Here is a 115,343-nt window from a genome sequence, read left to right as displayed (position 1 = left end):
ATTCCCGCAAATTACATCATTGCAATATGTGGTAAATGCAAAACAAAACGATACAATTTACGACCAAGATATCAAGCTTTATAAGGGAAGAGATTATATCTTGGAAGAAATGGAAGGTTTGAAATTTAGCATCAACGCCAAATCTTTCTATCAGACAAATTCAGATCAAGCTTACGAATTATACAAAATTACACGTGATTTTGCTGGATTGACAGGAAACGAAACCGTGTATGATTTATATACTGGAACTGGGACTATTGCTCAGTTTGTTTCTAAAAAAGCGAAAAAAGTAATTGGTGTAGAAAGTGTTCCTGAAGCAATTTTAGATGCAAAGGCAAATGCTGAACGCAATAACATTACAAATTGTGAGTTTTTTGTTGGAGACATGAAAGTTGTTTTCAACGAAGCTTTTATTGCTCAACATGGCAAACCAGATGTTATCATTACGGATCCGCCAAGAGATGGAATGCATGCATTGGTAATTGATCAAATCTTGAAGATTGCTCCAAAAAAAGTAGTTTATGTAAGTTGTAATTCGGCTACACAAGCACGTGATTTAGCTTTAATGGACGAAAAATACAAAGTTGCCAGAGTACGTCCAGTGGACATGTTTCCGCAAACGCATCATGTCGAAAATGTTGTACTTTTAGAACTTCGCTAATAAATTTTAAATGAAAAAAATAGTTTCAGTTTTACTGCTTTTTACTTTTGGCTTATCAAGCTGTGAGAAAGATGATATTTGCGACCCAAATACACCTACCACTCCTAGATTGGTTATTGAATTTTATGATGCTAACAATCAGTCAGTACTTAAACCCGTTACGAATTTAAAAGTAATTGGAGAAGGAATGAGCCAAGGAATTATTTTTAATGAAAATGCGGCAACCGATGAAGCAAAACAGCTTACAAACGCAAGCAAAATCTCAATTCCATTAAAGACCGATGCTGATTCTACAACCTATACGTTCATTTTAGATTCTGGTAATGAAAATGCAGCAGCTGTTAATACAGATCAAGTAACATTTTTTTACTCTCGTCAAAATCTATATGTTTCTAGAGCTTGCGGATTTAAAACTATTTTCAAGCTTAATCCTCTTTCTGACGGACCGCCAATTTCAGCGCCATTTATAAAACAGGATGTAGATTCAAAAGGTTTTTGGATGACCCAAATTTATGTAGATGATTATAACATAGAATTAGAAAATGAAGCACACATTAAAATATATTTCTAGTTTTTGTTTATTGTTTTCAATGTTTTTGGGTTATGCTCAAGAAAAACAGACAACTACAGTAACCAAAGAAATTGTTCCAGAAAAACCGAAAACTGAAACGGTAGCAAAACCTGCATTACAGGAAGTAAAAAAAGCCGACAGCATTAAAACTGATCGCTATGGACTTCGTGTTGGAGTTGATTTGTATAAATTGACTCGCGGTTTATATGACAAAGATTACAAAGGAGTAGAATTTGTTGGTGACTGGCGATTAACAAAAAAGTATTATTTGGCCGCCGAACTTGGTTTTGAAGACAAAACTACTGACGACGACCGATTAAATTCGACTGCAACTGGAACTTACATAAAAGGTGGTTTTGACTACAATTTGTATCAAAACTGGCTTGATATGGAAAACTTAATTACAATAGGTTTACGAGGCGGATTCAGTACTTTTAGTCAAGAATTGAACAGCTACAAAATTTACAATCCAAATCCGTATTGGGGTGAAATGCCTCCAATTACGGAGCATCAAAAATACAGCGGGCTTACAGCAGGCTGGATTGAAGTTGCAATGGGCTTGAAAGCAAAAGTATTCAATAATGTATTTGTTGGATTTGGCGTTCAACTGAAAATGCTTGTAGCTAATTCAAAACCAGACGGTTTTGACAATTTATACATTCCCGGATTTAATAGAACTTATGATGGAAGTTTTGGAATTGGCTTCAATTATACCGTTTCATATTTCATTCCGATTTACAAGAAAAAAACTGTTATTCCAGTACCAGCTAAAGCGGCTCCTAAAAAATAATATTTTAGTGCAAAATAAAAAACCACGAATTCAAAATGTCGAATTCGTGGTTTTTTATTTTATTTTAAATCTAAGACAACTGAAAATCAACAGCCGCCTTTGAATGGATCAAAGCAGTATCAAAAACAGCAACCGAAACATCTTCTGGTTTTATTACTAAAGGAATTTCGGTACAACCTAAAATAATTCCTTCAGCTCCTTTCGAAATCAAATCATTGGCAATTTCTAAATAGCGTTTTTTAGTTTCGTCAGTTACTAATCTTCGGCCTAATTCTTCGAAAATAGTGTAATGAATAAAATCTTTATCTTCCTGATTTTCTGCAATTATTGTTTCTACGCCTTTTGCTTTTAGCTTTTCTTTGAAGAAGTCAAGTTCCATTGTAAACTTGGTTCCCAATAATGCAACTTTCTTAATATTTTGCTTTTGAATTTCAATCGCCGTAGCTGTCGCAATATGAATTAACGGAAGACCAATCGCTTCTTCAAGCCTGTCAGCAATTAAATGCATCGTATTGGCACATAAAATAATCGCTTCTGCCCCGCCCGATTTCAAAAATTCGCATCCTTTTAAAAGCATTTCAAAAGTCGAATCCCAATCGTTGTTATCGTTATTTCTTTTAATATCAGCATAATTAAAAGAATAAACCAAACATTCTGAGAAATTCAAACCTCCCAACTTTTCGTTTATTCCTTCATTAATAAGTTTGTAGTAATCTCCTGTTGAAACCCAGCTGATTCCGCCAATAAGACCAATTTTCCTCATAATGCTGTTTTAAAAAATTATCCGATTTCTTTAATTCCTTTTATAAATATCCATTTCATAAAAAGCTTCTCGCCATCTTTTGTTCTCACTGCTTGGAATTTTGGCCCAATGATAGTAGCAACAATAAAAGAAGTCATTGGAATCCAAATCCCAGTTAATCCAGTATACATTGCAATTACATATCTTCCTGCTATAAATAAAATTGCAAATGTTCCTAATTGATATAAAAAAGCTCTTATTTGTAGTTTTGTCATTTTTTTTAAGTTCAAAGTTGCAAAGTAACAAAGTTGCAAAGTTTTTTCTTCACAACTTTAAAGCTTTCCAACGTTATAATTATTTATTTTGACTTATGATTTCATGTTTTTTTCAAAGCGGGTAAAGTTTTAAAATCTTTGCTACTTTGAAACTTTGTCTCTTTGTTACTTATTCAGAAACCTGAAATTTTGTTCTTTTACTTCCTTCATACATTTCGTATTTAACCAAACGTGCTTCAAGGCTTGCGTTGAAAAGTTTGATTTTTCTTGAAGGTTTTAAACCAACAAATTTTAAGGCTTCTAAGTTTGCTGTAATAAACCAAGCATTCGTTCCTGGGTAATTTTTCTTCAAAGTATCACCAATACTGGCATAAAATCGTTCCATATGAATATCCAAACGCTCATCATAAGGCGGATTAAAAACAATATGCAACTTGCCTTCTACTTCTTTTTCAGTATCAAAAAAGTTGTCTTCGCGAATGGTTACGTAATCCTCAAGATTTGCATTTCTGATGTTGTCCTTAGCTTTGCTGACTGCACTCGGCGCTTTGTCAAAACCTTTTATTGTATAATGAAACTCTCTAGTTTTTTTCATCAAACTATCGACAATCTTGTCAAATAAGTCATTATCCCAGTCTTTCCATTTTTCAAAAGCAAATTCTCTTCTGTTGATGTTTGCTGGAATATTGCAAGCAATCATTGCCGCCTCGGCCAAGAAAGTTCCTGAACCACACATTGGATCTAGAAAATGGCTTTGTCCGTCCCAACCTGACAGTAAAAGAATTCCAGCCGCTAAAACCTCATTAATAGGAGCAATATTTGTAGCGGTTCTATAACCACGCTGATGAAGTGAAGCTCCAGAAGTATCTAAAGAAACCGAAACCTGATCTTTGTCAATATGAATGTTGATTCGCAAATCTGGATGTTGCTTGTCAATGCTTGGGCGCTGGCCTGTTCTTTCTCTAAATTGATCAACAATTGCATCCTTACATTTTTGTGAAACAAACTCAGAATGGTTGAAGTAAGTCGAATGTACCGTAGTATCAATCACAAAAGTTTGATTGGCATTTAGAAATTTAGCCCAATTCATGCCTGAAATTCCTTTATACAAAGCCTGATCGTTATTTGCTCTAAAAGAATAAATTGGCTTCAATACTTTAAGCGCAGTTCTAAGCGATAAATTGGCTTTGTACATAAAACCTTTATCTCCTTTAAAACTTACCATTCGCACACCTTTCTCAACATCTTGAGCACCAAGTGCGCGCAACTCATTCTCTAATATTTCTTCAAAACCAAAAAAACATTTGGCTATCATTTTAAAATTTTCTTCCATTTTTTTTCAATTAAAAAAAGCCAATCACCATTACCTATGATAGCGAAATAGTTATTTTTCGGCAAAAATACACTAAATTTGCCGGACTTTGAATTAATTGAAATAGAATAAATGTCTGAAGCACCAAACTCATCAACACCTAATCAAGATCGTAACACCGAAAACTGGTTTACATCATGGTTTGATACTCCGTATTATCATATCCTTTATAAAGATAGAAACTATAGAGAAGCTCAGATTTTCATGGACAACTTAACGCATTACCTAAACTTGCCAGAAAAAGCAAAAGTATTGGATTTGGCATGCGGAAAAGGAAGACATTCTATTTATTTGAATCAGTTAGGTTATAATGTTTTAGGTGCTGATTTATCTGAAAACAGTATTGCCGAAGCCAGCAAAAACAGCAACGAAAACCTTCATTTCAAAGTTCATGACATGCGTGAGCCGTTTGAAGAAAAATTTGATGCCATTTTTAATCTTTTCACAAGTTTTGGTTATTTCGAAAGCGACGATGACAACCTGACAACCTTAAAAGCCATCAAAGAAAGTTTATCTGAATATGGTTTTGCGGTAATCGATTTTATGAATGTGACTCAAGTTATTGAAACTCTTGTTCCTGAAGAAGTCAAAACTGTTGATGAAATCGATTTTCACATTAAAAGATATGTTAAAGACGGTCATATTTTCAAAGAAATTGATTTTGAAGATCAAGGCCGAAAATTTCATTTTACCGAAAAAGTAAAAGCGCTGACTTTAAAAGATTTTCAAGATTTAATGGATGAAGCTGGAATTTATCTTTTGGATATTTTTGGAGATTACAAACTCAAAAAATTCCACAAAACCGAAAGCGAAAGATTAATCATGATTTTTAAATAAATTAGTTAATCGTTTAATTGTTAAACCATTTAATCGGAAACAAAAACAATTAAGCGATTAAACGAATCAACGGTTAAACAAATATAAATGAACTATTTACTACCCTTATTTTCTGTACTTTTAGGATATAGCGTGGCTTTGTTTATTAAACCAAATAACAAAACCAATTTAAAATTATTGCTGGCTTTCAGCGGTTCTTTTTTATTGTCATTGACTGTAATGCATCTTTTGCCGGAAGTTTACGAATCTCACAACCACAATATCGGCATCTTTATAATGGTCGGCATTTTATTCCAGATCGTACTTGAGTTTTTCTCAAAAGGTGCAGAACACGGACATGTTCACGGACACGCAAAAATGTCTCAAATTCCATGGCTTTTATTCATCAGTTTGTGTATTCATGCTTTTTTAGAAGGTTTTCCTGTTAGTCATCATCACGGTTTGGCTGTCGGAATTGCGATTCATCATTTGCCGATTGCTGTAATTTTAACGACATTTTTCATCAATGCCGATTTGGATAAAAAAGCCATTTTTGCCTTCATGCTGACTTTTGCGATCATGACGCCTCTTGGAACAATTGCTTCAGAATATTTATCTATTTTAAATGACTATTATACTGAAATAACCGCAATCGTAATCGGGATTTTATTCCATATCTCATCGACGATTATTTTCGAAAGCAGTGAAGGACATAAATTCAATGTCGCCAAAGTTTCGATGATCGTTCTCGGAATTTTATTGGCATTCTTTTTATAATAACTTAATGTGTCAATTAGATAATGTGTCAATTAGATAATGTGTCAATTAGATAATGAGATAATTTTCTAATTGACACATTATCTAATTATCTAATTTAATTAGCTCTCTTTCTCTCGTCCTGATTTCCGAAATTACGTTCCTTCACATTTATTTTTTTATTTCCAAAATTGTAAACTACAGACAAACGAACAAATCTATTACCTTCATTATTACTATAAACCTGTTTTACGCCATTTACAACCGAAGTAAAATCTTTTAAATAAGAAGTATTAAAAATATCATTTGCCAAAAACGCAATTTGCATGGTTTTATCAAATAAATCTTGTTTAAATCCGATATCAAAACTAGAGGCATATCCTATTTCATATAAACCGCTTTTATAAGGTGTCGTATATGAAAAATCAATTTGCAATTTTGTATTTTTTCCTAACACAAAAGTATTGTTTGTTGAAAAATCAACTTGCAAACTGTTCGATGGTGTTGCATTGATATCCTTAATAAATTCCGTTTTTGCGCCTAAAAAATATACTGAATTTTCACTTTGCCACCATTTAGCAAAACTTGCCGAATAATTTTCTCCAATACCATAATTCAAACTTTTAAAATAATTGTCGCGAGTTATGATCTGAGTGTTTGTTTCTGGATTCGAAGTAAATAAAACGCCATAACCATCTGTAATTATATTTAAGAAGACACTTGTTCTTAAAATTTCTTTGTATGAATGAACAAACTCAAAATTATCACTAAAAGAAGGCTTCAAAAAAGGATTTCCTTCTGAATAACTATTACTGCTGATGTAAATACGGAATGGATTCAGCAAATCAAAACGAGGTCTGTTGATTCTTTTTCCATAATTCAAACTGAAACTATTATTCTCATTCTTTTTATATGAAGCAAAAACAGTCGGGAAAAGCTTGAAATAATTATTTACCGTTTCTTGATTCAGAGTTTCAGAAAATCCGTTTGTTTGTGTATTCTCTAGTCGCAATCCCAATTGAAGATTCCATTTTTCATTTATTTTCTTGTCTCCGTTTATATAAACTGCCTGATTGTTTTCTGTGTATTTAAAGCGATTCGATTGACTTGGATCTAACACTGGAGTTCCTGTAATTGAATCATAATAAAGTACATCGCTTATACTATTGGTAAAACTTACTTTGGCTCCGTAGGACAAATTCACCGTTTCCAGAGGATGTTCCATATCTGCTTTAAAACTCAAGTTATCAATATCCTGATTTGAAATATTTCTTCCGGATTGATTCACATCAACAAAAGTTCCATCAGCTAAATAATTATTTGCAATAAACTCACGGTCAAATTTTGAATTATAATTAAAGTAATCTACATCAAAAGATAATTTTCGGTTCAATGGATCTAGTTTTGTAATCAAATGCGCATTATACGTTTGATTTCTGGATTCTCTGTCTGCGAAACTATTGTTGACGATGTAATGTTGCAATTGATTTTCTGTATTGTACTTATTAACTACAATATCAGATTGAAAATCAGGATTTGTTCTATCATTCAAAATTTGAAAACCAGCTGATGTTTTTTCTGAAAAATCATAATCTAAAGCTAATTTTCCAGATAGACTTTCGTTTTTCAATTTTGTACTTGCATTGAGATTCGAAAGTCCGTCTTCAAAATAAGCATCTGAAACTTCATCTACATTTTTATAACCTGTTTTTCCATTGATGCTTGCTGAGAAACGAAATTTATTTTTGTTGTAAAAGAAATTATCTCTTAAAGTAAAAACTCCATATTTGTTTTGATCATAAGACGCGGTAGTTGTGTTTTTCCATGAATCGCGAGCTCCTTTTTTCATAATAATATTAATTAATCCGCCAGTTCCTTCAGCTTCATATTTTGCAGGCGGATTGCTGATAATTTCAATATTTTTGATGTCGCTAGCCGAAATTGATTTTAAAAAATTATTCAATTCTTCGCCCGTTAGTTCAACAATTCTTCCATCAATCATAACTCTAGAAGTTCCCTTTCCTAAAATATTGATTGTATTATTTTGCACTACAACACCGGGAGCCGTATTAATGGCGCTCAAAGCATCTCCTGCAACATTGGTAACATTATTTTCAAGATTATAGACCAAACGATCTGTTTTCTGTTCGATTGTTTTCTTTTTTGATTGAACGACAACTTCTACCAATTGGGTTTCACTTTCTTTCATCATAATAATTCCCAAATCAGTATCTTTTTCTACTAAGATTTCTTTTTCAAAATCGGTAAATCCTAAAAGGCTTATTGCTATTTTATAATTTCCTTTCTTTAGATTAATTTCAAAACTGCCGTCTTGCTTGCTTGTTGTGCCATCAATTATTTTTCCTTCTGAATTTGAAATTGAAATCTCTGCCCATTCTAATGGCGATTTTTCACTGGAAATTTTTCCTTTTAATTGAAATGATTGTGCTAAACAAAATAATGGCAATACTAAAAAAATAAAGAGATGTAATTTTTTCATGGTTTCTAATTTTAACTTGTTCGATTAATTTGAAGCAAAGTTGCCTTAGAAATCTCGAGTAGGCGACCGACAAAAAAAAGTCGAACCAATTTCTGGAGATGAAATTGGTTCGACTTTATTAAGCTCGAAGTACGACTTTTTACAAACCCTTAATTATGAAGCGTTTCTGTACGCAGTAGGCGTTAATTTTGTATATTTTTTAAAAGAAGTATTAAAGGACGATTTTGAATTAAAACCCACTTCATACAGAATTTCCAAAACCGTAAGCTGATTTTTAGACTTATCTTTTAAGATATTCATGGCTTTTTGAATTCGATATTCATTTACAAAATCAAAAAAATGCTGATTCATATGATGATTAATCAAAACAGATAAATCACGAACCGGAATATCAATTTGATTAGAGAGTTCCTGAATCGTAAGTGAAGGATCCAGAAAAGGCTCTTTTTCGGTCATATATTGTTTCAATGCCGAAATCTGGTTTAAAATTATTTCGTTTTGACTCTCTTTTATTCCAACATTATCCTGAGTTTCTTTTGGAAGAATTTCTCTTGCCAATAGCAATTTAGAATCAATTCCTCTAAAAAGTTCAGGGTAATTCAGCGCTTTTAAAACAAACCAGCAAGTTATTGCCAAAATCAAAACTTGCAATATTGTATTAGACCAAATCCACAAGAAATCAAGAGCGGCATATCGCACCATATTTTTAGCTATTGATAGATAATACAAAACAAAAAGTGCTGTCGCGATTTGAAATAACCACTTAAAAATAGAAGTTCTTGGGTTCGTATAATTTTCCTGAAATATTTCTCTATACTTTTTCAAAACCAAAAATACACCAATACTATATATTATAGTCTGCAAACCTAAAACGAGAAATAAATAAAACATTTCTGGCGATTGATCGCGATGCTCATAAAACAGTTTTTTTTCTGCATCATTTAGAAGATAAAGCCTGAACAAGAAAACCACATTTGTAATAACAAACGGAATTAAATGCAAAAAATGTTTCGATTTTAACTTAAAATCAGCAAAACAAACCGACAATACATAAAGATAGAAAGCTGGCAATATCAAAACACAAATAGTCCATCTAAAAAACTCCAAATTAAAATGGTTCGTAATGAAGTTATCGTCAATAAAAATACCGCTATTATCAAGGGCAAAAAACATCAAATAACAAGCAAATAGCCTATTTGCCAATTTATTTTTTGTTTGCACAGTGAGCAAAAAGAAGGCTAGCAATAAGGAAACAAAAACTGATATTCCGGCCATACCGGTTAAAAAACTTATCTTATTCATTCGTTTTTTGATTATTTAACAAATATAATACTTTAGTTTTTTAGCACAATTCACTTATTAAGAAGCATTTCGGTAAGCTGTCGGCGTTAAATTCGTATGCTTTTTAAAAGAAGTATTAAAAGAAGATTTAGAGTTAAAACCAACTTCGTATAAAATTTCCAGAACAGTGAGGTCACTTTTAGATTCGTCTTTCAAAATATGCATAGCTTTTTGAATGCGATATTCATTCACAAAATCAAAAAAATGCTGATTCATATGATGATTAATCAAAATTGATAAATCACGAACAGGATAATTAAATTGATTTGCGAGATCTTGAATCGTAAGAGAAGGGTCAAGATAAGGTTCTTTCTCTGTCATATAATTTTTTAATGCTGAAATTTGAGAAAGAACAGCTTCATCCTGCTCATTTATTTTTTCCGGCGTATCATTATTTTCTTTAGAAAGAAATTCTTTTGTTAATTGTATTTTAGAATTAATTCCTCTAAAAAGTTCCGGATGATTTAAAGCTTTCATTACAAACCAGCAAATCACACACAACGCCATCACTACCATAAGAACATTTCCCCAAAGAAAATTATCTCTAGAAGTTGTGTAACGCATTAAATTTTTTGTAGCCGTAATAGAATGCATGACTACAAAAACGCAGGTCATCTGAAAAAGCCATTTATAGGTAGAAGTGCTGGGATTTGTATAATTTTCAAGATAAATTCTTTTGTATTTTCTTAAAACTAAAAACATGCCCGCAATATAAAACCAATATTGAACTTCGATTAAAATTTGAAAAAAATAAATCTCAAACATTTCATTGAAATGATCTAAAACATATTGTTTTTCGGCACCTGATTGCAAATAAAATCGCGGTGCAAAAACTAAATTCATAACCACAAAGGGAATTGTATAGACCAAATGCTTCCATTTTAATCGAAAATCCGAATAACAAACTGCTAAAACATATAAATAAATCAAAGGCATTTCCAGCAAACAGATCGTACTTCTGAAGAATTCTATATTCATATATTCCAAAGGACGAGAATATGCTAAAAGTCCGCTGAAATCAACGGCTGAAAAAATAATAAAACAAGCAAATAGTCTATTAGCCAATTTATTTTCCGTTTTTACCGTCAACAAAAAAAGAGCTAGTAATAACGAAACAAAGACAGCAATACGGGCAACGCTATCCAAAAAAACTAATTTATCCATTCTTATTTTTTTATTTAACAAATATAATATTTTAGTTCATTTTTTGCAGATGTAAGAAAGGATTCGCAACATCGCCAACAAAACTTCAATTCTTTGTGAGTTTGTAATCTAAATTTCGGGATTCAGAGAAAAAAATATTAATTTTGGCCAGTCTAAATAACGATAAAATGACATTTACAAAAACTACTGAACAAGCCTCAAAATACGAACATTTAGAGAAAATGTCTGTTCATGAATTGTTGTCGAATATTAATCAAGAAGATAAAACTGTCCCTTATGCAGTAGAAAAAGCTTTGCCACAAATTGAAGCTTTGATTCCTCAAATAGTTGAAAAATTAAAATTAGGCGGTAGATTATTTTATATTGGAGCTGGAACTTCTGGCCGACTTGGTGTTGTTGATGCTTCAGAGTGTCCTCCTACATTTGGTGTTCCTTTTGATTTAGTAAACGGAATTATTGCTGGCGGCGATACAGCCATAAGACGTGCAGTAGAAAATGCTGAAGATAGTACAACAAATGCCTGGATTGATCTTCAAAAATATAAAATCGATTCAAATGATGTTGTAATTGGTATTGCTGCATCTGGAACAACACCTTATGTTATCAGTGGTTTAGAAACTTGTAATCAAAATAATATTGTTACAGGATGTATAACTTGTAATGCAGGAAGTCCGCTGGCATTAACAGCACAATTTCCTATTGAAGTAGTTGTCGGTCCAGAATTTATAACTGGAAGTTCTAGAATGAAAGCTGGGACTGCTCAAAAATTGGTTTTAAATATGATTTCGACTGCTGCGATGATTCAACTAGGAAAAGTACGTGGAAACAAAATGGTCGATATGCAGTTGAGCAATGTAAAATTGGTTGATCGAGGCGTTAAAATGATTATGGAAGAAATTCCTGTTTCGTATGACGAAGCATCAGAATTATTAAAAAAATACGGCAGCGTAAGAAATGCTGTTGACAATTATAGTAAGTAAAAGGTTTTCTGCACCTAGTTTGTCATTTCGAGGAACGAGAAATCACACGCGTAAATCGACAAAGATTGGTGACATACTTTGCGGAATTTCTAGTGTGATTTCTCGTTCCTCGAAATGACAAAACAACGAGAAACTTGAAACCTGAAAAAAAACAAAAATGGCAACAAATAAACAATTATTAGGAAAAGGAATTAAATATATGACTGGTGCCTTGCCACTTATGTTTCTTGGGCCAACATTGATTTATAATGCTTTTATGAATCAGCATACGAATTGGCATTATTTGGTTTTAGGAATTGGAATTGTTGCTTGTTTAAGCTCGATGGTTTTGATTTTTTTAGGTCTGAAAATCATCATGAAGGGCTTGTTTAACGACTAATTAACTATATAAACCCGACAGGTTTTTAAAACCTGTCGGGTTTGATCATAAACTGCATTTCACTCTTTTTATCCAAAAAACATTCATGGAAAGTCTAATTCACATTCAGAAAACATTCGAAAAAGTTGTTTACATCGACAAAAAAATAAACAATCGAGAGTTTGAAGATTGTGTTTTTAAAAACTGTGACTTTTCCAACAGTAATTTTGCCTACAACACATTTTTAGATTGCGAATTTATTGACTGCAACCTCTCAATGACAAGTTTGGCGGGGACAAGTTTAAAAAATGTCACTTTTAGAAACTGCAAACTTTTAGGAATTGCTTTTAATGAATGCGATGATTTTTTATTTCAAGTTCATTTTGAAGAAAGTGTTTTGGATTATACTTTGTTTTCGAACAAAAAAATGCCAAAAACAAAATTCATTAATTGTTCCGTACGAGAAGTAACATTTATTGGAACCAACTTAACGAGTTCTTTATTTGACAATTGTGATCTTGATGGAGCTATTTTCAACGAAACACAATTAGCGGGAGTTAATTTTAGAACTGCTTACAATTATAAAATTGATCCTGAATTTAATCCGATGAAAAAAGCACAATTTTCAAATGAGGGAATTGCTGGACTTTTAGATAAATATGATATCAAAATCGTTTAATTATGAGTGCCGATCAATCTTATTTGGAAAGTGTTAAAAAGCAATTTTTATATTATAAGATGCTTGGCGAAAAAGCAATCGATCAGCTAGAGCCAGTACAGCTTTTTGTTTCTTTTAATGACGATACCAACAGTATCGCTACAATTGTAAAACATATTTCAGGCAATATGCTTTCGCGCTGGACCGATTTTTTGACTTCTGATGGTGAAAAAGATTGGAGAAACCGCGATGCAGAATTTGAAAATGATTTACAATCTAAAGAAGAAGTTCTGGAAGTTTGGAACAAAGGCTGGAATTGTCTTGAAAATGCTCTGGAAAGTTTGAAACCTGATCAACTTTCGGATATCATTTATATCCGAAATGAAGGCCATACGGTTATTGAAGCCATCAATCGTCAATTGGCACATTATCCTTATCATGTTGGACAAATTGTTTTTTATGCTAAACAATTGAAGAACAGTGAATGGAACAGCTTGTCGATTCCGAAAAATAAATCAGGAAATTATAACGCCGAAAAGTTTGCCAAAGAAAAAGAAATCAAGAACTTTACCGATGACGAATTAAAAAGATTAAAATGATCGAATATTATGCAAATTTTGGCGGAACATGTTGGTGGATCTTAATTAAATTCTGCAAAACAAATTTAACCGAAGAGCAGAGTTCTAAAAATAAAAAACGGAATTTGCTTTTTTTGACTTTTATAACTCTTGTAATTTTCTTTTTGTTCTTTAATTAAAAAGAGCTCTTGAAAACTAAAGCCCTAGCCCTGATGGAAGCGGCATCCTTTTGTGCCGGGGTTCGGCACAAAAGATACAGCGGACAGCAGGATTAGCTCCTAAAAAAACAACTTACTTAAAATGAAAAAAATTATATTCTTATTTCCTTTTCTGGCTTTAGTATCTTGCTATAATGCCGAACACAATTGCAAAGATTTCAAAACCGGAAAGTTCAAATTTGAAACCGAAGTCAACGGAGTCAAAAAAACAACCTTCTTTGAGCGAAAAGACAGTATTGAAATTGAAACTTTTGAAGGAAAGACAGATACTGCAACCATTCGCTGGGTAAGTGACTGCGAATATGTTCTGCAAAAAAAACATCCAAAAAACATGGCTGAAGAAAAAGCAATAAGCATGAAAATTCTAACAACCGAAAAAGATTCTTATACTTTTGAATTTGGCCTAGTTGGTTCTGAAGAAAAACAACGAGGCAAAGTTTACAAAGTCGATTAAATAATTAAGCTTTTTTTTCTGCCACAAAGGCACAAAGACACCAAGGATTTATTTCTGTGTGACTTTGTGCCTTTGTGGCAAATTATTATAATGTGTTTCTTTTACATTTCTATTTTAAATAGTATTTTAGAACTTTAATCTAGCCACATGAAAAATACCATTTCGCAAAGAGTTGCCGACTTTTTAAAGAATTATCCTCCGTTTAATTTTTTGCATCAGAAGGATCTGGAAAAACTGTCGGAACAAATTTCTATTATTTATAAAGAAAAAGATTCGGTCATTTTTGCTGAAAATGACAAAACGCACGATTCCTTTTATGTGGTTCATAAAGGCGCTGTGGCTTTGAAAAAAAGTACTAAAAACACCGTTTTAGACATGTGCGATGAAGGCGATATTTTTGGGCTTCGTCCGCTTCTGGCGCAAGAAAACTACATTATGGAAGCAGTCGCTCATGAGGAAAGTATTTTATACGCCATTCCGATTGCCGTTTTTAAGCCTTATGCGTTGGAAAATAGAAATGTTGGTAATTTTTTGATCGAAAGTTATGCATCGAATACCAGAAATCCATATTCTGATATTCATAAAGATAAATTATACGGTGATGATGATCAACTGAATGAGAATCTTCATTCCAGCAATCATTCTTTTGACTTAGCACCCATAAAATATTCTAAAAAAATTGTGACCTGCAGTCCGTCAACCACGGTTAAAGATGTTGCAAAAATTATGAATAAAAAGAAAGTTGGTGCAATTTTAATTGTAGATGAAATGTTGCCAATTGGCATTTTGACAGATAAAGATCTTAGAAATAAAATCGTTACAGGCGATTTTCCGATAACGACAACCGCCGAAACGATAATGACAAAACCTGTTATTACATATCCGAAAAAAATGACGGTTACAGAGGCCCAAATGGCAATGATGAAAAGCAATATCAGCCATCTATGCTTGACCAAAGACGGAACTGTAAATACCAAAGCTGTCGGGATTTTATCAAAACATGATGTTATGGTGGCACTCGGAAATAATCCTGCTGTTTTGATAAAAGCTTTAAAGCGAACCAAAAAAATAAAAGAAATAAAGCCTATTCGAAACCGAATCATGCAATTACTTCAAGGTTATTTAGATCAAAACATTCCGATGACTTTGATAACCAAAATAATTACTGAACTTAACGAAGCTTGTACAAATAGAGTAATTGAAATTTGTTTAGAAAAAATGAGCAGTCCGCCTCCAGTAAAATTTGCATGGCTGGCACTTGGAAGTCAAGGACGCGGCGAACAAATGCTTCATACTGATCAAGATAACGCGATTGTTTACGAAAATGTAAATGAAGTTTTTAGAGATGAAACCAAAATTTATTTCTTAAAATTTGCTCGTCTTGTAAATAAAGGTCTTTTTGAAATTGGTTACGATTACTGTCCTGCCGACATGATGGCTTCGAGTCCAAAATGGTGTATGAGTTTAGATGAATGGAAAGCTCAAGTACATCATTGGATTACAAATCCTGGAAAAAATGAAGTTTTGCTCTCGTTTATTTTCTTTGATTACAGCAAAACTTATGGTGATTCTGAAATCGTAAATCAGTTATCCGATTCTATATTTGAAGATGTAAAAGCGAATCCGATTTTTTATATGCATTTAGTGAGTGGAGCTTTGCAAAGCCCTTCTCCAACAGGCTTTTTTAGGCAATTTCTGGTTGAACAAGATGGTGCAAATAAAGACAATTTTGATATTAAGCGAAGAGCTTTAATGCCTTTGACAGATGCAGCACGTCTTTTAATCTTATCTCATTCGGTAAAAGGAATCAGCAATACCGCTGAACGTTTTGAAAAACTGGCTGAACTTGAACCTACAAATAGAGAATTGTATTTGTCATGTTCGTATTCGTTTAAAGCTTTATTAAAATTCAGAACCAAACAAGGTCTTCTGCATCATGATTCTGGTCAGTTTATCGAATTGGAATCTTTAACCAAAATGGAAAAAATCAAACTGAAGCGCACTTTTAAAACTATAAAAGAGCTTCAGGAATTAATTTCGGTTCGTTTTAACATCTCAAATCTAGTCTAATTATGAGTTTATTTGATTTTTGGAAAAAAGAAGAAAACAATCTGTTTGAAGAAAATGTTACGATCGAAGAAACTCGTTTTGTTGTTTTAGATACTGAAACTACAGGTTTTGATTATGAAAACGATCGAATATTATGCATAGGCGCTCTTGTTTTACAAAATGGTGTAATTTCTGTTCAGGACAGTTTTGAAGTTTATGTCGAACAAGATCATTATGATAAATCGACCGCCCAAATTCATGGCATTTTAAAAGATCTTCTTGTCAAGCGCCCAACTGAATTAGAGGCTTTACAACAGTTTTTAGCCTTTTTAGGAGATTCTATAATTATTGCGCATCATACCATTTTTGATGTTACAATGATTAATAGGGCCTTAGAACGAAATGGACTTCCGCAATTGACAAACAAAACTTTAGATACAGCTTATTTATACAAAAAGACTTTGATTCAGTCGCATTTATTTGAACGAAAGGATCATTATACCTTAGATGATCTGGCTGATAAGTTTGATATTTCGAAAAAAGATAGGCATACTGCTTTGGGTGATGCATATATTACAGCAATTGCATTTTTAAAAATTGTGAAAAAATTGAGAGAGAAAAAAGAAATCAATCTGAATCAACTTTTTAAATAAAAAAAGGTTTGAAATTATTCAAACCTTTTTATTCTACTTATCAATAAACAAACGATATGGAAAAACATTTGAAGATCTATTTTTAAGATTTTTCATAAAGCTCTCACATAAATAATCCCATTCCGAATTTGACAAATGTTTTCTTTCTTCAGGATTTGTTTTGATGTAAATGTCGACCGTTCGACTAAAACCAGCTTTAACGGATATTTCCTTTCGCGTTCCTTTTTCAATTTTAATATCTTCAATTGAATTTTTAAAATGATTAAAACCAAATGCTTTAATATCAGCAAAAGTTACAATTCGGCCTCGAGTTAATAATGCATTTCTATAAGCGAGAATTCGGTCTTTGTTATTTTGTTTATTTCGGCCTCCAACGGTATTGGTCATTAAAGTAACTGTTTTGCCAATAAAAAATAAATCATCTTTAGATTCTAAAACAGTTCCTGCTTTGATGTCGTTTCCTTCTTCAGCACAAGTTGACCAATAACTTATCGTAAAAGATTTTCCTGTCGAATCCTCAGTCGTAGGTTTAATCATTAAATATGGATCATTATTTTTAGAAAAACTGCTTTCTTTCGCTTGTTGCTCAACGGAAGCGAGCAACTATTCTCAAAAATCATTTATATAAAAAACGCTAAGAACTAAATCTTAGCGTTTTTTATTTTTTATTCTAAAACCAAACCAATCTGACCATCGTCGTCTAATTCTGTTTCTACAGGATCGTCTTCTGGAATTTCTGGTTTTTCAGGAACTTCTTCAACTGGCTCTTCGTAAGGAAGCGGATCTAATAAATTAACTTGTCTTAATTTATCAGTCGTCAATTGGTTTCCTAATGCTTTAAAACCTTTTACAGCTATAAAATCTTCCACATCGATATGTAAATCGTCCTTTTGAACTCCTTTTACTTTAGCAAACACTAATTGCGCCACAGGACGATAATCAGTCGAAACGATTTCCAATTGTGAATTCGGATGATCGGTAATAAAGCTTTCTTCTTTACCTTCATTTTCAACAAGGAAACGTTTCAAGAAATAACGCTCTTTTTCACCATCATAATAAATCGCTGAAATCGGTTTTTTAGGTTTCCATTTTTCCAAGACAATCATATCTTCATCGAAATGAGTTGATAATTCTGGAATAATTACTTTCAATTTTCCTGACTGACTAATTACTAAGATTTTGTCTGTTGGTTTAAACTCTCCTAAAAGCTCTCCTCTTGCATCAACATTTAAACGTTTTACAGTATCATCAAACCAAACTTTTCTTGGCAGTAAAGTAGAAATACCTTTTTCTTTTAATTCGATTTTCTTGATTGGATATTTGGTTACTAAGTTTCCTTTAGAACCACGTCCTTTAATGGCTAACTTAGCAAAATCAATATCAAATTTCAGTTTCTTAATCGTTCCAACCTGACGCAATAATATCGTTACAACCTCAGCTTCTCCATTTGGATTATGTGAAAAATAAACGACCTGAGAACCATTTGTACCATTTGTCAAATCATAAGCTTTATCACGCGTTACACCAGTAACATTAAAACGTTTAATATAAGATGGACCTGATTTACCATCACGATACATCATATTATAAATGGTACGTTTATCGTTTTTATCAAAAACGGCAGCATGTATAATGTCTTTTCCAATAAAAGTCTTGGCATCTACTTTTGTGATCATCAATGTTCCGTCACGTAAAAACACAATAACATCGTCAATATCAGAACAATCACCTACGTATTCGTCTTTCTTTAAACTTGTTCCAACGAAACCTTCTTCACGGTTTACGTATAGTTTTGTGTTACGTAAAACTACTTTTGTAGCTTCAACGTTATCAAAAACACGAAGTTCTGTTTGACGTTCGCGTCCTTTTCCGTATTTCTCTTTTAATTTAGTGAAATAAGCAATTGCAAAATCCGTTAAATGCTCCAGATTATACTCTACTTCCTTCATTTCTTCTTCTAACTTAGCGATTAAATCGTCGGCTTTATCAGAATCGAAACGTGTGATACGAATCATCGGAATTTGAGTCAAACGTTGTAAATCGTCATCGTTGATTTCTCTTACGAAAGATTTCTTAAATGGCTCAAAACGATCATATAAATATTTGTAAAGTGATTCTCTGTCACCATACAATTTGAAGTCGATGTACATTTCTTCACGAATGAAGATTTTCTCTAAAGTAGAAAAATGCCACTTATTTTTTAATTCTTCTAATTGTATTTCTAATTCCTGACGAAGCAAATCAACAGTTCTCTCTGTCGAAATTTTCAACATTTGAGAAACCCCAATAAACAATGGCTTATTATCTTCAATAACACAACCTAGAGGCGCAACAGATGTTTCACAGGCTGTAAAAGCGAACAAAGCATCAATTGTTTTATCTGGTGAAACGCCTGGGAAAAGATGAATTAAAATCTCAACATCGGCAGCAGTATTATCTTCAATTTTCTTGATTTTGATTTTGCCTTTTTCATTAGCTTTCAAAATACTATCAATCAAACTCGATGTATTAGTAGAAAACGGAATTTGCGTAATTACCAATGTATTTTTGTCTAACTGCGAAATTTTAGCACGCACACGAACGCGACCGCCACGCATTCCGTCGTTGTAATTCGAAACGTCGGCAATACCCTGTGTCATAAAATCAGGATAAAGCGTAAATGGCTTTCCTTTTAAAATTTTAATCGAAGCATCAATTAATTCATTGAAATTATGAGGAAGCACTTTTGTAGAAAGCCCAACTGCGATACCTTCTGCTCCTTGTGCTAAGAGTAAAGGGAATTTTACAGGAAGATTGTTTGGCTCTGCACGACGTCCATCATACGAAACACCCCAATCGGTAATTTTTGGAGAATATAAAACCTCCAAAGCAAATTTAGACAAACGTGCCTCAATATAACGGGGTGCAGCAGCACCATCTCCTGTTAAAATATTACCCCAGTTTCCTTGGCAGTCAATTAATAAATCTTTCTGACCAATCTGTACCATAGCGTCACCAATACTTGCATCTCCGTGTGGGTGATACTGCATGGTGTGACCAACAACATTGGCTACTTTATTATAACGACCATCATCCAACTCTTTCAAAGAGTGCATAATACGACGTTGAACAGGCTTAAATCCGTCCTCGATAGCAGGAACTGCACGCTCCAGAATTACATACGAAGCATAATCCAAGAACCAGTCTTTGTACATTCCGGTTACTTTGGTAATAACGTCTTCTCCTTCTTCTTCCTGATTTTCGTAAAAATGCGCTCCTTCAAAATGCTTCGCGTCTACATCGATAATCTCATCGTCATTTCCATCCTGATTGTCATCCATCAGGTTTTCATCTTGATTATTCTCGTCTTCGTTTGGAATTATGTTATCGTCTTCTTCGTCTTTCATTTTTATGCTGAATTATTTCAGTATTTTATTTTAAAACTTTCTTGTTAACTATTTTTGTTGTTTTCAAACTATCCAAAAACAATCTTTCTTTTTCTTCCTTTTCTTCTGAATCAACAAAATATTTGATTCCAGCTTTCTTGAAAAAATCTTTTACATCATCTTTACAATAATCCCAATTTTCTTTAAGATTATTAGATGACTCAGATGTTCCGCACTCAAAGCAAAGCTCAATATGTCCTATAATTCTATTTTTATTATTATAAAAGAGAATTAAATTTCTTGGCATATAACAACTTGAATAAGGAGCAACATCACCTTCAACTTTACAATGGATTTTAATCAAATCAAATAACTCTTTTATTTGAGTTTCTTCCAATAAGGTGACTTTTTCATTAATCATTGAAGTATCAAAATCGATCTTATTGTTTATAATAATTTCTTTATGCCTTATTGTATCCCAAGCTAATCTATCTGGATAAGAAAATATTTCAATCTTTTTAATTGCTTCTTTTTCTAAATCAAAAACATCAGAATAGTCTAGATTTTTTTCTCCATCAAAAGCTTTATTTTTATTACAAGAAACAACTATCCCCAAGATAATTGATAAGACTAAAAGTGAACTAAACCTCTTCAAGCTCATCAATCTCCACCTTCAAATTCTTGATAATAAACTCTTGTCTATCCGGAGTATTTTTCCCCATATAGAAAGACAACAACTGTTCTATCGAAGTATGTTTATCCATCATAACAGGATCAAGGCGAATCGTATCTCCAATAAAGTTTTTGAACTCATCTGGTGAAATCTCTCCCAAACCTTTAAATCGGGTGATTTCTGGTTTTGGTTTTAATTTTTCGATCGCGTCTTTTCTTTCATCTTCAGAATAACAATAAATCGTTTCTTTTTTGTTTCGAACCCTGAAAAGCGGTGTCTGCAAAATATACAAATGCCCTTCTTTGATTAATTCAGGGAAAAACTGAAGAAAAAACGTAATTAGAAGCAAACGAATGTGCATTCCGTCGACATCGGCATCGGTTGCGATTACGATATTGTTGTAGCGTAATTTTTCTAGTCCGTCTTCGATATCAAGTGCCGCTTGAAGCAAGTTGAATTCTTCGTTTTCATACACAATCTTTTTAGACATTCCGTATGAATTCAAAGGTTTACCACGTAAACTGAAAACCGCTTGTGTATTTACGTCACGCGACTTTGTAATCGATCCAGAAGCCGAATCTCCCTCGGTAATAAAAAGTGTACTTTCTAAGTTTCTTGGGTTTTTGGTATCTGGAAGATGCGCTCGGCAGTCTCTTAATTTTTTATTGTGAAGATTGGCTTTTTTAGCACGATCTGTCGCCAGTTTTCTAATTCCTGATAATTCTTTACGCTCACGTTCAGCCTGAAGAATTTTACGCAATAAAGCTTCGGCTGTCGGCGGGTTTTTATGAAGATAATTATCCAGTTTTGTTTTGATAAAATCGTTAACGAAAGTACGAACAGAAACTGCAGGCGTTCCATCATCAGAACCCATATCGGTAGAACCTAATTTAGTTTTAGTCTGAGACTCAAAAACCGGTTCCATCACTTTAATACTAATAGCACTTACAATCGATTTACGAACATCTGATGCTTCGAAATTCTTGTTGTAAAACTCACGAATCGTTTTTACAACCGCTTCACGATACGCCGCTAAGTGCGTTCCTCCCTGTGTCGTATTTTGACCGTTTACGAAAGAATGATATTCTTCACTGTATTGCGTTTTACTGTGTGTTAACGCAACCTCAATATCGTGATCTTTCAAGTGAATAATTGGATATTCTAAATCTTCTTCATTGATCGTTTCTTCCAATAAATCACGAAGTCCGTTTTCTGAATAATATTTTTCTCCGTTGAAAATAATCGTCAAACCATTGTTTAAGTAACAATAGTTTTTAACCATTTTGATTACATACTCTAAACGGAATTTATAGTTTTTGAAAATCGTTTCGTCTGGCGTAAAAACTACTTTCGTTCCTTTACGTTTGGTCGTATCGATTACATCTTCTTCTAAAACTAAATTTCCAGCCGAAAACTCTGCTCCTTTTTGTTTGTCATCACGAACAGATTCCACACGAAAAAAAGTAGAAAGCGCATTTACCGCTTTTGTTCCGACACCATTTAAACCAACTGATTTCTGGAAAGCTTTAGAATCGTACTTTCCTCCGGTATTCATTTTCGAAACTACATCGACTACTTTTCCTAACGGAATTCCACGTCCATAATCACGAACTGTAACTGTTTTATCTTTTATAGATACTTCGATAGTTTTACCGGCACCCATAACGAATTCATCGATACAGTTGTCTAAAACCTCTTTTAAAAGAATGTAAATACCATCATCCGGTGATGATCCGTCCCCTAATTTCCCGATGTACATACCCGGACGCATACGAATATGTTCCTTCCAATCGAGTGAACGAATATTATCTTCGTTGTATTGATTTTGCTCTAGCATAAATGAATTTAGGATTTTTGGCTAATGTACCATTTATCGGTAAAAAATGAAAGTCTATTTTTTCTTTTGTTACGAATAATAACAGTTTTTAAACCAATTTAAATTGATTTTAAAAAATACGACCGTTAAAAATATAAAAAATCAGCGATGAAACAAAAAAATACTATTTGATTCCGAGTACTTCTTTTGCGAGCGCAATCATTTCGGGCGTTCCCGTATTTTTATTTTTTTCGTCAGAAAGTTTCACAACACCTTGCCAATGTGTATTATCAGGTTTTGTGTCGGTTAATTTGATCACCATATTCATTGCCGGAAGCCCCACATCATTGGTGAAATTTGTTCCAATTCCGAAAGACATTTTTATTTTGTCCTGACAGAAATCAACAATCGTTTTTACTTTGTCGTAATTAAGTGAATCGGAGAAAACGATTACTTTTGATTTTGGATCGATTCCCATTTTTGTATAATGCGAAATCACTTTTTTTGCAAATTCTATAGGATCTCCGCTGTCATGTCGAACGCCATCAAAAAGTTTTGAATATTTTTTATCAAACTGATTGAAAAATATCTCTGTCGTATAGGTGTCAGTTAACGCAATTCCGAGATCTCCACCGTAAACATTTGTCCAATTTTCAAGACTTATAAAGTTCGCCACCTGAAAACCGTATTGCGCTGCATGAAACATAAACCATTCGTGTGCATGTGTACCTAAAGGCCTTCTGTTGTTAACCATAGCAAAATGCACATTACTGGTTCCAATGAAGCTCTGCCCTCCATAAGCTTGTAGGGTTTCATTTACCAGTTCATGTACATCATAGGAATGACGTCTTCTTGTTCCAAATTCTAAAATAGAAACGCCAAGTTTATTGTATTTATCAATTTTCTCTTTGGTCAGCTCTTTAATGGCTTCATCATTTAGACGAATTAAATGATTGGATTTATAAAAAAGTTCTGAAATCAAGGCCATTAAAGGCACTTCCCACAAAATAGTTCTATACCAAAAACCTTCAACGGTAACTTTTATTTCTGAACCTTCTTGAGAAATTTGAACCTCAGACGGATCATAACTATAACCTTGCAGAAAATCCAAATAAGTTGGATCCAGATAAGGGCAATAATGTGACAGATAATTCTTTTCTTCTTTCGTCAAGCGAAGATCTGCCATGGCATCTACAGACTTTCGAAGCAAATCGGCAAAACCATCTGGAAAAATATGCTTTCCACGGTTTATAAATCCATAACGAACTTTTGCCTTTGGAAAAAGCCTAATTACCGCATGTTGCATCGTGAATTTATAGAAATCATTATCTAAGATTGATTTCAGAAAAGTTGTTTCCATAGCCCGTTACATTCAGATCATTCCTTGCTAAGATACGGCAATTTAATTTATTTTGGAATTATTTTAAATGTTGCGAAAGATTTTCCAAAACGATAAAATTCGATAAAACGTCCTAATTTTTTCTGATAGGTAAGCTGAAATTCCATTACTCCATTTTCTACTTTTGAATTTTCTACCGGTATTTTTTCTTCTTTTTTACCGAGATAATATAGGTCATCTATTTTTGAAAGATTTTTAATTTTAAAGGTAATCTTATCGCCATCGTTTGCATTGACAATACCAGAAAAAGGCATTAAAACTTCGCAATTTTCTTCTATAAATTCATCATATATAAGAGGCCCATTCAAAAATTCGGCTTTATTACCTGTATTTCCTTTGTACATTGCATTCTCAGCGTAATGTTTCGCATTAAAATATTTCGGATCCATATCAAAATAGATCGGAGTAAATTTTTTCACTAGTACTTTTCGACGATAGTCATAACTTCCCTGCCCCCAAGTAGCATCAACTAGAATCCACTTTCCATCGACTAGAACCGAATTCCATGCATGATTTACAACAAAATTTCTTCTGCCAATATCCGTCGATTCAACTTTAGCATCTCCAGATATCACCTGACATTTTAAACCCGTCAAAATTGCTAAATGTTCATACAAACGCGAAAAACCTTCACAAACTGCTTTTCTTGATCGAAATGCTTTTTGGACTGTTTTTGCATTTTGCAACTGAATTTGCTTTGCCCAGTCAGAATCACTTTTTGAAAACACTTTTGGCGCAGGAGGATCTAAAAACGTTTTTAAATCATATTCTATATTTAAGGCAATCCAGCTGTAAATTGCTCTTGCTTTATCATGTTCTGTGGTAAAATCTGTCTTAATTCTTTCTGCTAATTTTTCGGTGCTACCAAAATCAGGATATTTTAATACAATACTGTCAATAGCGCTATATTGTTGGGAATATGAAGAAGTTATAAAGATTAAATTAAAAAAAAAGAATGCGAAAACAATTTTCTTTGATGTCATTATGAGGTTAAGATTTAGGAATAGTTTAAAATGGAGTAAGTCTTTTATTTCTGAATAATTTTAAAAGAAACAATACTATTTGTATTGGCATAAATCGTAATATACTCTCCCACATTACTATCAATCAAAATCTGAAACTCCAAACCTCCTCTTTTTTCTTTTGCATTTTGGATTTTTACAGGCTGATTTCTTTTATTCAAATAAAAAACCTGATCTGATTTTGAAAGATTTTTGATTTCAAAAGTGATTTTATCTCCTCTCCTTGCTTCAATAATTCCAGATTCGGGAGTTTTGACTTGATAATCTTCTTCAATGGTTTTATTGTAAATCAAAGGTCCGTTGAGGAAATCATCTTTACTTAATCTGTTGCCTAAAAAAGTTCCTGAATCCGGAAAATGTTTAGCAAAGAAATAATCTGGATCTGTATCAAAATAAGCAGGGTTAAAATCATTAACCATTCTGCCTTTACTGCTGTCGTAATAGCCTTGCCCCCAAGTCACGTCAACCAAACGCCATTTCTTATCAATCAAAACCATATTCCAGGCATGATTGGATGAAGTAGTTTTTCTTCCGATATCTCTAACTGAAATTTTAGAATCACCACGGATTATTTCGCATTTTATTCCCATTTCAAGAGCCAAATGCTGATACAAAGCAGTAAAACCCTCACAAACAGCTTTTTGAGATTTAAAAGTCTTCTGAATCAGATTATCATTAATCTGTTTTATTTTTCGTTGCTTTTCAGCTTCAGATGAATAACTGAAACCTTGTGTTCTGGGCGGATTCAAAAAAGCATTGAAGTCATATTTTATATTGAAGGCAATCCAGCTGTAAATGGCGCGTGCACGATCATAATCCGAATCAAAATCATTTTCGATTCTGTCAGTTAATTTTTCAGTGCTACCAAAACTTTTAGGGTATTTTGCAACAATTTTATCAACTTCGCTTACTTTTTGTGCAGAAGCGAAATTGAAAAAAATAATATGAAGCAAAAGGACTAAAAATGAAATCTTTTTCTGTGGCATTTAAAAATTTGATTTAATAATATCTTTCAGTTCCTGATCTAACTCAAGATTCGAGATTTTATTTTCTTGTAAATCAAAATTCGAGCCAAATGCTGGCAATGAAAAACTTCCTTTAATTTCAGCTCCATAACGCGGAAAAAGATTTTGAGCAATTCCTAAAACAGAACTTCCGCCTCTTCCTCCTGGAGAAGTGGCCAATAATAACATTGGTTTGTGCTGAAAAACATCTTTTTCGATACGAGAACTCCAATCGAAAACATTTTTGAAAGCAACAGAATAATTTCCATTATTTTCTGCCATTGAAACTACTAGAATATCAGCTTCTTTAAGTTTATTCAAAAACGATTGCGCCACTTCATGCTGACCAATTTCTTTTTCAAGATCTACGCTAAAAACGGGCATTGCAAAATCATTTAAATCTAAAACCTCAACATCTGCATTTTCAAATAAACTAGATGCATAAGTCGCTAAACGCTTATTGATTGACTGTTTGCTGTTGCTTCCTCCAAAGGCTATTATTTTCATATTTGTGGTATTTTATTTTTCTATTCGGTTTCTATTTCAAAAATCTCTTTTTGTATTTCTACAGAATAATCATTTGGCGAAATACTTCCTCCAAATGCTTTTGCGTAGACTTTTGTAAATTCAGCTCCAAAATACAAAATAATAGCGGAGTAATACACCCAAACTAAAATTATAATCACAGAACCTGCTGCACCGTAAACACTTGCAACAGTAGAATTTCCTAGATAAAGCCCAATTGCAAATTTACCTATCATAAATAAAATTGCTGTGCAAGAAGCTCCCACAAAAGCATCTTTCCATTTGATCGCTCCGTCAGGTAAAGTTCGGAATATAATTGCGAAAAGCAATGTGATGCTGGCAAAAACAATTACCAAATTTGCCACATAAAAAAAGTAAACTGTTGTATCTGGAAAATAGAGTTTTAAACGTGCATTTAAAACATCGAGCGTAGCATTGACCATTAAGCTGACCAACATCAAGAATCCAACCGAAACTATCATTGAAAATGACATAATTCTGTTTTGGATAAATTTTCGCAAACCTCTATTGGGTTTGGCCCGCAAGCCCCAAATATAATTAATGGAACTTTGGATTTCTGCAAAAACTCCCGATGCCCCAATTAGCAACATTACGACCCCAAAAACGGTCACAAATACATTGCTGTCTGATAATTGAACATTTTTTATTGCCTCCTGAATTTGTACCGCTGCATTATTCCCCACCAATCTATTTATTTGGCCGTATAACTGGCCTGTGACTGCCTCTTCCCCAAAAAAGACACCACAAATAGTAATTATAATTATCAATAAAGGAGGCAATGCAAAAATGGTATAATAAGATAATGCTGCACTTAACTTAATGGCATTATCGTCATTGAATTCTAAAAATGTCGTTTTTAATAAATACCAAGTTTTTGAAAAGATGTTGTGCTTTTTCATTTGCTGGCTGTTTGATATTTACTCAAATTTAGGCATTAATGAAAATGTTGCACTTCTCAGATTTTAGCCGAATTTTATATTTTTCCCATGTTTATTCAGATACCTTTTTATATTCCTGATCGTATCCTAAATGTTTAATTTTAAAGATTTTTTTGAATTCGCTTCTTGCTGGCTTCATCAAATAAGAAATAGAATCAAGCTTTTTTGCTTTTATTTTAGTGACTGAATCAAGCTTTTTAAGGTCTTTTAAATCGTATAGGTTTTTAAATTTTAAAGTGTTTTTGTCAAGTGAAACAAATCTAACCTTCCAAAATACAGAATCTTTTTTACTCAAAATTAATTGTCCATCAATGCGCTTTGCTTTTTCATAAAGAGAAAACCTAAACAGCGTATCGATACTTTTTTGAATTAATTCGATTGAATCGCCTTTCGGTAGCATATCATAAGTATATCTTGTCTCCTTCACCACTAATTTGCCATCAACAATATCGCATTCAGCCTTTAACGAATCTAATTTAAGCTTATGAATTTTGAACTTCCAAAAATATTCTTCTAGAATTCTATCTTCTTCAATTCTTATAAAAGTTGAATCGTTATTGACGTACAATCCTCTGAATTTATTCGGAAAATGATCTAACTCAGAATCATTTTCAGGTTGCGGTTTTTCAAAATAAAAAGTCGCGCATCCTTCTACGCATTCTGCTGGTGCATCTACTTTTTTACAAGAAATACTTACTGCTAGTATTGCTACAATTAAAACTATCTTTTTCATAGCAGAATCATTTATAATGACAGAAAATCCCCTTATCATAAACCGTCCACAAGCTTGCCTTTTGGTTCGCCGCTTTTAAAGCATTATTTGCCCAAGTATTGCAGGTATTAAAAAGACTGTAACTTCCTTTTGCTTCATAAAAAGCGTCTTTTCTTCCGCAACTATGACCTTCAATCCATTGTGGATGAACGGGATCACTGAAACTGTTGGAGATATAATTGACTAAATTTTGATAATTTTCTTTTGAAACCAAAATGCGTTTGCAATCTTCCCCTTCCCTCAATTGTTTAAAAAATGTGGTATGCATTGCAGAAGAACTTACTCCAAAAGTCGCTTTTAATGCTGTACTAGCTTTTAAGTCTGACCATTCAGGCGTATCGAGATAAAAACCTTTATCACCCCACCCGAAACCAATATAATTCATCAATGAATCTTTTGATTGTGTCTGGCTGAACTGGATTTCGTTTCGCCAATCTTTGATTTCGTTTTTAATAGGAACAACAATATCGGTATGAACACCATTGGAAAGAATGTAAATTGGAATTGCATTTTGTTCTTCGACTTGAGCAATATCCGAATTCACAGTAATTCTTGAAATAATTAAAACTGATGAAATATACAGCGCAAGGAAAGTGAAAATTCCGAAGAGTGTCCAGCCCAGAAATTTGAATGATTTTTTTAGCATTTTGATTGGTTGATTTTTAGATTAGTAATTGGTTAATTTTTCTGTAACCAATTTTTGAGCCAAAAATTTTTAATGCTTAATTCTCATGATAAATTAGAACGCGGATTCTACTGATTCGCTTTCGCGAAAGCGCGGATTTACACCGATTTTATTTTTATCTAAACATAAAAAAAAACTGCTGAATCTCTCCAGCAGTTTTAGTCTATTCTCTTTGTTCTTTACTCTTTCTTCTAAAAAAAAGATTAAACGTTGAAACGGAAGTGCATTACATCACCATCTTTCACAATATATTCTTTTCCTTCAACTCTGAATTTTCCAGCTTCTTTTGCTTTTGCTTCAGAACCGTATTGAACGTAATCATCATATGAAATTACCTCAGCACGGATAAATCCTTTTTCAAAATCAGTGTGGATAACTCCAGCCGCTTGTGGTGCAGTTGCTCCAATGTTGATCGTCCAAGCACGAACTTCTTTTACACCAGCTGTAAAATAAGTCTGTTGTTTTAATAATTTGTAAGCTGCACGAATCAAAACAGATGCACCTGGCTCTTCTAATCCCATATCTTCAAGGAAAACCTGACGCTCTTCGTAGCTTTCTAATTCTGTAATATCAGCTTCTGCTCCTACTGAAAGCACAATAACTTCAGCTTCTTCGTCTTTTACTAATTCGCGAACTTGATCAACATATTTGTTTCCGTTTACTGCTGAACTTTCGTCAACGTTACAAACGTATAAAACTGGTTTTGCAGTAATTAATTGGAAACTTTCCATTAAAACTTCTTCGTCATTATTTTGAGGAACAATTGTTCTTGCAGATTTAGCCTGCAACAAAGCTTCTCTAATTCTGTTCAACAAAGCTTCTTCTGTTTGTGCTTCTTTATTTCCAGTTTTTGCAGCACGTTTTACTTTTTCTAAACGTTTTTCGATTGTTTCTAAGTCTTTTAACTGCAATTCGATATCGATCGTTTCTTTGTCACGAATTGGGTTTACATTTCCGTCAACGTGAACAATATTATCATTGTCAAAACAACGCAAAACGTGAATAATAGCATTACACTCTCTAATGTTTCCTAAAAACTGATTTCCAAGACCTTCGCCTTTACTTGCTCCTTTTACCAAACCTGCAATATCTACGATATCTACAGTTGCCATTTGCACACGCTCAGGTTTTACTAATTCTTCTAATTTATTGATTCTTGGATCTGGAACGTTTACAACACCAATATTAGGTTCGATTGTACAAAACGGAAAGTTTGCACTCTGCGCTTTTGCATTAGATAAACAATTAAATAATGTTGATTTTCCAACATTTGGCAATCCTACAATTCCTGCTTTCATCTGTTTGTTTCTATATTATTTATTCGACCTTTAGTTTTAGGTCTAAACATTAAACATTGTACTTTAATGTTTTGCGATTTAAATGTTCTTTTTTTGATTTCTGCCAAAATCATATTTTTTGGCTTTAAAATTTTGCAAATATAAGATTTAATAGCTCTTGCACGAACTAAAAATGTTCATTAATACAATTTTAAAGCAAATCTTGAAAATTTTTAAACATATTATTAAATTTTTGTTAAAAAATACTACTTTTATAAACTAAACCAATAAAAAACAAACCAAAAAACCAAACCCACATGAAAAGAATAGTTTTTTTATTATTTCTGCTGAATACAGCATTTCTTTTTGCTCAAAAAGAAGTCTCAGGTGTCGTGAAAGACAAAACAGGCACACCCCTACCCGGCGTAAACGTTGTCGAAAAAGGAACTTCAAATGGCGTTTCAACTGATTTTGAAGGAGCCTACAAAATCAAAGTCAAAGATGGCGCTACATTAGTTTTTAGCTATGTTGGCTTTTCAACAGTTGAAAAATTAGCTTCAAGCGATAAAATAGACATCAATTTAAGCGAAAGCGATGGCCAAGTTTTAAATGATGTTGTTGTCGTGGGTTCGAGAAGCACCAAAAGAACCGTTGTAAATTCGGCAGTTCCTATTGATGTAATTAATGTAAAAGATGTTACTACACAAAGTGGTAAAATCGAAATCAACCAGCTTTTACAATATGTTGCACCTTCGTTTAACGCTAACAAACAATCTGGTTCTGACGGAGCAGACCACGTTGATCCTGCTTCTTTAAGAGGTATGGGACCTGACCAAACCTTAGTTTTGATTAACGGAAAAAGAAGACACCAATCGTCATTAATCAATTTATTTGGAACTCGCGGACGCGGGAACACAGGAACAGATTTAAATGCGATTCCTGCAGCTTCTATTAAAAGAATTGAGATTTTGCGCGACGGTGCTGCTGCTCAATATGGTTCTGATGCCATTGCCGGTGTTATAAATATTATAACAAATGACAATGTAGATGAACTTACAGGATCTGTAACATATGGCGTTTTTAATACGCATGCAAAAGGCGAATTCCTTCCGGGAACTCCAAATACAAAAGGTTTTAGATTAGACCAGAACGGAAATGGAAATTCATACGGAAAAAATCAGGATTTAGATGGTGGATCTGTAAAAGTTGCTGCCAATTATGGAACTGGTATTGGAAGCAAAGGCGGTTACGTAAATATTACAGGTGAGTTTCTAAGCAAAAACAAAACATTAAGACCTGCCTACGATTTTAGAAAAGGTTTTGGTGATGCAGAAATGCAAGGCGTTAATTTATTCGCTAACTTGTCTATTCCGATTAGCGACAAAACTGAGTTTTATGCTTTTGGCGGAAGCAATTTTAGAGATACTGATGCTTATGCTTTTACTAGAAATGATGGCGAAAGAGTTGTTGAATCAGTTTATCCAGGCGGATATACTCCAAGAATCACATCAAAAATTAATGACAATTCTATTGCCGCGGGAATCAAAACTGAATCTTCTGGCGGATGGAAATTTGATTTGAGTAATACTTTTGGAAAGAATAAATTCCAATATGACATAAAAGGGACGATCAATGCTTCTCTTGAGGAAAAATCTCCTCATGAATTTGACGCTGGTGGACATAGTTTACTTCAAAACACAACCAATTTTGATATTTCTAAAAACTATGATGATATCATGAGCGGATTCAATATTGCTTTCGGAACTGAATTCAGAGTAGAGCAATTTGAAATTTTTGCTGGCGAAGAAGGTTCATACGCAACTTATGATACTAACGGAAATGTTATCACAGATCCTACAACTCAAAGCCCTCCAATTGATCCAATTTCAGGCGAACCAAGACCGGGAGGTTCGCAAGGTTTTCCTGGATATAGTCCATTAAATACTGTAAATAAAAGCAGAACAAACTTTTCACTATATACTGATGCCGAATTAGATGTTACAGAAGCTTGGATGGTTAGCGGCGCAGTTCGTTTTGAAAACTATAGCGATTTTGGAAGTACTATAAATGGAAAATTAGCTTCAAGATTAAAAATTACAGATCATATAAATGCTAGAGGATCTATTAGTACAGGTTTCCGTGCACCATCTTTAGCTCAAATTTATTACAATTTACATTTTACAAATTTTAATGCTCAAGGAGCACAAGAAGTTTTGCTTGCGCCAAATGACAGCCCTGTCACAAAAGCGTTTGGTATTCAAAAATTAAATGAAGAAAAAGCAGTAAATGCTTCTTTAGGACTAACTGCAACATTTGGTGATTTCACAGCTACTGTTGATGGTTATTATATTAAAGTTAAAGATCGTATCGTACTAACAGGTTATTTTGATGCAAGCAGTTTAAATCTTGGCGTTGATTCGGCTCAGTTTTTTGCTAACGGAGTTGACACAAGCACACACGGTTTAGATTTAGTTTTCTCTTGGAAAAAGAATTATGATTTTGGACACATTGGCGCTACTTTAGTTGGAAATATCAACGATATGAAAATTGATAAAGTAAAAAATGGCGATTTAGATGAAGCAACTTTCTTTGGAAAACGTGAAAAAGCCTTTTTATTGGCTTCTGCGCCAGACAGCAAATTTGGTTTAAACCTTACTTATTCAAAAAATAAATTTGATGCAGGTTTAGCATTTACACGTTTCAGCAAAGTGGTTTTAGTTGATTATGCTGACGAAGATGATGTTTACAATCCTAGATTAGTAACTGATTTGACTGTAGGTTACCAATTGACTAAAAGTTTAAAATTAAGCCTTGGAAGCAACAACTTATTCAATGTTTATCCAACAAAACAAGATGAACAAGGAAATACAGAAGCTGGTGGTTACTGGGATGCAGTTCAAATGGGATTCAGCGGTGCTTACTACTATGCAAGACTTGGATTTAACTTCTAAAATATTTCAGAAAAAAGGGCTTCGACTTTACTCAGCCAATACTCTCAAACAAAAAATCCTGAACGATTGTTCAGGATTTTTTTCATCTAAATAGCTCTCATTTTAAATTTTACAGCTTATAATCTAAGCCCGAAATAATTGCTTTTTCTTCATCAGTCGCGACAAAACCCGAAATATCCCAATAGTTGGTCATGATTTTATTCTTTTTATTGAAAAGCGTTTTCTCTTTAAAAACGTCACTTTCTTTATAAGTGAAATTTTGTCGGTTAAAATGTGTTGTTGTAAAACTGTTTCGAACCTCAATTTTCTTTATTTGTTCTTTCAAAACAAGATTATATGCAATTTCTTCATTCGAGCTTAACAAATAATAATTTTCGCCATCAATTCTGTAACTAACTCTGATATTAGATTTGGTTACATTTTTTGAGCCTGGTTTAGTTTGTTCTTCGATTTGCATAAGATTTCCTGGCTCAATCGTGATTGTATATTCGACAATCAGTTTTTTAACCGGATCGTAAACAATTTCAAAAGTATCTAATGCTTTTTTAGACTTATCAAGAGGCGTAATTTTCAGCACATAATAATCTTTATTATTAGGATGTCCTGTGGTTGTAAAATCATATTCTTTTCTAGTTTTCGGATCTAGAACCGGATCAAAATATTTTAAATTCGAATAGTTTTCCATGATATTATTCAAATTATATCCTTTCAAGTCGGCACTAACATCAGTTTCTAACAAACCGTAGGATCTATTTTGCTCTACAAGCAATGTGGTCGTTGATTTTTTTTGATTTACTGAAAACTGAAAATTTACAAGTCCGTCATTATAATAAGAGTACTTGTTATCGAGCATAAAAAACTCTCTTACATAGACTTTTAATCTATAAGACGATGCTAATTTTTTCCTAGAATTAGCCACAATTTTTTGAAAGATTTTTTGAGGATTTTCCTTTGAAACTACAATTTCATCCAGTTTGTTATTCTTGTTCTTCAAATAGACCACAAACTTTTGATCATCTTTTAAAGAAACCCATCGAATATTCAAAGTTTCATAATCTGTTTGCGAAATTTCAATATTAGAACCTCCTGTAAGCATAAAAGTGACTTTGCCCTCCTTATTGCTTAACAGAATTTGCTTGGTCTTCATAATAACTACTGTTGCATTTTCTATCGGCAATTGAGTTTCGATATCTTTTACAATAATAGAATATTCAGATTTTTGCGCAAAAGCTGTAATACTAAATAATACGATAAATAAACATACCAGTCTCCTCATAGGCTGTTTTTGAAATATTAACATCAAATTAACAAAATAAATCGTTATGTAACAGCATTGTAAAGAATAAATATCAAAAAAAAGACAAAAAAAAAATCCTGAGCGTGGTACTCAGGATTATATTTTTTAAATCATAAAAGTTCTAATGTATCCATAAACAAACAAGAATCCTAGCAAACAAAGAATCAATTCATTATAATCAATCCAATAGTAAAACAAACTGTAGATCTTTACTTCATATTCATTTTCCTTGTCCTCTAAAACAATAAGCTTCTCATTTATTTTAAAATTTGTGACCAATCTTAATTCTCCTTGATCACATTTTATAGTATCATAATTTTTATAATACTCGATTTCTGGTATTTCTCTGCTAATTCTTACCCAACCACTTCCGCGTCCTGCGCCTGAATATTTTGATGAAATTTTATGAAGTCCAATTACTTTGCCTTCGTAAAAATTATAATTATCAAGATTTGCAACTTTTAAATAAATAAAACAACAATAAACAACAAGTAAAGAAAAAGTTATAGGGTTGTTTATTATATATTTTCGAAATTTATTCACCATGTAAAAACGCTTGTCTATTCAACAAGGTTTCTTCATCTTCTACGTGATTATCATCTGGTACGCAGCAATCAACAGGACATACAGCAGCACATTGAGGTTCATCGTGAAACCCTTTACATTCTGTACATTTTCCTGGAACGATATAATAGATTTCATCAGAAATTGGAGTTTGAGCATCTTCAGCGTCAACCTCAGTTCCGTCAGGTAAAACTACTTTTCCAGAAAGACTTGTTCCGTCTTTATATCTCCAATCATCTGCACCTTCATATATTGCTGTATTTGGGCACTCTGGTTCGCAAGCCCCACAATTGATGCATTCGTCAGTTATAATAATTGCCATCTTTTTTAGTCTTAAAGTTTAAAAGTCATAAAGTCTAAAGTCATAAAGTCTGTCATAAAGTTTGAAAGTATTTAAAGTAAAAGTATTAAAGCCTTTTCAACTTTAGACTTTCGACTTTGGACTTTGGACTTTTGTCTTTCGACTTAATTATGCTTATTTTTGTGCAAAATTACAATCAAAACAATTCATAAACAAACATTATGACATTAGAAACAAAAAAAAGTGTTTTTGTTGAATTAGGAAATTTTTTAAGTCAGTTCTCTGAAAAGGAATCGATAAAAAAAACTGACGTTTTATATAACGACATTTTTTTTGATGATTTTGAAAACCTGATCCATTTATCACAATCTCATAATGGCTGGTACACGCCAGAGCAAGTTTATTTTGCTATAAATTCTTGGGCAGAAGCTCTGACAGAAGAAAACATTACAAAATGGATTTCAAAATATCATTTTGATGCCAATCCAAAAGAAAAAACCGTTGCTTTGATTTTGGCCGGAAATATTCCGTTAGTTGGTTTTCATGATTTTTTATCTGTTTTGATTACAGGAAACAAAGCTTTAATCAAAACTTCGTCGAATGATCAGCATCTACTTCCTTTCTTAGCCAAATATTTAATTACTGTCGATGAAAACCTAAAAGATAAAATCACTTTCGTCGAAGGAAAACTTGAAAACTTCGATGCCGTAATTGCAACGGGAAGCAACAATACTGCTCGTTATTTTGAATATTATTTTAAAGACAAACCATCGATCATCAGAAAAAACAGAAATTCTGTTGCGATTTTGAACGGAAAAGAATCCAAAGAAGATTTAGAAGCTCTTGGTGAAGATATTTTTAGATATTTTGGATTAGGATGCCGAAATGTTTCCAAGCTTTTTGTTCCAAAAGGATATGTTTTTGATGGATTTTTTGAAGCGATGTTCAAATATCAAGATGTAATTCATTACGAAAAATACGCTAATAATTATGACTATAATAAAGCAGTATTTTTAATGAGTAATTTCAAGCTTCTTGACAATGGCTTTTTGACTATAAAAGAAGATTCCAGCTACGCCTCTCCTATCTCGAGCGTTTTTTATGAATTTTACGAAAATATTGAAGATTTGCAGTCGCGTCTTAAAGCTGATTCTGAACAAATTCAATGTATCGTTAGCAACAATTTATTTGAAAACAGCATCATATTTGGGCAAACTCAAAAACCTCAATTGTGGGATTACGCAGATAACGTTGATACTATAACGTTTTTGTTAACAACAAAGTAAAAATATGTTTAATTATTTCGAATAATTTATCGCTTTTTCGTCTCCTATTGCCGAAATTTGCATCTTTAAAATTTTCGACTATTAACAACAACCATGAAAAAACACAACTACAGCGCAGGACCAAGTATTTTACCTCAGGAAGTTTTTGAGAAGGCATCAAAAGCAATTTTAAATTTTAATGATTCAGGATTATCTATTCTTGAAATTTCGCACAGAAGCAAAGATTTTGTTGCAGTTATGGAAGAAGCTCGCTCCCTTGCTTTAGAATTATTAGGACTTCAAGGAAAAGGATACCAAGCATTATTTTTACAAGGCGGTGCCAGCACAGCGTTCTTAATGGCTCCATACAACTTAATGAAAGAAAACGGAAAAGCAGCTTATTTAGATTCAGGTACGTGGGCAACTGCGGCAATCAAAGAGGCTAAACTTTTCGGAGAAACTGTTGTCGTAGCTTCTTCAAAAGAAGACAATTATACTTATGTTCCAAAAGGTTACGAAATTCCAGCAGATGCTGATTATTTCCACTGCACTAGCAACAATACCATCTTTGGAACTCAAATGAAAGAATTCCCATCAACTAACGTTCCAGTTGTGTGTGATATGAGTTCTGATATTTTTTCACGTGAATTAGATTTTTCTAAATTCGACTTAATCTATGCAGGTGCTCAAAAAAATATGGGACCAGCAGGAACTACTTTAGTTGTAGTTAAAGAAGAAATCTTAGGCAAAAACGGAAAAACGATTCCGAGTATGCTAGATTATGCTAAACACATCAAAGGAGAAAGTATGTACAATACTCCACCTGTATTTGCTGTTTATGTTTCTCTTTTAACTTTACAGTGGATTAAAGAAAAAGGCGGAATCGCTGCGGTTGAAAAATTAAACAACGCTAAAGCAGAATTACTTTACGCTGAAATCGACAGAAACCCATTATTCAAAGGTGCTGCAAAAGTTGAAGATCGTTCAAACATGAATGTGACTTTCTTATTGAACAATCCTGAACACACTGAAACTTTTGACGCTTTGTGGAAAGCGGCAAACATTTCTGGATTGCCAGGACACCGTTCTGTGGGTGGTTACAGAGCTTCTATCTACAACGCTATGCCAATTGAAAGCGTTCAGGTTTTAGTTGATGTAATGAAAGCATTGGAAACAAAAATTTAAAAATTAAAATATTGAATGATTGAAAGATTTATTTCTATGTAAATCATTCTATTTTCTCTAATCAAACAATTCAGATTGAATTTTTAAATCATTAAATTTTTCAATCTTTAAATATCAAAAAATGAAAGTATTAGCAAATGACGGAATTTCTAAAAGCGGAATTCTAGCCTTAGAAAAAGGCGGTTTTGAAGTTATCACTACAAAAGTAGCTCAAGAACAAGTAGCTAACTATATAAATGAAAACAATGTTGACGTAATTTTAGTTCGTAGCGCGACTAAAGTTCGTAAAGATATTATCGATGCTTGTCCTGGCATCAAAATCATCGGTCGTGGTGGTGTTGGTATGGATAATATCGATGTGGATTATGCAAAAAGCAAAGGAATCCACGTAATTAATACTCCTGCTTCATCTTCAGAGTCTGTTGCTGAATTAGTGTTCGGACACTTATTTTCTGGTGTACGTTTTTTACATGATTCTAACAGAAATATGCCTCTTGAAGGCGATTCAAACTTTGATGGTTTGAAAAAAGCTTATGCTAACGGAACAGAATTAAGAGGTAAAACTTTAGGTATTGTTGGTATTGGTCGTATTGGACAAGCTACTGCAAAAATGGCTCTTGGTTTAGGAATGAAAGTTATCGCTGCTGATAGTTTTATTCCTGAAGTTGATGTAAAAGTTGAATTTTTCGATGGACAATCTATTACAACTAAAATCGTTTCTCAATCTTTAGAGTCTTTATTTAAAGAAGCTGATTTCATTACATTACACGTTCCTGCTCAAGATGGTTATATCATTGGAGAGAAAGAACTTGAAATCATGAAAGACGGAGTTGGAATCGTAAACTGTGCTCGTGGAGGAGTTATTGATGAAGTTGCTTTGGTAAAAGCTTTAGATTCAGGAAAAGTTGCTTTTGCTGGTTTAGACGTTTTTGAAAGCGAACCAAAACCAGAAATGGCAATCTTAATGCACTCTAAAATCTCTTTAACGCCGCACATCGGAGCTGCAACAGGAGAAGCGCAAGACAGAATTGGTACTGAATTAGCATCACAAATCATTACTTTGTTAAGCTAATTAACTATAATTAAATTACTTGTAAGGGATTTATTAACACAGTTTAATAAATCCCTTTCTTTTTTTGATTAAATTTGAGTTCTAATCTAAATCCTTAATATCATGTTTGAACAATTAACCCAATTAGTACAGCAATACGGAGGCGATGCTGTTGTAAACAATAGTGCGGTTCCAAACGAACATAATGAAGCTGTATTAAGCGAAACCAGTAATTCAATTTTTGCAGGATTACAAAAAATCGTTTCTGAAGGTGGAACAGAACAAATTGCTGGCTTGTTTAATGGAAACACTCCTATTGACAGTTCAAATCCTGTTGTACAGCAAATCCAACAGCAATTGAGCGGTAATCTTGGAGAGAAATTCGGATTGAGCAGTGCAGATTCAAGCGGAGTAGCTTCTAATTTGATTCCACAGATTTTAGGTTCTTTAGTCAATAAAGCAAAAGACCCAAACGACAGCAGTTTTCAAATTTCAGATATTATAAATTCAATTTCAGGAAACAGCGGACAAGCTTCTGGAATAATGGATACCATTTCTAAATACGGAATGCAATTTGGCCTTGACCAAAACAATGACGGAAAAGTCGATGTTGCCGATGTTCTAGTAGTTACTAAAAGCAAAGGTGGCATTTCTGGTTTTATAGGCAAATTGTTTGGAAGTAAATAAAGACTCTAAGTTGCTAAGATTCTAAGATATTAAGATTTTAGCCTCTTTGTAAAATATTCAAAAAGCTGTTTATCTTAATAAACAGCTTTTCTTTTTCACGAAACAAACAAAAAACTTAGAATCTCAGCATCTTAGAGACTTAGAATCTTTAAAAGAAACTGTTAAATAACAAACCTCTTTCTTCAATTATTCGTAAATTTAAGTTTCAAAACTGCGTCATGAGAAAATGCATTTATATATTGATTGTTCTATTTACAATTATAGCGTGTTCGACAGCTTCAAAAAATAATGTTGTAGCTTCAAATTCGCCTAAACCACAATCTGGCGTAAATGATACCGTTCGAATTGCAAACGATTCCTTAGAATATGAAGTAATTATTATCGACAATGGTTTTTCGACTTGGTTGGCCTCTATTGCGCAACCTCGTTTTTATTATTCTTTAGCTTATCTCGAAAACAAAAATTACTTGTATGTAACCGAATGGAATAATCGCGTGCGTCAGCCTCAACTTTACAATCCGAATTTATATGAAATGCTGATTGACTACCGCCCAGAGATTCATTATGGCTATGAAGTAAATTACCTTATCTACAACTACATGATTTATTTTCAAAATACTTATAAACAAAAGCTTTGGGATTACGTTCCAATTAGATAATGTTATTATATTTGTAATCATTACAAATAACAATGAATAAATTAAAACAACGCTGGGGAATTACCTCAAATTTACAAGCCATTATCATTCTTGTCGTATTTGCCATCACCGGATCGGCATCTGCGTGGCTGTCTAAGCCTTTCTGCGTTTGGCTTGGAATTACAAAAGAAGATTTTGGAGGTTGGTTTACTTTAATTCGCTTATTGATTATTTTTCCAATCTATCAAGTTTTATTAGTTGCCATAGGAGCCATTTTTGGGCAATTCAAATTCTTTTGGAACTTCGAAAAGAAAATGCTTAAAAATATGGGATTAGGCGTTTTATTTAAAGACTAAACCTCTTTGTTTCTTTTCTGAAAATAATAGGTATAAATCCACGTAATAGTAAAGGAAGGAATTACATCAGTGAAAGGAATAATCTCTTCGACAAAAGTCAAAACACTGGCCACTTTTCCTACTCTTCCTTTGTACATTTGAGTCATTATAAATGCGGCAAGAGGCGCCCATATAACATCGGCAAATTCTCCAATAAACGGAATAGTAAACGAAATCATTCCGATTCCATCTAAAAGCAAACCCAACAAAAGTTTTCTGGTTTTATCATCTTCATCTATTGCTTTCAAATTCTGCATATTACATTTGTTTTAAGTTCATCTAAATTAAAAATAATTGATCAAATCGAATTATTTCTTTTTCTGGTTTAACTTCTAAAATTACCATCTTTCCTATTTATTTTTCACAACAGCAAATAACGCTCCAAAATCTCCATCCGTTTGATTCCAATTTTGTGACGGAAGATAGGCTCGTGATACAAATCCATCAAGATAAAGGGCATTTTTACATCCTAAACTTTTAAAATAACTTGCAAAATCATAAAAATTTACTTCGCTTTTAGATAAAACAAAAACCACATTTCCATCAGGCAGAATTCCAACTCCATTTCTAATATTCATATTTTTTGATCCTTCTTTAAAATCAGGATGAATTTTTCCATCAATAACCAACATTGGTCCAGATTGGGTCGCAAAACTGATTTGGCCGTTGTTAGAGAACGTTTCTGTCGTACAAATCTTTGCTGTTTTTTTAATTGTAATATAAAATACTCCATTTGGTTTTAAATAAAAATTTCCTGTCGCTTTTATGGTATCCAAAGAAATAATTTCTTTTCTATTTTCAATATAAAGTCCCTGAGGAGAATTATCTGCTTTATACATTCCTGCATTCATAGCAAAATCTAATTCAAGATTTTTTTTTGTCGCCCAACTCTTCAAGTTTTGAATGCTCCCAAAACGCTTCCCGTTTTCATCTTTCCAAAATAATTTCAAGTTTTGCTTTTTAACATCAACTTTATACGTTAAAAATTTATCATCAGAATATTTTTCGGCACCCGAAAAAACCAGCAAAATCCCTGCTATCAATACAAGTAAGAATATTTTTAATTTCATTTGAAAATATTATTTCATTAAAGATAAACCTAAATTACTTCATAAAATTCTGTTAGAACTGATTTTTATATCGATATAATCTTCGTTTCTTTGTAGAAACAGTTTCAAAAAATGATACACGCAAAAAATATACATAAATTCTACGATCAGCTTGAGGTTTTAAAAGGCGTTGATTTACATATTAAAAAAGGAGAAATTGTTTCAATTGTAGGTGCTTCTGGTGCCGGAAAAACAACTTTATTACATATTTTAGGAACTTTAGACAAACCTTCAAATGGCAATACAGATACTTCATTAACCATAAATGGAGAAAATATCCTCAAACTGAATGACAAGGCTTTATCAAATTTCAGAAACTTGAATTTAGGTTTTATTTTTCAGTTTCATCAGCTTTTGCCTGAGTTTACGGCTTTAGAAAATGTTTGCATTCCCGCTTATATCGCTGGCAAAAAACCATCAGAAACTGAAGCTGAAGCCAAAAAACTTCTTGCGTTTTTAGGTTTATCACATCGTGTTGATCATAAACCAAATGAACTTTCGGGCGGAGAACAACAGCGCGTTGCCGTTGCAAGAGCTTTAATAAACAAGCCTGACGTTATTTTTGCCGATGAACCATCAGGAAATTTAGATACACATTCTGCCGAAAATCTGCATCAATTATTTTTTCAATTGAGAGATGAATTTGGTCAGACATTTGTAATTGTGACCCACAATGAAGAATTAGCAAATATGGCCGATAGAAAACTGGTAATGTCAGACGGACAAATTCTTTCTTAATGCTCTTAATTGCAATAAGCTGGATTTATATTTTATTTACAACCTTAAATTTAGGTGTCGTTTTTGATAAAATAATGGGATTAAAAAACCAAAATTTTATTATTACATCGATCTTAGGCTTATTTTCTGTCACAATTCTATCTAGTATTTGGGCGATTTTTGGACGAATTAATATTGAATTCCACATTGTTTTTGCGCTACTAAATATTTTTTTAGTATCCAGATTCTGTGATTCCATTTTTGTGATCTACAATTCTTTTTTACTAGAAATAAAAGAATTAACAACCTTTTCAAAATTATTTCTAATACTAATTTCGGCTTTAATAATTGCGCAGTGCACTACTGTTCCTTTCGTTATTGACAATGAATCGTATTACATACAAACCATAAAATGGCTAAATGAATATGGTTTTGTAAAAGGATTAGTAAATCTGCATCTTTTTTTCGGACAAACCAGTGGCTGGCATATTGTGCAAAGCGTTTATAATTTTTCGTTTTTATATGAAAACTTCAATGACCTAAGCGGATTTTGTCTGCTTTTAGGAAACATTTTTGCCATTTTAAAACTAAACGAATATTATAAAAACAGCAACAAAAATTTTCTGCTTATCGGATTATTTCCTTTGATGAATATTTTCTTTTTTCAGTTCATCAGTGCGCCTTCTCCAGATATTCCGGTTTATGTTTTTTCCTTCATTTTGTTTTTTTACTTCTTAGAAAACTTCGAAAAAACAACTTTGGAGAAATTTAATTTAATGGTGGTTTTGGTACTTTTTTTACTTTATATCAAAAACACGACGCTGACTTTGGTTCTAGTGCCAATAATTATTTTGAGTTACAATTTTAAATTTCTCAAAAACAAACTTTCAAAATCTGTTGTATTGAGCATAATTGTATTGTTGCTCTTTGTGATCAAAAATATGATCATTTGTGGGGCGCCAATTTTTCCTTCAAGAATCGATACTTTATTCACTATGGATTATAGTATTCCAGATTCGATTCAGCATTTTTATTATAATGAAATAAAATATTTCGGCTTTTCTGTTACCGAAAATCAATATGAAAATTTTTCTGTTGCAGCGCTATTTTTTCAATGGCTAACAATGCCAAAGCTAAACGGAATATTCAATAAAATAAGCATCATTTTGATTTTTATTGTTCCGTTTTTCATTTATAAATTCCACAACAAAAAATCGCTGTGGGCACTTTATTCAATAATGGCAATTCAGCTGTTTTTGTTATTAATCACATCGCCACAGTATCGATTTTTTATGAATTTTGTGCTCTTCTTTTCATTGTTTTGTCTGCTGTTTTTTGTCCAAAATAAAAAAATGATTCAATTTTTGATGCTATTTTCATTATTGCCCGTTGTTATTGTTTTATTCGTGCCAATAAATCTTACTACGTTTACAAATAATAAGTCAATGATGGAAAACAGCAATTTTTCAATTTCGAATGTCATTTTTCCAAACAAAAACACCAAAAATGATACTACTTTTGAAGTAATTCAACTTGGAAACTTAAAATACAATTCTCCTGTAAAAAACGAGTTTTTCTGGGCAAACGGAAACGGAGAACTTCCTTGTGTGAACAAACAGCAAATTGATTATTTTAGGAAATATTTTCACATTATTCCGCAAATGCGTACAAATAATTTAAAAGACGGATTTTACGCTAAAAAACTTTCTGAAAATGAATAAAACAGAACTTAAAGAATTTCTAGACGAAAAAGTCATTCAATATAATAATCAGGATTTTATAGAAAGCGATCCTGTACAAATTCCGCATTTATTTTCACAAAAAGAAGATATTGAAATTGCCGGCTTCTTAAGCGCATCTATTGCTTGGGGAAACCGTAAAATGATTATCAAAAATTCGCATAAAATGATGGAATTAATGGGCAATACGCCTTATGATTTTGTCATGTCACATTCTGAAGAAGATTTAGCCCGATTAGAAAACTTTGTTCACCGCACTTTCAACGGAAAAGATTTGGGCGGTTTCATCAAAGGACTACAGCATATTTATAAAAATCATGGCGGACTTGAAGCTGTTTTTGCCAAAAACCAAGAAGAAAACAGTCTGCAGAAAAGCATCAGCGAATTCAAAAAAATATTTTTCGAAATCGATCATTTGGCCAGAACCCAAAAACACATTTCAGATCCTTTGAATAATTCTGCCGCAAAGCGAATCAACATGTACCTTCGATGGATGGTGCGCCAAGATGCAAAAGGAGTTGACCTTGGAATCTGGAAAAGCATTTCTCCATCGATTTTATCATGCCCATTAGATGTTCATTCTGGAAATGTTGCACGAAAATTAGGCTTGCTTGCGCGAAAGCAAAACGACGGAAAAGCTTTGGCCGAGTTAGATTTAAAACTTCGGGAAATGGACAGTCAAGACCCTGTAAAATATGATTTTGCTCTTTTTGGCTTAGGCGTTTTTGAAGGATTTTAATCCTAAACTGAGTTCTTTTCGTTAGCTTTTTTCTGTTTTTTTTCGTAATATTACAGTATAAAGCTATTGGTATGGAGCAACTTATAGATTATATCAAATATTTTGTCATTCCTTTTTTTTTATGCACAACCTTATCTTTAATCGTAATTCTGCTTTTTAAAAGAATACGTTATCAATTCACACTGCCGTATCGATCCCGCATTATTCGCAAATCAGAAATTTTCTTAACTGAAATTACACTTTCAAAACCAGATAAAAACACTTTAAAATATAAAATTTCGCAATTCAAATCTGAAATTCCCATACACAAAAACTGGTGTAAAGACATGCTGATTGACGATATGATTCGCATGAAAAGCAATTTGAAAGGGAAAACAGCTAAAAATATCCTTTCCATCTACAAACAACTTGAATTAAATCATTATTCAGCACGTTTGATCCGAGACTTTAGAAAATACAAAAAGTGCATTGGCTTTTATCATTTTCAGGCATTAGGCTACACTCCGGGAATATTGATGATAAAGAAATATTTACTGCATCCCAACAAAATTATTCTATCGAATGCCAATATTGCATTTTTAGCACTTTCAAAAGGCAATTGGCTGGCTTTAGACAAAATTCCTGTCAAAGTTTCGCGTATTACAACTATAAAAGTGATGGATGTACTTCATTCAGAAAACATTCCGATGCCAAAAGACATCGATTTTTGGATACATTCTAAAAACAAAGCCATTTTGAAATTAGCCGTAATGACAATGGTTTTTTATAATTATAGAAATAAATCTGTTGAAATTATAAAATTGCTTAACCACGAACATAAAGCATTACGAACTGATGTAATTATTGCCATTCGTGAACTTTTTTTATATGAGGCTGAAGATGAACTTCTTTCTATATTTCCTTATGAAACGCGAGATACTCAAATCGAAATATTGGAGACTTTAGCTGTAATTGGATCAGGAAAAACAATTTCTTTCTTAAAGACTGAAATCCCAAAACAGGAAATAAAAGATGTAAAGCTGAAAATGGTTTTTTGTTTCAACAACTTAGATTCTAAAGGCATCGACCAATTAGGGCTTCAAGATCCTGATACTCAAAAAATGATCAACCATATTAGAAAAGTAGAATTATGATACAGGAGTTTTTTTACTTGCTGATTCATTGCTATGCAATTTTTGCAGGCATATTCTCTATTGCTTATATTTTATTTTATGTTTTTTTAGCCAGCATGTCTTATTTGGCAATCATACGACATGTCAAATATCAGCGTTATCTTGAAGAGGAAGTTTTGCTTCGTTCCAATCATATATTAGGAGTCTCAATTGTAGCGCCTGCGTTCAATGAAGGTGTAAATATTGTTTATAATGTAAAATCACTGCTTTCGCTTACTTATCCTAAATATGAGATTATTATTGTAAATGATGGAAGCTCTGATGACACGCTAGAAAAATTGATAGCCGAATTTGAATTGGTAAAATTTGATTTTTATTATCAGGAAAAAATCCATACACAGCCTGTTAGAGGGCATTACAGATCTAAAAACCCCGTTTATTCGAAATTGCTTGTTGTAGACAAAATAAACGGCAAGAGCAAAGCCGATGCTTCAAATGCAGGCATAAATTCGTCACAATATCCTCTTTTTTTATGTACTGATGTTGATTGCATTTTAAAAAAAAATACCATTCTTAAATTGGCAAAACCTTTTATGGAAAGCAGCATTCGTATTATAGCTACTGGTGCAGGAATTAGAATTTCGAATTCATGCGATGTAAAAGAAGGTTTTTTGTTCAAAGTACATTATCCAAAAGAATGGTATCCACGTTTTCAGGAATTAGAATATGTTCGTTCTTTTTTATTTGGACGAATGGCTTGGAGCCAAATCAATGGATTGCTTTTAGTATCTGGCGGACTTGGAATGTTTGATAAGGAAATAGTAATAAAAGCTGGCGGATATTGGCATCAGTCTCTTGGCGAAGATATGGAGCTTATTACCAGAATGCGAAAATACATGCACAGTACCAACCAAGAATTTTTAATCAAATATATTCCCGAATCACTTTGCTGGACTGAAGTTCCAAGTACAAGAGAAATTTTTTTGAGACAAAGAATACGTTGGGCAAGAGGACTTATACAAACACTTTATCTGCACAGAAAAATGTTTTTAAATCCGAAATATGGAAGAACTGGTTTGCTTGTTTTGCCTTTCTTTTTCAGCTTTGAGTTTTTAGTTCCCATAATCGAGCTCATAGGAGTTATTATTTTGATAGCCAGCTTTATACTTAATATTATAAATTATCAGTATTTATTGATTGTGAGTCTTTTAGTATATCTTTTCTATTTTTCCATCACTATAATTTCAATATTGATTGATGAGACATTGTACAGGACATATTCTAATTACAAAGAACTTCTGACATTGATCGGGATGGCGGCTATTGAGCCGTTTGTTTACCATCCTGTAAATGTTTATGCTTCATTAAAAGGATATTGGTATTTCTTTGGAAAAAAAGAACAAAAATGGGGCGTCATGGTTCGAAAAGGTTTTGATCAGCCAAACAAAAAATAATGGAATTATGAAATACAACAAAATTTTGCATACCTGCCTGATTTTCATTTTATTTTTGTCTTTTGTCCAAAATTCAAAAGCTCAGAAAAAAATAGATGCTGACAGCCTTTTGACCGTGATAACAAAAGATATGCAAACCAAGCATCCTAATTATGAACTCAATATTCAAAGGGCTTTATTAGGAAAAAAAAATGCGCCAGACTATTTGGATTTTCATTTGGCTTTAGGACGCAATTATGATTTCACAAACGTAAAAGACAGTGCTAGATATTATTATAATTATGTCATTGACAAAAACCCAAAATATCAGGAAGCTTTTCTTTATTTAATCAATTTAGATATTGAGGAACAACAATATGATGACGGAGTTGTCGTTGCAAACAAAGCAATAGAATTATATCCCGACGAAAAAATATTTCGCATTAAAAGAATTACTTTTTATTCCTTGCAGAATGATACGGCAAATGAGGCAAAATATCTGAAATCAATACGGGCCAAATTCCCAAATGATCCGGATATTGAACAACGACTTTTTGAATTGTATTCGCAAATCAATATGGACCGTGTGGGTGCCTATTACAATTATACCACAATTAGTCGCGATGGTGTTGGTCCCTGGCATTTAGGAAGTGTCGATTATTTAAGACAACGCTCTTGGGGAAGCTTAATTGGAAGAGTAAGTTATGCCAGTAGACTTGCGGCAAATTCAGTTATGACAAGCGGTCTTCAATTTGAAGCTGAATCTTATCTTTTTGCAAAAAAGAAAAATTATTCATACATTGATGTCGCTTATAGTCAAGATGATGCATTTCCAAAATTTAGATTAGGCTATTCCTTTTTTCATAATTTCAACAAAGGTTGGGAAGCCGATTTGGGATTTCGTTACATTTTGATGAATGATGACAGCGATGTAAAAACATTAAATATTGGAATCGGAAAATATTTTGGCTCTTATTGGGTTAATTTAAGATCATATATACAAAGTGAAGGTCCTTCTTTTACGCTGACCTCGAGATATTACTACAAAACAAAATTTGATTACGTCACACTAATTGCTGGTTACGGAACTTCCCCAGATGACAAAACTAGATCAGCAGATTATGAAAGCAGATTGTCTTTAAGATCATACCGCTTGAGCGCCGGCTTTTTTAAACTTATAAAAAGCCATTATATCGCCGGATTCATGATTACCGACAACGAACAAGAATATACCGCAAATAAATTTCAAACCGAACTTGATTTTGCCTTTGTATTTCAATATAAATTTTAAATAATTATGAAAAAGAAGCCTTATTTCAAATTACTGCTCCTCTTTTTTTTCCTATTTAACCTAACTATAATGGCTCAGTCTGAAATTATTATAACGCACAAAAACAGTATTATTTCCAAATCTGATGAAAGCCGTGACGCCGCTTTGATTCTAAAAAAATATGTTGATAAAGCTTTTGGGAAAGAATTTGAAAACATTACTCAAAATAAAAGTAATGATGCCTCTGAAATAATTCTCGAAATTTCAGATACCGAAAAATTAAAGCCTAATGAATTTCTAATCAAAAGTGATTCAAAATCTATTTATCTGATCGCTCAAAATCCTAAATATCTTCGATATGCAGTTTACACTTTATTGGAACTTTGGGAATTCAGAAAATTTACAGCAGCAGAAACTTATGTTCCTAAAGTAACTGAATTTTTATTTCCTAAAAATAGCACAAAGCGTTATCAGCCTTCTTTTGATTATCGCGCATTATTTTTTCCTGATTGTTATGACGAAGCTTTTCGCGATTGGCACAAACTAGATTGGCATATTGACGATTTTGGAATCTGGGGACATTCTTTCAACGTTCTTGTGCCGCCAAAAGAATATTTTAAAAGCAATTCAAAGCTTTTTGCTTTGTATGAAGGAAAAAGAAACGGCGAATCTTTATGCATGACAAATGACACCGTTGTTGATTTGGTAGAGAAAAAAATGGCTAAAATTATTGCCGAAAAGCCAGATGCACAATTCTATTCAATAAGTCAAAATGATGATGTAGTATATTGCGAATGTACCGAATGTAGAAAATTAAACGACAAATTTGGTGGGCCACAAGGTTCTTTCTATTACTTCTTGAATAAAATTGCTTCCAACTTTCCAAACACAAAAATTACAACGCTCGCCTATCTTTATACATTCAAACCGCCAGTCAATTTAAAAATAGCGCCAAATATTTACACCATTTTATGTCCCATAGAACTAAATCGAGGAAAAGCAATTTCGGCACAAAGCGCACCTTCATTTGTAAAAAATTTAGAGAATTGGAGCAAAACTTCTCCACATTTATTCCTGTGGGATTATACCGTTCAATTTTCTAATTATATGTCGCCTTTTCCAAATTTTGAACCTTTTCAAAGCAATTACAAGCTTTTTGAAAAAAACAAAGTCAAAGGATTATTTGTTCAAGGCTACGCCGACGTTCCTGGGGATTTTTCAGAATTGAGACAGTATCTTTTAGCGAAATTACTTTGGGATACCAATATTGATATTAAAGCCGTTACAGCCGATTTTTTAAGAGGTTTTTACGGAAAAGCAGCGCCACATATAAGTGATTATTTGAAACTTCTGATTGAGAATCAAAATAAAAGCAATACATATCTTGATATTTATTCCGGTCCGGTTCAGGCTCGAAATACTTTTTTAACGCCTGAAGAAATGGATCAATACGATAAATTGCTGGAATTGGCTTCTGATGCTGTCTCCGATGATGCTGTTTTAAAATCACGAGTCTTAAAACTTCGCTTGGGTCTTGAATTTGTTTATTTTGAACAGTCTAAGTTTTATGGAAAAAACCAACACGGAATGTTTACCGTAAATAATAATGGAAAAAAAAAGGTAAAAGAAAAATTGACCGAAAGAGTTCAAAATTTCACGAAATCCTGCAATGATTTTGGAATTTATGAACTAAGCGAAGACGGACTTTCACCCGATAAATATTATCAGGAATGGCTAAAAATTTGTGAAAACACAACAACACATTTAGGTGAAGATTTGAAAATCAATTTTATTACCCCGCCTTCGGATGATTTTAAAGGCAAAGGAAGTTACGGACTTGTGGATGGAAATAGAGGTTATAAAGATTTCAACATTAACTGGATTGGCTGGTATGGAACAAATCCTTCTTTTGAAATCGAAACCAAAAAATTAGATTTTAATCTTTTAAAATTAAATTTCCTTGAAGATCAGAGGCATTGGATTTTTCCACCAAAAAAAGTAAAAATTTATGGTTTTAAAGATCAGAAATGGAAGCTATTACACGAAAAAAATTATGATAATTTAACAGAAGACTATGAAATTACAACAAAATCATGGGAATTTAAAAACCTGAACCTTAGTACTTTTGCCAAAATAAAAATTCTCATAGAAAACCAATCCAAATTACCTGAATGGAGATTACGAAAAAATAAAAAACCTATGGTGATGATTGACGAAATCGAACTGTACAAAAAATAAAAGCCAAAAACAGCAAAATGAGTATCAGCGAAAAAAAAATTTTGATCATCGAAAATGATGATATGGCAATTGAAATTCTCAAATTTATTTTAAAAAAAGAAGGCTACAAAATAAGTATTGCCAAAGATGGTATGAGTGCATTAGAGCGTATTCCGGTAATTTTGCCAGATTTAGTGATTACCACAATCATTATTCCGTTAAAATCTGGTCTGGAAATTATTAATCATATCAAAAAAAACTTCCAAAATATTCGTGTTATTGCCCTCTCATCACTTGGTGAAGAGGAGAATACGGTTGAAGAAGCTTTTGAATTGGGTGTTGATGATTTTATTGCAAAACCATTTAATCCTAACGAACTTTTATTGCGAATAAAGCGATTATTATAACTTTTTAAACGCTGTTTTTGAGAAATACGAAAGTAATAATCGAGTGTAATTTTTAACAGATGCCAATTTTTCAGCTATTTATAGCTATCTTTGCGCAAAATTTAATGCAAATGAGCACTTTCGAAAAATTCAATCTCCCAAAATCATTACAAAAAGCAGTTGACGAATTAGGATTTGTTACGCCTACTCCTATTCAGGAAAAATCTTTTTCTGTAATCATGTCAGGAAGAGATATGATGGGAATTGCACAAACCGGAACCGGTAAAACATTTGCTTATTTACTTCCTCTTTTAAAGCTTTATAAATTTACGCATACAAATACTCCAAAAATTGTAATCCTAGTTCCAACACGTGAATTAGTGGTTCAGGTTGTAGAAGAAGTTGAAAAACTGACTACCTATATGTCGGTTAAAACTTTGGGAATTTACGGAGGCGTAAACATCAATACACAAAAAAAAGCCGTTTATGAAGGTGTTGACATTTTAGTTGGAACTCCTGGTCGTACAATGGATTTAGCGCTTGACGCTGTGGTTCGTTTTGATGAAACTCAAAAACTGGTTATCGACGAGTTTGATGAAATGCTGAATTTAGGTTTTAGACCTCAATTGACTGCGCTTTTTGCGATGATGAAAACCAAACGTCAAAACATTTTGTTCTCGGCAACGATGACTGATGAAGTTGATGATTTATTAAATGATTATTTTGATTTTCCTGAAGAAGTTACGCTTGCGCCATCAGGAACGCCACTTGAAAAAATTACTCAACTTACTTATAATGTTCCGAATTTCAATACGAAAGTAAATCTTTTAAAACATTTACTGGAAACCGACGAAAGCATGAGTCGTATTTTAGTTTTCGTAAACAATAAAAAGATTTCAGATATGCTTTTCAATCGTATTGATGAGCTTTTTGAAGGACAATTTGGTGTTATTCACTCTAATAAATCTCAAAATTACCGTTTGAGCACAATGGCCGAATTTCAGGAAGGAAATCTTCGAGGCTTAATTACAACAGACGTTATGGCCAGAGGTTTGGATATTTCGAATATCACACACGTAATCAACTTTGAACTTCCAGAAGAACCAGAACTTTACATGCACAGAATTGGTCGTACAGGTCGTGCTGATGCAACAGGAACTGCAATTAGTTTTGTAACCCCAAGAGAGGAAGAATTCAAAATTGAAACAGAACTTTTAATGGATCAAGAGCTTGACATTGTTGATTTTCCTGAAGAAGTTGAAATCTCAGAAAAGCTAATAGAAGCTGAAAAAGACAAATTGCCAAGAAAATTTTTAATGAAAAAACCAAAGCTTGAAGGTGACGGTGCTTTTCATGAAAAATCAAAAAAGAATCAAAAAGTCAATCTCGGAGGTCCTTCAAAAACCAAAAAGAAAACGCATGGTTCTGTCAACAGAAATATGTTGAAAACGAGAAATGAGAAAAAGAAGAAAAAGAAATAAATAATTATTAGTCACAAAGGTCCAAAGGAACAAAGTGACAAAGTGACAAAGCATAAAAAAGGCTCAAAAGTACAGTAGTTTAAAAACTTTGTACCTTTGAGCCTTTGTTACTTTGAACCTTTTAGGCTATATTTTCGTAAAAACTAAACCTACAGGCGAACACAATTCAATTCTTTTTCCTGTATCAGTAAGTTTTCCCGTAGTTTTATCTCTTTTAAAAATAATAATGTCGTTTGTATATTGATGCCCCACCAAAAGATAATTTCCTGTTGGATCAATAGCAAAATCTCTTGGACCTTTTCCTAATGTACTTTGTTGTTCTACCAATTCCAAACTTCCATTTTTCAGAATTTTATATACTGAAATAGCATTTGCATCAACGCGGTCTGTTAGATATACGAATTGTCCATCTGGCGAAATTTTAATTGCTGCAGCGCCTGTTCCTCCTTTAAATCCTTTAGGCAGAATGCTTGTTTCGGCAACTATTTTTAGGCTTCCAGTTTTATCATAACTTAAAGTTGTCAATGTGCCATCTAATTCCTGAACCAAATAAACAAATTTGCCATCTTTACTAAAAGTCAAATGTCTTGGCCCACTTCCTGCTTTTACATCAACAGAACCTTTTAAAGTCAGCATTTCGTTTTTAGAAGCTGGATTGTATTTGTAAATAAACACTTTATCCAAACCTAAATCATTAGATAAAACGAACTTTTTATCTGGTGAAAAAACAACTTGATGAACATGTGCTTTTTCTTGGCGCGCTACATTTGGTCCTTTTCCTTCGTGCTGTATTAATTGTTGTACAGTCGTAATACTTCCGTCAGCATTTTTCTTAAAAACAACAATACTTCCGCCAGAATAATTGGCAACAATTACATTTTTGTCGTCATTGATCAAATGGCAAGGATCTGCACCTAAAGCATCATTTGTATTCAAAAATTTAAGTTTTCCAGAAGCAGCATCAAAACCAAATGCACTCACAGCACTTTGAGTTCCGTTTTCATTTACCGCGTACACAAATTTATTATTTGGCGAAATCGATAAATAACTCGGACTTATTACATTTTCAGAAGAATTTTTAAGCTTGAAATCGCCCGATGCAGCGTTGAATTCATAAACATAAATTCCGTTGCTTTGGCATTTATTGGTATAAGTTCCAACTAATAAATTGAATTTACTTTGAGCTTTTGCTGCAGTTAATGCTAAAGCTGAAAATAAGATCACATATAACTTTTTCATATTCTATATTATTTTTTGAATACGCTAAAATACACAATAATATCTTTTTCATCATTACAAATGGAACCAGAAAAGTTACATTTTTTTGTTACATTTCACCTTAGAAGTCATATAAGTTCATTTAACTGAAACGCAATAACTACTTCCTTATAATCTCTTGTATAACTTATATGGTTTAACTAAAAATTTGTATTTTTGACCAGCATCTACAAAACGTAGTGAAGTAAATCGAAGCCAGAATGCATTTTAAACATCCCGAAATTCTATACTTTCTCTTTTTATTGATTGTTCCAATTTTGGTTCATTTATTTCAATTAAGACGTTTTAAGACTTCGTATTTCACCAATGTTCGTTTCCTGAAAGAACTTGCCATTCAAACCCGAAAAAGTTCAAAAATCAAAAAACGATTATTGCTTGCTACTCGTTTATTATTACTTACCTGTGCGATCATTGCATTTGCCCAACCATTTTTTGAAGCAAAAGACAGCAAAAATGCTTCAAACGAAATGTATATTGTTTTAGACAATTCGTTTAGCATGCAAGCAAAAGGAAAAAAAGGCGAATTGCTGAAACGTGCAGTGCAAGAATTGCTTGAAAACACTCCAGAAACGGCGCAGTTTTCACTTTTGACAAACACTGAAAATTATTGGAATACCGATATTAAATCTTCGAAAAGCGCGCTTCAAAATTTAAATTACAGCGCTTCGCCATTTGAACTTACTTCTATTATTGCAAAAATCAAAGCGCACAAATCGGCACATAAAAAAGATATTGTCATTATTACGGATGCTGTTGGCTTAAAAGAAAAAGATGTTAAAAATATTGATTTTGAAGAAAAACCATATTTCATCGTTCCGGAAGCAGAACAAAAAAACAACGTTTCAATTGACAGCGTTTACATCAATCAGACTTTAGAAAACTTTTATGAAATTGGCGTAAGCTTATCGGCTTATGGTGATGATTTCAGCCCAATTTCGACTGCTTTATACAATCAAAACAAACTGATTGCCAAAACAATAATCAATTTTGATTCAAAGAAAAAGAAAATCAATTTTACGATTCCGAAAGAAGCTTTTCATGGCTATGTTTCAATTGAAGACAACGGATTAACTTATGACAACAAATTGTTTTTCAGCATTTCTAAAAACAAAAAAACAAACGTAATCAGTATTGGCGAGCCTGAAAAAAGCAATTTCTTAACCCGAATTTATACTCCAACCGAATTCAATTACAGTAATTATCCAATCAGTTCTTTAGATTATAATAGTTTAGAAAAACAGAACACCATTATTCTGAATGAATTAACTGAAATTCCGCAGGCATTACAAACTACTCTAAAAAGTTTCGTTTCAAAAGGTGGAAATTTAGTTATCATTCCTTCTGAAAAAATTACAGTTTCAAACTTCAACGATTTCTTAGGAAACTTTGGAAAAATTCAATTTAATTATCTAAAAACTGAAAGCAAATTGATTACGAAAATCAATTTTGATCATCCGCTGTTTTCTGGAGTTTTTGAAAACAAAATCACAAATTTTCAATATCCAAAAACAAATTCTTCATTTGCGGTTTCAAGTGCGTATCCGGCTGTTTTGTCTTATGAAGATCAAAGTGCTTTTGTGACTTCCATTCAAAATTCAGTTTCTGGAGTTACATTGTTTTCGGCACCAATAAACAGCGTCAATTCTAACTTTCAGCAATCGCCTTTAATCGTTCCTTTGTTTTATAAAATCGCAACAAACAACCAAAAAACGGGAGTTAATGCGTTGACCATTGGAAACAATCAGCCTTATTTTGTTGATGTTTTATTGACAAAAGATGCTATTTTAGAAGTAAAAGGAACAGAAGATTCATTTATACCAATTCAGCAGATTTTAAACAACAAAGTCAAATTAACGTTTAATGATTTCCCTGAAACAGCTGGAAATTACAGCATTTTTGACAAAAAAGAATGGGTTGAAAACCTGAGTTTCAATTATAAAAGAACTGAAAGCGATTTAAGCCAAGTAAACACAAATATTGTTTCAGATTTCAAAACTGCCGATACAATTTCGACCATTTTCAATACTTTACAAACTGAACGAACCGACAGCCAAATTTGGAAATGGTTTGTTATCTTTGCACTGTTGTTTTTAGCATTAGAAATGGCAATTATAAAATTTGTAAAATGATTTTTTTTCACCATTAAGGCATTAAGATTATTAAGTTTTTCCTTAATGATCTTATTCCAAATGTCCAGAAAATTAAGTTTCTCGCTTTATGAACTTAATTTCTTTATGGTAGTAAATAAAAAACATTTAATGTTTTAATAAAATAAATATCCAAAATATGAAACTAATCATCAAAAGCGCCAAAATTATCGACTCAAAAAGTCCGTTTCATAATCAGACCGTTGATCTTTTAATTGCAGATGGTGTAATAGAAAAAATAGGAGTTTCTCTTCCAAACGATGATGCTGAAATCGTTCGATTTGGCAATCTTCATGTTTCTCAAGGCTGGTTTGACAGCAGTGTTTCGCTTGGAGAACCAGGTTATGAAGACAGAGAAACCATTGCAAACGGCTTAAATGTTGCGGCAAAAAGCGGTTTTACTGCAATTGCATTACAACCGAATTCATTGCCAATTATTGACAATCAATCTCAGGTTAATTTTGTAAAAAGCAAAGCAAATGGTTTTGCTACAGAAATTTTCCCAATTGGAGCTTTGACTAAAGCCAGCGAAGGAAAAGATATGGCAGAACTTTTCGACATGAAAAATTCGGGAGCTATTGCTTTTGGAGATTACAACAAAAGTATCGACAATGCTAATATTTTGAAAATCGCTTTGCAATACGTACAAGATTTCGACGGATTGGTTATTGCTTACTCGCAAGATCCAAATATCAAAGGAAATGGCGTCGCAAACGAAGGAATTGTTTCGACAAGATTAGGTTTAAAAGGAATTCCGAATTTAGCAGAAGAACTACAGATTTCTAGAAATTTATTTTTATTAGAATATACTGGCGGAAAACTTCATATTCCAACGATCTCTACAGCAAAATCAGTTCAATTGATCAGAGAAGCCAAAGCAAAAGGTTTAAATATCACTTGCAGTGCATCCGTACATCATTTGGTTTTAACCGATGAAAAACTAGACGGATTTGACACTCGTTTTAAAGTAACACCTCCATTAAGAACCGAAGTTGACAGACAAGCTTTACTTAACGGTATCGCAGATGGAACCATCGACATGATTACATCAGACCATAATCCAATTGATATTGAGTTCAAAAAAATGGAATTTGACACTGCCAAAAACGGAACTATTGGTTTAGAAAGTGCTTTTGGAGCCTTATTGACTGTTTTACCAGTTGAAACTATCGTTTCAAAATTGACTTCAGCGAGAAACATTTTCAACTTAGAAAAAAATACGATTGAAGAAGGTGCAAAAGCCAACTTGACATTATTCACAACCGAAGGAAAATTAACTTTTACAAAAGAAAACATTCTTTCAAAATCTAAAAATTCTGCTTTTTTAGGAACTGAAATAAAAGGTTCTGTGTACGGAATTTTCAATCAAAATCAACTTGTTACAAAATAATATAATGAATAATTCAGTCGAAGAAGGAAAATCAATTGCTATTACAAGCTATATTCTAATTATTGGCGTTTTGATCGCCATGAGCATGAATTCTGAAAATAAAAACAGTTTTGCTTCTTTTCACATCCGTCAGTCTCTTGGTTTGTCTTTAACCTTTATTTCTTTAGGCACCATTATTAGTAATTTTGATAGTTTTTTTATCACTTTCCCAATGTGGATCTTTATTTCCATACTATGGACTTTCGGTATTTTTAATGCTATTCAAGGGCAAATGACACCAATTCCTTTGGTTGGAAATTTATTCCAAAAATGGTTTAAAAAAATCGGGTAATTTTTAAAATTCCAAGTTTTAAAATTCCAAACTAAAAACGTCAAAAACTTTGTCAAAGTTTTAAACTTTGACAAAGTGAAAAATTCATAATTCACAACTTACAATTCATAATTAAAAAATGAATCTATCTTTAGAGTACAAAATAAAAGAACCAAAAGTAATTTTAGATAAAAATCCGTTATTGCTTTTATTGCACGGATACGGAAGCAATGAAGAAGATTTATTCTCTTTTGCATCAGAACTTCCTGATAATTACTATATCATTTCCGCAAGAGCGCCTTACGATTTACAATATGGAGCTTATGCTTGGTACGCCATCAACTTTGACGCAGACCAAAATAAATTTACGGATAACGTACAAGCTAGAACTTCAAGAGATATAATTGCTGGTTTTATTGACGAATTAGTAGCAAATTACCCAATTGATGCTAATAATGTAACATTAATTGGATTTAGCCAAGGATCTATTTTAAGTTATGCAACAGCACTTTCTTATCCAGAAAAAATTCAGCGAGTGGTTGCGATGAGCGGTTATTTCAACGAAGAAATTATAAAAGAAGGTTTTGAAAATAACGATTTTCAAAACTTAAAAATATTTGCTTCACACGGAACTGTAGATCAAGTCATTCCGATTGAATGGGCTAGAAAAACTCCGGCAATTTTGGAGAAATTAAATATTCCGGCAACTTATAAGGAATATCATGTTGGACATGGTGTTGCACCACAAAATTTCTTTGATTTTAAAAATTGGCTAGGACAGTAAATATCAAAAGAATATGTTTTGGAGAAAAAAGAATAAAGTTTCTAAATCAGAATTTAAATGTTCGCAATGTGGAGAAATACATGAAGATTGGCCTGCATTAACATTTATAAGTCCTACTCCATTTCATAATTTAAGCGATAATGAAAAAAAAACTATTGGAAATCTAAGTAGTGATTTTTGCACAATTGAATATGAAGATCAAACCAACAGATTTATAAGAGTAGTATTAAATCAAAAAGTAAATGATCATCCTGAGTCGTTACAATATGGCTTTTGGGTTTCACTTAGTGAAAAAAGTTACGATGATTATTATAATAATTTTGAGAATGAAAATCATGAAACCAAATATTTTGGATGGTTGTCAAATTATTTAGTCGATTATGACAATTCAGAAAGTATTCCAACTACTGTAATTACAAAAAAAGGAAACGACAGACCTGAAATAATTCCACATGATGATTTTGATCATCAATTTGTTCGAGATTATTATAATGGAATTTCAAAAGAAGAAGCTGAAAGAAGAATTCATAACATGATGGATAATTCTTAAAAACTGAAAACGAGAAATGAAAATATACACCTCAAATCTAGTAACAGGCAAAATAATTAGTAAAATTGGAACTACACAAGGATAAGCTTAAATAAGCAAGTTAATTTCGTTCCATTTTTAATTCAAAATCATTATTTACAAATGAGCATTAAAAAACTTGACAATCCTGCATTAATTTTAATTGACATTCAAAAAGGTTTTCACAATATTGAGTATTGGGGCGGAGACCGAAATAATGTTACTGCAGAAGAAAAAGCCGGTGAACTTCTAAAAATTTGGAGAAGTAAAAAACTGCCTATTTTTCACGTTCAGCATTGTTCTTCAAATCCAAATTCAATTTTGAATGAAACAAATCCTGGAAATGAATTTCAAGATGTAGTACAACCATTAGAAAGCGAAACAATCATTAAAAAGAATGTTAACAGCGCTTTTATCGGAACAAATTTAAAAGAGCTTTTGGATGATGCTAAAATTACAAACCTTGTAATTGTTGGCTTAACAACAGATCATTGCGTTTCTACAACAACCAGAATGGCTGGAAATTTTGGTTATAATGCATATTTAGTTTCTGATGCAACAGCAACTTTCAACAAAAAAGGAATAAATGGCGAAGCGTTTTCTGCAGAAGTAATTCATCAAACCGCTTTAGCAAGCTTAAATGAAGAATTTGCTCAAGTTGTAACTTCTGATTTTATTAAAGAGAATATTTAAGTCTCAGTCGCAGTTCTCAGTCACATACAAACTTAGACCTTTGTCAAAGTTTTAAACTTCGACAAAGTTTTCCGCAATTCAAGACTGAAAACTGCAACTGCGACTGAATACTAAAATTTTATTGTCCCGTATAAAGAATCTTCCCTCCTTTTTTCAAAACATAACCTTTCCAAGGAATCAATTCTAAATCGTCTTTTTTCCAAGAATCACCTTCAGATTTTCTTTCCAAAATAATAGATTCTTTTTGAGTGTCTAAGAAAAGCTCTGCCTTATTTCCATCAAAAATTACGTATGACGCAGTAGTATATTCTTTTCCATCATCGTAGTGTGATAATTTTGTCCCTTCAAAAACTCTGATACATTCTTTTTTAAGCGTTGACCAAGTATATCCGGCCGAAGCTTTACACCCGTGAACATCAGAATCAGCGCCAACTACTGTTTCTTTTTTGGTCTCACTTTTTGGTTCTTGAGACTCGCTTTTTTCTGGTGATACTTTTTTTGCACAAGAAAACGAGGCAACAACAATAACTGCTAATAAAATAATCTTTTTCATAATCCTATAGTTTTAAAAATTGGACAAAAAAAAATAGGATTAAAAATCCTATTTTTGATATAACCAACTTTGATTTACTTCAAATGTAATATTATCATCGTTATCTACAAAATATTTTAACAAGACTTCTCCCCATAATTCACCATTACTGTAATCTGCAATAATCCATCTGTGGTTTAAAATTTTAATTTTATTGATGATAAATTTCTTTCCATCAATCATATCTTGCCCTGTATATGGATTTCCTTTTGGGCCGGCATTTAAATCCAATAATTTCTCTTTTACAACAGGAATTAATTTTTCGTATAAAATCACTTTTCCTCCAGAAGCACTGTTGTCAAAGTAATTTTGAGCATTTTCATTATGCTCTAATGAGAAATAATCGGCTTCAGCTAGTTTTTCTGTAACTAAATTAATACTGTCTCTCAGCTTCTTAGTTGTTCTATCGTATCTCTCCTTCTCAAATTTCACTTCACCGCTGTAAAACGTATAAGTAAAAACGTTCATTAATATTGCAAGGAGAAAAAGATAAAGCATTAAGGATTTTTTCATTTTGTGGTATAATTAAATTGTAATTTCTAAATTATCATAAGCCAGAAAAACATTTTCTGGGAGCGTTTTTTGAACTTCTTCATGAAAGCCCAATACATGGCTGATATGAGTCAAATAAGCTTTTTCAGGTTTGACAAGGTTAATAAAATCAAGGGCTTCCTGCAAATTGAAATGTGTATCATGAGGTTCGATTCGCAATGCATTTACGACCAAAACTTTTAGGTTTTTAAGTTTTTCAATTTCAAGATCATCAATTGTTTTGACATCAGTCAAATAAGCAAAATCGTCAATACGATAACCAAAAACCTGTAAATCACCATGCATGACATTAATTGGAATTGCTAATTTATCGCCAACTGCAAAAGGTTTATTGTTTTCTACCTCGATAGTTTTGACGCTTGGAGCTCCAGGATATTTATTTACAGTTTCGAAAACATAGTCAAAACGGCGTCTTAAATTATCAATTACACGCTGATGTGCATAAACAGGAATTTCGCCTTGTCTGAAATTAAACGGACGAATATCATCCAATCCAGCAGTATGATCCGCATGTTCATGAGTGAATAAAATAGCATCCAGTTTACGGCATCCGCAAGAAAGCATTTGTTGTCTAAAATCGGGACCACAATCTACAACATAAGAATGCTCGCCCCACGAAATCCAGATGGATACTCGGAGCCTTTTATCCTTAGCATCAGTGCTTTTGCAAACGGGATGATCAACCCCAATAATCGGGATACCTTGAGAAGTACCAGTACCTAAAAAATAGACCTTCAATTGAACTTAATTTTTTTACAAAAATAGGATTATTTCTCTTTCATTAGAAGCCTAATTTACTAACTTTGTAACAAATCTATTTAAAATAAAATGGGTACAGAAATAAAACTCAAAGGTGACAAGGTCATCGAACAGATTCCTTCTATAAAAGACAAAGCGTTACGCATTAACTTAAACGAGAATATTTACGGAACATTTGCCGAAATTGGCGCTGGACAAGAGACCGTTAGGCATTTTTTCAGATCCGGAGGTTCATCGGGAACAATTGCAAAAGCGATGTCTGCCTATGACAAAGATTTTAGTGATGCCGTTTACGGAATTGAATCTGACGGACGCTATGTGACAGAAAATCGACTAAAAAAAATGCTGACGTTTGAAGGTGAATTGATCGAAGAACGTTTAAGCCGAGAAAAACACCCAAACAAACTTTTTTTCAGCTACGCCAATACAGTAGCAACTATAGATTTTGCCAAACAATTTAAGGGTCACGGATGGGTAGGAATTAGATACCAAATTGAACCTGACGAAGCTTACAACGAAATTATACTTCACATTCGTTTTAAAGAAACTGACGCCCGATTACAACAGGAAACTCTTGGAGTTTTAGGTGTGAACTTGATTTACGGTGCATTTTACAAATACAACGACCCGAAACGTTTATTACGTTATTTATACGACCACTTAGACAAAGATCAGCTTGAAATTGATACAATCAACTTCTCTGGACCTCGTTTTGCAGATGTTGACAACCGATTAATGAGTTTACAATTGGTTAAAAACGGAATGACAGATGCCGTAATGTTTAATCCAGAAGGAAAAAATGTATTGCCAGCTGCCGTTTTGTACAAGAAAAACCTTCTTGCTTTTAGAGGAAGTTTCCGCCCGGTAACAAATGTAAACCTTGACATGTATGAGAAATCATTAAAAATGTTTCTCAGCGAGAATAAAGTTGACAAAGACAATACTTTAACCGTTTTTGAAATTACACTTTCAAATTTGCGTTCTGATGGTGAAATTGACGAACGCGATTTTATGGACAGAGCTGAATTGCTTTGTTCGCTAGGTCAAACCGTTATGATTTCAAATTTCCAAGAATACTATAAAGTAGTTGAATATTTCTCTAATTATACTAAAGCCAGAATGGGATTAGCAATGGGAGTAAATAACCTTGTAGATATTTTTGATGAGAAATATTACCGCCACTTAAGCGGTGGAATCTTAGAGGCCTTCGGAAAATTATTCTACCGAGACATGAAAGTATTCTTATACCCAATGTTAGGCGATAATGGCGAAATTATCACTTCAGACAACTTAAAAGTTCATCCTAGAATGAAAGAATTGTACAAATTCTTTAAATTCAACGGAAAAGTGGTTGACATTAAAGATTACAATCCAAACATATTAAATGTATTCTCTCGCCAAGTATTAAAAATGATTGGCCAAGGACAATCGGGATGGGAACCAATGCTTCCTTCTGGAGTTGCCGAAATCATAAAAGAACATCATCTTTTTGGATATCATCCACAAAAAGAACTAGAACAAAATTCTTAATATAAAAAAAGTCCCTTAGTTGGGACTTTTTTTTAAATATTCAGTCGCAGTTTTCAGTCTCAGTTTTCAGTTGTCACCCTGAGCGAAGTCGAAGCTCACGTTCCAATTGGAGTGTCCTTCGACTTCGCTCAGCTTGACAAACTGAGACTGAAAACTGTGACTAAAAACTATTTCAAAATCTGATCAGCGTGTTCTTTTGTTTTTACTTTTTCGATTACCTCATCGATAATTCCGTTTTCATTGATTACAAAAGTGGTTCTGTGGATTCCGTCGTATTCTCTTCCCATGAATTTCTTTGGTCCCCAAACTCCAAAAGCATTGATAACCGATTTATCTTCATCTGCTAATAATGGGAAAGGCAATTCGTATTTTTCTTTGAATTTTGTTTGAGCCTTCTGACTGTCAGCACTTACTCCAAGAAGTTCATAATTATTTGCTTGAAAACGGTAAAAATTATCTCTTAAATCGCAAGCTTCAGCTGTACAGCCTGGCGTACTTGCTTTTGGATAAAAGAAAACTACTAATTTTTTTCCAGCATAATCTGCCAATTTATGCCCTTTCCCTTCTTGATCAATTCCCGAAAAGTTTGGCGCTTTATCGCCAGCTTTTAATGTTGTCATATCTTTTATTTTAGATTGTTGATTTTGGATTTTAGATTGAAAAACAAAGATAACTTATAACTTGCAACTTCTAACTCATAACTTATAATTCATTATTTTTACGGCTCTAAAAATACGGAAATGAATAAAGAAGCTCGCGTACAATTTGTTATCGACACCTTAAAAGAACTTTACCCTACTATACCTGTCCCTCTTGACCACAAAGATCCTTATACTTTATTAATTGCTGTTTTGCTTTCGGCACAATGTACAGATGTTCGTGTAAACCAAATTACGCCTTTGTTGTTTGCAAAAGCTGATAATCCGTATGATATGGTGAAAATGTCTATTGAAGAAATCAAGGAAATTATTCGTCCGTGTGGGTTGTCTCCAATGAAATCAAAAGGAATTCATGGTTTATCAGAAATTCTGATTGAAAAACATAATGGCGAAGTCCCTCAGAGTTTTGAAGCACTTGAAGCCTTGCCTGCCGTTGGACACAAAACGGCGAGCGTTGTAATGTCACAGGCTTTTGGAGTTCCAGCTTTTCCTGTTGACACTCATATCCATAGATTAATGTACAGATGGAATCTTTCGAATGGAAAAAATGTCGCTCAAACTGAAAAAGATGCTAAAAGATTATTTCCGAGATCATTATGGAATGATTTGCATCTTCAGATTATCTGGTACGGACGCGAATACTCACCCGCACGTGGTTGGAGTCTAGAAAAAGACATCATCACCAGAACTATAGGAAAAAAATCTATAATTGAAGAAATGACAAAAGCTTAGATTAAAAAAAGGCGCAAAGATTAAAACCTCTGCGCCTTTGTTATTTCTTAATGTGCCAATTTGATAATTAGAAAATATGATAAAGCAGTTCGTCTTAAACTCATTATCTAATTATCACACTTTCTAATTATCAAATTTTAATTACATTCCAGCTTTCAAGGCATTATATTCAGTTGTCATATCAAGAGACCTGTAAACTCCTAAAAGTGTTTTCGTTACATCTGGATTTTTAGGCTCGATAGTAAGTGCTTTTTTAAGATATGGAATTGCACTTCTAGCAATATCATCTTTTTTTGCGTTCAATTTATCATATTGCTGCATTTCTTTTGGAGTTGTTCCCAAGTTTGCAATTTCATCAGCTATTGCCTTTTTTTGCTGCAATTTCAAATAAGCAAGATTAATGTAAGCATCAATATAATTAGGATTCATTTCTAAAACGTAATTGTATATCGCTTCAGCTTTAGCATAATCTTTATTCTCCATATAAGAATATGCTAAATTATTATTTACATCAATTTTTTTTGAAGGAACAGATTCTGTTCTTGGTTTCTCATAAAGTCCTTGATCAATTGCTGATTGTCTCGCTTTTGGAGAAAGAAATGCATCTTCTTCCTTTGTCTTTTTATTTGTAGCATAATAAAGAACGCCGTTTCCTGAATAATTCTTTTTCTTCAGTTCTTCGTAATACTTAATTGCTGAATTATAGTCTTTAGCATTAATCGATGACGAAGCCGCGTTATATAAATTAAGCGTATCTTTTTTGTCAAACAAATATACTTTATAACTTTTCTCTGCACTTTCTTTAAATTTTCCAGCTTTGAAATCGGCCATGGCGCCGTTAACCAAGTTAGATTTCATATCTTTCAAAGCCGCACTAGCTTTTACAGTAAATTTAAACTTACCAGATTCATTTTCAAACAAAAACACATCTTGATAAGCTTGTGATGCAAGACTAAAGTTGTTTGCGGCATCAATATTTTTACTGGCTAAATCCTTATATACATTTCCTTTCAAAAAATAAAAATCAGATTTATCCTCATCCGGCGCGTTTATGATAAGATATTCGGTCTTGTTTAAAATTGTTAGGGCTTCTTGTGAATTACCTTTATCAAAAAGTGACTGCGCATCTTTAATTTGTGCTTTTTGGGCATATGCCCCAACATTTATCAATAGTATTGATAAAATCATAAATTTCATTTTCATTGTAGATCAAGTTTGATAGTTAAATAGATTGGGTTCTTTTCTCAAACAATTTTGTTGGTTTCCAAAAATTGGACAAAATTGTACTTTTGATATCCTTCTGCTAGGATTCAAAAATTATCAAACTGAATAATTAGCGAGAGTAGTTTTTTATCATATTAAATATTTTTGAGAATTAAACATTTTCATTTTATCACTTTTAAAAAAAATCAAATTTTAACAGTATTTACACTATAAATAACATTATTTACTATTGTTTTCTGCAAACATTATATTTTTTTATCTAAAATAGAATTAAAAACTGAATACGCAATAAAATATCATTATTTTTTTATTCAAAATTTAACTTTTTTTTAAAGAGGTGATTCGCTCAAATTCTCAATTTATTTAAATACGCGCAAAAAAAAACTCACTATCAGTATTTTACATACAGAAGTGAGCTTTAAACCAAAACGACCATTTGGCTTTTCTATTAGCGATAAACTTTTGGCAAGTTTGCGATTGTTTAATTTGCTATTATATCGAAGCTTTTGTCTTCAATTTTCACAACAGTCAAAGCTTGTGAATAACTGAGTAAAAAAGAAACGACTTCTTTTTTAGGTTTTAAATTTTTAGAAGCTAATGCTTTTTTAGAGTAAATTTTTGCCATACTATGAAAATGTTTATACATAGGATAACGGATTAATACTCAAATTAGTATTAGTTGGTTAAAATAATTTGATGTTTATCAATTATTTTTCTCAAATTCATTAATGCATAACGCATTCTCCCTAGAGCTGTATTGATGCTAACGTCTGTCAACTCTGATATTTCCTTGAAACTCATATCTTGATACATACGCATTACCAATACTTCTTTTTGATCATCCGGAAGTTCTTCGATTAATCTTTTTAGGTCGATTTCCACTTGGTCAAGTATCATTTTGCCTTCAATTGTCAGCGAATCGTCAGACATTACAGAGAAGATTGAGAATTCTTCTGTTTCTCTATACATTGGCATTTTTTTAGTTTTGCGGAAATGATCTACAATTAAATTGTGAGATATACGCATTACCCATGGCAAAAATTTACCTTCTTCATTATATGAATTGCTTTTTAAGGTTTTGATTACCTTAATAAAAGTGTCTTGAAAAATATCATTTGAGATATCTCTATCAGCAATCTTAGAATATATGAAACCATAAATCTTCGATTCGTGCCTTTTGATTAATGTCGACAGCGCAACTTCATTGCCATCGATATAATTTTTCACTAACAGAGCGTCTGGAATGTGCAGATGAGCCATAATACTACTTTTTTAGGTTTTTAATTTGGAGTAATTTTCTAAAAAGTAATTTTATTGTATAGGCTTCTCTTTTTTTAGTGTGTTAATTAAGTGACCAAATTTAACAAATAATTATTTTAAAAAGCAAATAAAACGCAGAATAATTAACAATAAAAACTTAAAAAATAGACACATAAGTTAATTTTTACCGGAAAAGACCGCTAAATCAGCAAATGAGCCATATTTACAAAAAGACATAAATTACTTACAATTAAGTAGTTACAAAGTAATTTATGCCTTTTTTGAAATAAAGAACTATTGATAGACGCGTACGTAATCGACATAGTACTTTTGCGGAAAGATTTTATCATCTACCTCTGGTCCGCCAAAATTTCCTCCAACAGCTAAATTGACAATGATATAGAAAGGTTTGTCAAAAGGCCAAGTATCTTCATTTTTCACTGGAGGATTAAATGTATAGACTAATGTTTTATCTACAAAAAAATCCATTTTATCTTTAGTCCATTCAATTGCAAAAATGTGATAACCTTCTTCAATATTAGGATATGGTGTTCTTTTAGTATTAATTGTGTTTCCGTGGCTGTCTTGCGTATGCAAAGTAGTATAAACCATTCCTGGATCGCGCCCTATATATTCTAAAATATCAATTTCACCTGCTTTTGGCCAGTGGATTTCATCAATGTTTGCTCCCAACATCCAAAATGCCGGCCAGATTCCTTGACCAACTGGCAATTTTGCTCTTGCTTCAATTCGGCCGTATTTAAATTCTTTTTTACCTTTTGTGGTGATTTTGGTTGATGTATATTTTGCGCCTTCCTTTCTCGCTTCTATAACTAAATTTCCATCTTTGAATTCATGATTTGTTTTGGTATAAACCTGTCTTTCATTGTTTCCAAAACCGCAAAGATTAGGACAGCCATCGCCTATTTCAAAATTCCAATCTTTTTCATTCAACTCTTTTTTATTGAAGTTTTCTTCCCAAACGAGTTTTCTTTTTACTTCCTGCGCAAAACATGCACTGCTGATCAACAGCAACATAATTACCTTTTTCATACTTTCATTTAAAATTATAAAAATTGAGAAGGTCAACCTAAACTGACCTTCTCATTTCATTCTTACTAATTAATTTATACTCTATTGATACACTCTAACGTAATCAATCTCCATAGAAGACTGCGTGAAAGCCGCATCAATATTACCGCCAAAATTACCTCCCATAGCAACATTCAAAATTAAGAAAAAGTCTTTGTTGAAAGGCAAACTCGTATCATTAGGAACCGAATGAATTAACTCATCATCTACATATATTTTTACAGCTTCAGGACTCCAGATTGTTTTATAAATATGGAATTCTGTAGAAACATTTGCAATAGTTTTTGAACCAGTATTAGCAGTTCCGCCAGAGTGTCCAGGATAATGAAGCGTTCCATGGATTACATTCTGGCTGTTTCCTACATGTTCCATAATATCTAATTCTCCACATGCAGGCCAAGCATTTGTAGCATAATTTGCTCCAAGCATCCAGATAGCAGGCCAAGTTCCTCCACCTATTGGAAGTTTTGCACGAACCTCAACTTTTCCATACGTAAATTTATATTTCCCTTCAGATTTCAATCTGGCTGAAGAATAATCAGCTCCGCCAGAAGCTTCTTTTTTAGCTGTAATTTTTAAGTTACCTCCCTGAACAATTACGTTTGTTGAAGAATTCGTATAATTCTGTTTTTCATTATTTCCCCAACCATTATCGCCACGCCCTAAATCATAAACCCATTTTGAAGCATCTGGCGCTCCATCAGTATTAAACTCATCAGACCAAACTAAATTTGTATAATCTTTATCTGGTGTTGTTGGATTTTGTGTTGGTTTTGTTGTCGTGAAAATATGATACCAAGCCAATGATGCATTTCCGCCCATAACGGCTCTAACAACCATTCTGTTCGCTGTAATCGATAAAATCTCGTATGAACTCTGACCGATATAGTACCCCATAAATCCGCCATCAGAGAAATTCATCATTGTTCCTCTTGTTTGTGTTGCGTGATTTGGATTTTGCATTACAAAAGATTCTGAAGGACTCAACGAAACTGTTTTCTTTCCTGACGTATCATAAGCCAAACAAGCATCAGATCCCGAATTTCCACCTCCTACACTTTCAAAAGCGGCGTTGAAGAAAGTTGCGCCACCATTGTTTAGCTGGAATTTAAGCTGACCTCCTTCTAGAGAGAATGTCAATTCGTTTTCATATAAACAGCTGCTAGTTGGTGAACCTGCTTTTTCCCAAGCTCCTGCTTGATAATAGTTTCCGTAATAATTTTTAGTTGCATCGCCATCATTTTGACCAACTCCTAAATGTCCAGCTTCTGAAGCTGACCAATACCATTTTTTAGAAGTACCACCAGTTAAGAATTGTACCGCCTCGGCATCACTAAAATCACTTTTAACTGTAACATCCGTAGTAGTTGTTGTACTTACTCCACCTTTTCCGGAAGCAATTACAGTTACTGTATAGGTATTAACTCCCGTTTTTGTAAAACGCTTTGTAATTACTCCGTTTGGCGCATTATCAGATGTTCCATCGCTATAAACATATTTATATGATATAGCACCATCAGCCTTCGCAGTAAATTTTACTGTTCCTGAACCATCTCCGTTTGGAGCTGCGGTAGTTTTACCAATAACCTCAGCAGTAACTTTAAGATTTGTTGGTGAATCAATTGATCCAAAAGTGAAATCATCATTTTGACATCCCATCATCAAGACAATCGCAAATAAGGATACTATTTTTAAAATTATTTTTTTGTTCATGATTTCTCGTTTTAATTGGATTGTTTAATGTCGTCAAAATAATACGTGGCTCCAGTTCCTGTTTGCCCAAAATCTGGGAATAAAATTACTCTGTCGTATTTGATGCTAGAGTCGAAGCTAGCCGCACTTGTTAGGTCAAAAGTTAAAATTTGCCAAGCATTTGCAACTGTAGTCGATGCATGTACTTCAAAGTTTACACTTGGGTTTCCATTTCCATCTTTTGGAGATGTAGAAAGCTCCATTTTGTATAAAATATCAGCACCAACTTTTGGAGACCAAACTGCTACTTTTACTTTAGTTCCTTTAGAAAAATCCGGCGAAGCATCAAGATTCAAACTAGCTCCAGCCCAAGTTTCTGCACCTGATTTTTTCTCCATTTTAACCACTTTATCAGATACGTTTGCTCCTGTTTTGTCAGGATTTGTTACCATTGATGCATTAACATTTCCGAAACCTCCCCAAGAATAAGTCAAGTTTGCTGATTCGAAATCAATAGGCAATGCGATTGATTCTGCAGGCGCTTTATAAAAATAAATATTGTCAATAAATACGGTTCCTCCAGCCCAAGGCGTTCCAACAAATTTCAATTGGAAAATTTTATCTACTGTTAATCCTTGGCTTGTCCATGCTGAAATTGGAATATCAATGCTTGTCCATTGATTAGCTGTAAGGTCTTTTGTTACAGGTTTTTCTGAAGGTCCAGTCTGAATCAATGAAGTTTCAATTTTCTGCAAATCAGCTGTCCAAACATCCATGTGTAGATATTCCATTTTAGAAACATCTATTGTTACATTGTCTGCTAAAGCAATTCCTTGGTAGCTTAATTTAATATAATTCAGCATTTTATCGCCGTTTAAATCAAACTCTGCCCAACTGCTTCCTTGTCCCGCTTGTCCCCAGTCTGGGAAATAATTTGTTCCTGCAACATTGGCATATTTCGTACCGTAAATAGAAATAACATCAGCTGGCTGTCTGTTTGGAGGCGTTGGTGCCGATGCTGAAGGCGCTACAACCAGTTTTGCTGTCACCTGAGCTGTATATTCAGTAGTTTTGATTGCGGCACTTTTTGAAACAACACGAACTGTGTAAACACCCGCTTCTTTATATGTATAAGAAACAGATTCGCCATTGTTTGCAGAAATCGGATCTGGTTTTCCAGCTTCTCCAAAATAAACATCATAAAACAAAGCAAAATCTGCAGTTGCTTTTACGGTTACTTTTTTAGATACTGATAAATCGTTTGTGATTTCAACTACTAAATTTTCAGGAGCTCTAAATGATACTACAACATCATGTGTTACTTCGGTTGTTTTCCCGTTCACATTCATTGCTGTAATTTTCGATTTATATGTTCCTTCTTTATAAGTATGCGTTAAAGTTCCACCAGAAGGAATATAAGCTGATTCCGGAGTTCCATCACCAAAACTGATTTTATATTGCGTTGCACCTTCACCCGTCGGAATAAAAGTTACTTTTCCTGTATTGTCTTGTGTAACGGTTGTCAGTGCCGACACATTTGTTGGCGCCGCAATACTGTCTAAATCAACATCGAGAGCATCATCGTTTGCACAAGCAATCAGCATTGTCAAAACGAATAGATTTAATATTAAATATATTTTTTTCATAATTGTATTTTTTAGTATCCAGGATTTTGTTGCCAGTTTCCGTTTGAGAATTGAATTTCTTCAATTGGAAGCGGGAATAATTCGTTTTTATTAGCTGTAAAACCAGGAATTTTCCCAACAGCTTTTCCAGTTCTTACCAAATCAAAGAAACGATGTCCTTCACCAAAAAGTTCCACTCTTCTTTCAGCATAAATAAAATCGGTCAAAGCCTGTCCTGAAGCTGTGATATCATGATTATTGTCTCCAAAAGCTCTTCTTCTAACCTGATTTAGATACTCTCTTGCCTTCGCATCATTGTTTCCTGCACGACTATAAGCTTCGGCAGCCATCAATAAAACGTCTGCGTAACGAATCGCTCTGTAGTTGTTTGGATTTGTCAAGTTCAAATCTCCCGCTGCGGCAGAACTTCTTTTTCTCGGAAGATATTTTCTGTTGAAATATCCTGTATCCTCATTTCCTTTTCCGTAGCTCACACCTTTTCCTCCGTCATAATTAGCATTTGCGGCAGCAAAAGCGGCAATGTCTAAAATCGCAACATCTTTACGTTTGTCACCAGCTTCAAAAGCATCTGCACCTTCTTTTGTTGGTACATTAAAACTGAATCCTGAAGAGAAAAGTGGCCCAGAAAAATTTCTAACACCGCTAAATCCTACTGCTACGTTCCCTTCGCTACATTGAAGACATCCAAATCCTGCTCCTTCAACATCTGTATATTGTACTTCAAAAACAGATTCTGCTCCGTTTTCTCCATCCATTTCAAAAATTGAATTATAGTCTGTTACCAAAGAATATTTCCCTGAAGTAATAACTTGATCTAATGCAGTTGCGGCCTGAGCAAATTTCCCTTCATATAAATAGGCTTTTCCAAGAAGTGCCAAAGCAGCACCTTTAGTAATACGCCCTTTTTGAGAAGCAATTGGAGATAAATTAGCACCTGCAAAAGTTAAATCAGCTTCAATAGAAGCGTAAACTTCTTCTTTACTAGAACGCGGTACTGTTTTTTCATCTCCAATTTTAAACCTCGCATCACCTTTCATTGGTATTCCACCAAACCATTTTACTAACTCAAACTGGTAGTATGCTCTTAAAAAACGTGCTTCGGCTATAACTTGTGTTTTTCCTGGAAAATCAGTCTTATCTTTAAATTCAAGAATATAATTTGCTCTTTGAACACCTGCAAACATCCAGTTCCAGATATCTCTTAAATTGCTATTTACCGGCGTATGAATCATATCGTCGATTTGTTGCCAGCCAATAACGTCCGTCGGGCTTTCTCCTCCACAAAGTGTATTGTCTGAAGCAATTTCTCCTAATATGACATTTGCATATGAAGCTTGCAAGAGATCATATGCAGCAACTAATGCCTGATCATAATCTTCTTTTGAATTAAAATAGTTTTCAGAATCAATCGAATATTCTGGTGTAGGATCTACAAACTCATCCGAACAAGAAATGCTTAAAGTCGAAAATAGAGTAAGCGTTATAACGGTTGTATATAAATATTTTTTCATTTTAATTGAAATTAAAAATTAAGGTTAAGTCCCATTAAATAGGTTCTCGGAATTGGATAGAAACCATAATCGATTCCAGCACCAATAGGAGACTGAGAAACATTATCACGATTTCCTGGACCAAATGAAGCTCCCGGATCAAAACCTCTATACTTTGTAAATGTGTATAAATTATTTACTCCAACGTAAAGTCTTAATTTTGTAAGTCCAGCTTTTTGAGCCACATTTGGATTAAGAGAATATCCTAATTGAATATTTTGGATTCTGAAATACGAAGCGTCTTCAACAAAATAATCAGAGAAAACATTATTTGCAGTTGCTCCTGTTGTAACTCTAGGAGTCGAATTTGTTGATCCTTCACCTGTCCATCTGTCTAAAACATAATTCAAACGATTAGCGTCTGAAAGTGTTCTTTCGTAATTACGAACCATATCATTTCCTACAGATGCAAAAGTGTACATTGCAAAATCTACATTTTTGTAATTCATTTGTATATTGAAACCCATTGTAGCGTCTGCAATTGGATCACCAATATTGGTTTTGTCATTTGTATCGATTTTGCCATCGCCATTTACATCAACAAAACGAAGATCGCCAGGAACTGCATTTGCTCCTAAAGCAAGCTGTGATGGATGAGCATCAATTTCTGCTTGATTCTGGAAAACTCCATCGGTTTTATAGCCGTAGAAATAGCCCATTGGTTTTCCTACCTCCATGCGCGAAGGTGCAGGCTGACCAACACCAAAAGCGCCTCCTTCAATAAATCCTGTACCATTATTTACTTCTTGTACAACATTTTTTAGGAGAGTAACATTATATCCTACACTAAAATTGAAAGAATCTGAGAATTTATCTTTGTAGTCAATTGCGAATTCAAAACCTGAATTTTTAACAGATCCCGCGTTTAAAGTTGGAGCGCTTGCGCCTGGAGCTCCAGTTCCGTTAATTCCTGAAACTGGAATATTTGGCACTAATAAATCTTTTCTAACATCATTAAAATAATCTGCTACGATGTACACTTTGTCGTTTAGAATTTTCATATCCAAACCAACATCGAATTTTTGTGCTTCCTCCCATTTTAAATTTGGATTCGGAACCTGTCCTGTTGCACTTCCGTTTACGATTGTACCATCAAAAACATACGTTGCTTCGCCGTTCAAAAGTCCTAAATAACCATAATTCGGAATTTGGTCGTTTCCTAACGTTCCGTAACTACCTCTCAGCTTTAAGAAATTGATAAACTTAGATTCTCCAAAAAATTCTTCTTTCGAAATGATCCATCCACCTGTAACAGAATAGAAATGCCCAATCTTGTTTCCTGGCCCAAATTTAGTCGAGGCATCACGACGCGCCATTCCAGAAAGCAAATATTTCTCTTTATAGTCATATTGAAGTCTTGCATAATAAGACAATCTTCTTTGATCATAATTATAAGAACTGTTTGTCAATGTTTCTGAAATTCCTTTTGTCAAAGAAATATCGGCAAACTGCCAAGAATTATTTGGAACATCATAACCCGTTGCTGTAAGTCCGTTACCCCATTCTTTAAAGATTGTTGTACCTAAAGTTCCCGTAATGTTATGTGCATCGGCAATTTTTGTTGTATAAGTTCCAAAAAGGTCAAATGAATAATTATTATCATTTACAGCTCTTTGCGTTACTGAACTTCTTTGAACATCAAAGACTTTTCCGCCATAACTAATTTGTTTTGCGAAATCTTTTCCTTCACTGTTTGAAGTATTAAAACCAATTGCACTTGACAAGGTAAATCCTTTGAAAATTTTATAATCCAAAGCAAAGTTCCCGTTCAGTTTTTTATAATTATATTTATTATAAGAATTTTCGATTTGCGCCAGCGGATTGATAATTTCATTTCCTAATCCAGTAGTATTTGGCACTAGCGTAAAACTGCCATCTGCATTATAAGGACTTAATGTTGCTGGAACGTTCAACGCATTAAATAATACAGATCCAAGACCATTTTCATTTAATGTTTTTCTAGTGAAATAGGTATAAATCACATTGGTTCTCATTTTAATCTTACTGCTAAGATCAGCGCTTAAACCAAGTCTTGCCGTATTTCTTAAATAACCTGATTTGTCGCCTCCAACAATACCTTCTTGATCCAAATGTGATCCACTTACAGAATATGTAATGTTATCTGAACCTCCAGAAATAGTCAAATCATTATTAATAATAGGTGCCATCTGGAAAACTTCATCTTGCCAGTTTGTACCAGTTCCTAGTCCACTTACATTTGGATAAGGAAGTGCTTTTCCGCCATTTGCATAACTTTCATTTAATAAAAGTGCATATTCTGTTGCATTTAAAGTCGGAAGTTTTCTAGATGTTTCTTGAAATCCTGCGTAGCTGTTGAAAGAAACTTTTGTTTTAGAATTCTTTTTACCCATTTTGGTAGTCACCAAAATAATTCCGTTTGCTCCAATTGTTCCGTAGATAGCTGCTTGCGCATCTTTTAAAACGGTAATCGTTTCAATGTCATTTGGATTTAGCAAACTAAAATCTCCAACATAACCATCAATAATTGCAGTTGGCGAGTTTTGTCCGTTTGTAGCAATACCACGAATACGAATATCCAATCCCGCACCTGGCGCACCAGACTGCGTAGTAACATTCACACCCGAAACTGTTCCTTGTAAAGCCTGTTCAATTCTAGCTGGTTTCAAGATGTCTAATGTTTTGCTGTCAACAACAGATACAGCTCCGGTAATTTCTCTTTTTTTCTGAGTACCGTAACCAATAACAACAACTTCTTCGAGTGATTTTGCGTCATCGGCCATCTTTACATTCATTTTAGTTCCAGAAACTGCAATTTCTTGCGTTCTGTAACCTATATAACTAAAGACAATTGAAGCTCCTTTTGGAACTCCGGTTAACTTAAAAGATCCGTCAAAGTCTGTGGTTGTACTTTGCGACGAACTTTTAACTTTTACATTTACGCCAGGTAATGATAATCCTGACCCATCTACTACCGTTCCGCTTACATCATATGATTGCGCAAAGGCAAATGATGTGCAAAGCGATAGCACAATTAGTAACAATTTCGATTTCATAATTAGTTAGTTTTTATTGAAAGATAAATTTATTCGTTCCGATTAGGAATCCGATAAATTTAACCTCAACAAAAAACATACATCATAAAAAAACTGTTAGTAATTTTAGGATATCGCAAAATACAACTCGAAAAAACTAATAATTACGAATGTTAATTTCTTTAACATTTGCTTTACAAAAACCCAACAAAACCATAATGTTGTGGTGATGTATAGTTTTTTTGATCCGATTTTTATTTTACTATACAGCCAAAATATATTCAACTAAACCGTTTTCGTGCTGTAAATCCATTTTTTTACGCAAACGGTATCTTTTAATCTCTACACTTCGAACTGAAATATTGAACAATGGTGCAATCTCTTTTGAAGAAAGATTTAAACGAAGATAAGCGCACAAACGAAGGTCATTTGGAGTCAGAAGAGGATGAAGTTGTTTCATGCGTTTTAAGAAATCCTTATCTGCATTATCGAAAGCTTCTTTAAATACATTCCAAGAATCTTCTTCAGTGATATTTTTATTAATCGTACTAATCACCGATTTGATATTTTTCCCTTCACCCGTTTTCTGCAAATCTTCTTTAATAAAAGCAAGCAATTCATTTTTACTATTTAAACTCATCGTTGAAACTGCTAATTCTCTGCTTTTTGTGTCGACATCTTGTGAAAGCTGTTCATTTCTAAGTTTCATCAATTGCTGTTCATTTTCCAATTCTTTAATTTCTAACAAAAGATTATTTTCTTCGATTAGTTTTTCTTTTTGTTTTTGGTAATAATTTCGATACGCTTTATTGATAAAATAAGCCATTGCAAGCATCAACAAAAAATAAATAAAAACAGCCAAATTGGTCAAGTACCAAGGTTTTGAAATTACGAAAGTGTAAACGGCCGTATTTTCAAGAATGGTATTGGCATATTTTGCTCTAACCTTAAAAGTGTATTTTCCTGGAGAAAGGTTTTTGAAATTTACCGTCGCTTTTGTACTCCACTCGCTCCATTCATTCTGAAAACCTTCTATTAAGTATTGATATTCCGTATTGATGTATTTATTGTACTCTGGAACCGTATAATTTAAAGTGATATTGTTGTCGTTTGAGTGAAAACTTCCTTCTTCTCCAATTGCAACATCTTTCAGAACTTCATTTTGCTTATTTATGGCAATCTCTGTGATATTAACTTTGTAATTTTTAAAAACCAAATCGTCAATATTCAAGGTATAATAACCGTCTGTTGTACCAATTAAATAAGTCGATTTAGAAATTTGAGTAATATTTTCATAACCGAGCATCGAATTAGTCAAAGACGCCGGAATCGGGATTACGTTTTGTTTTAACTGATTGCTTAGTTTGCTTGCCGAGAAATAATGGATATAATTTTTAGAGAAAAGCCAAATTTTATTTGATTTATCTGTAATCAATTTGCCCGAAGTATATTCGTCTTTTTCAAAAATCGAACTCAAAAGAGCGTCTTTTTCAAATTGTTTCGTTTTAGAATTCAACTTGAAAATTCCGCCTTTGTAAGCATAATAAATCGCGTTATTGAATTTGGTCAAACTTGCGCGCGTACCATTTTTAGGCGATTTATACGTGTAAAAACCATCCGTTTTTTGCAATGAATTGTCAAGTTTCAATCTGAAAATCCCTTTATATTCATGGCTTACATAAATTTCTGAACGATTTGCAATTTCAAAATAGCGAGACGAGTAATCGAATCCTTGAATTTTATTTCGAAATACCCATTGATTATTGATTTTTTCTAAAACCGAAATTCCGTAATAATTTCCTTGAAGCAATACATTTTTATTATTTGGAGAAGGTTCAAATTTCCAAGTTCCCGAAGCCGAAAAAATACTTCTGGCCGTATCATTTGTTACTACAAAAGTTCCTGAATCATGTCCGCAAAATAGAGTATCCTCATATACAAAAAGCGACCAAACCTGCCCTTTTGTTCCGTTTATAAACTTAAAATCACTATTACTTTGAAGCGGTCTGCAAAAAAGTCCTTGATTTGTTCCAATGTATAAAATGCCTTTATAAACCGCCGATGCGTAAACGGTTCCCAAAACGCCAGAATCGTCAGTAAAACTATGTACAGGCGACTGCATATTGATGCAATTTATTCCGTTATCAAGTCCTGCCCACAAATTTTGATCTTTATCTTCAAAAAGCGATAATGCCGTATTATTGCTCAATCCTTTGCTTTGCGAAAGATGGTATTTTAATTTCCCTTTGTCTGATAAAACAAAAATCCCGTTTGAAACCGTTCCCAAAGCAAAACTTCCATCTTGAAGACGCTGACTGCTATAAACAAAACTCGATTTTAACTCCGAATCAACATCAGTCACAAAACGAGTTAATGTATTTCCGACAAGTTTATACATTCCATCGAGCTGTGTCTGAATCAGCAAACCGTCATCAACATTGAAAATATTCGCAATTATAAATTTTTTAAGAATCGGGTTATCCGAAACTAACTTTGCTTTTCCACTTTCAATTTCAAAAAGGCCTTCCTTCAAGGTTTGAAAATAAATCGCATTTTTTGGTGCAAATGATTTTACGACACCATTTTTGGGAGCGATTATTTTAAATTGCCCTGTTTTTGTATCATAAATGTAAATTCGGTTTAATGACTGAAACAAAATCCATTGATCATATTTTAATATGTTCCAAAATTGCTCATCGTCGAGAATCTTTCCTTTTATCTTGTCACTTAACGAAGTATATTTTAGCTTCCCATCCAATTTTCGCGTCCAAAAGCCAAAATTCATGTATGTTCCTGTGTAAATCTTATTCCCAATGACCTTTACAGAACGCAGAATCGTTTCATTTGGCGCAGGATACAATTGCCAGTTTGTACCATTAAATTCTAGAAGTCCATCATTATTTGCAAAGTATAAATAGTTCTCATCATCTTGCGAAATCATCCAACTTTGATTTCCAGCCCCATAAACTGAAGCTGAATATTTTACAATTGGCGGAAACTCTTGTGCAAACAAGAACAAACTCATTAAAAGAAAAAGGGCAGAAAGTTTTGTTTTCAATTCCAGTAAAGTATTAATTTATTATAAAAACAGTTCTAAAATAGCTTATTTTATATTGATATAACAAGTTTTTAATAAAAAACCTTATCGTCAAAAATCAAAATTTGCTAGACGAATTAGTTAAAATTTGGAACAATCTCGTTAACTAAACTCAATTCAAAATTGATTACTTTTGTAAAAATTGACTTTTTTTATGCAAATTGATCTTTCTACACTCGACCCAAAGCAAAATATCATCATCAAAGGTGCACAGGTACACAATCTAAAAAATGTAGATGTTGCGATTCCGAGAAATAAACTTGTTGTGATTACAGGACTTTCAGGATCAGGAAAATCCAGTTTGGCTTTTGATACTTTATATGCCGAAGGACAACGTCGTTACGTAGAAAGTTTATCATCATATGCGCGTCAGTTTTTGGGGCGTCTGGATAAACCAAAAGTTGAATATATAAAAGGAATTGCACCAGCAATTGCAATTGAGCAAAAAGTAAATACTACAAATGCGCGTTCAACAGTTGGAACATCAACTGAGATTTACGATTACATCAAACTTTTATATGCCAGAATTGGTCGTACTTTTTCTCCAATTTCTGGGCAGGAAGTCAAAAAAAATACCGTTAGCGATGTTATTGCAGATGTAAAATCATTAGAAATCGACAGTAAATGGCTTTTATTGGCTCCTATTCATTTAGAAGAAGGAAGACAGCTTGAAGATAAACTAAAAGTGCTTCTACAACAAGGTTTTGCACGTATTCTAGTTGACAACGAAATGGTTCGTTTAGATGATTTTACAGCTTCTGAAATGCATTCGCTTGACAATAAAGATATCTTGTTGATCATTGACCGTATTGTTGTCAAAGAGGAAGAAGAATTCTACAATCGACTTGCAGATGCGGTACAAACTGCTTTTTTTGAAGGAAAAGGAATTTGTTTTCTTCAGGAATTGGGTTCGGAAAAGCGTTTTTCATATTCCAATAATTTTGAACTTGACGGCATCACTTTTTTAGAGCCAAATGTTCATTTATTCAGTTTTAATAATCCATACGGCGCTTGTCCGGTTTGTGAAGGTTACGGAAACATTATTGGCATTGATGCCGATTTAGTAGTTCCAAACACTTCTCTATCTATTTTTGAAAGTGCAATTTATCCTTGGCGAGGCGAAAGCATGAGCTGGTATAAAGATGAATTGGTAAAACATGCCTATAAATTTGATTTTCCTATTCACAAACCTTATTTCCAACTGACAGATGATCAAAAAGATTTGATTTGGAAAGGAAATCAGTATTTTCAAGGATTAAATGATTTCTTCAAAGAACTTGAAGAAAAGAATTATAAAATACAAAATCGCGTAATGCTGTCGCGCTATCGCGGAAAAACAAAATGTCACGCTTGTCGCGGAAGACGTCTCCGCGAAGAAGCTTCATATGTAAAAATCAATGGCAAAACAGTTTCTGAATTAGTTGATTTACCAATCAGACATTTGGTTACTTTTTTCAAAAACATCGATTTGAATGTTTATGAAGCACAAATAGCAAAGCGTTTAATGGTTGAAATCAACAATCGTTTATCGTTTCTGACAGAAGTTGGTTTGGATTATCTGACATTAAACCGAAATTCGTCAACTCTTTCTGGAGGAGAATCACAGCGTATAAATCTGGCAACTTCGTTAGGAAGCAGTTTGGTTGGTTCGATGTATATTTTAGACGAACCCAGTATCGGTCTGCATCCAAAAGATTCTGAACGATTAATCAAAGTTTTGCTTTCGCTTCGTGATTTAGGAAATACCGTAATTGTGGTAGAACACGACGAAGATATTATGAAAGCAGCCGATATGATTATTGATATTGGTCCCGAAGCAGGAACTTTTGGAGGAAAATTAGTGGCTCAAGGCACTTATCCTGAAATCCTTAAATCAGATTCGCTTACTTCAAAATATTTGAATGGCGATCTAGAAATTTCGGTTCCAAAAAGAAGACGAAAATTTAAAAATCATATCGATATTATTGGCGCAAGAGAAAACAATCTGAAGAATATTGATGTTACTTTTCCACTGGATGTATTAACTGTTGTTACAGGAGTTTCTGGAAGCGGAAAAAGTACTTTGATCAAAAAAATCTTGTTTCCTGCCATGCAGAAAAAACTGGAAAGCGCTTCTGAAAAAGCGGGACAATTCAGCGAAATAAAAGGTTCTTTTTCTCAAATTAAACATATTGAATACGTAGATCAAAACCCGATAGGGAGAAGCTCTCGATCAAATCCAGTAACATACATTAAAGCTTATGATGATATTCGAGATTTGTATGCAAAAGAAAAATTATCGAAAATAAGAGGTTATCAGGCGAAACATTTTTCTTTTAATGTTGATGGAGGCCGTTGCGAAACTTGCAAAGGAGAAGGCTCTATAAACGTTGAAATGGTCTTTATGGCCGATGTTTCTTTACCATGTGAAACTTGTGGCGGAAAACGATTCAAAAAAGAGATTTTAGAAGTTACTTTTGATAATCAAAACATCAACGATATTCTGACTATGACTATTGATGATGCGATTGCTTTTTTCGAAAAAAATAAACAATCTAAAATTACGCAAAAATTACAGCCTTTACAGGATGTAGGTTTAGGATACGTTCAATTAGGACAATCCTCTTCTACTCTTTCTGGCGGTGAAGCACAACGTATTAAATTGGCTTCATTCTTGGTAAAAGGCGCAACAAAAGACAAAGCTTTATTTGTTTTTGATGAACCAACAACAGGTTTACATTTTCATGATATCAAAAAATTATTAGCTTCATTTGATGCTTTAATTGAAAAAGGACATTCTATAATTGTTATCGAACATAATCTCGATTTAATAAAATGTGCCGATTGGATCATTGATCTTGGTCCTGAAGGCGGTGAAAATGGTGGCCATTTATTGGCAACCGGAACTCCAGAAGATATTGTAAAAGTCAAAAAATCTATTACAGGAGTTTATTTGAAAGACAAACTTTAAAAAAAAAGCTTTAGGCTTTAGGCAATAAGCATTAGGCTTTGCTTTTAGGGATATAAAAAAAACAGCCATTAAAAATGGCTGTTTTTTTTTTTAAGTTACTTCTGCTTATAACTTATGGCATAAAACCTATAGCACTAAGCGACTAAACATCTTTCTTCAAAAGGAACACCATCTTCATCGATGGCGACTAATATTTTTTTCTGCTTTGAAGCTTCCAAAGTAAGATAAAGCCATGCAAACGACCACAATCCTAAAGTCAAGCAAAAAATAATAAAATTCAAACCATGATTTACTGCTTTTCCGCCTTTTGAAAGCACTGCAAAAAGCAATTCATCATTTCTCTCTTCTAGAGTAAATCCATTATGAACTTTGTTTGAGATCATGTTGGAAAATACTTGTAAACTTTGTTCTTGACTAAGTGGATTGCCTTTCATAATCATTAATTAATTTTAAAATATTAATTTATACTACTACAACTACTTAATACATTTCAGGTTCTGAAAAGTATTTCAAACTCAATAAAACACAAAATCAGCTGACTTTATTGCTTAATGAACGTATTTTTTTATCATTCTCAACAAAGTATTGCTGAATTCTCAGCTAAAGTTAGTTTTAATAAAATTAACTGCAAAGAAATACAGTGTTAAAATTTCAAACTTAACAACTAAATATCAATAACTTAACCTTTATTCTTAACTTCAAATGCAGGTGCTTCGTAATCTGGATTCAAATAATTTGCCGGAATAGTTGTAGCATTTCCATCGCGAAGCGAATTATAATGAGGTGACATGATTTCGATACCTGCCGCGTTGAATGAATCTTGAATATTTTGATGCAAAGAGGAATAAATCCTAGGCTGTTTTGTTGGTTCTTTTGTATAAACATTAATTTGGTAGGAAACATAAAAATCATCCAAACTAGTTTGAAGAACAAATGGTGCTGGAGTCTGCTCTGTCATTTCTGTTTTGAGTGCCGCATCAATCAAAGCTTTGTGAATGTCTTTCCAAGGAACATCATATCCAATTGTTACTGTAGTATGAATAAGCAATCCGTTTGTAGAATGCCTCGTATTAGCAGAAAAATTGGTAGAAGTACTGGACAGCACTGTCGCATTCGGAATTGTAATGTCTTCAAATTTTGGCGTTCTGATTCGGGTAACCAGAGCCGTTTTTTCGATTACTTCTCCGCTCACATCTCCAATTTTTATGAAATCACCAATTCTGAATGGTCGCATATATGTTATAACCAATCCAGCAACCATATTTGCAATCGCATTTGATGAACCTAATGAAAACAAAATACCAACAAATACTGAAACTCCTTTAAAAATATCCGAATCTGATCCAGGTAAATAAGGAAAAATGATAACCAGCATAAAGGCAAACATTAGGAATCGGATAATATTGAATGTCGGCATTGCCCAATCGCTATAAAAACCATCAATTTTTATTTTCTCCTTTTTAATTTCATCAAAAAAGAATTTGATTATTTTGATTGTATATCTGAAAATTACGATTATAACGACAATTGTAATCAAACTTGGCAAAAAATCAACAAAACCCATAACTGCAAGTTTTGCCGGAGTTAATATCCAACGCAGTAAAGTTTTGGTATAAGCTTCAGTTGCCGGAAAAATACTGAACAAAACCGGAAGAGAAAGATAAACTATAAAAATCAAAGTTAATATCTTAATAAAACTGAAGACTTTCATCAATAGAAATTGTTCTTTCTCCGCTGACAAAATGCTAATTTTATTATAGAAAAATCCTTTAAAATACTTGTCTTTTCTATTTAAGATTCGGGTCCTAACCCAATTGAAAATTTTGCTGACGACATATAATACAAGTACTATTATAAAAATCAACAACGCAGTATATCCGAGTCTTTTTGGGAGCTGCGAATAATTTTCATTTTGGTAGGCAATCTCCTTTTTGATCAGACCTAAATTCCTTTTTGCAATAACGTCTGCCGTTTGATTTTCGGCTTTCGCATCATTATCTAAAACAGACATGATGATTAGATCATTTTTATAGGTAATATCCTGAGAAATATCAGACTGGACAATCGCTAAAGAATCAGAATCAAAGAAGGAATCCTCATAAAGTTTCTTAATTTTTTCAGTAATGGCACGCGCTCTATTTTCAGCAGAAAATGATCCTACATTATTGTAAACATAAAAAAGGGTATCTTTAAAAGGACTTACAGGATATCCCTTTAGCCTCTGACTATGACTGTCTTTTTGAGCAAAAATAAACGGAGAAGATAAAATAAAACAGAAAACTAAAAAATAATTGAATTTACTTTTCATAATTCATTAGAAATAAATTGGTTATCCATTCTAACAAATATAAAACAAAATAGACTCAAATCTAAGTTAGTTCTAATTTTCTCACAAAAATCATATTAGATTTTAATTCCAACTTTTCTCAAAAGACTATCGATTACTTTATTGATATCAGGTGAAATATTAAATTTATAATTGAGATATACATATAATATTGTAACCAAAATAGATTTTAAAGCAATGCTGATTAATTGAAAAAATGGAAATTCCCAGAAATAAAACAATAAAAACAATACAAACGTCAACAATGCCGAGTAGATTGTTTGTTTTGTAAAAGGATACAAATCTAATTTTTTAACAACAAAAAGCAGTTTTGCCAAACTATATAAGGTAATCGACAATAAAGTAGCAATAGCAGATCCCAAAATTCCTAAAATTGGAATAAAAATCATATTTAAGATTACCGTCAAAACAACAAGCATCAAGCCTAAATACAATACCATTCTGTAATATTTGGTATTAAAGATAATAGCGTTGTTGTTTCCTAAAATCAAGTCAAAATATTTCGATAATCCAATCATAAATACAACAACGATTCCGCCACTGTATTCCTTAGGAACTAACTCATAAAGCTGATTGATGTTTACAAATATGCAAAGCATCACAAATCCGCCTACGATTTGCAAATTAATAGACGTTTTTTTGTAGAGCGAATTCAATTCGTCGTGTTTGTTTTCATGCATCAGTTTTGCCGTAATCGGATAAACAATTTGATGCATGGCGCGACTCGGAACTGAAATTACCAAAGCAATGTAAGTTGCAACCGAATAATAAGCGATATTTTCGATTTTCATGTATTGATTCAGCATCAGTTTGTCACCGTCCAAAAGCAAATTGGCAACACTTCCTGAGAGAATAATATAAAATGTATATTCCATTACCGCTTTAACATTGTCAGGAATGGTAATTTGAAAATTTGGTCTTTTGATATAAAATGCATAAAACATTGTGATCAAAAATGCAAAAAAGTAGATTCCGGCTGTTATATAGATGAAACCAACCAATGAAATCCAATTAAAATACAAACCAATCAAGGCAACAGTCGAAAGCAACCTTAAACCAACTTCTTTAATGAAATTTCCAAAAACAGAATGCATGTGAACTCTCGCCCAGGCATAAAAAATCTCAAAATAAGCCATGCAAATTCCAATAAACGGAATCAAGTACATAAATTCCTTTACAACTGGATTTTTCTTGGTTACAAAAGCCGTAATATCATCAAAGAAAAATATGCCAATTAGTCCTAATGGAATACACATCAAAATAGGAAATAAGGCTGTAAAAGATAAAAATTGTTCTCGTTTTTCTTCTGTATCATATTGCGAATAAAACTTGACCAATGTATTCTGCATTCCAATGGCAAATAAAGGCATTATCACATTTGCCGCTGATGTAATGTAATTTGTTAATGCATAATATGTTGCACCCAAAAAAACTGGATACAAATAAAGTGTATTAATGGCTCCAATAGCGAAACCTATGTAGGTTATGATTGTATTTTTAAAAGATTGGTTTAAAACAATACCCATTTCTTGATTGCAGAGTTTAGATTGTAGAGTTTAGATTTTTGATTTCTGCTCTCTTTTTATTTTGAAATTGTTATTTTACTGAATTAATTGCGCTAATTGTTTCGTCAAATTTTTTCGCGAATATTGCTGTAAACCAACGCCATTTGCCTGTAATTTCCCTTCTAAAAATTGATTATAAAAGTCCAAAATTACACTTTTTAATTTCGCTTTTTCAGAATAATCAAAAAATACTCCTGTATTTGTCTCGGCAATAATGTCGGCAAAGTCAGAGCCTTGAGGTCCAATTGCAACAATCGGGCGGTTTGACACCATATATTCGAACAATTTTCCCGGAATAATACTTTTAGTATCTTCTGAATTAATTTCGATTAAAAGCAAAACCTGAGACTTTCTTTGATGCGCAATTGCTTCTTTATGTGAAACATACCCTAAAAGATTCAGAAAGTCATTTAGCTTAAATTCTGAAATTGAATCCAAAACTTCTTGACTTACAGCGCCAATTAATTTGATTTCCAAATGGGCTTTAAAATCTGGAACTTCGCTTAACAGCTCTACTAATGCTTCCCATAAAAATTTAGGATTTCTATCGGATAAAAATGAGCCAATATGCGCCAACGTAAATTTAGAATCCAAAGTCTGTTTCTCAACATTTTCGATATCATAACCATTCGTAATTACAGAAATTGGCTTGCTGGTAATCGCTTGAAATTCTGTTTTTGTGGTTTTGCTTGTTACAATAATTTCATCTGCCGAATTAAGAACTTTATGCTCTAAATTTTTATGCTTTTTCTCGGCATAAGAAGATAGACGAAGCGCTTTATGATAGCCAATTGTCGTCCAAGGATCGCGAAAATCGGCAAACCATTTTACATTTAGTTTTTCTTTTAATTCTAAACCAATTAAATGAAGACTATGTGGCGGTCCTGAAGTAACAATCGTATCAATATTGTTTTCCTTGATATATTTTTCAAGATAAGAAACAGAAGGCTTTACCCAAAAAACACGAGCATCGGGAATAAAAAGATTGCCACGGATCCAAAGAAATGTTTTGTCTAAAAAAGTCTGTTTCTTTTTATGCGGAAATATCCCAGAACTGATTTTCTTAGTCTTATTTTTTGAAAATATAGAAGCCAATTGATAAGGTTCCCAAATTTTATTCTTCAAAACAATTACCTTATCTGATATTTCGCTTACTAAACCTTCATCAACGATTGGATAAGTTGGATTCTCGGGAATGTATACAATTGGTTGTACATCGAATTCTGGCAGATATTTAGTGAATTTCAACCAACGCTGTACGCCTGGGCCTCCTGCTGGCGGGAAATAATAGGTAATTATTAAGAGCTTTTTTTGTTCCAATTTACTTTGTTATATAAAATTTAGTTATATCAACTAAATATTTTCTTCATTTTCATTATTCAATTTCTCAAGCTCCTCAATATCTAAAATATCTTTAGGTCTATTCGCGGCTTTTTTTGCAATTATCAAATTATCATAATCTATAAAATAAACCGGAGTTTCGTCTATCATTACAATTGTAGCTTCTTCTAATAATGAAGTAAAAGATTTATCTTCTAATCCTTTAACAACTGTCATAATATCTAATCGCAAACCATAATTCAATGTAAAATCACTCCATCCTGGAATAAACTGCATTGTTTCAATAGTTTCAAAATCTCCCAGATTGATTGACTTTAAAGCTTTTCGTAGGTTAATTCGATTTTCGATAGTATCTTCTAAATAAATATCGATATCTCCTGTATTTCTATTATAGCCATATATGTTTACAGCAAATCCACCAATAGTTATGTATTTAACTTTGTTCTCAAAAAAACTATTCCAAATAGCGATTATTTGTTCATTCATCGTTTTTTAGATCGAATTATTTTAGCCGTTTTTAAAGTATAAGAAACTTCAATAATAGCCATTAATCGTTCTAATCTTTCAAGATAAGAAAGTGATTTAATTTCTCTTATTCTTTTAGCTTCTAATTCTTGCGGAGTACCAAAACTTAACACATTATTTTTCATTGCTTAGTTTCTTAAAATACAATACAAAGATACAAAAATGGTATAATGAAGAATCCTAAATAAATTATGAGTTTTTATTCTTCGTTTCAGATTTTCTTTCAAAATAAATACCTCCAATCAAAAGCAAAAACATTCCAATCGAACTTGCTAGCGTAATTGTTCCTCCAGTTTTAATCACCTGAGGCTCAAATTTGAACTCTATTGTATGTTTTCCACCAGGAATTTCCATTGCTCTTAAAACATAATCAACAGGAAAATGATCTGTTAATTTTCCATCAACATAAGCGTTCCATCCATTTTTATAATACATTTCAGAGAAAACCGCTAAACCGTCATTCTTGTTGTCAGATTGATATTTAATGTAATTTGGTTTGTATTCCACAACTTTAATAGTTCCAGTTGTATCCCATTGTTTTTTCATACGAGCGTTTTTAAACTTCGCTTCGTGCTCATGAACATTGAAAACAGCAACTTGTTTTGTATCGATGTGATCTAAAGCTTTCATTACATCATCTGGTTTGTTTACCAATTTTACGGTGCTTACAAACCAAGCATTTCCATTTGCTTCAGGATTAATTGTAGGGATCGGCGCACCTGTACTGTCAGTCTGAATAACATACTTAACATTTAGCATATTAAGTATTTCTAGATTATTTTTAGCAATTTGATAATCGTATAACTGCTGCATTCTTCTTGGTCTTACTGCGCTATAACCTCCAATAGTTTTATGAAAATAAGAAGATCTTCCCTGCAATTGTCCCTGAAGATCAAATACACGATAAATCGACTTATCTTCTAAAATTTTTGCATCAGCTGGTGTTTCTTGAAAAGGAGCTGCAATTTGAACCGGACTAACAAAATCTTTGGCCGATACATATTTTTTATCTACAAAAAACAAATCAAAAATCATTAAAATTCCAACAATGCTTAAAGTAGTTGTCTGTGAAAACTTATTTTTAATAAATAACCATAAAATTCCAAAAGTCACCACAATAAAGAATCCAGAACGCAATAAATCTGCCGAATAAAGACTCTTTCTATCCTCAACTAAAGCATCAATAAAAGCTTGTCCATAAGCTTCTACATAACTTTTATCGCTCATTCCTGTAAAATGGAAGAAACCTTTAGCAAATAACAAAATCAGCAATACACCTATTCCAAATACTCCTGTCTGAATTAAAGCTTTCTGTTGCAATTTTGGCTCATCTTTCGCTTTAAAAAACGATTGTAATCCCATAACTGCCAGAACAGGAAAACATAATTCAAGAATTACCTGAATAGATGATACCGCTCTAAACTTATCATACATTGGAACATATTCAATGAAAAAGTCTGTCAACAATGAAAAATTTTTCCCCCATGAAAGCACCAAGGTAAACAATGCTCCAGAAAGGAAAACATATTTTATTTTTCTTTCATCAATAAATAAAGCTAAAACTGCCAAAAAGAAAACTACAACGCCAATATAAGCTGGTGCCGAAACAATAGGCTGATCACCCCAATAAGTCGGCATTCCAGAAACAAAGTCTTGTGCCTGATCTGAAGGAACGCCCTGCTCTATCATAAATGAGTACATACGACTGTCTGTACCTACATTTTCATGGCTTGACCCTCCAAAAATTCTTGGCGCAATTAAATTCAAGCTTTCTGCAATTCCATAACTATATTCTGTAATATAGTCTGTTGTCATTGCGGCCGTCGTCTCGTTTTTAGATCCGTCAGGATTAAAAGTCAGCTCACTTTTTTCACGAATACTGTATTTAGCATATTCGCTTGTTGCCAAAAGATTTCCAGCATTGGCACCAATGGCAAAAACTCCGGCTACCACCAATGTCCCAATAGCAATTAAAAGCGGTTTATACTCTTTATCTTTTATAAAATTAAAAGCATAATAACCTGAAAGAATCAGCAAGAAAATCAATAAATAATAAGTCATCTGAAAGTGGTTGGCATTCACTTCAAGTGCTACAGCAAACATAGTAAGCAAACCTCCCCAGACATATTTTTTCTGAAAAACGAGTATGAAACCTGCTATAACCAACGGCATATACGCAATTGCATGCGCTTTTGCATTATGACCAACACCAAGAATTATAATCAAATAAGTAGAAAATCCAAACGCAATCGCGCCAATAAAAGCTTTTAATGGATCTGTTTTTAAAACCAATAACAAGCCATAAAAACCTAAGAAATATAAAAACAGATAATCTGCTGGACGTGGAAGAAAACGCAAAGCATCATCAATTTTACCAACAAAATCATACGGATAATTTGCTCCTAACTGATAAGTTGGCATTCCGCCAAAAGCAGAATTTGTCCAATAAGGCTCAGCGTGTTCTGCAGCTCTGAAATCATTTTGCTCTTTTGCCATTCCGGTATATTGAGCAATATCTGACTGGAAAATTTGTTTTCCTTGCAGAACTGGATAAAAATAAATTAATGAAACGAGAATAAAGCCCAGTACTACAAGGGCGTGCGGATAGAACTTATTTACTATTTTCAATTTTGGCTGGTTTGGTTAAATGATGAATCCTACTTTGTCAGGATACAAACTTAATCTATTTCTTCGTAATCAACATAATCCCCTACTTTTTTGGTCTCACGAGGATTTTTTGCATTCGCAGTATTGATGATTATTTCATCATTATTATTATTTTGAGTTCTTTGCCATGAATTGTCTTGGCTATATTGTTGTTGTCTCTGAAAATTTTCACCAGCTTTCTCAACCGCTTTTTTTACTAATACTGGTAAAAAGATTTTGGCCAAAAACTTAAAAATATAATAAAACGCAATGATCCACATTATCGTTTTAAACAAATTTGTAAAAGATGCTTCTTGCATAACTAAATAATTTTTGCCAAAATTAATAAATCCGCCGTTTAAAATTAAAATATCAATCTTAAATAAATAATAAAATATAGTACATTTGAAATGCGTTATAGCTTTTTAATCAAAAAATACATTTATGTTGAAAATTAAAAACTTACTCATTGCTTCTCTTTTTTTTGCGCCCCAATTCTTTTTCGGACAATACACTGATGTTATAAATTCGAATCGTCCAGGCGAAACCATGTCGGCTTACGCTGTTGGAAAATCAGTAATTCAAGGCGAACTCGGTATTTACGGAATCAAAGAAAAGCACGATTTGTTAGATTATGACGCAAGCGGTTTCGGAACCGACTTCACGCTTAGATACGGAGCTTTTTTAGAGCAATTAGAGTTTGTTTTAGACGTACAATATCAAATGGAAAATTTTGATACTCCATACACTAGTTATAAGAAAAACAATTTCAGGCAAACCGTTTTAGGAGCTAAGTATTTAATTTACGATCCTTATAAAAATTACAAAAAGGAAGCTAATATTTACAGCTACAAAGCCAATCATTCTTTCAATTGGCGTGAATTAATTCCAGCAGTTTCTATATTTGCAGGAGCAAATTTTGTTGGTGCAAATAATCCTTATTATTTTTCTGCAGATGGAGCAATTTCTCCTAAAGTAGCATTAGTAACCCAAAACTTATTTGGAGGCGGAAGATGGGTTTTTGTAACGAATATTATTGCAGATTATATTGGAACAGACTATCCAAGTTATGGATATGTTTTAACTTTGACCCATGGATTTAATGACAAATGGTCTGGATTTATAGAAAACCAAGGATACAAAAGTGATTTTTACAGCGATGCCATCGTTCGTGGCGGTGCCGCTTATCTTCTTTCATCAAATATGCAGGTTGATGCGTCTATAAGTACAAACTTCAAAAATACGCCTTCAATATTATACGGAGGAGTTGGGATTTCTTGGCGTTATGATGGCTGGTACAAAGAAAAACTGACTGCAGTTAAAAACAAAGAAAAGGCTGATAAGAATTCTGACAACAAAAAAGACATTGATTATCAAGCAAAAGAAAGAAAACGAAAAGCTAAATACGAATAAATTTAAACTTAAGTCTCTTATAAGAGAATCTTAATAATACCACTTTAATGATTACAATAAAAGAAGCCAAAACTAAAAAAGAATTAACTGAATATATCAAATTCCCATTTTCACTTTATAAAGACAGCCCGTATTGGGTACCGCCTATTATTGCCGATGAATTGGAATCTTTTGACAAAACCAAAAACCCAGCTTTTGATAATGCCGAAGCTTATTTTTATATCGCCTATAGAAATAACGAACCTGTTGGCCGAATTACTGCAATTATCAATTGGGCAGAAGTTAACAATCAACACAAAAGAAAAGTGCGTTTTGGCTGGTTTGATGTTATTGATGATATTGAAGTTACGAAAGCATTACTGGAAAAGGTATATGAATTAGGCCGAAAACACAACTTAGAACACGCCGAAGGCCCAATGGGTTTTTCAAACTTAGACAAAGTAGGTGTTTTGACTGAAGGTTATGACCAAATTGGAACCATGATTACTTGGTACAATCATCCATATTATGTTACGCATTTGGAACAATTAGGCTTTCAAGTCGAAAAACAATATATCGAAAGCATCTTTCCTTTTTCAAATGTAAAACCTGAGTTTTTCCAAAAGGCTCAGGAATTAATCAAAAAACGCTACGGATTAAAGCCGCTTACTTTTACCAGAACAAAAGACATTATGCCACATGTTGATGAAATGTTTGATTTGTTCAATGAATCGTATGAAAAACTAGCGTCATTTGTAGCTATTTCTGATGTACAGAAAGAATATTTCAAAAAGAAATACATCAGTTTCATCAATCCAGAATACATCAAATTTGTGGTTGACAAAGATGATAAATTAGTTGCTTTTAGTATTGTAATGCCAAGTTTTGTTGAAGCTTTGCAGAAGATTAAAGGAAAACTATTTCCGTTTGGATTTCTGCAACTATTAAAGGCTAGAAAGCATAGTAAAGATGTTGTCTTTTACCTTATCGGAGTTCGACCTGAATATCAAAACAAAGGCGTTACAGCCATAATTTTTGATGAATATTACAAGACTTTTTCTGCAAAAGGAATTCAGACTTGTATTAGAACTCCTGAATTATTAGAAAATAATGCTATTCACTTGCTTTGGAAAAACTTTGACCCAACAATTCATTGCCAAAGAAAAACGTATTTGAAGAATCTTTAATTTTAGTATTCAGTCGCAGTTTTCAGTTTTAATATGAAAAAAATCGGCATAATCTTTTTAATTATAATTTCTTTTTCATTTACAAAAGATGAAAATAATCTCTTATATAAAAATTATGCTAAAGCACTAAATCAAGGTGGTACTTTTCAATTTTTTCTTGTAATTAAGATTAAAAACTTAAACACGAATGAAGTTAGAGAAATATGCACGAAAGGTGACTTTTTAAAAGGAGCAATTCATCGCGAATATAAGCTTCCCTATACTGAAAAAGGATTGATTAAAGCGCATCAAATTGCTTTAAAAAGTAAAAAAAGATATTTTGAATTCAAAAATGATAGTGCAATTGCAAATTTAGGCTTAGAATATTATTCAGTAAACGACTTGAAGAAATTAGAATCTAAAATCAACTTCAATTTACTTGCTGAAAAAATAAAGAAGAATAAAAAATGGTCTTCTTATCTTGATGATAAAGACTTAACAATGTATGCACACGCATTATTCAATAGAGGAATTTTAACTGGAGAAAATAATTGCATGGGAGGTTCTCTTATTTACGTGGGGCCTGAAACAAAATTTTAATAACTTCAATGAAAAAAAATCCATTCGCCCCCAAACGAATGGATTTTTCAGTTAATGAAACTATATTTATTCACTATTTTATTCCACTTTACAATCAACCTTACTTAAGGTGTTTTTTGCATCAAATTTTAATTTTGATTTGTCTTTGAAAGTGAATTTATCATTTACCTGAACTACATCACCAAACCCTTCGATCAAAGTTCCATCTTTTTGCAGAAAAGCAACTTCGCGGACAGACGAAACTCCTTCTGACATAAAAGTATAATCAGCAATCAAGGTGTCGCCTTTCATGTTTCCAATTAAAGTCCCTTCGTTTTTATCTTTTCCAGTTATATTATAAGTCAGTTTGCCGTTTACTTCCTGATGCGAATTAACATTAAAACTTAATTCAATTACAGTTCCATCTCCTCTAGAAGTATAGCATTGATCTCCTGATGGTTCGGCAAGTTGTGCTTTTTTAGGCGGTGTCGGCTCAATTTGAATTGGTTCAGTATCGGATGCTTTTTTACAAGAAATAAGAACGGTTAAAACAAGTGCTGCTATGGCTAATACTTTTTTCATAATTCGTCATTTTTATTTTGTTGATTGTGAAATAAAGTTAGTCCAAATAAAAAAAATCCATTCGTATAACAAATGGATTTTTTTACATAATTCCCACTTAAGAGAATCTATTTTTATTCGTAATTACGAAACGTCAACAGTTGTACGCTCAGCAATTTCTTTATAAGTTCCGTTAACTAGTTTCTCACGAATTGCTTCGAAAGCAGTTAATGTTTCTTCAATATCAGCTAATGTATGAGAAGCTGTTGGGATCATTCTTAACAAAATGATTCCTTTTGGAATAACTGGATAAACAACAATAGAAAGGAAAATACCGTAGTTTTCTCTTAAATCGTTCACCATCACCATTGCTTCCGGAATACTTCCCTCTAAATAAACTGGTGTAATACAAGTGTTTGTATCTCCAATATTAAATCCTTTTTCTTTAAGACCGCTTTGTAATGCATTTACATTTTCCCAAAGTTTGTCTTTAATTGCAGAAGATTTACGCAACAACTCTAAACGTTTTAACGAACCAATTGTTTGAATCATTGGCAATGCTTTTGCAAACATTTGAGAACGCAAGTTGTATTTTAAATAATCAATAACCGTTTTGTCTGCTGCTACGAAAGCACCAATATTAGCCATAGATTTTGCAAAAGTCGAGAAGTAAACATCGATTTCATCTTGAACTCCTTGTTCCTCACCTGCTCCAGCACCTGTTTTACCAAGTGTACCAAAACCGTGCGCATCATCAACCAATAAACGGAAATTGTATTTTTGCTTCATAGCAACAATTTCTTTCAATTTTCCTTGCTGTCCACGCATTCCAAAAACACCTTCAGTGATGAATAAAATTCCTCCTCCAGTTTCTTCGGCCATTTTAGTAGCACGTTGCAAGTTTTTCTCCATACTTTCAAGATCATTGTGTTTGTATGTAAAACGTTTACCCATATGTAAACGAACACCATCAATGATACATGCATGTGAATCAACATCATAAACAATGATGTCATTTTTTGTTACCAAAGCATCAATGATCGAAACCATTCCTTGGTAACCAAAGTTTAGTAAATAAGCAGACTCTTTCATTACGAATTCAGCCAACTCATTTTCTAATTGTTCGTGATACGTAGTATGTCCAGACATCATACGAGCTCCCATTGGATAAGCAGCACCAAACTGGATTGCAGCATCTGTATCTGCTTTACGAACTTCCGGATGATTAGCTAAACCTAAATAATCATTTAAACTCCAGTTTAAAATATTCTTTCCGTGAAATGTCATTCTAGGACCCAGCTCACCCTCTAACTTTGGGAAAACATAGTAGCCCTCTGCTTGAGAAGCCCATTTTCCTAAAGGTCCTTTATTGTCCTGAATTCTCTCGAATAAATCTTTTACCATAATATAGTGTAGTAATAATTTTAACTTAATCAGCGAGCAAAAATAATCATTATTAATTTAAAATGAAGAACCTCAATTATTTTTATTGAAAATAATTCATCTTCTAAGATTTAACAAGATTAAACTTAAAGCATTGATACAACCCTTTATAATTTAAGCCTATAGTTGCTGTTAAATCTCGACTCCAATTATAACAAATGAGAGAATAGTCCTTTATTTTTAATTTTATTTTAACCAGAGTAAAACCAAAAAAATCCGAAAAGCAAAAAAGATATTCCTATGAAAATGAAGCAGTTTATGCATTTGCTTTCGCTAAATTATTTACAAGCAACAGCAAAACAAGAGCAAAGTGTTAATTATGAAAACTTTATAGCCAAGCCGGAAGCAAATACAGAATTAGCTTCTTATTCAAACCAAGACTTTTGAAGCAAATTCAGATTTTATGTTTCACCAAATCACTTTTTCTTTTTTTTTCGTTTACAATTTTCAGCAGGAAAAACTTATTTATAACCAAACTAATTAATGCAACCAAAAACACGAATTCCCTTTTAAATTCTAATAAAAACCAATTTTAATTTTAACTTTGAGAGTATTTAATTTTTAATATCAGAATAATGCCTTTAAGCAATTCAAAAGATTTAAAACTGGCAGTCCTAATTGATGCAGACAACGTACCATACAGCAATGTAAAAGGTATGATGGAAGAAATCGCAAAACTTGGAACGCCAACAACAAAAAGAATTTATGCCGATTGGACAAAGCCAAATGCAAATGGCTGGAAAGGCGTTTTATTAGAACATGCCATCACTCCTATTCAACAATACAGCTACACCGTTGGAAAAAACTCTTCCGATTCTGCTTTGATAATTGATGCCATGGATTTGCTTTATTCTGGAAAATTAGACGGGTTCTGCATTGTTTCGAGTGACAGCGATTTTACAAGACTTGCGGTAAGACTTCGCGAATCTGGCATGAAAGTAATTGGTATTGGTGAAAAGAAAACACCAAACTCATTTATTGTTGCCTGCGACCGATTTATTTATATTGAAGTTTTGGATGGAGCAACTCAAAAGAAAAAACCTAAAGTTGTTGCTGCCGACACCAAAAAACCAGTCGAAAAACCTACAGAAAAAGCACTTCATAAAATTGACAAACAAACTATTGAACTTATAGAAGCTACAATTGAAGATATTGAAGATGACGATGGTTGGGCATTTTTAGGTGATGTAGGAAACTTGATTGTAAAGAAAAAACCAGAATTCGATCCCCGAAATTATGGTTTTTCTAAACTTACTCCAATGCTTAAATCATTGACTGATATCCTAGAAATTGACGAAAGGGAATCAGACAAAAAAGGAATCAAACACGTTTATGTACGTTTAAGATTCAACTAATATTTCATTACCTATTTAAATTTTTAAAAACATGAGAAAAAAATTCTTTATTTACGGATTCTTATTGTTTCTAATTGTTCTCGCAATTTATTATTACACTGGACGAGGCTATTTACTCGTTTTTATTATCCCGTTTTTGCTCATTGTGGGAGTTTACAACGCATCTCAAGAAAAACACGCAATTTTGAGGAACTTTCCTGTTTTAGGTTATTTCAGATACTTATTTGAAATGATTGCTCCTGAAATTCAGCAGTATTTTATCGAAAGATCTACAGACGGAAAACCATTTTCTAGAAATCAGCGCTCCTTAGTTTATCAAAGAGCTAAAAATATCGATTCGAGCACTCCTTTTGGAACGCAATTAAATTTAAATACGGAAAATTATGAAGGAATAAAACATTCTATTTTTCCAGCAAAGGTTAACGAAGAATTGCCTCGTGTATTAGTAGGCGGAAAAGATTGCAAACAGCCGTATTCAGCTTCTTTATTTAATGTATCAGCAATGAGTTTCGGTTCGTTGAGCGAACATGCCGTTCGCGCGATCAATATTGGAGCGCAAAAAGGAAATTTCTATCAAAATACGGGAGAAGGCGGGTTAACCGAATTTCATCTTGCAGGCGGTGGTGATATTACATGGCAAATTGGCACAGGATATTTTGGTTGCCGAGATGCAGAAGGAAATTTCAGTCCAGAAAAATTTTCTGAAAAAGCCAATCTCCCAAATGTAAAAATGATTGAAATCAAGCTTTCTCAAGGTGCAAAACCTGGCCACGGAGGTGTTCTTCCTGCTAGAAAAAACACCGAACAGATTGCAAAAATTAGAGGTGTTGAACCACATACCATGATTCTTTCTCCTCCTGGCCATCATGCTTTTTCAGATTCTAAAGGATTAGTGCATTTTATTAAGCAATTGCGTGATTTGTCAAATGGAAAACCAATTGGATTTAAATTATGTATTGGAAACACAGCAGAATTTGAAGCGATTTGCCACGAAATGATCGCAGAAGATATTTACCCTGATTTCATTACAGTTGATGGCGCCGAAGGCGGAACCGGAGCCGCTCCTCTTGAATTTGCAGATGGAGTTGGAATGCCATTTGAACCTGCCTTAATTTTCGTCAATAAAACTTTGGTCGGATTAAATATCAGAGATAAAATGAGAATTATCGGAAGCGGAAAAATCATTTCTGGTTATTCAATTTTACACGCCATTGCATTGGGCGCTGATATGTGCAACAGTGCAAGAGGATTTATGTTCTCTTTAGGCTGTATTCAAGCTTTGCGTTGTCATAATAACGAATGCCCGACCGGAGTTGCCACTCAAAACAAAATGCTGATGAAAGGCTTGGTTGTCAACGATAAATCAGAACGCGTGTATCATTTCCATAAAAATACGCTTCACTCGGCAAACGAACTTTTGGCCGCAGCCGGAAAAACTTCTTTTGCAGATGTTGACATTAACATTTTTATGCGAGGTGATGAGTTTACTAATTTATCTGAACTATATTTTCCAGACAATCTGACAAACGTTACCAAAAGAAATTAAACGAAAAAGCCTTTTTGAAAACAATCAAAAAGGCTTTTTTAGTTATCTAAAGTAGTTTTATATCACAGGCAATTACAGTTTTGCAGTTTCTTTTCCATTTCCTCCTCCAGAACCTTCCAATATAGCTAGTTCTTCTTTGTCAACTAATTGTTTGGCCAAAATGATATTATTATAAGACAAGAAATAAACATCAAACGACACCCCTTCTTCAATCAATTCTTGAGAAATCTGATTGTTTTTGATCATTTCTTTCAGCAAGTTTGGAAAAGATGTTTTTGTTGCCAATTTGTTCTCTTCATTGCCTTCTAAATTAGTCTCGATTCTAATTTCGATTTTATTATCATTTAAAAATGCTTTTGCGCTTGTGCTAATAATTCCTGCACCTTTTATTGATGACGAAATATTGTAATTACTTACATGCTCCTGTATTTTCTGCTTTGTGTTTTTACAGCTGGCAAGCGCTAAAATCAAAATAAATGTAAATGCGATTTGGGTAATTTTTTTCATAAATTTTTAGTTTTTTGGTTATTTTTTAACTCAAACATAACAAACTTATAACACAAAAGCAACATTGAAGTAAAAAAATAAAATTTGTAATTATTTGATTACAAATAACCTATAACCTCACAATGCAATTTTATAGCAAACAAAAAAAAAGCCCCTTTAGAGAACTAAAGAGACTTTTGAATATTTAAAAAAGATTTTGCGAATCTATTTATTTTACTATTTCTGAAATTGATTCTTTATCGATCACTTTCTTTGAAAGAACAGTATTATCGTTTGCCAAAAAATAAGCATCAAATCGGATTCCTTCTTCAACTAAATCTTTAGGAATCTGATCTTTTTTGATCATTTCTTTCAGCAATTTCGAGAATGCCAAATCACCAGCCATTTTATTCGCTTGATTTTGCTCTAAAGCCGTTTCAAATCTCAATTCGATTTTATCATCATTGATATAACCTCTTGCCGTTGTCAGCGTAACATTATCAGCTTTAAAAGTTTTTGCCGAAGCATTGTATGCTGTTACATATTCCTGTAGTTTCTGTTTGGCATTTTTACAGCTTACCAATAGCAACACAATCATGATCATTGACAAAATCTGGCTTAATCTTTTCATAGTTTTTTAATTATTTTATTTTTTGAAGTCTTAAAAGCGCTTCAAGATAATAATAATCTGCATAATTTATAGAACAATCAACTTCGCTCCCAGCTGGTTTATGACCAGTTGAATGAAGCAAAAATGCCGAATTGACATCACGGCTTTGATAATTATCTGAAAGCGAAACAATCATTTTTTTAGCTTTTGTCAAATATTCTTTTTTCAGATTTTTATCTTTGGTATAAGAGCTCAATTCCAAAAGAGCTGATGATACAATCGCAGCAGCAGACGCATCACGAGGCGCATTTGGGATGTCTGGCGCATTAAAATCCCAGTACGGAATCAAATCTTCTGTTGTTAATTTATCCAGATAAACTCTGGCTATTTTATGTGCAAAATCTAAAAATTTAGGATCTTTTGTTTCTCTGTAAACCATTGTAAAACCATAAATACCCCATGCCTGGCCTCTTGCCCACATACTATCATCACTGTATCCCTGCGCAGTTCTTCCTTTTATCTTTTTCCCCGTTTCATAATCATAAATTACAACATGGTAAGAAGTATAATCTGGTCTAAAATGATTTGCCATTGTAGTTTCGGCATGTTTTACGGCAATATCGTATAACTTCTTACTTCCTCCATTTTTAGAAGCCCAGAAAAGCATTTCTAAGTTCATCATGTTGTCAATAATCGTATTATGACCACCCATTTTATTATGAGGCCAAGACTGAATTGTTCCCACCTTCGGATTAAAAAGTGTTGCCAATGTATCAGCAGTTTTCAGAATAATCTCCTTGTATTCTTTGTTTTTTGTCAAACGATATCCATTTCCGAAACTATTAAAAACTTGAAAACCCAAATCATGATCTCCGGCTTTGCTAACTGATAAAGGAGTCAAAAATCGGCTGAATTTATCGGCTTCTTTTTCCCATTTCTTATCGCCGGTTGCTTGGTACAAATACCATAATTCACCTGGCCAGAATCCGCTTGTCCAATCTTTATAACCAACAAATTTCCATTCTTTACTCCCATTCGGAACAGTTCTAGGCGATGTCCCATCATTCGGAATCACTTTTAACGTCTTTGAAGCCTGCTCTGCACAATAATCAAGTTGTTTTTTAATATTAAACGAATTGTCTTTTTGGGAATAGCCCTGATTTCCAAGCAAGCAAAAAGCCGCAATCAGAGTGAAAAATTTTGCATTCATGTGGTTATTTTTTGAAGTATAGTTTTATTGAATCGATAAATTTATAAAATAAAGTAAACCTATCCGAATCTTTGTATTTTTGTTTACCCAAAAAAGTACTAATACCGCCAACCGAAATTTAAGTTTGAATAAAAGAAGAACTCGATATCTTATTCTATTCCTGTCAGTTATCCTTCTCGGGATTCTTTCAAGGAAAATTTCATTTATTCCCTTGTGGATTGGCGATTTTCTGTATGCTGTGATGATATATTTTCTTGTTAGGATTGTATTTTTCAATAAAAAAGCAACTTATATCTTTATTCTTTCGTTAGCAATTTGCTATGGAATTGAATTTTTACAGCTTTATCAGGCTCCTTGGATTATTGAACTAAGAAAAACGCTTTTCGGAAGATATGTTTTGGGTCAGGGCTTTTTATGGTCAGATATAATAGCCTACACTGGTGGCGTATTATTTGTCTTTTTTATCGAAAAAATCATTTTAAAATACAACAATTATGAAGCTCGTTTTCGCATCAAACAATAAAAACAAAATCAAAGAGATCCAAAGCATTTTAAACGGATCTATACAATTATTAAGTTTAGAAGATATAGGCTGTCTTGAAGATATTCCCGAAACAGCCAATACAATTGAAGGAAACGCAATTTTAAAAGCCGATTATGTAACCGAAAAATATGGTTACGATTGCTTTGCCGACGATACAGGACTAGAAGTTCATGCATTAAACGGAGAACCCGGAGTATATTCAGCACGATACGCAGGCGAACAAAAAAATGCCGACGACAACATGAATAAGCTTTTAGAGGCTTTAAAAGGCGAACAGAACCGCAATGCACAGTTCAAGACCGTTATTGCTTTGAATTTAAATGGAAAACAGCATCTTTTTACCGGAATTGCAAAAGGAGAAATCACTTTAAATAAAACTGGAAATCAAGGCTTTGGTTATGATCCGATTTTCAAGCCGGAAAATTACGGTGAAACCTTTGCAGAATTGCCTTTAGAAACCAAAAATAAAATTGGCCATCGCGGAAAAGCAACGCAGCAACTTATTGATTTTCTGAACTCAATAAAATAATTGTTTAAAATACAACATTTTAGAGGCCAAAATTTATATTTCACGACGTGTTTTTTTCGAAAATTCTTCAATCTTTAAAAAAAATCATTCCACAACAAACATAACTTTTTGATAATCAAATCATAACAAATACATAATTCTTGAAATAGCATTAGCATATCTGAATAATTAACAGTAATTTTGCACCCTATTTTAAAAATACATATGAACAAATTTGAACAATTAGGATTAAATGAATCGTTACTGAAGGCGATTTTAGATCTAGGATTTGAAAATCCGTCAGAGGTACAGGAAAAGGCGATTCCCCTATTATTGGAAAAAGACACGGATATGGTTGCGTTGGCTCAGACAGGGACAGGGAAAACGGCAGCTTTCGGTTTTCCGTTAATCCAAAAAATTGATGCTGACAACAGAAATACACAGGCATTAGTTTTATCGCCAACAAGGGAGCTTTGTTTACAGATTACTAACGAACTTAAAAACTACTCAAAATACGAAAAAGGTATTAATGTGGTAGCAGTTTACGGAGGAGCTAGTATTACAGAGCAAGCAAGAGAAATTAAAAGAGGAGCACAAATTATTGTGGCTACTCCAGGAAGAATGCAAGACATGATCAACAGAGGTTTGGTTAACATTAAAAACATAGATTACTGTGTTCTTGATGAGGCTGACGAAATGTTGAACATGGGATTTTATGATGATATCTGTTCTATTTTATCAGATACTCCAGACGAAAAAAGCACATGGTTGTTCTCTGCAACTATGCCACAGGAGGTTGCTAGAATTGCAAAACAATTCATGAGCGACCCATTAGAAATTACTGTTGGAACTAAAAACTCAGGTTCGTCTACAGTATCTCACGAGTTTTACTTAGTAAATGCTCGCGACCGTTACGAGGCTTTAAAAAGATTAGCCGATGCTAATCCAGACATTTTCTCAGTAGTTTTCTGTCGTACTAAAAGAGATACGCAGGCAATCGCTGAAAAATTAATTGAAGATGGTTATAGCGCCGCTGCGTTACACGGAGATTTATCTCAAGCGCAACGTGATGGTGTAATGAAATCATTCCGTGGAAGACAAATTCAGATGCTTGTTGCTACTGACGTTGCTGCACGTGGTATTGATGTTGACAACGTAACACACGTTGTGAACTACCAATTGCCAGATGAAATCGAAACGTACAACCACCGTTCTGGACGTACTGGTAGAGCTGGAAAATTAGGAACTTCTATTGTAATTGTTACAAAAAGCGAGTTGCGCAAAATTTCTTCTATCGAAAGAATCATCAAACAAAAATTCGTTGAAAAAACTATTCCATCTGGAATCGAAATCTGCGAAATTCAATTATTGCACTTAGCGAACAAAATCAAAGATACTGAGGTTGATCACGAAATTGACAACTACTTGCCAGCAATCAATAATGTTCTTGAAGATTTATCTAAAGAAGAATTGATTAAGAAAATGGTTTCTGTAGAATTCAACCGTTTCATCACTTACTACAAAAAGAATAGAGATATTTCAGCTCAATCTTCTGGAGAAAGACGTGAAAGAGGTGATTCTGAGCCAAGAGAATTTAGCAATAACGGAGCAGTTCGTTATTTCGTAAACATTGGTTCTAGAGATAATTTCGATTGGATGTCTCTTAAAGATTACTTGAAAGAAACTTTAGACTTAGGTCGTGATGATGTTTTCAAAGTTGACGTAAAAGAAGGTTTCTCTTTCTTTAACACTGATCCTGAGCATACTGACAAAGTAATGGACATCTTGAACAATACGCAGTTAGAAGGACGTCGTATCAATGTTGAAATCTCTAAAAATGACGGTGGAGGAAGACGTGACCACAACAACCGTGGCGGAAGACGTGATTCTGGAAGAAGAGAAGGAAACTTTGCTCCAAGACGTGAAGGCGGTTCTGACAGAGGCGGATTTAGAGGAGAAAGAAACTCTTCATCTAGACGTGAAGGTGGTTCTGACAGAGGCGGATTCAGAGGAGAAAGAAATTCTGCTCCAAGAGAAGGTGGTTTCAGAAGAAACGAAGGCGGTTCTGATAGAGCTCCAAGACGTTCTGAAAGCTTTGGTGATTCACCAAGACCAAGAAGACCAAGAAGAGATTAATTTTTCAAGATCTTAAAATACAAAATCCCAAATTCCAGACATAATTGGAATTTGGGATTTTTTTTGCCAAGAATCGTTCTCCCTGCCTCTTTTAGTCCATTAAAAGAAAGCAAGATATTTATTCAAACACATAGAAATATAGATTCGGCAGTACTTAAAAAAGGCGTTTCACTTATTTCAAACAAACATAGCAGGCTATGTGTTAGAAACTAGTTTCTTTTTTAAGCTCTTTTCAAAAAATGAAATCTATGTTTCTATGTGTTGAATAAAAAAATATGAATTACACGCCGCAGTTTAAAAGCAATTCTTTTTTGCTTTGTTAATTTTCTTATAATTATATTCCAAGACAGTAAAATATTTAATCCCGTTTTACTACTTTTAGTGCTTTAAATCAGGATATGAAATATTTCGCAGTTTTCTTTTTTATGTTATTGACGAGTATTGGTTTTGCCCAAGAAACAGAATCGACAGCTCCTCAAAGAGTTTCAGGTTACATCTTTAATGATAACACCAAACAACCTCTCCCTAATGTAAATATCATCAATAAAAACAAAGTATTAGGCGCAAAGTCTGATGCTAAAGGTTATTTTGAAATTGATGTGCAACAAAATGACACTCTGCAATTCTCTATTCTAGGATTCCAATCTTTGCGTATTAGAGTAACCAATGACTGGATTAAAAACAAAATCACAAGAATTCAGCTTACAGAAAAAGCTATTGCACTTGAAGAAGTTGTTATTGCTCCTTTCAGCTTGACTGGATATCTTGAAATCGATTCAAAATTGATTCCGACCAAGGAAAACTATCGTTATAGCATTTCTGGCCTTACGCAAGGTTATGAAGCTGGTGAATATGCTCCAAATGCTTTTGGAAAAGTATTGGGTTCTATTTTCAACCCCGCCGATATGCTCTATAATTTCTTCGGAAAAAATGGAAAGGAGCTCAAGAAGCTCAAGGACATGAAAAAAGATGACACTATCAGAAATCTACTTGAAACCAAATACGACCGTGAAACTCTTGCCCTGCTTTTAGGAATTACAAAAGAAGAAATTCCGGAGATTTTGCAGCGTTGCAACTACTCAGAATCGTTTGTTCAGCAAGCAAATGACTTGCAGATTCTTGATGCTATTAGTGGTTGTTATGAGCAGTATAAAGTTTTGAAACGTAATTAAATTCAGTTAAAATAAATCATAATCCTCTTTACATTAGTATTGAGGATTTTTTTATTTTAGTTTTTACTTTCAACTAATATTAAAACTATGTCTAAAATACCTTTTCAAACAATCGATTGGAATCTAATTCCAAAAACAGAGCATATTGGAGAATCTGGAACAGCATATTGGCAAACGATACAATTAGGAAAGTTACGCGTTCGGAAAGTTATTTATACAAAAAACTATCTCGCCGATCATTGGTGCAAAAAAGGGCATATTGTTCACTGTCTGAAAGGAGCACTAACCAGTGAATTAGAAAACGGACAAAAATTCATCCTTTCAGAAGGAATGACTTATATTGTTTCTGATGACATGAGTTCTCATAGATCAATCACTGAAAATGAAGTCGAATTACTAATAATCGATGGCGATTTTTTAAAAATCTGATCGATTACGAATTTGAAAAATAAAATGGGTGAAATGCTGGTTTTGCATTTGTATTACTTGACAAATCTGAATAATTACCATAAACACGCTATAGTATTTGACCATTATATGCTATAGTATCAACATTAATCTAAAAATCATGAAACAAACCATAATTATTCTCGCTTTATCAATTACATTTTCTTCCCTTGCACAAAAGAATCGCAAAGCATTTTCACTAGAAATTGCAGTGAATGAAACACAACAGTACAAAGCTGAAATACCCGAAAGCCCATATTTTGTAAAGGAAAAATTATTACAAATTTATTGTGGAGAAAAAGTTTTTGTTGAATGTGAAATTGCTGGAGATTCAATAAGCAGTATGAAAATAGTTGCCGAAAATATACATCCCGAAAAAACAATAGAAATTCAGTTTTCTCAAGATGCTAAAGACCGAAAGAGCATTAATACTATGCTTCAGCTAAATAATCCCTTTAGCAAAGATTTAATTTATGAAGCAATTATGCTTACCCCATTTAGTGAACAATGGAAATCAACATCCACAATTCCAATTACGGCAAGATTGAAGGCTTTCGAAACTTGGGGCCATCCAATTATATCTTTAGGCTTAATGAATTGGCACTTTAAATAAAACCATGAAACTTAACAGCTACTATAATGATTTTAGGTAATTGCCTAAATGGAAAGTAAGTTTTACTTACCAGATTTGGTAGATACGAAAACAGGACTTAATTTAATTCTCAAAAAGCTGTAACCTCAAAACTTTAAAGTCAATTTTTTAAGATACCATATGTTCAATATATTTAAGAAAAAAATTAAATCATCAGATACGGACATCTCCTCAAACCCTTCAATTTTATTTGATACTTCCATATCATGTGATAAATTATCCGTTTATAACATTTTTTTAGGAGACAGTGCTAATAAAATAAATATTGAGAATATAGCGACAACAACTATGGAAAAACTGCCTGTAAATGCAACGGCTTCAAGTTGGTGTGATAACAAGACATTTTATTATATTGATAATGAAGAAATAGAATATAAATTAGTTGACAGGATAAATACTGTTTTAAACAATAGTGGATGGATTCATTTAAAAAATGGCATAAAATATAGAGTCTTAGATAAAATCGTCGTAGAATTCGCAATTCATGGTGAATTTCTCAATTTCTATAAAAATATCCCAAAGAACGATATTGAAAACAAATTTGGGAAAGCAGATAAAGTCATAGAAAACTGGGAAAACTATGACGGAACTCTTTTCAATACTGATTACATATACAGTGAAAGAAAAATTAGAATTTATTTTCAAGACTGGGACAAAGAAATTAATGGAATTAATATTGGAGAAAGCTTAAAAAGTTATGAATAAAACCACCTCGAAAGCTATTTTAATGAATTTAGGCAATTCGTTTAATTAAAAATTTAATTTACTTAAAATCGTTTTATAACATCCGAAGATTCGAGAAAATAAACACATTACAATCAACCCAAATCTTTATAATCAAACAACCAATAAACAATGAAGAAAAAACTAGCAACACTATTTTTAATTTTAGGATTTATTGCTGTATACTTTTTAGTTAAAAATTCTCCTCCCATTCATGGTATGCTTTCCATTATTGCTAATTATCTTTTAATATTTATTCCGTCGTATTTTTTCCTAAAAACTTTTTTTGCTTCTGCAGATGGAGTCGGTATGTTTAATGATGGGAAAATGACTTTTGTCGCTTGTGCAATAATCACTGTTATAACAATGAATTTGTTGCAAACTAATATTCACGGCGGCACAACATCTAAAGAAAGACTTCAAACAATTAGTGCCAAATATAGCTTAACAACACAAGCAAATATTACAGAAATTGTTCGTCAGGATGGATTTTTTGTTAGAGGGAATGAAGTTCAAGAATCGTGGTTAGTACTATATTCTTTTTACGTTGACGGAAAAGAATATTATGGTAAAGAAATATTTCAATCAACACCTGACTTAAAAGTAGGCAAAGCTATTGATGTGAAATATGTAAAAGATACTCCAACGATTAATATACCTTTATTATAAATAAAGATAAAAATTCATCTTTGTAATAATCGGTCAGCACAAACTCAAAGCGGAATAAATGATAAAACCAATAAAATTATAAAAACCCAAATAGCCCGATTTACCACTTTTTTTGATTAAATTAGACATTCAGAGCAATTTCTATTCTAATCAAAAGACTAAATGGCCGATTTTACCCGAAAAATTCTAAATTTCATTGACCTTAATAAAGGAGAAGAAAACAAAAAACTCGTAATCGAAAACATTACGGGTGCAGTATCTTTTAGAGGCTCTAATATCTGGATTTTGGCTTGTGCTATCATAATTGCTTCTGTCGGATTAAACGTAAATTCAACTGCCGTAATTATTGGAGCAATGCTCATTTCTCCTTTAATGGGACCAATTGTTGGAGCGGGTTTTGGCTTAGGAATGTATGATTTTGAACTTTTAAAAAAATCGATCAAAAACTTATTGATCGCTACAATTGTCAGTTTATGTACATCGACTTTTTATTTTTATATCAGTCCATTTAAAGATGCTCAATCCGAATTATTAGCCCGAACGTCACCTAATATTTATGACATTTTAATTGCTTTTTTTGGAGGATTGGTTGGTGTGATAGCTGTTACCCGTGTTGAAAAAGGAAATCCAATTCCGGGCGTCGCGATCGCAACCGCACTTATGCCTCCGCTTTGCACCGCTGGTTATGGCTTGGCACTTGGAAATTACATTTACTTTCTTGGCGCCATGTATCTTTATACTATAAATTGTGTTTTTATATGTATTGCAACTTTTGTTATTGTCAAATACTTAAAATACCCTATTACAAAACAACTTGACATCAAAACTCAGAAAAGGGTAAAATATGGCATTACAATTCTAATATTGCTAATGACAATACCGAGTGTGTTTTTTGCTTATCAACTTTATGTTCAAAAAAGCTATAATTCTAGAACACAAATATTTATTCAAAACGAATTTATCAACAATGACTTTCCTATTATTTATAAAAACATTAGATATAATACCAATCCTAAAAGAATTGAACTCGCCTTTTTGACCAAAAAATTCACTGAAAAAGAAATTGACAGCCTAAACAAAAAACTAGTTTCTTACAATCTACCCAATACAAAATTGATTATTCGACAAGACACCGTTAATTTGAGAAAAGACATCATGAACCAAATTAATACCAGTCAGAACATTGTCGATCAAAAAGATATTATAATTAATAATCTCCGAAATCAATTATCTGAATATCATTTTAACAGTGAGAAAATTGGTTCTGAAAGCAAAATATTATTTCCAGAGATCACTTCGCTAAAAATTGGAAATTATACCATCAAAACAAATAGCGAAAATGCTAATGTGATTCCGATCATTCTTTACCAAACTAAAAAAGAACTGAACCCTGAATCACGCCAAAAATTAAAACTGTGGCTAAAAGAAAGACTTGCAAAAGATTCAATTGAAATTTATCGTCAAAATTCTGAATAACAAAGAAGTTACGTTTTTAGTCGCATTAAGATTGAAAAACAAATAAATATTTCCAGCATTTTACAACATGCTAATTTCTAGCCTATACCCTTTGCCACGTACAACAACAATTTTTAGATTAGGATCAAATTCCAGTTTTTTTCTAAGTTTTGATATGAACATGTCTAGGCTACGTCCAACAATAACACCTTCATCTTCCCATATCTCTTTTTGAATTCGACTTTTTTCTATAATTTCATTGGGAGACAATGCAAAAATGAGCAGTAAACGGGTTTCCGTTCCAGTCAGATCTATTGCATTTCCATTTACAAAAAGTTTCTTGTTCATCGCGTCAAATAACGTCGAGCCCAAAGTGATGCTATCTTTATGTTCATTATTCGACAAAGCTTTTTGCGGCTTAAAAGATCTAAAAAAAATAAATCCTAAAAATCCTAAAAACGACAGGCCCCCAAAAAGATATCGATTCTTTAAAATATTTATGCTTGTTGGCTTAAATTTAATATTAATCATATAGCAAGCTTTGGGCTGCTTTCTTCCCATACAAGCTACAATATCATCTTTCTTATTTTTGGATATAGCATATCCATATGCCACACTTGAATCACTACAGTTTAAAACATTAACAATATAATTACTTCCAAACGAGGATTTATCCAATAAACGACTGGTCGTATTCATTAAACTATCCGGTTGAAAAGTAAAATCCTTCTCAAAACGAATCAGATACTCATTTTCTGCGATTTTTTTCACAGGCAACACTCTTGATATGCTATCGCCCGACTGCAGCAATATTTCATGCCCAATTCTGCGAAGCAAAATTTCTCTTCTAGCATAATCAAAGTCATCATTATCCTCACCACTAAAAGCAGCACAGATTACACAAATAAATGAGAGAAATAATAATCCCAACACGTATTTGCGTTTTCCTGAAAGTAGATTTCTGCTATTAAACATAGTATCAAGTTTTTATTTACAAAGTTTACATTTTTATTTACAATTTTAAGCTCACAATCCGTAAAATAATAAAGTAATTTGCTTCATAAACTTTAAAAAACGACAAAACTAGAGTATTAATTAAAACAACAAAAACATGAAAAAAATCATTTATGTTCTGATCTTATTCTTGATTGTAATAGGCGGAGTAATGTTTGCAAATCGTAAAATTAAAAATGAAACTATTAAAAATACAATTCCAAAGCCTCTCTCTATTGCAGAAAGAAAAGCGGCATTAAAAAAATGGGAAGCTACGCCAGATGGTATAATGTATAAAAAATGGCAAGCATCTGATGCAGGTAAAAAAGTGCAAGCTAGTGTTAGCAAAATAAGCAAGTCCATTAAGGATTATACCAATATGGAAGCAGTTGTAACCTCTCTTTCTCTTCCGCCTGGCTCAAGATTAGGCTTCGGTATAATGGCCAAGATTAATGGAGAAGATTATATCCTTGCTTTTGGAACAGAAAAGTCAGATTATACTGTTTTAAATTTTAACAATAGTTTTGACCAATTAAAAACATTAAAAGTAAACGACAAAATAATTATACGAAGTCATAGCGTATCGCAAGCGCCAAAATATTCATATCCAATAATAACCGTTGACTATGTAGAACAAAACAGTAAAACAATTTATAAACGCGTACCTCGTAAAGATGGAGACGGTTGCTAATTTAAAAACGATTAAAGAGAAAATGGATTAATTAGTTTTCAGTCGCAGTCGCAGTTTTCAGTTTCCTTTGAAACTGAAAACTGCGACTGAATACTGAGACTATTTAACTGGTATATTCGAAAGAATTTCCAATACAAATTTCCAATATTTTTGTGCCGATGAAATACTCGCTCTTTCGTCTGGAGAATGCGCTCCGTGAATAGTCGGACCAAAAGAAATCATATCCATTCCTGGATAATTCGTTCCTAAAATTCCGCATTCCAAACCTGCGTGACAAGCTACCACTTTTGGCTTCTCTCCGTTTTGCTTTTCGTAAATCTCTTTTAAAACTTCTAAAATTTCAGAATTTACGTTTGGAGTCCATCCTGGATAAGAACCTGTAAGTTCCACCTCGCATCCAACCAATTCAAATGCAGAACGCAATGAATTTGCCAAATCAAATTTTGAAGATTCCACAGAAGAACGCGTTAAACATCCAACCAAAATTTCTCCGTCTTTAATAACAACCCTAGCAATATTATTTGAAGTTTCAACCAAATCAGCCATATCCGCGCTCATTCTGTAAACTCCATTGTGCGCCGCATAAATTGCTCTGATGATTCCTTCTTGAACTCCTAAATCCATTACTTTTTCTGGTAAATCGCCTTTTACGATTTCAATCGTTAAGTTTGGTTCAGTTGTTTTGTATTCGGCTTTGATATCAGCAATGATTTCCTGCATATCATAAACATAAGCCTCATCAAACATTTGCGAAATAATCACTTTAGCAACACTTTCTCTCGGAATTGCATTCCTTAAACTTCCACCGTTGATTTCAACAATCTGCAAACCGAAGTTTTCAAAAGCGTCAAACAACAAACGGTTCATGATTTTATTGGCGTTTCCTAAACCTTTGTGAATATCCATTCCTGAATGTCCTCCGTTTAGTCCTTTTACCGTAATCGTATAACCAACAGAACCTTCTGGAACTTCTTCTTCATGATAGGTTCTTGTTGCTGTAACATCAATTCCGCCTGCGCATCCAATGTCAATTTCATCATCTTCTTCAGTATCCAAATTCAATAAAATCTGACCTTGCAAAATGCCTCCTTTTAAGTTTAGAGCACCGGTCATTCCCGTTTCTTCATCAACGGTAAATAAAGCTTCGATTGCTGGGTGCGGAATATCTTTGCTTTCTAAAATCGCCATGATAGTCGCTACTCCAAGTCCGTTGTCAGCTCCTAGAGTTGTTCCACGCGCACGAACCCAGTCACCATCAACATACATGTCGATTCCTTGCGTATCAAAATCAAAAACAGTATCTGCATTTTTTTGGTGCACCATATCAAGGTGTCCCTGCATTACGATTGGCTTGCGGTTTTCCATTCCTGGAGTTGCTGGTTTTCTGATGATTACATTTCTAATTTCATCTTCAAAAGTTTCTAAATCTAAGCTGTTTCCAAAGTTTTTCATAAACTCAATGACACGCTCTTCTTTTTTTGATGGACGCGGAACGGCATTTAAATCTGCAAATTTATTCCAAAGTGCTTTTGGCTCCAGATTTCTTATTTCTTGACTCATTATATTTTGTTTGACGTTTAACAATTAAGAGCTCCAAAGTTACAAAGTTTATATTTTTTTTCGCCACGAATTCCACTAATTAGCACTAATTCTTCTTCTTTTAGAATCATACTACGCAAATGCATTCTTTTTTTATCTCAATATTGTATTTATATTTACGTATCTAAAAAATCAATCCGTGAAACGAAAATATATACTTCCTATATTCCTTTTAGTTCAGATTATCTTTTTAAAAATTCTCCCATACTTTCCAGATTATGTTGAAGGCTTTTACAGCAATAATTTATACATCCGAATTTCGCATTTTTCACGAAGCGTTTTAGGCAAGATTCCGTTTTCTGTTGGAGATTGTTTTTATGCCATTTTGATTCTTTCGATAATCAGTTGGTTTTGGAAAATCAGAAAAACTTGGAGATCAGAATGGAAAGATCATATTTTAAAAATTTTAGGCAAAATCTCTATATACTACTTTTTATTTCATGTGCTTTGGGCGTTCAATTATTATCGTGAACCATTATTTGAAAAAATGGAAATCAAAAGAGAATATACGGATGCTGATCTTTTGGCTTTTACAAAAAGATTAATTGCAAAAACCAATGAAATTCAGTTTGAAATCACAAAAAATGACAGCGCAAAAGTGGTTTTTCCGTATTCTCAAAAAGAAGTTTTTGAAATGAATGTTGACGGATATAATAATTTAGCCAAAGAACACCCGTACTTTAAATATGAAATTTTAAGCGTTAAAAAATCACTATTCAGCGTTCCTTTGACTTATATGGGATTTGGCGGTTATTTGAATCCATTTACAAATGAAGCTCAAGTAAATGATTTGTTGCCTATGTATAACTTCCCGATTACAAGTTCGCATGAAATGGCGCACCAAATTGGTTTTGCAAGCGAAAATGAATGCAATTTTATTGGAGTTTTGGCAACAGTAAAAAACAAAAATCCATATTATCAATATTCTGGATACAGTTTTGCTTTGCGTTATTGTCTTGGAATTTGGCAATTCAAAAATGAAAAAATCTTTAATGAATTGAAAAAAACAATTCACGTCGGAATTTTAAAAAACTATCAAGAAAGTCAAGATTTCTGGAAAAAATACGACACTTTTATCGACAAAGGTTTTCATTTTTTATATGACAATTTCTTAAAGACAAACAATCAAAAAGATGGAATGGAAAGCTATAGCAAGTTTATCGATTTGATGATTAATTATTATAATACAAGAAATTTTTGATCCAACTGTAACAAAAAACATTTCACGACTACTAATACTTTTATGAGCGAAAACCTAGAACAATCATTTGTTGCGCAATTGCAGGCAAATCAGAATATAATCCACAAGATTTGTAGATTATATACTGCCGGCGAAGATGCTCACAAAGATTTGTTTCAGGAAATTACCATTCAGCTCTGGAAAGCCTATCCTAAATTTAGAGGCGACAGTAAATTTTCGACCTGGACTTATCGTGTTGCTTTGAATACTGCAATTACCTTATACCGAAAAACCAAACGAACCGTATCGACAGTAGAATATGAAAGCCATCAGCATTTTGTGAAAGATGTCGATTACAATTATGAAGAGGAAGAGCAGATAAAATTGATGTACAAAGCGGTTTACCAGCTTAACGACATTGAGAAAGCATTAGTTTTTATGTATTTAGAAGACAAAGATTATCAAGAAATAGCTGAAACTCTAGGGATCAGCGAAGTGAATGCGCGCGTGAAAATGAACCGAATTAAAGGGAAACTTAAAAAGATACTAAATCCTTAAAAATTATTATGAAAGAACTGGATTTATTAAAAAAAGACTGGAAAAAGAACTCGGATTCTTTTGAGCAAATTTCTGAAAAAGAAATCTACAAAATGATTCACAAAAAATCATCGTCAATTGTAAAATTGATTTTGATCATAAGCATTTTGGAAATTTCGTTTTGGACTTTTTCCAATTTATTTATCAATACCGATGATTTATTAAATAAAATGAATCATCCCGAAATTATACTTGCACTAGATATTATAACCTATTTCAATTACGTAGTTGTTTTGATTTTTGTTATTATTTTTTACAAAAACTACAAAACAATTTCAGCTACTGTTGCCACAAAAAATTTAATGAGTGCCATATTAAAGACTCGAAAAACAGTTCAATATTATGTATGGTATAATCTTGGAATGCTTGTTATTATTACGATACTTAGTTATTTCATCGCTTTTGTTTACAATCCTGACATGGCATTTTTAAGAGAAAAATTAGCCGAAAATGGAAAAGCCTTGTTCTTTACTGTCGGAATTTTGGTTCTGATAATATTAGGATTGTTCGGTATGTTTTGGGGCATTTACAGATTAGTATACGGAACTTTATTACGTCGCTTATACGCGAATTATAAAGAGTTGAAGAAGATTGATTTCTAAAGAAGTTGCTAAGTTTCTGAGATGCTAAATTTTTACTTAAAACTTTTTACCTAAACTTTAAACAAAATTTTAGAATCTAATATTCATTTTCTGTATCCTTGTAGCTCCATCGTC

Annotated in this window: 109 protein-coding genes (2 of these 109 running past the window's edge); 56 read left to right on the top strand and 53 right to left on the bottom strand. The window is 33.0% G+C overall.

Annotated features, from left to right (window positions below):
* The 3 genes in view from rlmD to EYY60_RS15310 are tightly spaced (at most 10 nt apart) and all read left to right on the top strand, a layout consistent with a single transcriptional unit that may run on beyond the window.
* Positions 1-661: the 3' end of a 23S rRNA (uracil(1939)-C(5))-methyltransferase RlmD gene (gene rlmD, locus EYY60_RS15320; protein WP_132990191.1), read on the top strand. Its footprint begins 752 nt before the window's first position; 661 of the gene's 1,413 nt are visible here — the last part of the coding sequence; the start codon falls outside the window, past its left edge; the stop codon is at positions 659-661.
* Between the two features lie 10 nt (positions 662-671).
* Positions 672-1,232, top strand: a complete 561-nt coding sequence (locus tag EYY60_RS15315; RefSeq protein WP_132990190.1) for a DUF6452 family protein — start codon at positions 672-674, stop codon at positions 1,230-1,232.
* On the top strand, positions 1,204-2,022 hold the full coding sequence (locus EYY60_RS15310) for a DUF6048 family protein (protein WP_132990189.1): 819 nt from the start codon (positions 1,204-1,206) through the stop codon (positions 2,020-2,022). Before EYY60_RS15315 ends, EYY60_RS15310 begins: the two co-directional genes overlap by 29 nt.
* A gap of 70 nt (positions 2,023-2,092) precedes the next feature.
* On the opposite strand, the gene EYY60_RS15305 is transcribed toward EYY60_RS15310, so the two are convergent.
* The 3 genes from EYY60_RS15305 to EYY60_RS15295 form a co-directional block, all read right to left on the bottom strand.
* Entirely contained in the window at positions 2,093-2,785 is a 693-nt protein-coding gene (locus tag EYY60_RS15305) for an aspartate/glutamate racemase family protein (protein WP_132990188.1), read from the bottom strand.
* Positions 2,786-2,802: 17 nt separating this feature from the next.
* Positions 2,803-3,039 carry a hypothetical protein gene (locus EYY60_RS15300; RefSeq protein WP_132990187.1) on the bottom strand — a complete coding sequence of 79 codons (237 nt, stop codon included), beginning with the start codon at positions 3,037-3,039 and terminating at the stop codon, positions 2,803-2,805.
* A 169-nt stretch (positions 3,040-3,208) separates the two neighbouring features.
* Positions 3,209-4,372, bottom strand: a complete 1,164-nt coding sequence (locus EYY60_RS15295; protein ID WP_132990186.1) for a THUMP domain-containing class I SAM-dependent RNA methyltransferase — start codon at positions 4,370-4,372, stop codon at positions 3,209-3,211.
* 111 nt (positions 4,373-4,483) lie between these two features.
* Here EYY60_RS15295 and EYY60_RS15290 point away from each other — a divergent pair, with 111 nt between their 5' ends.
* Both EYY60_RS15290 and EYY60_RS15285 read left to right on the top strand, forming a co-directional pair.
* Positions 4,484-5,248 carry a class I SAM-dependent methyltransferase gene (locus EYY60_RS15290; protein WP_132990185.1) on the top strand — a complete coding sequence of 255 codons (765 nt, stop codon included), beginning with the start codon at positions 4,484-4,486 and terminating at the stop codon, positions 5,246-5,248.
* An 87-nt stretch (positions 5,249-5,335) separates the two neighbouring features.
* Positions 5,336-6,004, top strand: coding sequence for a ZIP family metal transporter (locus tag EYY60_RS15285; protein WP_132990184.1), 669 nt, complete (start codon positions 5,336-5,338; stop codon positions 6,002-6,004).
* A gap of 97 nt (positions 6,005-6,101) precedes the next feature.
* Here the strand turns inward: EYY60_RS15285 and EYY60_RS15280 are convergent, their stop codons facing one another.
* The 3 genes from EYY60_RS15280 to EYY60_RS15270 form a co-directional block, all read right to left on the bottom strand.
* The gene (locus tag EYY60_RS15280) at positions 6,102-8,483 is read right to left on the bottom strand and encodes a TonB-dependent receptor domain-containing protein (protein WP_132990183.1); all 2,382 of its coding nucleotides are present in this window, start codon (positions 8,481-8,483) and stop codon (positions 6,102-6,104) included.
* A 153-nt stretch (positions 8,484-8,636) separates the two neighbouring features.
* Positions 8,637-9,785 carry a helix-turn-helix domain-containing protein gene (locus EYY60_RS15275; protein ID WP_132990182.1) on the bottom strand — a complete coding sequence of 383 codons (1,149 nt, stop codon included), beginning with the start codon at positions 9,783-9,785 and terminating at the stop codon, positions 8,637-8,639.
* Positions 9,786-9,842: 57 nt separating this feature from the next.
* Positions 9,843-10,988 (bottom strand): helix-turn-helix domain-containing protein, encoded by a 1,146-nt coding sequence (locus tag EYY60_RS15270; protein WP_132990181.1) that lies wholly within the window; start codon positions 10,986-10,988, stop codon positions 9,843-9,845.
* A gap of 167 nt (positions 10,989-11,155) precedes the next feature.
* Here EYY60_RS15270 and murQ point away from each other — a divergent pair, with 167 nt between their 5' ends.
* From murQ to EYY60_RS15235, 7 genes are all read left to right on the top strand, one after another.
* Entirely contained in the window at positions 11,156-11,968 is an 813-nt protein-coding gene (gene murQ, locus EYY60_RS15265) for an N-acetylmuramic acid 6-phosphate etherase (RefSeq protein WP_132990180.1), read from the top strand.
* Between the two features lie 157 nt (positions 11,969-12,125).
* Positions 12,126-12,347: a DUF6095 family protein gene (locus EYY60_RS15260; RefSeq protein ID WP_132990179.1), complete on the top strand. Its 222-nt coding sequence runs from the start codon at positions 12,126-12,128 to the stop codon at positions 12,345-12,347.
* An 85-nt stretch (positions 12,348-12,432) separates the two neighbouring features.
* A complete protein-coding gene (locus tag EYY60_RS15255; protein WP_132990178.1) occupies positions 12,433-13,005 on the top strand; it encodes a pentapeptide repeat-containing protein in 573 nt (190 codons plus the stop codon).
* Between the two features lie 2 nt (positions 13,006-13,007).
* Positions 13,008-13,583, top strand: a complete 576-nt coding sequence (locus EYY60_RS15250; RefSeq protein WP_132990177.1) for a DUF1572 family protein — start codon at positions 13,008-13,010, stop codon at positions 13,581-13,583.
* 279 nt (positions 13,584-13,862) lie between these two features.
* Positions 13,863-14,234, top strand: coding sequence for a DNA topoisomerase IV (locus tag EYY60_RS15245; protein ID WP_132990176.1), 372 nt, complete (start codon positions 13,863-13,865; stop codon positions 14,232-14,234).
* Between the two features lie 147 nt (positions 14,235-14,381).
* The gene (locus EYY60_RS15240; RefSeq protein ID WP_132990175.1) at positions 14,382-16,304 is read left to right on the top strand and encodes a DUF294 nucleotidyltransferase-like domain-containing protein; all 1,923 of its coding nucleotides are present in this window, start codon (positions 14,382-14,384) and stop codon (positions 16,302-16,304) included.
* A gap of 2 nt (positions 16,305-16,306) precedes the next feature.
* The gene (locus EYY60_RS15235) at positions 16,307-16,936 is read left to right on the top strand and encodes a 3'-5' exonuclease (RefSeq protein ID WP_132990174.1); all 630 of its coding nucleotides are present in this window, start codon (positions 16,307-16,309) and stop codon (positions 16,934-16,936) included.
* 33 nt (positions 16,937-16,969) lie between these two features.
* Here EYY60_RS15235 and EYY60_RS15230 read toward each other — a convergent pair whose 3' ends face one another.
* The 12 genes from EYY60_RS15230 to ychF form a co-directional block, all read right to left on the bottom strand.
* The gene (locus EYY60_RS15230) at positions 16,970-17,473 is read right to left on the bottom strand and encodes a hypothetical protein (RefSeq protein WP_235832336.1); all 504 of its coding nucleotides are present in this window, start codon (positions 17,471-17,473) and stop codon (positions 16,970-16,972) included.
* 128 nt (positions 17,474-17,601) lie between these two features.
* A complete protein-coding gene (locus EYY60_RS15225; RefSeq protein ID WP_132990173.1) occupies positions 17,602-20,322 on the bottom strand; it encodes a DNA gyrase/topoisomerase IV subunit A in 2,721 nt (906 codons plus the stop codon).
* Positions 20,323-20,347: 25 nt separating this feature from the next.
* Positions 20,348-20,917, bottom strand: coding sequence for a hypothetical protein (locus tag EYY60_RS15220; RefSeq protein WP_132990172.1), 570 nt, complete (start codon positions 20,915-20,917; stop codon positions 20,348-20,350).
* A gap of 25 nt (positions 20,918-20,942) precedes the next feature.
* Positions 20,943-22,811: a DNA topoisomerase IV subunit B gene (locus tag EYY60_RS15215; protein WP_132990171.1), complete on the bottom strand. Its 1,869-nt coding sequence runs from the start codon at positions 22,809-22,811 to the stop codon at positions 20,943-20,945.
* A 163-nt stretch (positions 22,812-22,974) separates the two neighbouring features.
* Positions 22,975-24,150: a nicotinate phosphoribosyltransferase gene (pncB, locus tag EYY60_RS15210; RefSeq protein WP_132990170.1), complete on the bottom strand. Its 1,176-nt coding sequence runs from the start codon at positions 24,148-24,150 to the stop codon at positions 22,975-22,977.
* A 47-nt stretch (positions 24,151-24,197) separates the two neighbouring features.
* A complete protein-coding gene (locus EYY60_RS15205; RefSeq protein ID WP_132990169.1) occupies positions 24,198-25,172 on the bottom strand; it encodes a transglutaminase domain-containing protein in 975 nt (324 codons plus the stop codon).
* Between the two features lie 44 nt (positions 25,173-25,216).
* On the bottom strand, positions 25,217-26,197 hold the full coding sequence (locus EYY60_RS15200) for a transglutaminase domain-containing protein (RefSeq protein WP_132990168.1): 981 nt from the start codon (positions 26,195-26,197) through the stop codon (positions 25,217-25,219).
* Positions 26,198-26,722: an NADPH-dependent FMN reductase gene (locus tag EYY60_RS15195; RefSeq protein WP_132990167.1), complete on the bottom strand. Its 525-nt coding sequence runs from the start codon at positions 26,720-26,722 to the stop codon at positions 26,198-26,200.
* Between the two features lie 20 nt (positions 26,723-26,742).
* Positions 26,743-27,660: a YihY/virulence factor BrkB family protein gene (locus EYY60_RS15190; RefSeq protein WP_132990166.1), complete on the bottom strand. Its 918-nt coding sequence runs from the start codon at positions 27,658-27,660 to the stop codon at positions 26,743-26,745.
* 91 nt (positions 27,661-27,751) lie between these two features.
* Positions 27,752-28,432, bottom strand: a complete 681-nt coding sequence (locus EYY60_RS15185; protein ID WP_132990165.1) for a hypothetical protein — start codon at positions 28,430-28,432, stop codon at positions 27,752-27,754.
* Between the two features lie 7 nt (positions 28,433-28,439).
* Entirely contained in the window at positions 28,440-29,117 is a 678-nt protein-coding gene (locus EYY60_RS15180; RefSeq protein ID WP_132990164.1) for a TIGR02117 family protein, read from the bottom strand.
* Between the two features lie 242 nt (positions 29,118-29,359).
* Complete coding sequence (gene ychF / locus EYY60_RS15175) at positions 29,360-30,454, bottom strand: redox-regulated ATPase YchF (protein WP_111424099.1); 1,095 nt, start codon at positions 30,452-30,454, stop codon at positions 29,360-29,362.
* Between the two features lie 296 nt (positions 30,455-30,750).
* Here ychF and EYY60_RS15170 point away from each other — a divergent pair, with 296 nt between their 5' ends.
* The gene (locus EYY60_RS15170) at positions 30,751-33,384 is read left to right on the top strand and encodes a TonB-dependent receptor (protein ID WP_132990163.1); all 2,634 of its coding nucleotides are present in this window, start codon (positions 30,751-30,753) and stop codon (positions 33,382-33,384) included.
* Between the two features lie 109 nt (positions 33,385-33,493).
* On the opposite strand, the gene EYY60_RS15165 is transcribed toward EYY60_RS15170, so the two are convergent.
* The 3 genes from EYY60_RS15165 to EYY60_RS15155 form a co-directional block, all read right to left on the bottom strand.
* Entirely contained in the window at positions 33,494-34,660 is a 1,167-nt protein-coding gene (locus tag EYY60_RS15165) for a hypothetical protein (protein ID WP_132990162.1), read from the bottom strand.
* 126 nt (positions 34,661-34,786) lie between these two features.
* Positions 34,787-35,227 (bottom strand): hypothetical protein, encoded by a 441-nt coding sequence (locus tag EYY60_RS15160; RefSeq protein ID WP_132990161.1) that lies wholly within the window; start codon positions 35,225-35,227, stop codon positions 34,787-34,789.
* Positions 35,217-35,567: a 4Fe-4S dicluster domain-containing protein gene (locus EYY60_RS15155; RefSeq protein WP_026729225.1), complete on the bottom strand. Its 351-nt coding sequence runs from the start codon at positions 35,565-35,567 to the stop codon at positions 35,217-35,219. Before EYY60_RS15155 ends, EYY60_RS15160 begins: the two co-directional genes overlap by 11 nt.
* 200 nt (positions 35,568-35,767) lie before the next feature.
* Here EYY60_RS15155 and EYY60_RS15150 point away from each other — a divergent pair, with 200 nt between their 5' ends.
* From EYY60_RS15150 to EYY60_RS15125, 6 genes are all read left to right on the top strand, one after another.
* On the top strand, positions 35,768-36,832 hold the full coding sequence (locus EYY60_RS15150) for an acyl-CoA reductase (protein ID WP_132990160.1): 1,065 nt from the start codon (positions 35,768-35,770) through the stop codon (positions 36,830-36,832).
* Positions 36,833-36,925: 93 nt separating this feature from the next.
* Complete coding sequence (gene serC / locus EYY60_RS15145) at positions 36,926-37,996, top strand: 3-phosphoserine/phosphohydroxythreonine transaminase (protein WP_132990159.1); 1,071 nt, start codon at positions 36,926-36,928, stop codon at positions 37,994-37,996.
* A 121-nt stretch (positions 37,997-38,117) separates the two neighbouring features.
* Complete coding sequence (locus EYY60_RS15140) at positions 38,118-39,068, top strand: D-2-hydroxyacid dehydrogenase (RefSeq protein WP_026729222.1); 951 nt, start codon at positions 38,118-38,120, stop codon at positions 39,066-39,068.
* A 102-nt stretch (positions 39,069-39,170) separates the two neighbouring features.
* On the top strand, positions 39,171-39,734 hold the full coding sequence (locus EYY60_RS15135; protein ID WP_132990158.1) for a DUF937 domain-containing protein: 564 nt from the start codon (positions 39,171-39,173) through the stop codon (positions 39,732-39,734).
* A 218-nt stretch (positions 39,735-39,952) separates the two neighbouring features.
* Entirely contained in the window at positions 39,953-40,393 is a 441-nt protein-coding gene (locus tag EYY60_RS15130; RefSeq protein WP_132990157.1) for a DUF6146 family protein, read from the top strand.
* A gap of 32 nt (positions 40,394-40,425) precedes the next feature.
* The gene (locus EYY60_RS15125; RefSeq protein ID WP_132990156.1) at positions 40,426-40,728 is read left to right on the top strand and encodes a DUF6787 family protein; all 303 of its coding nucleotides are present in this window, start codon (positions 40,426-40,428) and stop codon (positions 40,726-40,728) included.
* Here EYY60_RS15125 and EYY60_RS15120 read toward each other — a convergent pair.
* Entirely contained in the window at positions 40,725-41,024 is a 300-nt protein-coding gene (locus EYY60_RS15120) for a hypothetical protein (RefSeq protein ID WP_132990155.1), read from the bottom strand. The two genes, EYY60_RS15125 and EYY60_RS15120, sit on opposite strands and share 4 nt — an antisense overlap.
* Before the next feature lie 93 nt (positions 41,025-41,117).
* Positions 41,118-41,837 carry a phosphodiester glycosidase family protein gene (locus EYY60_RS15115; protein WP_132990154.1) on the bottom strand — a complete coding sequence of 240 codons (720 nt, stop codon included), beginning with the start codon at positions 41,835-41,837 and terminating at the stop codon, positions 41,118-41,120.
* 111 nt (positions 41,838-41,948) lie between these two features.
* On the opposite strand from EYY60_RS15115, the gene EYY60_RS15110 reads away from it, so the two are divergent.
* From EYY60_RS15110 to EYY60_RS15070, 9 genes are all read left to right on the top strand, one after another.
* Complete coding sequence (locus tag EYY60_RS15110) at positions 41,949-42,614, top strand: ABC transporter ATP-binding protein (protein WP_026729217.1); 666 nt, start codon at positions 41,949-41,951, stop codon at positions 42,612-42,614.
* Complete coding sequence (locus EYY60_RS15105) at positions 42,614-44,314, top strand: LIC_10190 family membrane protein (protein WP_132990153.1); 1,701 nt, start codon at positions 42,614-42,616, stop codon at positions 44,312-44,314. The genes EYY60_RS15110 and EYY60_RS15105 overlap by 1 nt, the downstream gene beginning before the upstream one ends.
* Positions 44,307-45,071: a TIGR02757 family protein gene (locus EYY60_RS15100; protein ID WP_132990152.1), complete on the top strand. Its 765-nt coding sequence runs from the start codon at positions 44,307-44,309 to the stop codon at positions 45,069-45,071. Before EYY60_RS15105 ends, EYY60_RS15100 begins: the two co-directional genes overlap by 8 nt.
* A 71-nt stretch (positions 45,072-45,142) precedes the next feature.
* Entirely contained in the window at positions 45,143-46,204 is a 1,062-nt protein-coding gene (locus tag EYY60_RS15095; protein ID WP_132990151.1) for a hypothetical protein, read from the top strand.
* Entirely contained in the window at positions 46,201-47,637 is a 1,437-nt protein-coding gene (locus EYY60_RS15090) for a glycosyltransferase family 2 protein (RefSeq protein WP_132990150.1), read from the top strand. Before EYY60_RS15095 ends, EYY60_RS15090 begins: the two co-directional genes overlap by 4 nt.
* Before the next feature lie 7 nt (positions 47,638-47,644).
* Entirely contained in the window at positions 47,645-48,907 is a 1,263-nt protein-coding gene (locus EYY60_RS15085) for a YaiO family outer membrane beta-barrel protein (RefSeq protein WP_132990149.1), read from the top strand.
* A gap of 69 nt (positions 48,908-48,976) precedes the next feature.
* Positions 48,977-51,124 carry a DUF4838 domain-containing protein gene (locus EYY60_RS15080; protein ID WP_235832335.1) on the top strand — a complete coding sequence of 716 codons (2,148 nt, stop codon included), beginning with the start codon at positions 48,977-48,979 and terminating at the stop codon, positions 51,122-51,124.
* Between the two features lie 17 nt (positions 51,125-51,141).
* Complete coding sequence (locus tag EYY60_RS15075; protein WP_132990148.1) at positions 51,142-51,510, top strand: response regulator transcription factor; 369 nt, start codon at positions 51,142-51,144, stop codon at positions 51,508-51,510.
* A gap of 110 nt (positions 51,511-51,620) precedes the next feature.
* Complete coding sequence (locus tag EYY60_RS15070) at positions 51,621-52,970, top strand: DEAD/DEAH box helicase (protein WP_132990147.1); 1,350 nt, start codon at positions 51,621-51,623, stop codon at positions 52,968-52,970.
* Between the two features lie 126 nt (positions 52,971-53,096).
* On the opposite strand, the gene EYY60_RS15065 is transcribed toward EYY60_RS15070, so the two are convergent.
* Positions 53,097-54,209, bottom strand: a complete 1,113-nt coding sequence (locus EYY60_RS15065) for a lactonase family protein (protein WP_132990146.1) — start codon at positions 54,207-54,209, stop codon at positions 53,097-53,099.
* Between the two features lie 239 nt (positions 54,210-54,448).
* On the opposite strand from EYY60_RS15065, the gene EYY60_RS15060 reads away from it, so the two are divergent.
* The 6 genes from EYY60_RS15060 to EYY60_RS15035 all read left to right on the top strand — a co-directional run bounded on the left by EYY60_RS15060 (position 54,449) and on the right by EYY60_RS15035 (position 60,140).
* Complete coding sequence (locus tag EYY60_RS15060; RefSeq protein ID WP_132990145.1) at positions 54,449-56,377, top strand: BatA domain-containing protein; 1,929 nt, start codon at positions 54,449-54,451, stop codon at positions 56,375-56,377.
* Between the two features lie 157 nt (positions 56,378-56,534).
* Entirely contained in the window at positions 56,535-57,785 is a 1,251-nt protein-coding gene (locus tag EYY60_RS15055) for a dihydroorotase (RefSeq protein WP_132990144.1), read from the top strand.
* A gap of 4 nt (positions 57,786-57,789) precedes the next feature.
* A complete protein-coding gene (locus EYY60_RS15050; protein WP_132990143.1) occupies positions 57,790-58,116 on the top strand; it encodes a hypothetical protein in 327 nt (108 codons plus the stop codon).
* A gap of 118 nt (positions 58,117-58,234) precedes the next feature.
* Positions 58,235-58,879 carry an alpha/beta hydrolase gene (locus EYY60_RS15045; protein ID WP_132990142.1) on the top strand — a complete coding sequence of 215 codons (645 nt, stop codon included), beginning with the start codon at positions 58,235-58,237 and terminating at the stop codon, positions 58,877-58,879.
* 13 nt (positions 58,880-58,892) lie between these two features.
* A complete protein-coding gene (locus tag EYY60_RS15040; RefSeq protein WP_132990141.1) occupies positions 58,893-59,429 on the top strand; it encodes a DUF2199 domain-containing protein in 537 nt (178 codons plus the stop codon).
* A gap of 141 nt (positions 59,430-59,570) precedes the next feature.
* Positions 59,571-60,140 (top strand): cysteine hydrolase family protein, encoded by a 570-nt coding sequence (locus EYY60_RS15035; RefSeq protein WP_132990140.1) that lies wholly within the window; start codon positions 59,571-59,573, stop codon positions 60,138-60,140.
* Positions 60,141-60,258: 118 nt separating this feature from the next.
* On the opposite strand, the gene EYY60_RS15030 is transcribed toward EYY60_RS15035, so the two are convergent.
* The 3 genes from EYY60_RS15030 to EYY60_RS15020 are packed head-to-tail and all read right to left on the bottom strand — an operon-like array spanning position 60,259 to position 62,022.
* On the bottom strand, positions 60,259-60,693 hold the full coding sequence (locus EYY60_RS15030; RefSeq protein ID WP_132990139.1) for a hypothetical protein: 435 nt from the start codon (positions 60,691-60,693) through the stop codon (positions 60,259-60,261).
* Between the two features lie 48 nt (positions 60,694-60,741).
* A complete protein-coding gene (locus EYY60_RS15025; protein ID WP_132990138.1) occupies positions 60,742-61,245 on the bottom strand; it encodes a hypothetical protein in 504 nt (167 codons plus the stop codon).
* A gap of 12 nt (positions 61,246-61,257) precedes the next feature.
* The gene (locus tag EYY60_RS15020) at positions 61,258-62,022 is read right to left on the bottom strand and encodes an MBL fold metallo-hydrolase (RefSeq protein WP_132990137.1); all 765 of its coding nucleotides are present in this window, start codon (positions 62,020-62,022) and stop codon (positions 61,258-61,260) included.
* Positions 62,023-62,112: 90 nt separating this feature from the next.
* Here EYY60_RS15020 and EYY60_RS15015 point away from each other — a divergent pair, with 90 nt between their 5' ends.
* Entirely contained in the window at positions 62,113-63,573 is a 1,461-nt protein-coding gene (locus EYY60_RS15015) for a TonB-dependent receptor (RefSeq protein ID WP_132990136.1), read from the top strand.
* Positions 63,574-63,740: 167 nt separating this feature from the next.
* Here EYY60_RS15015 and bcp read toward each other — a convergent pair whose 3' ends face one another.
* On the bottom strand, positions 63,741-64,193 hold the full coding sequence (bcp, locus tag EYY60_RS15010) for a thioredoxin-dependent thiol peroxidase (RefSeq protein WP_132990135.1): 453 nt from the start codon (positions 64,191-64,193) through the stop codon (positions 63,741-63,743).
* A gap of 120 nt (positions 64,194-64,313) precedes the next feature.
* Between bcp and EYY60_RS15005 the strand changes: the two genes are divergently transcribed.
* Entirely contained in the window at positions 64,314-64,964 is a 651-nt protein-coding gene (locus EYY60_RS15005) for an endonuclease III domain-containing protein (protein ID WP_132990134.1), read from the top strand.
* A 141-nt stretch (positions 64,965-65,105) separates the two neighbouring features.
* Here EYY60_RS15005 and EYY60_RS15000 read toward each other — a convergent pair whose 3' ends face one another.
* The 9 genes from EYY60_RS15000 to EYY60_RS14965 all read right to left on the bottom strand — a co-directional run bounded on the left by EYY60_RS15000 (position 65,106) and on the right by EYY60_RS14965 (position 79,500).
* Positions 65,106-66,167, bottom strand: a complete 1,062-nt coding sequence (locus tag EYY60_RS15000; RefSeq protein WP_132990133.1) for a tetratricopeptide repeat protein — start codon at positions 66,165-66,167, stop codon at positions 65,106-65,108.
* A 502-nt stretch (positions 66,168-66,669) separates the two neighbouring features.
* Entirely contained in the window at positions 66,670-66,813 is a 144-nt protein-coding gene (locus EYY60_RS22315; protein ID WP_162847895.1) for a hypothetical protein, read from the bottom strand.
* A gap of 50 nt (positions 66,814-66,863) precedes the next feature.
* Positions 66,864-67,448 (bottom strand): RNA polymerase sigma factor, encoded by a 585-nt coding sequence (locus tag EYY60_RS14995; protein WP_132990132.1) that lies wholly within the window; start codon positions 67,446-67,448, stop codon positions 66,864-66,866.
* A 294-nt stretch (positions 67,449-67,742) separates the two neighbouring features.
* The gene (locus EYY60_RS14990) at positions 67,743-68,501 is read right to left on the bottom strand and encodes a glycoside hydrolase family 16 protein (protein WP_132990131.1); all 759 of its coding nucleotides are present in this window, start codon (positions 68,499-68,501) and stop codon (positions 67,743-67,745) included.
* Positions 68,502-68,582: 81 nt separating this feature from the next.
* Entirely contained in the window at positions 68,583-70,253 is a 1,671-nt protein-coding gene (locus tag EYY60_RS14985) for a glycoside hydrolase family 16 protein (protein ID WP_132990130.1), read from the bottom strand.
* A gap of 11 nt (positions 70,254-70,264) precedes the next feature.
* Positions 70,265-71,878, bottom strand: coding sequence for a PKD domain-containing protein (locus tag EYY60_RS14980; protein WP_132990129.1), 1,614 nt, complete (start codon positions 71,876-71,878; stop codon positions 70,265-70,267).
* An 11-nt stretch (positions 71,879-71,889) separates the two neighbouring features.
* Positions 71,890-73,389, bottom strand: coding sequence for a RagB/SusD family nutrient uptake outer membrane protein (locus EYY60_RS14975; RefSeq protein WP_132990128.1), 1,500 nt, complete (start codon positions 73,387-73,389; stop codon positions 71,890-71,892).
* Between the two features lie 11 nt (positions 73,390-73,400).
* A complete protein-coding gene (locus EYY60_RS14970) occupies positions 73,401-76,463 on the bottom strand; it encodes a SusC/RagA family TonB-linked outer membrane protein (protein WP_132990127.1) in 3,063 nt (1,020 codons plus the stop codon).
* Between the two features lie 241 nt (positions 76,464-76,704).
* Positions 76,705-79,500, bottom strand: a complete 2,796-nt coding sequence (locus EYY60_RS14965) for a triple tyrosine motif-containing protein (RefSeq protein WP_317128866.1) — start codon at positions 79,498-79,500, stop codon at positions 76,705-76,707.
* 193 nt (positions 79,501-79,693) lie between these two features.
* Between EYY60_RS14965 and uvrA the strand changes: the two genes are divergently transcribed.
* Positions 79,694-82,489, top strand: coding sequence for an excinuclease ABC subunit UvrA (gene uvrA / locus EYY60_RS14960; RefSeq protein ID WP_132990126.1), 2,796 nt, complete (start codon positions 79,694-79,696; stop codon positions 82,487-82,489).
* A 134-nt stretch (positions 82,490-82,623) separates the two neighbouring features.
* Here uvrA and EYY60_RS14955 read toward each other — a convergent pair whose 3' ends face one another.
* The 8 genes from EYY60_RS14955 to EYY60_RS14925 form a co-directional block, all read right to left on the bottom strand.
* A complete protein-coding gene (locus EYY60_RS14955; RefSeq protein WP_026729185.1) occupies positions 82,624-82,923 on the bottom strand; it encodes a hypothetical protein in 300 nt (99 codons plus the stop codon).
* Between the two features lie 245 nt (positions 82,924-83,168).
* Positions 83,169-84,797, bottom strand: a complete 1,629-nt coding sequence (locus EYY60_RS14950; RefSeq protein WP_132990125.1) for a mechanosensitive ion channel family protein — start codon at positions 84,795-84,797, stop codon at positions 83,169-83,171.
* Between the two features lie 95 nt (positions 84,798-84,892).
* Entirely contained in the window at positions 84,893-86,362 is a 1,470-nt protein-coding gene (locus tag EYY60_RS14945) for a lipopolysaccharide biosynthesis protein (protein ID WP_132990124.1), read from the bottom strand.
* A gap of 75 nt (positions 86,363-86,437) precedes the next feature.
* Entirely contained in the window at positions 86,438-87,721 is a 1,284-nt protein-coding gene (locus EYY60_RS14940; RefSeq protein ID WP_132990123.1) for a glycosyltransferase family 4 protein, read from the bottom strand.
* A gap of 33 nt (positions 87,722-87,754) precedes the next feature.
* Entirely contained in the window at positions 87,755-88,228 is a 474-nt protein-coding gene (locus EYY60_RS14935) for a DUF6036 family nucleotidyltransferase (protein ID WP_132990122.1), read from the bottom strand.
* A complete protein-coding gene (locus EYY60_RS22310) occupies positions 88,225-88,392 on the bottom strand; it encodes a hypothetical protein (RefSeq protein ID WP_162847894.1) in 168 nt (55 codons plus the stop codon). The genes EYY60_RS14935 and EYY60_RS22310 overlap by 4 nt, the downstream gene beginning before the upstream one ends.
* 64 nt (positions 88,393-88,456) lie before the next feature.
* Positions 88,457-90,895, bottom strand: coding sequence for a YfhO family protein (locus EYY60_RS14930; protein WP_132990121.1), 2,439 nt, complete (start codon positions 90,893-90,895; stop codon positions 88,457-88,459).
* Positions 90,896-90,945: 50 nt separating this feature from the next.
* Positions 90,946-91,233 (bottom strand): DUF4834 family protein, encoded by a 288-nt coding sequence (locus EYY60_RS14925; RefSeq protein ID WP_132990120.1) that lies wholly within the window; start codon positions 91,231-91,233, stop codon positions 90,946-90,948.
* A 124-nt stretch (positions 91,234-91,357) separates the two neighbouring features.
* Here EYY60_RS14925 and EYY60_RS14920 point away from each other — a divergent pair, with 124 nt between their 5' ends.
* The 3 genes from EYY60_RS14920 to EYY60_RS14910 are packed head-to-tail and all read left to right on the top strand — an operon-like array spanning position 91,358 to position 94,071.
* Positions 91,358-92,326, top strand: coding sequence for a transporter (locus EYY60_RS14920; RefSeq protein WP_132990119.1), 969 nt, complete (start codon positions 91,358-91,360; stop codon positions 92,324-92,326).
* A gap of 47 nt (positions 92,327-92,373) precedes the next feature.
* Positions 92,374-93,492 (top strand): GTP cyclohydrolase, encoded by a 1,119-nt coding sequence (locus tag EYY60_RS14915; RefSeq protein ID WP_132990118.1) that lies wholly within the window; start codon positions 92,374-92,376, stop codon positions 93,490-93,492.
* 33 nt (positions 93,493-93,525) lie between these two features.
* Positions 93,526-94,071, top strand: coding sequence for a hypothetical protein (locus tag EYY60_RS14910; protein ID WP_132990117.1), 546 nt, complete (start codon positions 93,526-93,528; stop codon positions 94,069-94,071).
* Between the two features lie 78 nt (positions 94,072-94,149).
* Here the strand turns inward: EYY60_RS14910 and EYY60_RS14905 are convergent, their stop codons facing one another.
* Positions 94,150-94,632 carry a hypothetical protein gene (locus EYY60_RS14905; RefSeq protein ID WP_132990116.1) on the bottom strand — a complete coding sequence of 161 codons (483 nt, stop codon included), beginning with the start codon at positions 94,630-94,632 and terminating at the stop codon, positions 94,150-94,152.
* A 123-nt stretch (positions 94,633-94,755) separates the two neighbouring features.
* Entirely contained in the window at positions 94,756-96,015 is a 1,260-nt protein-coding gene (locus EYY60_RS14900; protein ID WP_132990115.1) for an aminotransferase class I/II-fold pyridoxal phosphate-dependent enzyme, read from the bottom strand.
* Positions 96,016-96,294: 279 nt separating this feature from the next.
* Here EYY60_RS14900 and EYY60_RS22305 point away from each other — a divergent pair, with 279 nt between their 5' ends.
* The 3 genes from EYY60_RS22305 to EYY60_RS14890 all read left to right on the top strand — a co-directional run bounded on the left by EYY60_RS22305 (position 96,295) and on the right by EYY60_RS14890 (position 98,955).
* Positions 96,295-96,441, top strand: a complete 147-nt coding sequence (locus tag EYY60_RS22305) for a hypothetical protein (RefSeq protein WP_162847893.1) — start codon at positions 96,295-96,297, stop codon at positions 96,439-96,441.
* Between the two features lie 188 nt (positions 96,442-96,629).
* On the top strand, positions 96,630-97,409 hold the full coding sequence (locus EYY60_RS14895; RefSeq protein ID WP_132990114.1) for an NYN domain-containing protein: 780 nt from the start codon (positions 96,630-96,632) through the stop codon (positions 97,407-97,409).
* A gap of 31 nt (positions 97,410-97,440) precedes the next feature.
* Positions 97,441-98,955, top strand: a complete 1,515-nt coding sequence (locus EYY60_RS14890; RefSeq protein WP_132990113.1) for an FMN-binding glutamate synthase family protein — start codon at positions 97,441-97,443, stop codon at positions 98,953-98,955.
* A 72-nt stretch (positions 98,956-99,027) separates the two neighbouring features.
* Here the strand turns inward: EYY60_RS14890 and EYY60_RS14885 are convergent, their stop codons facing one another.
* The 3 genes from EYY60_RS14885 to EYY60_RS14875 all read right to left on the bottom strand — a co-directional run bounded on the left by EYY60_RS14885 (position 99,028) and on the right by EYY60_RS14875 (position 101,261).
* Positions 99,028-99,462: a hypothetical protein gene (locus EYY60_RS14885; protein ID WP_132990112.1), complete on the bottom strand. Its 435-nt coding sequence runs from the start codon at positions 99,460-99,462 to the stop codon at positions 99,028-99,030.
* A gap of 208 nt (positions 99,463-99,670) precedes the next feature.
* Positions 99,671-100,072: a hypothetical protein gene (locus tag EYY60_RS14880; protein WP_132990111.1), complete on the bottom strand. Its 402-nt coding sequence runs from the start codon at positions 100,070-100,072 to the stop codon at positions 99,671-99,673.
* A 10-nt stretch (positions 100,073-100,082) separates the two neighbouring features.
* Positions 100,083-101,261 carry a glycoside hydrolase family 88 protein gene (locus tag EYY60_RS14875; protein WP_132990110.1) on the bottom strand — a complete coding sequence of 393 codons (1,179 nt, stop codon included), beginning with the start codon at positions 101,259-101,261 and terminating at the stop codon, positions 100,083-100,085.
* Between the two features lie 79 nt (positions 101,262-101,340).
* On the opposite strand from EYY60_RS14875, the gene EYY60_RS14870 reads away from it, so the two are divergent.
* The 9 genes from EYY60_RS14870 (at position 101,341) to EYY60_RS14830 (ending at position 109,588) form a co-directional block, all read left to right on the top strand.
* On the top strand, positions 101,341-101,784 hold the full coding sequence (locus tag EYY60_RS14870; RefSeq protein WP_317128865.1) for a ribosomal maturation YjgA family protein: 444 nt from the start codon (positions 101,341-101,343) through the stop codon (positions 101,782-101,784).
* Entirely contained in the window at positions 101,756-102,334 is a 579-nt protein-coding gene (locus EYY60_RS14865) for a non-canonical purine NTP diphosphatase (protein ID WP_132990108.1), read from the top strand. Before EYY60_RS14870 ends, EYY60_RS14865 begins: the two co-directional genes overlap by 29 nt.
* Before the next feature lie 204 nt (positions 102,335-102,538).
* On the top strand, positions 102,539-104,449 hold the full coding sequence (locus tag EYY60_RS14860; RefSeq protein WP_132990107.1) for a DEAD/DEAH box helicase: 1,911 nt from the start codon (positions 102,539-102,541) through the stop codon (positions 104,447-104,449).
* Positions 104,450-104,847: 398 nt separating this feature from the next.
* A complete protein-coding gene (locus EYY60_RS14855; protein WP_132990106.1) occupies positions 104,848-105,621 on the top strand; it encodes a carboxypeptidase-like regulatory domain-containing protein in 774 nt (257 codons plus the stop codon).
* An 87-nt stretch (positions 105,622-105,708) separates the two neighbouring features.
* Positions 105,709-106,050: a DHCW motif cupin fold protein gene (locus EYY60_RS14850; RefSeq protein WP_132990105.1), complete on the top strand. Its 342-nt coding sequence runs from the start codon at positions 105,709-105,711 to the stop codon at positions 106,048-106,050.
* Between the two features lie 139 nt (positions 106,051-106,189).
* Complete coding sequence (locus EYY60_RS14845) at positions 106,190-106,681, top strand: hypothetical protein (protein WP_132990104.1); 492 nt, start codon at positions 106,190-106,192, stop codon at positions 106,679-106,681.
* 159 nt (positions 106,682-106,840) lie between these two features.
* A complete protein-coding gene (locus EYY60_RS14840) occupies positions 106,841-107,425 on the top strand; it encodes a hypothetical protein (RefSeq protein ID WP_162847892.1) in 585 nt (194 codons plus the stop codon).
* 150 nt (positions 107,426-107,575) lie between these two features.
* Positions 107,576-108,112 (top strand): hypothetical protein, encoded by a 537-nt coding sequence (locus tag EYY60_RS14835; RefSeq protein ID WP_132990102.1) that lies wholly within the window; start codon positions 107,576-107,578, stop codon positions 108,110-108,112.
* A 162-nt stretch (positions 108,113-108,274) separates the two neighbouring features.
* Positions 108,275-109,588 carry a DUF389 domain-containing protein gene (locus tag EYY60_RS14830; protein WP_132990101.1) on the top strand — a complete coding sequence of 438 codons (1,314 nt, stop codon included), beginning with the start codon at positions 108,275-108,277 and terminating at the stop codon, positions 109,586-109,588.
* A gap of 60 nt (positions 109,589-109,648) precedes the next feature.
* Here the strand turns inward: EYY60_RS14830 and EYY60_RS14825 are convergent, their stop codons facing one another.
* Positions 109,649-110,542 (bottom strand): winged helix-turn-helix domain-containing protein, encoded by an 894-nt coding sequence (locus EYY60_RS14825; protein ID WP_132990100.1) that lies wholly within the window; start codon positions 110,540-110,542, stop codon positions 109,649-109,651.
* A gap of 136 nt (positions 110,543-110,678) precedes the next feature.
* Here EYY60_RS14825 and EYY60_RS14820 point away from each other — a divergent pair, with 136 nt between their 5' ends.
* Positions 110,679-111,251 carry a hypothetical protein gene (locus tag EYY60_RS14820; RefSeq protein WP_132990099.1) on the top strand — a complete coding sequence of 191 codons (573 nt, stop codon included), beginning with the start codon at positions 110,679-110,681 and terminating at the stop codon, positions 111,249-111,251.
* A 99-nt stretch (positions 111,252-111,350) separates the two neighbouring features.
* Here EYY60_RS14820 and EYY60_RS14815 read toward each other — a convergent pair whose 3' ends face one another.
* Entirely contained in the window at positions 111,351-112,811 is a 1,461-nt protein-coding gene (locus tag EYY60_RS14815; protein ID WP_132990098.1) for an aminoacyl-histidine dipeptidase, read from the bottom strand.
* A 178-nt stretch (positions 112,812-112,989) separates the two neighbouring features.
* Here EYY60_RS14815 and EYY60_RS14810 point away from each other — a divergent pair, with 178 nt between their 5' ends.
* Genes EYY60_RS14810 through EYY60_RS14800 form a run of 3 tightly spaced genes read left to right on the top strand, consistent with a single transcriptional unit; the run spans position 112,990 to position 115,229 of the window.
* Entirely contained in the window at positions 112,990-114,051 is a 1,062-nt protein-coding gene (locus EYY60_RS14810; protein ID WP_132990097.1) for a DUF3810 domain-containing protein, read from the top strand.
* 42 nt (positions 114,052-114,093) lie between these two features.
* Positions 114,094-114,588, top strand: a complete 495-nt coding sequence (locus EYY60_RS14805) for an RNA polymerase sigma factor (RefSeq protein WP_068843197.1) — start codon at positions 114,094-114,096, stop codon at positions 114,586-114,588.
* 8 nt (positions 114,589-114,596) lie between these two features.
* On the top strand, positions 114,597-115,229 hold the full coding sequence (locus EYY60_RS14800) for a hypothetical protein (protein ID WP_132990096.1): 633 nt from the start codon (positions 114,597-114,599) through the stop codon (positions 115,227-115,229).
* Positions 115,230-115,305: 76 nt separating this feature from the next.
* Here the strand turns inward: EYY60_RS14800 and EYY60_RS14795 are convergent, their stop codons facing one another.
* Positions 115,306-115,343, bottom strand: the end of a protein-coding gene (locus tag EYY60_RS14795) for a lysophospholipid acyltransferase family protein (RefSeq protein ID WP_026729157.1). It continues 793 nt past the right edge of the window; the window shows 38 of its 831 coding nt (coding positions 794-831); the start codon falls outside the window, past its right edge; its stop codon occupies positions 115,306-115,308.

The sequence above is a fragment of the Flavobacterium zhairuonense genome, from assembly GCF_004352915.1.
GTDB lineage: Bacteria > Bacteroidota > Bacteroidia > Flavobacteriales > Flavobacteriaceae > Flavobacterium > Flavobacterium zhairuonense.
Note: the sequence above shows the minus strand (reverse complement) of the source record. Positions and strands in the feature narration are given on the sequence as shown.

Excerpts from the sequence above, each read along its gene's own strand:
- EYY60_RS15315 (WP_132990190.1), top strand. The coding sequence starts at position 672 with ATGAAAAAAATAGTTTCAGTTTTACTGCTTTTTACTTTTGGCTTATCA.
- EYY60_RS15310 (WP_132990189.1), top strand. The coding sequence starts at position 1,204 with ATGAAGCACACATTAAAATATATTTCTAGTTTTTGTTTATTGTTTTCA.
- EYY60_RS15305 (WP_132990188.1), bottom strand. The coding sequence starts at position 2,785 with ATGAGGAAAATTGGTCTTATTGGCGGAATCAGCTGGGTTTCAACAGGA.
- EYY60_RS15300 (WP_132990187.1), bottom strand. The coding sequence starts at position 3,039 with ATGACAAAACTACAAATAAGAGCTTTTTTATATCAATTAGGAACATTT.
- EYY60_RS15295 (WP_132990186.1), bottom strand. The coding sequence starts at position 4,372 with ATGGAAGAAAATTTTAAAATGATAGCCAAATGTTTTTTTGGTTTTGAA.
- EYY60_RS15290 (WP_132990185.1), top strand. The coding sequence starts at position 4,484 with ATGTCTGAAGCACCAAACTCATCAACACCTAATCAAGATCGTAACACC.
- EYY60_RS15285 (WP_132990184.1), top strand. The coding sequence starts at position 5,336 with ATGAACTATTTACTACCCTTATTTTCTGTACTTTTAGGATATAGCGTG.
- EYY60_RS15280 (WP_132990183.1), bottom strand. The coding sequence starts at position 8,483 with ATGAAAAAATTACATCTCTTTATTTTTTTAGTATTGCCATTATTTTGT.
- EYY60_RS15275 (WP_132990182.1), bottom strand. The coding sequence starts at position 9,785 with ATGAATAAGATAAGTTTTTTAACCGGTATGGCCGGAATATCAGTTTTT.
- EYY60_RS15270 (WP_132990181.1), bottom strand. The coding sequence starts at position 10,988 with ATGGATAAATTAGTTTTTTTGGATAGCGTTGCCCGTATTGCTGTCTTT.
- murQ (WP_132990180.1), top strand. The coding sequence starts at position 11,156 with ATGACATTTACAAAAACTACTGAACAAGCCTCAAAATACGAACATTTA.
- EYY60_RS15260 (WP_132990179.1), top strand. The coding sequence starts at position 12,126 with ATGGCAACAAATAAACAATTATTAGGAAAAGGAATTAAATATATGACT.
- EYY60_RS15255 (WP_132990178.1), top strand. The coding sequence starts at position 12,433 with ATGGAAAGTCTAATTCACATTCAGAAAACATTCGAAAAAGTTGTTTAC.
- EYY60_RS15250 (WP_132990177.1), top strand. The coding sequence starts at position 13,008 with ATGAGTGCCGATCAATCTTATTTGGAAAGTGTTAAAAAGCAATTTTTA.
- EYY60_RS15245 (WP_132990176.1), top strand. The coding sequence starts at position 13,863 with ATGAAAAAAATTATATTCTTATTTCCTTTTCTGGCTTTAGTATCTTGC.
- EYY60_RS15240 (WP_132990175.1), top strand. The coding sequence starts at position 14,382 with ATGAAAAATACCATTTCGCAAAGAGTTGCCGACTTTTTAAAGAATTAT.
- EYY60_RS15235 (WP_132990174.1), top strand. The coding sequence starts at position 16,307 with ATGAGTTTATTTGATTTTTGGAAAAAAGAAGAAAACAATCTGTTTGAA.
- EYY60_RS15230 (WP_235832336.1), bottom strand. The coding sequence starts at position 17,473 with ATGATTAAACCTACGACTGAGGATTCGACAGGAAAATCTTTTACGATA.
- EYY60_RS15225 (WP_132990173.1), bottom strand. The coding sequence starts at position 20,322 with ATGAAAGACGAAGAAGACGATAACATAATTCCAAACGAAGACGAGAAT.
- EYY60_RS15215 (WP_132990171.1), bottom strand. The coding sequence starts at position 22,811 with ATGCTAGAGCAAAATCAATACAACGAAGATAATATTCGTTCACTCGAT.
- pncB (WP_132990170.1), bottom strand. The coding sequence starts at position 24,150 with ATGGAAACAACTTTTCTGAAATCAATCTTAGATAATGATTTCTATAAA.
- EYY60_RS15205 (WP_132990169.1), bottom strand. The coding sequence starts at position 25,172 with ATGACATCAAAGAAAATTGTTTTCGCATTCTTTTTTTTTAATTTAATC.
- EYY60_RS15200 (WP_132990168.1), bottom strand. The coding sequence starts at position 26,197 with ATGCCACAGAAAAAGATTTCATTTTTAGTCCTTTTGCTTCATATTATT.
- EYY60_RS15195 (WP_132990167.1), bottom strand. The coding sequence starts at position 26,722 with ATGAAAATAATAGCCTTTGGAGGAAGCAACAGCAAACAGTCAATCAAT.
- EYY60_RS15190 (WP_132990166.1), bottom strand. The coding sequence starts at position 27,660 with ATGAAAAAGCACAACATCTTTTCAAAAACTTGGTATTTATTAAAAACG.
- EYY60_RS15185 (WP_132990165.1), bottom strand. The coding sequence starts at position 28,432 with ATGAAAAAGATAGTTTTAATTGTAGCAATACTAGCAGTAAGTATTTCT.
- EYY60_RS15180 (WP_132990164.1), bottom strand. The coding sequence starts at position 29,117 with ATGCTAAAAAAATCATTCAAATTTCTGGGCTGGACACTCTTCGGAATT.
- ychF (WP_111424099.1), bottom strand. The coding sequence starts at position 30,454 with ATGAAAGCAGGAATTGTAGGATTGCCAAATGTTGGAAAATCAACATTA.
- EYY60_RS15170 (WP_132990163.1), top strand. The coding sequence starts at position 30,751 with ATGAAAAGAATAGTTTTTTTATTATTTCTGCTGAATACAGCATTTCTT.
- EYY60_RS15165 (WP_132990162.1), bottom strand. The coding sequence starts at position 34,660 with ATGAGGAGACTGGTATGTTTATTTATCGTATTATTTAGTATTACAGCT.
- EYY60_RS15160 (WP_132990161.1), bottom strand. The coding sequence starts at position 35,227 with ATGGTGAATAAATTTCGAAAATATATAATAAACAACCCTATAACTTTT.
- EYY60_RS15155 (WP_026729225.1), bottom strand. The coding sequence starts at position 35,567 with ATGGCAATTATTATAACTGACGAATGCATCAATTGTGGGGCTTGCGAA.
- EYY60_RS15150 (WP_132990160.1), top strand. The coding sequence starts at position 35,768 with ATGACATTAGAAACAAAAAAAAGTGTTTTTGTTGAATTAGGAAATTTT.
- serC (WP_132990159.1), top strand. The coding sequence starts at position 36,926 with ATGAAAAAACACAACTACAGCGCAGGACCAAGTATTTTACCTCAGGAA.
- EYY60_RS15140 (WP_026729222.1), top strand. The coding sequence starts at position 38,118 with ATGAAAGTATTAGCAAATGACGGAATTTCTAAAAGCGGAATTCTAGCC.
- EYY60_RS15135 (WP_132990158.1), top strand. The coding sequence starts at position 39,171 with ATGTTTGAACAATTAACCCAATTAGTACAGCAATACGGAGGCGATGCT.
- EYY60_RS15130 (WP_132990157.1), top strand. The coding sequence starts at position 39,953 with ATGAGAAAATGCATTTATATATTGATTGTTCTATTTACAATTATAGCG.
- EYY60_RS15125 (WP_132990156.1), top strand. The coding sequence starts at position 40,426 with ATGAATAAATTAAAACAACGCTGGGGAATTACCTCAAATTTACAAGCC.
- EYY60_RS15120 (WP_132990155.1), bottom strand. The coding sequence starts at position 41,024 with ATGCAGAATTTGAAAGCAATAGATGAAGATGATAAAACCAGAAAACTT.
- EYY60_RS15115 (WP_132990154.1), bottom strand. The coding sequence starts at position 41,837 with ATGAAATTAAAAATATTCTTACTTGTATTGATAGCAGGGATTTTGCTG.
- EYY60_RS15110 (WP_026729217.1), top strand. The coding sequence starts at position 41,949 with ATGATACACGCAAAAAATATACATAAATTCTACGATCAGCTTGAGGTT.
- EYY60_RS15105 (WP_132990153.1), top strand. The coding sequence starts at position 42,614 with ATGCTCTTAATTGCAATAAGCTGGATTTATATTTTATTTACAACCTTA.
- EYY60_RS15100 (WP_132990152.1), top strand. The coding sequence starts at position 44,307 with ATGAATAAAACAGAACTTAAAGAATTTCTAGACGAAAAAGTCATTCAA.
- EYY60_RS15095 (WP_132990151.1), top strand. The coding sequence starts at position 45,143 with ATGGAGCAACTTATAGATTATATCAAATATTTTGTCATTCCTTTTTTT.
- EYY60_RS15090 (WP_132990150.1), top strand. The coding sequence starts at position 46,201 with ATGATACAGGAGTTTTTTTACTTGCTGATTCATTGCTATGCAATTTTT.
- EYY60_RS15085 (WP_132990149.1), top strand. The coding sequence starts at position 47,645 with ATGAAATACAACAAAATTTTGCATACCTGCCTGATTTTCATTTTATTT.
- EYY60_RS15080 (WP_235832335.1), top strand. The coding sequence starts at position 48,977 with ATGGCTCAGTCTGAAATTATTATAACGCACAAAAACAGTATTATTTCC.
- EYY60_RS15075 (WP_132990148.1), top strand. The coding sequence starts at position 51,142 with ATGAGTATCAGCGAAAAAAAAATTTTGATCATCGAAAATGATGATATG.
- EYY60_RS15070 (WP_132990147.1), top strand. The coding sequence starts at position 51,621 with ATGAGCACTTTCGAAAAATTCAATCTCCCAAAATCATTACAAAAAGCA.
- EYY60_RS15065 (WP_132990146.1), bottom strand. The coding sequence starts at position 54,209 with ATGAAAAAGTTATATGTGATCTTATTTTCAGCTTTAGCATTAACTGCA.
- EYY60_RS15060 (WP_132990145.1), top strand. The coding sequence starts at position 54,449 with ATGCATTTTAAACATCCCGAAATTCTATACTTTCTCTTTTTATTGATT.
- EYY60_RS15055 (WP_132990144.1), top strand. The coding sequence starts at position 56,535 with ATGAAACTAATCATCAAAAGCGCCAAAATTATCGACTCAAAAAGTCCG.
- EYY60_RS15050 (WP_132990143.1), top strand. The coding sequence starts at position 57,790 with ATGAATAATTCAGTCGAAGAAGGAAAATCAATTGCTATTACAAGCTAT.
- EYY60_RS15045 (WP_132990142.1), top strand. The coding sequence starts at position 58,235 with ATGAATCTATCTTTAGAGTACAAAATAAAAGAACCAAAAGTAATTTTA.
- EYY60_RS15040 (WP_132990141.1), top strand. The coding sequence starts at position 58,893 with ATGTTTTGGAGAAAAAAGAATAAAGTTTCTAAATCAGAATTTAAATGT.
- EYY60_RS15035 (WP_132990140.1), top strand. The coding sequence starts at position 59,571 with ATGAGCATTAAAAAACTTGACAATCCTGCATTAATTTTAATTGACATT.
- EYY60_RS15030 (WP_132990139.1), bottom strand. The coding sequence starts at position 60,693 with ATGAAAAAGATTATTTTATTAGCAGTTATTGTTGTTGCCTCGTTTTCT.
- EYY60_RS15025 (WP_132990138.1), bottom strand. The coding sequence starts at position 61,245 with ATGAAAAAATCCTTAATGCTTTATCTTTTTCTCCTTGCAATATTAATG.
- EYY60_RS15015 (WP_132990136.1), top strand. The coding sequence starts at position 62,113 with ATGGGTACAGAAATAAAACTCAAAGGTGACAAGGTCATCGAACAGATT.
- bcp (WP_132990135.1), bottom strand. The coding sequence starts at position 64,193 with ATGACAACATTAAAAGCTGGCGATAAAGCGCCAAACTTTTCGGGAATT.
- EYY60_RS15005 (WP_132990134.1), top strand. The coding sequence starts at position 64,314 with ATGAATAAAGAAGCTCGCGTACAATTTGTTATCGACACCTTAAAAGAA.
- EYY60_RS15000 (WP_132990133.1), bottom strand. The coding sequence starts at position 66,167 with ATGAAAATGAAATTTATGATTTTATCAATACTATTGATAAATGTTGGG.
- EYY60_RS22315 (WP_162847895.1), bottom strand. The coding sequence starts at position 66,813 with ATGGCAAAAATTTACTCTAAAAAAGCATTAGCTTCTAAAAATTTAAAA.
- EYY60_RS14995 (WP_132990132.1), bottom strand. The coding sequence starts at position 67,448 with ATGGCTCATCTGCACATTCCAGACGCTCTGTTAGTGAAAAATTATATC.
- EYY60_RS14990 (WP_132990131.1), bottom strand. The coding sequence starts at position 68,501 with ATGAAAAAGGTAATTATGTTGCTGTTGATCAGCAGTGCATGTTTTGCG.
- EYY60_RS14985 (WP_132990130.1), bottom strand. The coding sequence starts at position 70,253 with ATGAACAAAAAAATAATTTTAAAAATAGTATCCTTATTTGCGATTGTC.
- EYY60_RS14980 (WP_132990129.1), bottom strand. The coding sequence starts at position 71,878 with ATGAAAAAAATATATTTAATATTAAATCTATTCGTTTTGACAATGCTG.
- EYY60_RS14975 (WP_132990128.1), bottom strand. The coding sequence starts at position 73,389 with ATGAAAAAATATTTATATACAACCGTTATAACGCTTACTCTATTTTCG.
- EYY60_RS14970 (WP_132990127.1), bottom strand. The coding sequence starts at position 76,463 with ATGAAATCGAAATTGTTACTAATTGTGCTATCGCTTTGCACATCATTT.
- uvrA (WP_132990126.1), top strand. The coding sequence starts at position 79,694 with ATGCAAATTGATCTTTCTACACTCGACCCAAAGCAAAATATCATCATC.
- EYY60_RS14955 (WP_026729185.1), bottom strand. The coding sequence starts at position 82,923 with ATGAAAGGCAATCCACTTAGTCAAGAACAAAGTTTACAAGTATTTTCC.
- EYY60_RS14950 (WP_132990125.1), bottom strand. The coding sequence starts at position 84,797 with ATGAAAAGTAAATTCAATTATTTTTTAGTTTTCTGTTTTATTTTATCT.
- EYY60_RS14945 (WP_132990124.1), bottom strand. The coding sequence starts at position 86,362 with ATGGGTATTGTTTTAAACCAATCTTTTAAAAATACAATCATAACCTAC.
- EYY60_RS14935 (WP_132990122.1), bottom strand. The coding sequence starts at position 88,228 with ATGAATGAACAAATAATCGCTATTTGGAATAGTTTTTTTGAGAACAAA.
- EYY60_RS22310 (WP_162847894.1), bottom strand. The coding sequence starts at position 88,392 with ATGAAAAATAATGTGTTAAGTTTTGGTACTCCGCAAGAATTAGAAGCT.
- EYY60_RS14925 (WP_132990120.1), bottom strand. The coding sequence starts at position 91,233 with ATGCAAGAAGCATCTTTTACAAATTTGTTTAAAACGATAATGTGGATC.
- EYY60_RS14920 (WP_132990119.1), top strand. The coding sequence starts at position 91,358 with ATGTTGAAAATTAAAAACTTACTCATTGCTTCTCTTTTTTTTGCGCCC.
- EYY60_RS14915 (WP_132990118.1), top strand. The coding sequence starts at position 92,374 with ATGATTACAATAAAAGAAGCCAAAACTAAAAAAGAATTAACTGAATAT.
- EYY60_RS14910 (WP_132990117.1), top strand. The coding sequence starts at position 93,526 with ATGAAAAAAATCGGCATAATCTTTTTAATTATAATTTCTTTTTCATTT.
- EYY60_RS14905 (WP_132990116.1), bottom strand. The coding sequence starts at position 94,632 with ATGAAAAAAGTATTAGCCATAGCAGCACTTGTTTTAACCGTTCTTATT.
- EYY60_RS14900 (WP_132990115.1), bottom strand. The coding sequence starts at position 96,015 with ATGGTAAAAGATTTATTCGAGAGAATTCAGGACAATAAAGGACCTTTA.
- EYY60_RS22305 (WP_162847893.1), top strand. The coding sequence starts at position 96,295 with ATGAAAATGAAGCAGTTTATGCATTTGCTTTCGCTAAATTATTTACAA.
- EYY60_RS14895 (WP_132990114.1), top strand. The coding sequence starts at position 96,630 with ATGCCTTTAAGCAATTCAAAAGATTTAAAACTGGCAGTCCTAATTGAT.
- EYY60_RS14890 (WP_132990113.1), top strand. The coding sequence starts at position 97,441 with ATGAGAAAAAAATTCTTTATTTACGGATTCTTATTGTTTCTAATTGTT.
- EYY60_RS14885 (WP_132990112.1), bottom strand. The coding sequence starts at position 99,462 with ATGAAAAAAATTACCCAAATCGCATTTACATTTATTTTGATTTTAGCG.
- EYY60_RS14880 (WP_132990111.1), bottom strand. The coding sequence starts at position 100,072 with ATGAAAAGATTAAGCCAGATTTTGTCAATGATCATGATTGTGTTGCTA.
- EYY60_RS14875 (WP_132990110.1), bottom strand. The coding sequence starts at position 101,261 with ATGAATGCAAAATTTTTCACTCTGATTGCGGCTTTTTGCTTGCTTGGA.
- EYY60_RS14865 (WP_132990108.1), top strand. The coding sequence starts at position 101,756 with ATGAAGCTCGTTTTCGCATCAAACAATAAAAACAAAATCAAAGAGATC.
- EYY60_RS14860 (WP_132990107.1), top strand. The coding sequence starts at position 102,539 with ATGAACAAATTTGAACAATTAGGATTAAATGAATCGTTACTGAAGGCG.
- EYY60_RS14855 (WP_132990106.1), top strand. The coding sequence starts at position 104,848 with ATGAAATATTTCGCAGTTTTCTTTTTTATGTTATTGACGAGTATTGGT.
- EYY60_RS14850 (WP_132990105.1), top strand. The coding sequence starts at position 105,709 with ATGTCTAAAATACCTTTTCAAACAATCGATTGGAATCTAATTCCAAAA.
- EYY60_RS14845 (WP_132990104.1), top strand. The coding sequence starts at position 106,190 with ATGAAACAAACCATAATTATTCTCGCTTTATCAATTACATTTTCTTCC.
- EYY60_RS14840 (WP_162847892.1), top strand. The coding sequence starts at position 106,841 with ATGTTCAATATATTTAAGAAAAAAATTAAATCATCAGATACGGACATC.
- EYY60_RS14835 (WP_132990102.1), top strand. The coding sequence starts at position 107,576 with ATGAAGAAAAAACTAGCAACACTATTTTTAATTTTAGGATTTATTGCT.
- EYY60_RS14830 (WP_132990101.1), top strand. The coding sequence starts at position 108,275 with ATGGCCGATTTTACCCGAAAAATTCTAAATTTCATTGACCTTAATAAA.
- EYY60_RS14825 (WP_132990100.1), bottom strand. The coding sequence starts at position 110,542 with ATGTTTAATAGCAGAAATCTACTTTCAGGAAAACGCAAATACGTGTTG.
- EYY60_RS14820 (WP_132990099.1), top strand. The coding sequence starts at position 110,679 with ATGAAAAAAATCATTTATGTTCTGATCTTATTCTTGATTGTAATAGGC.
- EYY60_RS14815 (WP_132990098.1), bottom strand. The coding sequence starts at position 112,811 with ATGAGTCAAGAAATAAGAAATCTGGAGCCAAAAGCACTTTGGAATAAA.
- EYY60_RS14805 (WP_068843197.1), top strand. The coding sequence starts at position 114,094 with ATGAGCGAAAACCTAGAACAATCATTTGTTGCGCAATTGCAGGCAAAT.
- EYY60_RS14800 (WP_132990096.1), top strand. The coding sequence starts at position 114,597 with ATGAAAGAACTGGATTTATTAAAAAAAGACTGGAAAAAGAACTCGGAT.